The following is a 114688-nucleotide window of genomic DNA, read 5'->3' on the forward strand; positions in this document are numbered from 1 at the left end:
CCGAGCGACAAAGCCAAGTGCTGGGCCTCGGTGTCGCCCGCACGGGTCAAAGCGTACACATCCCGCCCTTGCCAACGCGCCACTTGTGCGACGATATGTCCCGCCGCGCCAAAACCGTAGATGCCGAGTTTGCGGCCGTCGCCAGCCATCACCAGGGAGCGCCAGCCGATCAGGCCGGCGCAGAGCAGCGGTGCAAGCTCCGCGTCCTCGCCGTCTTCACCGAGCGGAAAGCAGTAACGCGCGTCTGCCACCAGGTGGGTGGCTAAGCCGCCGTCCCGCGTATAACCGGTGAACAGTGGATCATCGCAGAGATTTTCCTTACCCTCCCGGCAATAAGGGCAGTGCCCGCAGGTCGACCCGAGCCAGGGAACGCCAACGCGCGTACCAAGCTGCGCGCCGCTTACGCCGTCACCAATCGCGTCGATGCGGCCGACCACTTCGTGCCCGGGAACGATCGGATAGGAAATGTTTGGCAATTCTCCGTTGACGACGTGCAGATCGGTGCGGCAAACGCCGCAGGCGCTGACTTTCACGCGGACCTCGCCGGGACGAGGGACTGGGTCCGGCCGTTGCACTTGTTGCAGCGTCGCGCCGCGCGCGGTCAAGATCATGGCGTGCATACCGAAACTCGCTTTAGCTCGATGACCACTCTTTGATCACATCATTTGACTCCGTTTTGATCCTGGTCAACGGCCGATTGGCTCTTCCGGATTAGCTTTGCTTCGCAATCAAGACCCAAAAGGGCCTGCTCAAGACCACCGTCAAGAGGCTGGCCGCCAAGTAGAACAGGCGATCGACATCAAGACGGTGGCGTAAGCGCTTCGCGGGGTAGTTGCTCAGGCAGCGGTGCCTCCGCGAAGTGCCATCCAACCCAGGGGATCAGCCATGTACGAGTTTCTTCAGGAAACCGTCGCGAGCAATATGACGAAGTCGGTCCGGAGCGTCGCTCCCGAGATGAGCGTGGGCGATCTTTACCGGCTGTTCGCAAGAGACGACTATGATGCCTATCCCGTCCTGCGCGACGATATCGTGGTTGGGTTCGTCACGAAACTCGACGCCCTTAAGGTGTTCGCGCTCACGACGGATCACATATTGCCACATTATGACGATCGCATGGGGACGACAGTCGACGAGATCATGTCGTGCGATGTGATTGCAGTCGAGCCGGACACAAATCTGCAGCGTGTTCTGCAGCTGATGGTCGCACATCGGCTCAAGAGCCTGCCCGTGGTTGACGGACATCACCACCTGCTCGGAATTATCGCTCGCGAGGACGTCATGCGGGCTCTGGCGCGCTGCACGAATCGACAGGCGCCTCCGCTGGTTCCCTGCGAGACTGTTCGATGTCTACTTTTGGCTTAGAGCGGGTTCTTTTGCCGCGAACAATAGCACTTGTCGGCGGCAGCTCGCGTCCGTCGTCGTTGGGCGCGGCTGTTCTCAGGAATCTTAAGGCGAGCGGCTTTGTCGGCCGGATCGCCGTGGTCAATCCAAACTACGCTGAGATCGGCGGCGAAGCTACGTTCCCGGACATCAAGTCGCTACCGTTCGTTCCGGATCTCCTCGTGATCGCGGCGCCGGCGGCTGCGATACCCGTGATCATCTCGGACGCCGCCGCGGTCGGCGTCGGCGGCGCGGTGATCCTGTCGGCGGGTCTCGGGCACGGCGCGGGCTCGCTTGCCGAAATGGTTGCGCGGACGGCGCGCAAGCACGGCATACGCCTGATCGGGCCCAACTGTATCGGGCTGATGGTCCCGCACGCGAAGCTCAATGCGAGCTTCGCGGCCCATCGTCCATTCGACGGACGGATGGCCCTGATCTCGCAGTCCGGCGCCATTGCTGCCGCGATGATCGAATGGGCTGCGCAACGGCGGCTTGGCTTTTCCGGCATTGTCTCGATCGGCGACCAGCTCGACGTCGACGTTGCCGACCTGCTCGACTATTTCGCATTGGACGACCATACCAACGCGATCCTGCTCTATGTGGAGGCCATCAAGGATGCGCGCAAGTTCATGTCCGCAGCGCGCTCCGCGGCGCGGCTCAAGCCGGTAATCGTCGTCAAGGCGGGGAGGATGGCCCAGGGCGCCAAGGCCGCTGCCACCCACACCGGCGCGCTGGCCGGTTCAGACGCCGTCTTTGATGCAGCATTCCGCCGTGCTGGTATACTGCGTGTGTACGACCTGCGCGAACTGTTCGATTGCGCCGAGTTGCTCGGCCGCGGTTTTGTTCCACGCGGCAACCGGCTGGCGGTTTTGACCAATGGCGGCGGGCTCGGTATCCTAGCGATCGACCGGCTTGCCGAACTCGGGGGCACTCCGGCGAACTTGACGACGGAGATCATTGCTCGGCTCGATCGGGTTCTGCCGCGAGGCTGGTCTCGCGCCAATCCCGTCGATATTTCCGGCGACGCCGATGCCACTCGCTACGTGTCCGCGCTCGACGCATTGCTCGAGGACACGAACAGTGACGCGGTGCTGGTCATGAACGTGGAAACGGCGGTCGCGCCGGCCGAAGGAATCGCCGAAGCGGTGGCACAATGTGTTCTTGATCGTCGGACCAGGAAGAGCGACGTTGGCACGCTGGTGCTTGCATCGTGGGATGGTGCCGACGACCGCACGGCGGCGACCTTTGAAGCTGCCCACATCCCGCATTTTCCGACCGAGGATGATGCGGTGCGCGCCTTCACGTATCTGGTGAGATTCCGCGAAGCCTCCGTCGCACTGGCCGCAACGCCGCCCGGTATCGCCTCGACCTTAAAGCCGGAAACGGCTGCGGCGCGGCGCATAATCGCGAAGGCGCTGTCCGAAGGGCGGGAATGGCTTGACCCGGCCGAGATCGCCGCCCTGTTTGAGGCTTACGATATTCCGATGGTGCCGACGATTGCCGCGCGCGATGCCGACGATGCCGCGGAGAAGGCCGCGCCGTTCCTGGCCCGGGGACTTGTGGTGGCCGTCAAGCTGCTTTCCCGCGACGTCCGTCACAAGTCGGATATCGGCGGCGTCATTCTCGGCTTGCTGACTCGCGAAAGCATCGCCGAGGCGGCCCGGACGGTGCTCGCGCGTGCCCGGAACGCGCGTCCCGATGCCACCCTTCAGGGGGTGACGATCCAACCGATCATCGAGCGGAGGGCGGCACGCGAACTGATCGTCGGCATTGCCGACGATCCTACCTTTGGCCCCGTGATCGTGTTTGGCCGCGGTGGCACCGCGGTCGAGGTGATCAGCGATAAGGCGCTGGCGCTGCCACCGCTCGACATGAACCTGGCGCGCGACCTGGTGGGGCGGACTCGGGTCTCGCGGCTGCTTGCGGCCTATCGCGACGTGCCCGCTGTCCCCGGCGACGCCGTGCCGCTCACCCTCGTCAAGCTGGCGCAGATGGCGGCCGATATTCCGGAAGTCGCAGAGCTCGACATCAATCCGCTACTGGCAGACGAGAGCGGCGTGATTGCGCTCGACGCGCGCGTGGCAGTCCGCAGACCAGTGCGGCTGTTTGCCGGCCAGACGCGGCTCGCGGTGCGGCCTTACCCGTCTCAATGGGAAGGAGAGCTTGCCCTCAGGGGCGGCTCGCGCGTCGTGATACGGCCGTTGCGGCCGGAAGATGAGCTAATGGTCGAGAGCTTCTTCAGGCGAGTGACCGCCGAGGACCTTAGGCTTCGCTTCTTCCAGGCAATGAAGAATTTTTCGCACACGTTCATTGCACGGCTGACTCAGCTCGACTATGCGCGTGCGATGGCCTTTGCGGCGCTGGATCCGAGTACTGGCGCGATGGTGGGAGCAGTCCAGCTTCATTCGGACTCGCTCTACGAGAATGCCGAATATGCTATCCTGCTGCAGTCAGACCTCAAGGGCAAAGGACTGGGATGGGCGTTGATGCAGCTCCTGATCCATTATGCGAGGTCGGAAGGACTCAAGCGGCTGTCCGGCGAAGTGCTGGCCGAGAACACGACCATGCTGAACATGTGCCATGAGCTCGGTTTCACGGCCGCCGCAGTGCCCACCGACCACAGGATCATCAATGTCGTCCTAGACCTCTCCCTTCCGGCGATGGATGCCTTGGGGACCGACATCCTGATCCGGCGTGGGCGCGATCAAAGCGGCGAGACCGCAACGATCCGATAGGGATGCATGCCATCCGCCTCGCGGACAGAGACATATTCGCCGAGGCGAAAGCGCTCGTTGCCGAAATGATATCCGGCTTCATCGGCGGCTGCCCCTGCCACGTCGTAGTGGAATCGCCAGCTGTCGCTCGGTCCGTGCACAAGGTGGCCGAGTTCATCGTCCTCGTCGGGCCGCTGACGAACGACACGGCAGGCCTCGCGATGGGTTTTCCAAGTCTCGACATCGATCCGCGACGCCGTGTCTAGCGGAGCGACGATGATATAGCCGATCGCGGAGGCGCCCTCGGGGTGATCGTGCTCGCGTGCACGTTCGAGCCGGACCTGTCTGAATGAGTGCGGTAACGCAGTATTCGGCAAAGGCTTGAAAGCGGGGCGGTTCATCGAAATCTTCCTGAGCGTGCCCGGTGCTGACGGGCCAAACATGCCGAATCATAGGCCTCCCGCCCGCAAAGCCGTTTGATTTGCGTCAAGAACGACCTGGAGGCCGTTGAAGCAAATTGCGTTGTGTCAAACACCGCCGCCGCCAGCCTCCTATGCTTGATAGGCAAACTTGGAGTTGGTTCCCTTGCTCAGCGTACCGGCATTGACAGCGAACGCAGACGATCCACGCCTGCTAACAGCATGCGGCGCCTGGAACGTTGCCAATGTCGAGCAGTTGGAGCGGCTGTGCGAGGGGGCGGCGCGCACTGACATCGGGGCGATTGATCTGCGTCACATCACCACGCTCGACACAGTCGGGGCTTGGCTGCTTGAAAAGCTGGCCCGCGGTGGCGCAACCAGAGCAGCCCTCACCGGTGCCGACGGTCCGCACGATGACTTGTTGGAAGAGGTGCGAGGACTGAACCGCGGCGGCCCTGCGGAACGCAAATCGTTCAACCCCTTGCTGCAGAGGCTCGATCAGCTCGGCCGCGGCGGCCGGCGGCTGGCGTCCGATTCGGGGGCATTCCTCCATATGCTCGGTACCGCCAGCGCAGCCCTGCTAGGCATTCTCAGGCATCCGCGGTCGTTTCGGCTGACATCAACCGTCTACCAGCTCGGCCGAGTGGGGTGGCAAGCGGTACCGATCATAGCCCTGATCACGTTCCTGATCGGGGCCATCATCGCCCAGCAAGGGATTTTCCATTTCCGTCGCTTCGGCGCGGAATCCTATGTCGTCGACATGGTCGGCATCCTCGTGCTGCGCGAGATCGGCGTGTTGATCGTCGCCATCATGGTGGCGGGACGATCGGGGAGTGCCTATACCGCCGAGATCGGCGCAATGAAGATGCGTGAGGAGATTGATGCCCTCAGCACCATGGGGCTCGATCCGGTTGCAGTCCTGATCCTGCCACGAATCCTGGCGCTCGTGGTGGCGTTGCCGATCCTTGCCTTTCTCGGCTCGCTCGCGGCGCTCTATGGCGGCGGGCTCATCGCCTGGCTCTATGGCGGCATGAGCCCTGCAATCTTCATCGCACGTCTCCATGAGGCGGTTTCCGTCACGCATTTTGAGGTCGGCATCATCAAGGCGCCGTTCATGGCGCTCGTGATCGGGCTTGTCGCGGCCGTGGAGGGGCTGAGCGTCAAGGGCAGCGCGGAGTCGCTCGGGGAGCGAACGACCGCCTCGGTGGTGAAATCGATCTTCCTGGTGATCGTGCTCGACGGACTGTTTGCAGTCTTCTTCGCCTCGATCGGGATGTAGCCATGACCGACGCCCCGGCGATACACATACGGGACCTCGTGGTCGGCTTTGGCAAGAAGATCATCCTCGATCACCTCGACCTCGATGTGAAGGACGGGGAAATTCTTGGCCTCGTAGGGGCATCCGGTGGCGGAAAATCTGTACTGATGCGAACGTTGGTGGGATTGCTGCCAAAGCGCAGCGGGCAGATCGATTTCGCAAGCGGCAGCCTTGAACGTCGTTGGGGCATCCTGTTCCAGCAGGGAGCGCTGTTCTCGGCGCTGACGGCTCGACAGAACATTCAGTTTCCTCTGCGCGAGCGCGCGCGGCTTTCGCCGCGGCTGCTTGACGAAATTGCGGACGCAAAACTCGAGATGGTCGGCCTCGCGCGCGAAGACGGGGACAAGTTTCCGTCCGAGCTCTCGGGCGGCATGACCAAGCGTGTTGCGCTTGCCAGGGCACTGGCGCTCGATCCAGCGCTGCTCTTTCTCGATGAGCCGACATCCGGCCTCGATCCGATCGCGGCCGGCGAGTTTGACGCCCTCATCCGGACGTTGCACCGGACGCTGCGCTTCACTGTCTTCATGGTGACGCATGATTTGAACAGCCTACAAGCCGTCTGCGATCGCGTTGCCGCGCTCGCAGACGGCAGGATCGCAGCGATCGGATCGCTGCCCTCCGTGCTCGAGTCCGATCATCCTTGGGTCAATGCCTACTTTCATGGTGCCCGCGCGCAAATGCTCGGCTTGGGCAGCTAGACGAGAGAGAAACACATGGAAATTCGCGCGCCCTACATTATTGTCGGTGCATTCGTATTATCGGCAATCGTCGCGGTGTTCGGCTTTGTCTATTGGCTGAACAATGTCGGTGGCATTGGCAAGCGGGAGACGTATCAGCTTGTTTTCACCGATCCCGTGTCTGGGCTCCTCGTTGGTGCAGGCGTCCTCTTCAACGGTATCCGCGTCGGCGAGGTGACTGCACTTGAGCTGATGCCGGAACGCCCGCGCGAGGTTCGCGCCACGATCGCGGTCGCTGAGCACACGCCGGTGCATAGCGACACGCGCGTTGGTCTCGATTTCCAGGGGTTGACTGGTGTTCCCGTGATTGCGCTGGAAGGTGGTGATGATCCCGCGTCGCCGCCGGCGCGCGGGCCGCTGGTGGCCGAAAAGGGCGCCGGCCGGAGCATGACGCAGGCCGCGCGCGATGCCCTGCGCCGGGTGGATGCCGTTCTGTCTGAAAATGCGGCGCCGCTGCATAGCACGATCGATAATCTAAGTACGTTTGCTGAAGGACTCGCGCGCAACACCTCCAAGCTTGACGGCATCGTGGCAGGGCTGGAGCGCATGACGGGCGGCGGTACGCCCGCGCCGCGCAAGGTAGTCTACGACCTTCACGCCGTGGACAGCTTCGGGTTGCAACACCATGCAGCTCTGCCTGCGCCGTTGATCATAGCTGAGCCGACCGCGATTACCCACCTGCAGACCCAGCGTTTTCTGTTCTCGCCGGAGGAAGAAAATCAAGGGTTTGAGGCCGTGCAATGGAGCGACAGCCTTCCGGCGCTGGTGCAGGCGCGACTACTGCAGAGCTTCGAGAATTACGACATCGCACATGCGCCGTTCCGCGCCGACAGCGGCGTAGAAAGTGCGTCACGTCTGCTGATCGATCTCCGTCGTTTTGAAATCGTGCTCGGAACCCAGCCGCGCGCGATCATCTCCTTCTCTGCGAAGATAGTGGACCAGAATGGTCAGGTAAAGGTTGCAAAGATTCTCGATGACTCCGAAGAGATGACCTCACTGACGCCGCCTGAGGCGGCAGCCGCATTTGATCGGGCCTTCGGCGCGCTCGCACGCGAGCTCGTGATGTGGGTTGCGGCGACGGATTGAATAGGGCGGTTGTAGTGGGCGCAACCTAGCCACCTGCAGCCAGCAGGCTGCGGCAGTGCCGCGCAATGCTGATCTCCTCGTTGGTGGGAATGACCAGCACATCCACCGGGCTGCCCTTCGCAGCGATACGCTGCTTGCTCAGCGCATTTGCGGCCATATCCATCTTGACGCCAAGCCAGGCGAGACGATCACAGATGCGTTGCCTTATTTCAGCGGCGTGTTCACCGATGCCGCCGGTGAACACGAGGCCGTCAAGTCCGTTGAGCGAGGTCGCCATCACAGCGACCTCCGCGGCAACCCGGAACGTGAAGAGATCGATCGCGTCGCGTGCGGCGGCTTCCGGGCTTGCCAGCAGGGCGCGCATATCGGCCGAGATGCCGGACACGCCAAGCAGGCCCGACTTTTCGTACAATAAATGCTGGACCTCGTCGGCGGACATCTTCGCTTCTTGCAACAAATAGAGCAGCACGCCCGGATCGATCGTGCCGCAGCGTGTTCCCATGACGAGACCGTCGAGTGGGGTCAGTCCCATGGTGGTGTCGACGCTCTTGCCCTCGTGCAAGGCACAGAGGCTGGCGCCATTGCCGAGATGTGCCACCACCGTGTGCTTCTGCGTCGGTGCGAGTGCGGCGAGGCGGCCCGCGACATATTCGAAAGAGAGCCCGTGAAAACCATAGCGCCGGATGCCGCGGTCTTCGAAATGGCGCGGAATGGCAAAGCGGCTCGCAAGCGGCGTCAGGTTGTGATGGAAGGCTGTATCGAAGCAGGCGATTTGCGCGAGGCCTGGCCGCAGCGACTGCACCGCACAAACCGGTGTCAGACAGCGCGGCTGGTGCAGCGGGGCGAGCGGGGTCAACGCGTCCATCGCGGCGAGAGCTTGGTCGTCGATCATGATGGGGCGAAAGAAGTCGCGTCCGCCATGCACGACACGATGGCCAACCGCGACAAGCCTGTTCCCGGCGAGATGCCCGTCAATCCAGGTCAAGATGCCGCTGAGCAGATCGACCCGCTGTCCTTCGCCGCCGGGAAGGCCTTTCTTGAACAGCTGTGTTCCGGACGCATCGGTCACCACGATGTGTGGCGCCGTTTGCTGCTCGTCGATCAGGCCCTTACACTTCAGTTCCGGCTCGACGGGTTCAATGTCGAACAAGCCGAACTTGATGCTGGAAGAGCCTGCATTCAGCACCAGGACATGATCGGACATCGGCGGTCTCTTTCGTGCTCGCTGCAGATGCGCCTTTCAAATCCTCGATCACCGCAGTGTCGTACCACCTGCGCCGTTGCACCACGCCCAGTCTCGGATCTCCGGCATATCTTCGCCGTGCTCGCGCACGTAACGCGAATGCTCGGTCAGCCTGTCGCGGAATCCCTGCTTGACGTGGGCCGCGCTGATGTCGAGCCCCGGCACCCGCTCGATCGCCTCGATCGCAAGATGGAAGCGGTCAAGCCCGTTCAACACCACCATGTCGAATGGTGTCGTGGTGGTGCCTTCCTCAGCGAAACCGCGCACATGCATGCCGGCATGATTGGCGCGGTTATAGGTCAGGCGGTGGATCAGATAGGGATAGCCGTGATAGGCGAAAATCACCGGTTTGTCTCGCGTGAACAGGCTGTCGAAGTCGCGGTCGGACAGCCCGTGTGGATGCTGCTCCTTCGGCTGCAACGTCATCAGGTCGACGACGTTCACCACGCGAATCTTTAGGTCCGGCAGCGCCTTGTGCAGCAGATCGACTGCGGCGAGTGTCTCCAGCGTTGGAACGTCGCCGGCGCAAGCCATTACCACATCCGGCTCGGCGTTGGGCGGCTCGGTGCCGGCCCATTTCCAGATGCCGATGCCCGCCTCGCAATGATTGATCGCCTCACGCATCGAAAGCCATTGCGGAGCGGGCTGCTTGCCCGCGACGATCACGTTGATGCGATCGTAGGTGCGCAGGCAATGATCGGAGACCCACAGCAGAGTATTGCCATCGGGTGGAAAGTAGACGCGGACGATATCGGCCTTCTTGTTGGTGACGAGATCAACGAAGCCGGGATCCTGATGGCTGAAACCGTTGTGATCCTGTCGCCAGACATGCGAGGTCAGGAGATAGTTCAGCGAGGCGATAGGACGCCGCCACGGCAGCGCGCGCGAAACCTTCAGCCACTTGGCGTGCTGGTTGAACATCGAATCCACGATGTGGATGAAAGCCTCATAGCAGGAGAAGAAGCCGTGACGGCCGGTGAGCAGGTAGCCTTCGAGCCAGCCCTGGCAGAGATGCTCGCTCAGCACCTCCATCACGCGGCCGTCGTGCGCGAGGTGGACGTCGTAGGGCTCGATCCCTTCCATCCAGACCCGGTCGGTGGCTTCGAACACCGCGTCCAGCCGGTTGGACGAGGTTTCGTCCGGGCCCATGATACGGAAGTTGCGGGCGTTCGCATTGAGACTCACGACTTCGCGCAGAAACTTGCCGAGCTCGCGAGTGGCCTCGGCGACCACGCCCCCGGGGCTCGGAACGTCGACGGCATAGCTGCGGAAATCCGGTAGCTTGAGCTCACGCTTGAGCATGCCGCCATTGGCGTGCGGATTGGCCCCCATCCGGCGGTTGCCAGCCGGAGCGAGCGCCTGCAAATCCGGTTCGAGCCGGCCGTCCCCATCGAACAGCTTGCCCGGCTCGTAGCTCCTCATCCAGTGCTCAAGCAGCTTCAAATGCTCGGGATTGCCTCGCGGATTGGTGATCGGCACCTGATGGGCGCGCCAAAATCCCTCAACCTTCAATCCATCAACTTCTTTCGGGCCCGTCCAGCCCTTTGGACTGCGCAGTACGATCATCGGCCACTTGGCGCGCCGAAAGCCCGCAGCCTGTTGGCGTGCATGTTGCTGGATGGAACGGATATTGGCGAGCGCTACGTCTAGCGTGTCGGCCATCAGCCGGTGCATGGCGTGCGGATCGTCACCTTCGACGAACAGCGGCTCGTAGCCGTAGCCGATGAAGAGGCTGCGGACTTCCTCGTCATCCATCCGCCCCAGCACGGTAGGATTTGTAATCTTGTAGCCGTTGAGGTGCAGGATCGGCAGCACTGCGCCGTCATGCATCGGATTCAAGAACTTGTTGGAGTGCCAGGACGCCGCGAGTGGGCCGGTTTCCGCCTCGCCGTCGCCGACGACGCAAACGGCGATCAAATCAGGGTTGTCGAACACTGCGCCATACGCGTGCACCAGCGCATATCCCAGCTCGCCGCCTTCGTGAATTGAACCCGGCGTTTCCGGCGCCGCGTGGCTCGGAATGCCTCCGGGGAAGGAGAACTGACGGAACAACTTTTGCAAGCCATCCAGGTCGCGCGTCACCTCCGGATAGATTTCCGTGTATGTGCCCTCCAGATAGGTATTGGCGACCATGCCGGGACCGCCATGCCCGGGACCGCAGACATAGATGACGTTGAGATCGGACGCTTGGATCGCACGATTGAGATGAGCGTAGATAAAGTTGAGCCCCGGTGTGGTGCCCCAATGACCAAGCAATCGCGGCTTGATGTGCTCGGGTTTAAGCGGCTCGCTCAGAAGTGGGTTTGCCAGCAGGTAGATCTGGCCAATGGAAAGGAAATTGGCGGCTCGCCAGTAACGGTCGAGCAACTCGAGATCTTTGACCTGCGCTCGCTCATTTGGACCCGTGACTGATTGCATGCCGCTCTCCCGAGGAAGGGGTCAGGAATGACCTCAAAATCTGCTAATCGGTTCCGAGTTAAAAGGCCAATGTGACGGGAATAGCTTGAGCCAGCTCAAAGATGCTGGCCAATGCTCGCCCGAGCCTCATTGTTCCCGGCAACGGTGGGCTATCACGCCTTCGCGAAGCCGCTCAGACGGCCGACGGCCGAAAGTGGAAAAGACAGGCCCCACGCTGCCCCTCCGGAAAGTTCCCGTCGTCTTCTGCTGCGGATTGACCCTGCTCAATGCGTCTGTTCGGGCAATCGCGGATGCTGCCAGTATTCTCATCCTCCTGACGAGCGTCACCATGGCCGATCAAGCGAAATTGCCCATTGTCGAACAAGCAGAGCCTCACCAAGACACTCCAACTGTCAGTCGCGCGGAGCAGCCCGCTGATCGCCACTGGTTCCTGGACAAATTGGAAGATGACGAAGTTCGCGAGGCCCTGAAAGGCAGCGCGGCACTCGCCCCTTGCCACACAGAAACAGGTTGGGGCGGTGCTTGAGCGAAACAGTGGATAGGAGGGGGCATATGACCGGTCCCCGGTCCGCTCGCTCCGGTTCGATGCCGAGCCCCGAGCATCACGTCGACAGAGCTGATGCGCTTCCAGGTCAACAACCCGAGAGCGCTGAAGTTGATTCTCGCGCGCCCGAGGCCTTGCGCAGGATACTGATGTCGCCAAGCTATCAGGAGGCGGATCAGGATGCCGATTTCATGCAGAGCGAGGCGACGCGCGGCGTCCGCCTTCAGCTCGATTTCCTCAAGACAGAAGCCCTGCTCCGGGAGCGACAGATAGCCCATACCATCGTCGTCTTTGGCAGCACGCGCGTTTGTGAGGCGCAAGCGGCCCAACGGACGGTCGAAGCGATAGCTGGACGGCTGTTGTCGAATCCCGAAGATGAAGGGCTGCGGCGTCGTCTACACGCGAAGCCGTGCGTAACGATGATCACGACACCGGGGCTTGGTGCGAGTTGGGCCAGCCGCAACAGTCATCTTATCCGGCAGCCGCGATACCGGCTCAGGCGCCGGCGTATGATTTCGGACATGTCGTCGCCTTGGGCTTCAATCACGGCCCGCAACGCGCCCCCGACGTCCTGATCGGCGCACTGAATAGAAGAGGAATGCTGCCGCAGTCATTCCAGCAGCCGACAGTCTGATTATTCATGGTCAGCCCTATATGGCGGTGTTGGGGCCAGGGATGAGGGAAGTGACCCCCAACAATCCGTTCAGCGCGAACATTATTCTGATGCCCCAATTTATAGGCGGCTAAGTCGGCGGCGAGAGGCTAGGCGCGATTCTTCCACCTTACCACCTGCGGTACGCGCTTGATCCACATACCGCACGATGTTCTTCATGGGCCAGCGGCAGTCACGGTGTCGATCCACCGTTCGGGCAGATCGACAGCGCTGACAGGTTCGCTTTTAAGCCCGTCGCTCGGTGTCGAAGCGTCCGATTGGCTGGTCGATCACAGCCCGGCACCCACGATCCGGCGAGCGCGGGGTCGTGAGCGAGCCGACCCACGTCGTTCACGCGTCCTGGTACCCAACCAAGGTTCTGGTGCCGGCAAGCGACGCGCCAGCAGACCAAGCGCATTACCGAGTTCGCCGTCGCGAATGCGCACGACCGCTCAGTCGATCCTGGAGTGCCTGCCGATCGGCGACGAGGTTGTCGAGGTGAAGCGGCTCGTCATCAGGCCGCTGCCCTTCCGCCAATCGTCTCGCCAGCGTCCGTGTGCCGTCCACCACAAAGACGCCGCAATCACAATTGTTCTCCTGCCGGTTCATGCGCGCGGTCTCGAGGCGAGCGCCCAGCCTGACTGCGAGTTCTCTTGCCCGGTCAGCGTGAGAACGCTTCGGCAAGGAGTCGTAGTGATAGGCAACGATCCCTTCCGGCTCGCGGCGATCAACGAGCAGCAGCGTCCAATGCGTACCGTCGCTGCTACTGACACCGCCATTGTTCACTGGCACGAACAGGAAGTTGGCGGTATCGTTACCATGCTCGTCATTGACGATCGCCAGCAAGGTTTCCTGCACGACGTTCGCGTCATCGGTCAAGCGCAGCAGATGAGCTTCCGCGGGCCGCAGAAACCGGGTGTGGGCGGCCAGATCCGGATTGTCCCTCTGCAATTCCCGCTCCAGGAGTGTGTAATCCGCCGTGATATGCTCGTCACCCAGCCACTGCGTGCGGCGGAGCGCCAGCGGACGCTGCACTGGGACGCCCGATCCGGAGGCCTGTTCATCCGGCTGATCCAGAGGGCCGGACGAGCTTTCGCGACGACTTTTGCCAATCCCTGACTTGAAACATGACCACAGCCCACAGCCTTTGGCACCCTTCGTCGGCATCGCAGACGTCGCAGCCTTGGTCGATGACGATGTTTTTCGCATATCTCCCGCGAAGCCTTCGATGCCCACTGCTGCGGGCTCGTGGGATTCGAAGCTAGATCCAGGGATGAGCGTAATATCAAGTCCTGCCGGATTATTTGGGGTCGGGTGCCTTGTTCCTTGCCCCAGCTTCGTCGTGTAAGGCCGACCATGGATGTAAAAATGTGTTCGCGACTGGAGCGGTGACGTCGGCAGGAGGCCTTTTCTGCTCAGTACACCGATCAGGACATCGGAGGCTGATCGGCAACCATGGTCCCATGCCAAGCCGACGATATGCGTGAAGTCTTGCGCACGCGGGAAGTCCTCCGTTGGCACGCTGGCCTGTATCTCAACCGCGGGGCATGACAACAGGGCGGGCAGATCCAGGTGGCTCGAAGCGGTGCTGAACCCAGGAGATGCCGGTCGCTCAAGATGGCCGAAGGTCGGGGATGGTTCGGCGCTTGCAGACTGCGATGGCGACATCGGCTGTGTCCTCCCAAAAGGTCCCATCCCGCGCTTGGTTGAATCGAAGGCGCCCGGCAATAACCTCGAACGTCAGGCGCTGGAGCCCCGGATCGGAGACCACGCTGTGCCGAGCACTATCAGCCTCACACCTCGATCAAGGGACGGCACGGGCATCGTGGCCGGAAGGACCCTCGAATTCGTTTCAACAAGAGAGACAAGGACCTTGGATCCGTCTCGCACGCCCTCCCCACGCTCATGATCCGCGAGCTGAACGGAGTTAGACAGGAACGCGACACGATCGATTAGATAATTTCCGTGCAACGCGACCGAGTCCTGATCGCGAGTCCGCGCGGGTGTACTCTGAAACGCCAAACGCACACTTGAGCGCTACAAAATGCGAACGAACTGAACCCTTAGCGCGTCAGGTAGTCTCACAACCGCGCAGAATACAAAATACAGAAAGGAACTCGGTTGGCGCATGGGTTACAGTGCGTCCTTCAACGATCGGACATCATGTGATTGCTTGGCTTACCTACGAATCCTGCTCGTCCGGTGCGAGACGCAACAATTTTGCGGCACAGTCAACTACCAACCCGCGTAATTGATCTTGATGACAGAAACATGTCACCTTCCGCCGCTGAATATCGGCCGACCAAACGCACGAACAAGGAATCGGCATGCAAGACCAATCACAGCAATCTGTTCCCGCGAGTGGCTCCGGTCCGCGCGCTGATTCCTTACTCACTGAAATGCTGCGTGCTCAGGTCTGCTCCAGCAGCGAAGTCTCGTTCCTCATGGAAGCGCATGACGGCCTCTCCGCCGCAATCGCCAAGCGCGTGAGTTCAAGGGTCTCTGGGCGTCGGGCCTGTCAATTGCCTGCTCGTTGGGCTGCCGCGACGCCAATGAAGCGTCCTGGAGCCAACTCGCCGACGTAGAACGAGCTTCCTGTGCTTGTTGTCGGGGATGGCGGCTTCGGGCACTTCAACAATGCTCGTCTATTGGCACGCACACTCCGTCAGCGTGGCGCTGCCGGGATTGCGCTGGAAGACAGCTATTTCCCGAAGACGAACTCGCTTATTGGCGAGCGGCATCCCCTCGCCGATATCGACGAATTCTCCAGCCGCCCGCTTGCGTGCCGTGAAGGATACGGTCGCGGACGATTTGGTGCTTGTTGCCCGCATCGAAGCGTTGATTGTCGGGCATGAAATGGAAGAAGCCGTTTTGCGCACTCACGCTTGCGTGGATGCGGGAGCCAATGCGATCCTCATTCACTCGCGAAAGAGCGCCGCAGACGAGATCCTTGCGTTCACGCACGCCTGCCAGAACAGGTTGCCGGTCGTGATCGTTCCAACGAAATACTATCGAACATCGGTCTCTGCTTATTGTAAAGCACGCATCGCGACGGTGATCTGGGCCAACCATTCCATGCGAGCGGCAATGCGGCAGGTCTGCGGCCGCAGCTGAGGGGAACACTGTCAGCATTGAGTCCGATATCGCGACACTCGACGAGGTCTTGAGGAACGACGAATTCGCAAGTGCAGAAGCGCGCTATCTTCGCCCTGCTGACTTAAGGCAATAGCTTCTCTAACATACTCATTCTCGAAGGACCACCGCCATGCAACTGGCTGCCTTGCCATCATGCTCAAGCGCGCTTATCAGCAAGTCGCAGGTTTTCACTCCTGAAATTGGGCATACCATCGACTGCCGCGACAGCTCATACGCGGCCGATCTGCCCATTGCCGCAATATCTCGGCCGATCTCCCCACCTCAACGACCATCCAGTCACCGACGAAGGGTCACGAGCGCATTTCTCTCTCGGAGAAACCCCAACGCGGACGATGATCCGCGCTTCCGAAGATGTGGATCCGCTTTTCACGAAGCCCGTAGACCCCACACAGCAGCAGAACAACCGACATTGTGGGACCTTTGGAGAGCGCGTGGGGTTGGCTCAGCGGACAGTCTTGTTCACATCGTCGGGCGCCGCTGCGGCGAGGACTGCCGCCAAGACCCCTCGGTCTGAGGGAGTTGCCCATCCCCTCACAGGAGCTCTGCCGGGACCAGATTAACTACCGAAATCGCGGTGACGATCCGTGTCGTTTACGCTTGGGAGTGAGGACGCGATATCAAACAACGACGAAGGGGAATGAAATGACCACCGATGCTCCGAAGAAAGCCGTCATTCTGGCCGCGGGCTTCGGCTCCCGTTTGCGGCCGCTGACCGATCTGCGGCCCAAGCCGCTTGTCGAGGTCAATGAAACGCCGATACTCCATAACGCGCTGCGAAACTTGGAAGCGGTGGCGTGGAAGAAGTCACAATTGTATGGGCTACCGCAAGGACGCTATTCAATATGCCTGCGGCAGCCGCTTTGGCGAGCTCGAAATCAACTCTGTCGAATCGTCCGGGTTCGACCGCAAGCAGCGCCTATTCTCTTTGGCTGGCGCGCGACGCGCTTTTTTCCGGAGACTGCTTCATTGTCGAAGGGTGACGTCTTCTTTGAAGAGGATGCGTTGCGCTACTTAATGATGAGCCAAGCAACCGACGTGGCTGCAGTTGCTCCCTTCAATGAATCGATGGAAGGTTCGGCGGTCTTGTTGTCGGATAGCGGCGTCATCACGAGTTTCCGCATGAAACAGACCGCAGCTAACCTTGTCGCGGATGGCCCAAGACGTTTCAAGACGATGAACCTGCTACGATTGTCAGCGACGACGCTGAGAGCAACGATCGTTCCAGCGCTAGATGATCTCATCGGATCTGGAGCTACGCAGGCCTACACAGAGGCGCTCCTTGCCAGCCTGGTGGAAAGACGAGGCTTACGGATTGCAGCGTCGCGCTGCGACGGTCTCAGGTGGTACGAAATCGACAGCACCGAAGATCTGCCTATCGCGGAGCGCATCTTCACAAGAGCGCCCGCCTTCGATCGCGCCGGGCTACAGAATAGGCGGAGGGTCCAACGCCAAGATACCTTCGGTATCCAGAAAACGCCATAATGTGTTTCGGCGTGGAAGAGTGTCCGCGCCATGGTGAGGTCACTGTACCGGACCTCGTTTTCCCGGGCTTTAGGCAGGCTCCGCAGCGCTCTGGACTGCCAACCGCAGGGCACGCACTCCGGCACACCTACAAATCGCTGACGACCGCGTTGGGGGTGCCGGACATCCTCTCCAGCATCCTGCTGGGCCACGCCGTGCCCGGCATCAGCGGGCGCTATATCGGCGAGCTAGCCATGCTGCGCTCGACTGAGTTACGCGAGGCGCAAGAGAAGATCAGCGCTCACGTGTTCAAGCTTCTCGGGTTGAAGCTTCCACGGGGTAAGATGAGGGCCGCCGGCTAAGTCGGGGGCCTAAGCCGTCGTCCGTGAAGAATGCAGATCAGTCTGAGAGTCTGACTCATATGTGGAACGGCCCGGGCTGCAAGGTCTTTCTCTGATTGAACAAGGAATGGCGGTGCGGTCATATGTTCGGCCTGTGAACGCGGCACCTGGCCGCTGGCCACGATGATGTCCGCGGAAGCAATCGCCCAATCAATTTTGCGCGCTCGAAGCGCAGTGAGTCAGGCGGTCTGATTGCTACCGGGAATGTCGTCATTCAGTGTTCATCCAGATTGCACCCTGCCTCCTCGGCGGCTTTCCTTTTCCGCCGATGAGCTCTTAAGATTAAGATTTCAGCATTGCGGCCGGTGCCTGATAGATGCGCCTTTGACTAGCAACGCCCAGATGGTGCGCGCAATCTTGTTGGCTAACGCCACTGATACGACCTTGACCGGCCGGCGTTGCAGCATGGTCCGAACCCAGAGCCTCGTTTGGCAAGCTTGATGATAGAAGTTGCACCGACGATTAAGAGCGTCCGTAGTTGCCGATTTCCCCGCTTCGATATCGCGCCGAGCCTTTCTTTCCCACCGCTCGATTGTGCCCTCGGCGTCAGACCCATCCAAGCCGCAAAATCTCGTGCAGTGGCAAAGCCACGAGCATCCAAGACCGATGTCCGAACGGTAGCGGCGATGAGAGGACCAACACCGGGAATGCTCATCAGACGCCTCGCATCGGGATCCTTTCTGACGGCAACCAAAATCTCTCTATCGAGCTTCTCTATGCGGTTTGTAAGTAGCTCAATCTGTTCAGCGAAATGGATCAGGGCAAAGCGGGCGGTGGCGGGGATCCTGTCGTCTTCCCCCTCCCGGAGCAATCCCAGAAGTTTCGCGATGCTTGCCATGCCCGTCCCCGCAATAATACCCAACTCGGCCATGTGAGCGCGCAGAGCATTGGCAGTCTGGCTCCGCTGTCTGATCAGCAGCTCTCGCGCCCGCAGAATCATACCGGCGGCTTGTTGTTCGGCAGTCTTCATCGGTACGAACCGCATCGTCGGACGGGTGACAGCCTCACAAATGGCTTCTGCATCAGCCATGTCGGTCTTATTTCGTTTGACATAAGGCTTCACATAGGCCGGTGGCATCATGCGGACCGAATGCCCCAGGGCCGCGATTTCGCGCGCCCAATGATGTGCACTCGCACAAGCCTCCATGCCGACCAGGCAAGAGGAGAGCGCTCGAAAGAATGGCAGCACCTGCGATCGTCGCAACATGCGGCGAACCAATACTCTCCCGTCGTTGCCGATCCCGTGCACTTGGAAGATCGACTTAGCCAAATCCAAACCTACTGTGATAATCTTCTCCATTGGAACGGTCCTTCCCTTGTGGCGCCTCTCGAAGCGACCACGTTAGGCACTTTTGATGCCGGTTCGAAGGGCCGTTCCACACCATCAAAATTCATGACTTGATGTTGGCCGATCTGCGGCGACGAACGTGGGCTCGCGCGCGGTTCTATTTGGCGCCGCGTCCAGTCGAAGGCCTGGCAGACTTCCGGACGGACAAATAAAAGCCTTCGCGTTGATTGCTCGATCGCTGCTGCGGAAACGTCTTGCTTCGTAGCCACGAGCTTCCAGTTTCCCGGTGTCGCATCAGCCGGGAGCCCATCGGACTTCCGGACATACATATAAAGCGTCTTGTCGAGCGTGTTCTGGTAAATTTGTAGCTCGTTGCAGATCGAAATCAACATCGCCGAGGGCGACCATCCTGCACCGTTCTTGCGCGCACTATGAAGTGACTGGTGCGGACGTTCGGATTTGAACCGAAGTTTCCAGAGTGGAAGTCTGGCGCTCTACCTTTGAACTCATCCTGATCCAGCGAGTTGTCGTAAATGCGACATCGGTTTTGATGGGTAGAGGTTGCGGGCTGGCCCAAATCTACCTGTCTTGCCGCCAATACGGCAGTGCGATCGAAAAAAAAGCGCAGGCAATGCGCATTGCGGCCGCTGGCACACGTCGTGCACACACCGTGAAGCGGCGCCAGCTAAGTCGGATCATTCGCTTTAGTTGCGAGTGGCGCGCGCCTCTTGAGGCGATATGCGATATAAACTTCTTTGTTTTGTAGCCGCAACAGCCTCGCTCGTTGCAAGCGGCGCCGCTCATTCGGCCGATCTCGGAGTCACAGTGAAGGCGCCGCCGGCTCTATGGAGGTGGACCGGCGGATACATAGGAGGGTCCTTCGGCGGGGGCTACGGCCGGACATCGTTCACTGACCCCTATGGCCCCTTGATTTTCGGTGACGTAGTCGACACCCCTCTGTTCGTGGCCGGAAGTCAGATTGGCTACAATTGGCAGAGGGAGCGCTGGGTTTTTGGCCTCGAATTGGATAGCAGTGGCGCAATCTCCGAGGGTACAAACACCTGTCTTGCCGTCTCCGGCATCATCGTGAGCGCAAACTGCAAAGCAGGTCCAGACGTCTTTGCGACCGGGACCGGTCGGCTGGGTTATGCCTTTGGCCCGCAACGGCCGCACACTAGCCTATCTCAGGCTAGGCGTGGCATGGCAGCACAATCGCGGCGATATCGTCAGTAACAACGAACCTGGCGAGGCGCCACAGAATGCCACACATTTCGATGACAGTCGTTTCGGTGGCACAATCGGCGCAGGCATCGAGCAAGCGCTCACGCCAGAATGGTCCGTCAAATTCGAGTACGACTATCTGAGGTTCGGCGGACCAAGTGTGGCGACCCCTCCAACACACAATATCCGCCCTCTTTGGTGGTCTCAGCCAATATCACTAGCCTGTCCAGCAGCTATCACGTCGGTAAGGTTGGTCTGAACCGGGGACGCCGGAATGGTCCGATCCACCGCTCTACGGGACAAAGCCGGCCGTTAGCGTTCGCGGTTTTGTTTCGCTTACAGGCACTCCGTCGATCCTGACGTCTCCGACGTCAGGATCGACGGACGATTGATGGTCAATAGCGTGGTCTTGTCAGGTCCCGAGCCACCCTACGAGCGCGATCAATGAAGCTTGCCGCACTTCGAGCGATACGTTGGAAACGGCAACACGCCGCACTCGATCCTAGAAATCTGACGCAGCGTCGATCTCGACGTACGGCACGGCAACACATGGATTTGCAGTCGGCGAAGTCGTCATAGCCAAGGCTTCTCTGTAAGACTACCGACCTGACAGAAAGGAATCATTCCGGAAGTCAGGCATAATCCACTTCGGTGCACAGTTCCCCGGGGCACACCCACAGCTATCCTCGGAAAAGGAACCCGTCACGGCTCCAACGCAACCTGCAAGCCCGCGTTGCCTCCAATATGCACATAACGGGGCCCGATAGGCCGACCCCTGCCGCTGGCGACGGTGACAATGTTTTCCAGAGGGGTGGCGCGCGCATCTATCTCAGGGCGGGACAAGAGCAAATCGGCGTGAAGCAGCCCTTCCGATTCAAGACCGGTAGTATCGACGCCAAGAGCCGCCAAGGTGGCCAAACAACTTTCAAACTCTTCAGCATCGCGAAAGCGACGTTGGATAAATGTCGCGCCGGTAAGACGTTCCGTTACAAGGCCACGCTTCGCGAGCGTTGCAGCCAGAGAATCAAATGGGAACATTCGTAGCACGAATGAGATAATCCATGGACGCTTCTCTGTCGCGTCGAGAATTTTGCTGAACGTCTTCTCGGTAACGTAGCCGATGCACCCCGTCGACATGATAACGTCAGTGGGGCGGATGATAAGCGCGCTGTCCGTCGATAGCGTCTCCTTTTCAAGATCAGCGACAATACCCTGCTCAAGGAGACCGACACCTGTTGCATAGCTGATCGCCGGTGCCGATACATCGAGACCGATAAATCGCGCCAGTCCGACATCGGGCCAAGACGCATAGAAACTGCGATCAAGACGCACCAGTGTCTCAGAGCTGATTGCCCTCATCTCGCGCCGAGCGTAGCGATGACGCAAGCCCCCGAACGTCAATGGAAACCGATGCACCGCAGCGTTGATGCCGTATGAACAGCCAATGTCAAGCACGGTCGGCTTAACGCCAGTTGCCGTTACGTTCGCCGCGAGAATCTGGCGCACAACCGGCTCAGCCACGTCCGGGATCATGTAATCCAGGTCTCCCAGCACGGTGAAATATGCCCTGGGATCATCCGAAGCATAAATATCATCGAAGACAGCCTTAGACCGATTGATACGCGGAAAATCTATTCGCAACCCGATGCCTCCTATTTCGTTTTGCAAGCCAGTCGACGGCTGTGCCTTCAAGCGACTCGGTGCCTTGTCGCAGAGATTGGCCGACGCATAAACCCCACCGTTTTTTCAATCGCGCTTCGTGAAGCAGGGGGGCTGAGAGTATGTATGAGAGGATGGAGCGACGCTCTAAAGGCCGCGAGGTTCTTCAGCATCCAAGTTGTGACGTTGATGGCTTCTTGAGTGTCGATCGGCAGCGATCGCAATGACCACACGTTGATGGCACGATGATGGCCGGAGTGAGCACAGAGCGATGCGCTGCCTCGTTCGATCCTGTCGATTGCCATCGTCTCGATCGTTGGGTATAGGCAAGCGCCGAATAAGGCGAGAATGGCGCACCTTTCGTATAGCGTGTTCCAAGCGTTGTGCTCATTGTCAGCCCGATAGGCGGCAGCCATCACATCGTAATCGATCGCTTCACTACCGTTTCCTTGAACGGCGATTTAAAATGCGAGGACTTTTGCTTCCTCATTCGCGCCCAGAGGCTCGATGGACTGCTCCGCATTGGTGATCGGCCCCCTTCAGTCGGGCTCCTCGGTCACGGCGATCCTTGCCACGTGCGCGTAAACGCCAACTCGGCGTCGTTCTCGATCATATGATCGAGCAACGTCTTCATGTCACTTTGATCGGAAGCCGACTGAAACGGCCCAGGCTGACGCTCGATCGCAGCACCGCGATCGCGAACGCTTTTTTTCACCAGATGCAGATCGCGTCCTGTGAACGCCGCCACGCCGGCCTCCTTAACCGTACATCGATTCACAATCCATTCTAGCCGATCAGCCATACCGCACCGTAACGGCAACGATGTTCCGGCTGAGAGCCGCGCAGCCCTGACAACCTGACTCCTGTCTGGCGGGCACCGCCCCGCTGCCCTTGGCGCTGATCCTTGATCCGGCGCAGGCCTGACGCCAGCAACCCGCAAAGGGGTCGGCTTACGCGGAAGCGTGCCGCCGCTTTGTCTTCGCCTGCGCGGTGATTGCGGCCCACGCCCGGACACGTCGGGCGCCTGTCGCGCGGGGATGAGCCCCGCCTCAGAACAGATGGCGATAGCTTCACCACCTGGCAGACAGTTTTCGCGGTCGTCGGCGCCATCGCCGTCAGCATATCGCCTTCGTCCGCTTAACCAGTATAGCCGCACCTAGAGCAGCCAAAGAGCGCTTGGCGAGGGGCTGACATCGGCACGTCCATTGGGATGCACCCGGAGCGGGCATTTAGAATGCCCGCCCTTATCATCGAACCTGGGCTCCGATCGACCAGCGCCGAGGCGCGGCCCGTCATCGTCGGGTGAGCGGGTTAGGGCGCTATCGCCGATCGAACCTCTGAGACGTGCCGTCTTCGGCTCAGAGGCCGATTAAGTTGATGATTGCCAGCTAGTGTCCTGAACCAGAAGTTCGCGACATCGGGTCGTGTTTTGCCGGGGCATTGTACCGGCAGAAGCGTTCGATGGAAGCAAGGATGTCATCGGCGGACTTAGATCGGAACGGTTTTGGATCGGCGTTGTGTCGGTCGATGAACGAAGTGATGTCAGCCCTGAGAGCGGCGATGCTGCGATAGATGCCGCGCCTGATCTTCTTATCGGTGAGGAGCGCGAAGAAGCGCTCGACCTGGTTGAGCCATGACGAACTGGTCGGGGTCAGGTGCACGTGCCAACGCGGCCGTTTAGCCAGCCATTTTCGGATCAAGGGGGTCTTGTGCGTGGCGTAATTGTCCATGACGAGATGGACGTCCAGTTCACGCGGCACGGCAGCTTCGATCTCGTCGAGGAACTTGCGGAACTCGGTGGTGCGGTGGCGTCCATGCACTTGCCAATGACCCGTCCGCTAGCAATGTCGAGGGCGGCGAACAGCGATGTGGTGCCGTGCCTCGTGTAGTCATGGCTTCTTCGGGCCGGCTGGCCGGGACGCATCGGCAGCATCGGCTGACTGCAGTCCAGCGCCTGGATTTGGGACTTCTCATCCACACATAGAACGATGGCGTGCTCCGGTGGCGAGACGTAGAGGCCCACAACGTCGCGCACTTTGGGCACGAAGTTTGGATCGGTCGAGAGCTTGAACGTCTCCATTCGGTGCGGCTGGAGCCCGAAGGCCCGCCAGATGCGTTGCACCGTCGACACTGATAGGCCGCTGGCCTTCGTCATGTCGCGAGAACTCCAATGGGTGGCGTTCTCAGGGCAACTCTCCAACGTCCTCACGATCACGGCTTCGATGCGGGCATCGTCAACCGTACGTGGCGCCCCGGAGCGCGGCTCGTCATGCAGCCCGTCCACGCGCCGCTCCACAAAACGCCGCCGCCACTTGCCTACCGTCGATCGGTCCAGGCCCAGCTTGGCCGCGACTTCCTTGTTCTGACCGCCCTCCGCGCAGGTCAGCACGATCCGGGCTCTCAGAGCCAGCGCCTGCGCTGTCTTCCGCCGCATCGTCAGCGACTTCAGTTCGGCACGCTCTTCATCGCTCAATGTCAGGGCGCAAGTTGCTGGACCGCCATCAGATCCTCCGTCGCTGCTGCAGCCTCCGTCCTTGGCACGGCGACGCGAATCTACTGCGAATCTACGATTGCGAACTTGTGACTCAGGACACTAGCAGCTTCTCATCCTTTATTCGTTCGGCCATGCACTTTTCGACCGCAATTCGCGTGGCAATGAACAAGACGAATTTATTCTCGATGTTCATGCTCGAGGAGCCGTCATAGGGTTCGAATCCGGCAGCCCGCGCCATCCTATGCAAAACCGTCTGGATCCGCGAAGCGCATCGCCAACTCCACAAATTCATCCTTGTCAAACGACAACTGATCGGCGCTCGCGGCATCACAAGTGTGCACTGCGCCGCGGCATGGAAAGCGGCCTCATTGACAAGCTGATGATCCCTTCCATGTAGCCGTTGCTGCAGACCCTTCATATCTTGTTGGCTCGTCAAGCGGGCTAGCGCCTGCAGACGGTATGTCGCTGCGAGAATGTGGTTTACGGAGTATTTGCCGTGCAGACCCGCCACAATCGCTTCAACAGGGCTCATTTGTCCGCGCCGTTCGATAAAAGCTCGATTGGCCTCGATGAGCAACTCACCGGTTACGGTCTCGATCTCGTTCTGAAACATCCTCGTTCCCTTCGTCTACCGGCAGGATATCACCTTTCAAGGTGAGGAAACGGGTTCAACTCCCGTAGGGAGCGCCATCAATTCGGGGGTGACCGAGCCTGGTCAGGGTACCCGCCTTTGAAGCGGTGGTCGGCTGACGCCGCGCGCGTTCAAATCGCGCCCCCCGGGCCATCATAGACGCCGATTGAGAAGATACCTGAACCGTCGATGCTCTGTCCATCCAACCCGAATCTCTCCATGACAGTTGCGGCCACAGCTCGCAGTTCTTCTGCTGGCGACCGACGGCCGGCGGGAAGTTCGATTGTCACGCCCGGGTAACGCTTGAAGAACATCTCCTGATCTTGGCACCAGTCAGCATACCGCCTGCGGACAGCTTCCCTCAGATTCTCCGCGTGCCGTTCGATCGCATCCATTTCGCAGGGCCTCTCGGGTAGGGTCTCGGTCTCATAAGCCGGGATAGGGCGGTTCGAAGCCGCTGCCTGCGACCACTCTTCCTGACTTCGTTCAATGGTAGGACGCTCGGTCGTGGACCGGGAGACGCGGTGTTTGATTCACCCAGTCTGAAGGCCTCCGAGTATTCCTGGAGCAGCCGCAATCCGTCGTTGGGCGACTTCGACCGGCAGAACCACGACTCGTGACGCTCTTCGACGCCTTCGAACTCGTTCAACGACGAGTAGGGGTTTTTGGTCTGGGCGCTCCACGCGACCACGGTGTGGAGCCACATCAGGTTGTTCCTTTACGCTTGTGGTCCCATGCGTCGGCTTCTGGTGCCGGAGGGATTGTCGCGTTGTTCAAGATATCCCGCTCGGCCTGCGTCACAGGGGTTGGTTTCACCGGAAGCTGCGCCTCGGCCGCGCACAACGATGCCTACGCCTGCTGCCGGAGCGGCGCCGGCGCCTTCGTCAGGATCTCCAGGGTGGCGCGTTTTTCCGGCAGATAGGTCTTCGCAAAGCCTAGGTTGTGCTTCGATATCGTCGACGTGTTGCTGATCAGATCCGCGCACTTGATGCCCTGGGTCTCAGGTCCGGCGAGCTCGAGTCGAAGCCGGTCGGCGCGCTTCCGCCGCTCACGGTTCATGCCCGGTGTTGGTGGGGTATCGGTCAGGTCGAGCACCATCAAGGCGACGGCGGAGCCGAACTTCGCGCAGACCTCAGGTAGAATGGCGTCGGTGTCCTCGACGGTGTCATGCAGCCAAGCTGCCGCGATCGCGGTCTCCGAAAGGCCGGCGCGTTCCACGATGCCGGCGACTTCCTCGAGGTGAACGAAATGCGGTTCGCCGGTATAGTTCTGTTTCTGCTGCGCGTGCTTCTCCCGCGCGGATGCGCGGGCCTTTTAGATCAAGTTCATTTTCCCTGCGATGCCCGTGCAGCCAGATATTCGCGGGCCCAAGACCTGGACGCTTCGTCGCCAGGCAACTCTCCCATGTCAATCATACGGTTTCGCCAGCCGTGCCAATGAGCGGCCGCGGTTCGCGATGGTGCCGACCGGCGGGAACTTCATCTGAGGCCGCCGCACGATTGCGCAACCGCATGGAGCGCTTTCGTGCGTTCTCCGCGGCGCGGGTGGCGTGGCCTGAAACCGGCCGCAAGCATCCGCACGCGGAAGGTGCGGGGCGTTGGCGGAAGGATGGCCCTGAGTAGGAGCGCCTCACCATCATGGCGTCGTTCCCGGAACGATCCAGACGCAATCCGACGGCCCAATTTGATCAGGCTCGAATCGGAACACATCGCGTGGCACGTAAACCGTGCCACGCCAATAGTATTGAACCATGCACGGCCATCGCTCCCGCGGTGTGAGCTCGAGGATCAGCGTCGGTACGGCGACGGCGCGCGCAACGCGTCGGCGATTGCCTTTGGGTCGATATCGCGCAGCGACGTGATGTCCTTCATGGCGCGCCTCGCTCATGGCACGTCACCGACGTCCACACAATCACTACGGCGAATGCCGGCGGAATGATCAACCAGACCAGCGTGTAGAAAAGCCAATTCGGCAGCGGTTTAGTGGTGGGGCGATGCAAGAAATATCCCGGCGTGACGTTGATGCCGCGTTTAGTCGTGGTCCTGGTCCCCCTTCATCTCGAAAATGGTCGTGAAGGCGTACCCGACAGCGCCGCCCAATGCCGGAATGCCAACCGTCAGGACCACGATGACGATGAGCACAGCGCCGACGGTCGCCAAGATGCCAGCTGGCTGCAACCACGTCTTGGCGAGGCAGAATGCGGCGATGACTAGAAGGGCGACGCCGGCCCAGAGGAGCGGATTGTTCATGTGCCCGGCTCCTGCATGAGTTCTTCGCAGATCCACGCCATCGCGGCTATCACGCTGCGGAAGTTCATCTCACAAGGCTGAGGCCGGTTCGGATTCCAGCGCTCGTCGCAGACAACGACATTCCCGGGCGCGCCGCGGATGCTGAATGCCCGTTCGCGATCGCCGTCGTTGGCGCTGGTAGACCCTTCGGGATGCGCGGCTTGCCATGCCGACGCGTAGCCGGGGCACTGCTTCGCGTCGATGTCCCAATGGCCGGGGTTGCGGTAACCGATCGAGAATCCGAGCGGGAAGAACGGCTGGGCTTGGTCGAAGAAGTGCTTCTCCGCCGTCTGCTGCCGCGCCCGCGTCTCGGCGCCGTTCATTTTCTCCTCAAGCGTGAGCGTCATGTCGAACCTTTCTGTTGGCGATGGCCTTGAAGAGCGCGATCGCGATCCGACCGCGTTCCGTGATTTCGAAGCGAAGGCGTTTGCGGCCGCACTGCGCCACGGCGCCGGCGATCAGGAGCGGCCGGATCAGTGACGAGCCGAGCTCGGCCGATGTCCGCGAATTGCCGTTGGGGTAAAGGCCGGAGTCGCGGCCGATCTCGAGCGCCGTCACCTCGCGGTCGGCGGCCAGGAGCCCGGCCAGTACCGCGGCCTCCCGCGGGTTCAGCGTCTGTCCGGCCGCCTCACCGCCCCAACTCCTCCGGCGACCGGCCGACCCCGGACCCGGATCCAGTCCCGGCGCAGCGCCGCGACCGGCTGGACGAACGGGTGGCGCTCAAGCCGGGGCGATCCTCGCAGAGCGAAAACGCATCAAGCGCGACAGCATCGCAAACCGCCGCTTGCAGCATCAACTGCAGGCTGCTCAAACTCTACCCCCTGATGAGCCAGAGCCTCCCTTCTCGAAACGCGTGATCAGTTTCAAATCATCTGACGACGGACAATACGACATGCCGGTCACGAGCAATCCGGAAGACTCAGAAGATTGTCGGGAAGAAAATGATTACTCTCGGTCTTTAGGTACTCGCGACCATCGTGTTTTTTGACGATCACCTTGACTGTCTTGCCCTGCTCAGTAGCATCGTAAGCGCTTTTGTCGTGTTTGACGTTTGCAATGGCTGTTTCTTCCGAATCTCGCCATGCTGAACCACCGACTGCTTGAATACGCCGATGGCGGTCTTGATGGTTAGGCAGCTTGGTAATGCAGGTGATACGGCGCGTCATGGCTCACTCCTATTTCGTGAGCCAAGGCTTTGACCGTTAGCAGAACGGACTCATTATCCGGTTGCTTGGAAACGTTCAGAGCCCCGCCTCACGGGTTGAAAATTTGAATAAGTGGTCAGTGCGGGCGGGTTGCATTCACCCGGGCTTCCTCAGCTCGTATCTGCATCGTTGATTATGCCAGCGCGGATACACCAACTGGCCAGCCTTGCCGCACGACGTGCGTCATTATTGTCCAGACCAGCAGGACGGCGCTTAGACCGCAATGCCAATACAGATGCGAGCTGCGGTTGAATAGGAACGGAAGGGTGGTTGTCTGAACATGCGACTTCTTCTCTTGTCCCTTGACGCGAGCGGCGTACCCCTAATTCCATCGCGCGAGTTCTTTCTTTAGGCGTGCAAGCTTGGCGAACCGGTTCCGGATCGCGGCCTCACACTGCGCTTTAGCTCTCTCACGATTTCTCTCGTAGCTCGCCCGGCTTCCCCAGTTCGGCGTCGGCGCTTTGCGTGCAGGCTCGCGAACTCTTACGCGACAAGGTCTCGTCTGAGAATGCTGACCCGTTTGTTCAGTGCTCGGCGCAACGCATTGCGCTCACATGTCGTCATCCTGCCAGCAGACCGCTCGGACACACAATCCATCATGACCCGTTGAATCTGGACTAGTGTCATACTTTCGATCTGGGCAATGCGTTTCTTAACTTCGGCGCGCAAGTTGGCAGTCTTTCAGACATCGTCAGATCCTGATGCTCCACGGAGTCCAGCCCGAAAGGCTACCGACGTTTGACGGTACAGCATCAACATTGGATCGGGCTCCTACCTACTCTGGGGGGCGACCGGATCAAGTCAGAGGGACAGGCAAGAGCTCTATCGCGCCGAGCAGGATGAAACCGACGCGACGGCTTACGCCATTCAAGGCTGCCGACCTCCAAGAGATAAATCGAAAGCACGACCTTCTGTTAGCCCGGCATTCAGGGCGCCGCATCCCACGCGGCCCACGACGGAACGATCATGACAAGTCGCTCTAATGAGCGTTGGTGCGTAACGGAGAATCCAAGGGGCGCTGCCAATTCAGAGACTGGCATTAACTCGACATTGCGTTTACAGCGGTAGCCTTGGTTTTCTCAAAAGTCTCACTCCCAAGGCGGCAAGAGTAACCGACAAGCAGCGCTCGTTTTCCAGCCGAACCTGTATGCCCATTAGGCGGAGTGCCGGACTTCTTCCATACTTCACTTGATCTGCTTTCCGGTTTCGTCGGCCACTTTGAGCGACAGGTCGGCGATCCGACGGCTACCTTCCAGAGCAATTTCCACAGACTTCCGCACAATATCACTTTGTGCGGCTACAAATTCCTGAGGGGTCCGGCAGGTCCACAGCTCGCTGATGTAGTCCATGTTCTTCCCGACTTGATGCCGAACCATCTGGCTGTACTCTTGAGAAATTCCATTCATCACTTTGGCAGCAGCATTACTGGTGTGAAGGATCTTTTGCACGTTGCGCGCCGACCGTTCCGTTGCGTCTTTTGCCTGTTGCACCCCTTCTCCTGAGACCCCGAGCGTGCGACCAAGTTGCTCGGTAGAGCGTCCCACGGCTAAGGTCGTCGCTTCCAGGCCGATCCGCCATGCGTTCTGCACCGTCTCAACGTTCTGCTTAAGAAAGTTGGAAGTTGATCGGGCCGTTTCTTCTCCGGCTTGAGCGGCACCTTGCCCGACATGCGCAGTCTGATCAGCTGCAGCTTGTCCGGTACGGCTGGTCTGCTCGGCAGCCCGCTCGCCGGCACGGCGAGCTGCATCATCTGTCCCTGGTGTAGACTTGTCGTCCTGGCGTAAGTTTGCCATGCTTGTTCTCCATTTTCTGCGAGTTCCTGACTTGCGTAGCACCGTCAATTGCACTTTTCAGGTCCTTCTGGCCTTATGTTCAGGACAGGTTTCTTCCAAAACGGCTCTACTTACTTAGCTGAGAACTGAGAACAGCGAACCTACTAATTCTAGCACACAGTGATTATGGCTTTGGAAGTGGGCGGATAGACGCGGCCCTGACCCCGGTCGCGGCCACCAGCACGAGATCGTCGCCGGGATGCAACCCGTCGATTTGGACCACCAGAAGGTCGAGCGCGGACAGATCCGCAGCCATGAAGTCCCAGCATCAGTTCATCGCCCAGCGACCGAGCCGTTCCTCATGCGCGGCCGTTTCCCAGCTCGGGATCGTGACCTCGCGGCCCTTCGCCCCTGACCCGCGGGGGCGCGCGCGAGAAGTTGCCGAAGATCGAGGCTCTTTTCGCGGGTGCCGAAAGGGCCGGAGAGCGGGCTCGCGGCGGAAGCGGCGCTGAAACGTGTGAAGGAGCGTTTTGACGCAACTTGGTCGGCAAGATCCCTCAAATTGAGATGCGGTTCTTAATGCCGGATCAATGGTCGCGCCATCTGTTTCTCCTTGTGCCGGCGTTATGGCATGAAGCCCTATCGCTATTATCGACAGCGGCGCAACACGGTCATGGTTCGCGCACGCAACCGGATCCTCGATCAAGTTCTGTGGCCGGAGTTCTCCGAGCTTGACCAGGCCCTGCAGGCCTATCTTCATCAAGTGACGTTGCGCGTGATCCGCGATGAGGTCTTTGCCGACGCGAGTGAGGCGCAGTAGATTCCGGAGGCGCTACCACCGAACTGATGGATGCGGTTAGGGCGGAAGGCTTGCTTTGCTTTTATCCAAGCCCGCGATTCGTCGATCGTCGCCATCAGCCGAGCTGAGGCCGTTCAAGCTTTGAAGTTCCACTGCATGAGCTGGTCGATGACGACATTGCCGATGCAATAGGCGTCTCAAGATTAATACTGAATTGTAAGGCACCAAAAGTTAGTTGCGTTTCGATTTTGACTCGCGCGTTCAGCGCATCCTGTCAAGATGTTGGCTGGAGATAGTCCTCGCCGCGAAAGCCGGCCGTACGCCTCACCGATGAGAAGCAGTATTTTGTCTCTGAATCTTCGGTCTATCGGCTGTTGACGGCGAAGCGCGCAGGCACATGCACCATGCTGTCTTGGCCCTCTTTATTCCCAGGATGCTCCCCTTGTTTTGGGGCTTGAGAAGGCCCTCATCAAGGGCGGGGCCGCCGAAGGCACCGCCAAGGACTATGTACGTACTCTTCTCAGCTTTGGCCACTGGCTCTTCGCAAATAACAAAAAGGCCATTTTTGCTCGGCTTGACGACGAAGAGCCACTGACTGAAGATGCGCGCGAGTTCATCGGAAAGGGTAATCCCTGGAAACTTCTTACGGCAATAGTTCATCTCCGAACCTCGCAGTCGACGGGCGGAGTCGTTCCGATCGCAGGCCGCGCTGAGCTAAATCCTCATCCCCAGGACGCGGCACTCATCAAAGAGTACAAAAACGAAGTAGCGGCAGATACCGGCACGAGGGATGCAACTGCTCTTCGCAGTTTCAGTGACTACCTGCATGAAAACAACAAGAAGGGCATTGCTGGTCGGCTTTCAGGCAAGGCGTTGGATGGAGATGTCAAGAGCTATAAGAAGGACGCCGGTGGTAACCGGGGGATCGGTGCCGCACTGGCTCATCTCCGGAAATCGTCGGCCGGCGCTAAGGCGATGGAACTCGAGCGCCATATTGATCCCGAAGACGCGGCCCTGAAGGAGTCGAGGCAGGTCGGCGACGCCGCTGCGCAGCACAGTGCGACCCAGAAAGCTGGCGGTTGGCCAGAGGAGTTGCTTCCAGCGGAAGGCCATGATCAGGATTTGCTTTTGGGGCTGATGGACGAACCCGGCCCGTCGTCCTCGGCGCCGCAACCGGCTCAGTCAACTGGGATTGCGATACGGCACGACAAGCGGCGTCTTCATTCCGAGGATGCTCCCATTATTTTGGGGCTTGAGAAGGCCCTCATCAAGGGCGGGTTCACCAAACCCGTCGCCAAGCAGTACGTAAGTTCTCCTCTTAGCTTTAGCCGTTGGCTTTTCGCAAAAGAAAAACTGAGCATTCTTGCTCGGTTCGACAATAAGTCGCTGGCCGATGGCGGTGAGGTGCTCGAGTTCACCGGACAGGGTAATCCAAAGAGACTCCTTCAGGCAATCGACCATCTCCGGACCTTCCGGTCGACGCAGGGCTGTCCGGGGAATGATTCACTATGTCGCGGTGCATGCTCGGCAAGACCGAGGCAAATCGGCCTTTTCTGGTTGTCGAGACACAGAAGGCCGAGCATGCGATTCCGCGATAGCATTTTTGGAAGGCTGCTTGAACCGATCAATCGACGGCAGTTTCAGACGGCTGTGGATCGTCTGGACGGGGATGCCTACGACAAATCGTTCAGGAGTTGGGATCACCTGGTGGCGCTGATCTATGCGCAGCTGAGCAGTCACGACAGCCTGCGCGCCGTGGTGGCCGGCTTCAACGCCAATCCTCAGCACCACTATCATCTGGGCACCGGCAGGTTGTCCCGCTCGACGCTATCGGATGCCAATGCCCGCCGCCCGTCCGGCGTTTTTGCGCAAACCTTTGCCAGACTATCAGCGATGGCAAGCCGGCAGTTGCGGAGCGAAGGCCAGGAGATGGTGCGCCTGATCGACGCCAGTCCGATCCCGCTGGGCAAGCTCTGCACCTGGGCGGCGTGGAACGGCCGCATCCGTGGCATGAAGCTGCATATGGTCTACGATCCCAAGGGCGATGTCCCGGACTGCGTCGAGGTGACGGATGCGAACGTCAATGACATCGAGATCGGTCGCCATGTCCCTATCCAGGTGGGCACAACCTACGTGTTCGATAAGGGATATTGCCGCTTCGACTGGTGGCAGAAGATCAATGACAGCAAGGCTTTTTTCGTCACCCGGGCGAAGACAAGCATGCGTCTCCGCAAGATCAAGCGACGCACTAATCGCAAGCGCAAGGGCGATGGCTTCAAGGTCATCGCCGATGACGAGGTGAAGCTCACCAGCAAAGGCGACTCGCGACTGCCGATACCACTGCGGCGCATCAAGGTCAGGCGGGAGAACGGCGGCGTGATCACGCTTCTCACCAACGATATGACGCGAACGGCCGTCGAGATCGCCGCCCTCTACAAGAGCCGGTGGCAGATCGAACTGCTATTCCGCTGGATCAAGCAGCATCTCGATATCCGCAAGTTTCTCGGCACCAACGACAATGCGATCCGCCTGCAAGTGCTTGCAGGATGATTGCCTACCTGCTGCTACGCATCGCTGCGCGGGCCAACTGCATCAAAATGCTTCCCCTCAGGCTGGCCGAACTTGTCGGCCAGTTCCTGTTCACCCGCCGATCCCTTGCCACTATCGACAAGCCTCCGCCCAGCAACCCCAGCCCCAGCAAACCCACAGCCTCCGCCAACCAGATGGAGTTCTGCTATGGCTGAGCTTTCCCGGACAGCCCTGCGGTCGACGGGCGGAGTGCCGATCTCACGACGCGCTAAGCTGAATCCTCACCCCCAGAACGTGGCCCCATCAATCCCGAAGACGCGGTACTGATGGATCCGAGGCGCGTCGACGCCGCCGCTGCGCAGCACAGCGCGTCGCAGGAAACTGGCAGTCGGCCAGAGGAGCTTCCCGCGGAAGGCCGCGATCAGGATTTGCTTTTGGGACTGATGGACGAACCCGGCCCGTCGTCATCTCTCGAGCCAGCCGCGCGCCACGACCAGGCACCGGATCCCGGAGAGCCCGACCGCCAGCACTCCTCGGACAAGTTGAGGGGTGCACTTGCGAGGAGCAACTTCCTGCCAAGCGAGGAGGTCCTCATCAACGATGAGCATGACACAGCTGAGTTGAGGCCAGCGAAGAGGCCGAGGACTCTAGACAATCTGCACGGCCTTCCAGCGAGCGGCAGCTGAGCGAGATCGCCAATTCAGGCGGTCGCCTGCTGACGTCGGTGGCCCCCACCCATCAACAGGGTGCATCGCCAGTGATCGGGCAGCGCCTATACGGCTGAGATCGGCGCGATGAAGATGCGTGAGGAGATTGATGCCCTCAGCACCATGGCGCTCGATCCGGTTGCGGTCCTGATCCTGCCGCGGATCCTGGCGCTCGTGGTGGCGCTGCCGATCCTTGCCTTTCTCGGATCGCTCGCGGCGCTGTATGGTGGCGGTCTCATCGCTTGGCTCTATGGCGGGATGAGTCCCGCGATTTTCATTGCGCGCCTCCACGAGGCGGTTTCCGTCACGCATTTCGAGGTCGGCATCATCAAGGCGCCGTTCATGGCGCTCGTGATCGGCGCGGCTGTGGAGGGGCTGAGCGTCAAGGGCAGCGCGGAGTCGCTGGGACAGCAGACGACGGCGTCGGTCGTGAAATCGATCTTTCTTGTAATCGTGCTCGACGGGCTGTTCGCGGTCTTTTTTGCTTCGATCGGGATGTAGTCATGGCTGGCTCCACGGCGATCCATATCCGAAATCTGGTGGTTGGCTTCGGCAACAAAACGATCCTCAACCATCTCAATCTTGACGTGAAGGACGGGGAGATACTTGGCCTTGTTGGCGCATCGGGAGGCGGCAAATCGGTGCTGATGCGGGCCTTGTCGGCCTGTTGCCGAAACGCGGCGGGCAGATCGACTTTGAGCGAGAAAAGTGAGCGCCGCTGGGGTATCCTGTTTCAACAGGAAGCCCTCTTCTTGGCCTTGACGGCGCGACAGAATGTCCAGTTTCCGCTACGCGAAAATGCACACCTGTCGCCACGGCTCCTTGATGAGATCGCGGATGCCAAGCTCGAGATGGTGGGCCTCACACGGGCGGACGGGGACTTTTCCTTCCGAACTTTCGGGTGGAATGACGAAGCGGGTGGCTCTCGCACGGGCGCTTGCGTTGGATCCCGCTCTCTTGTTTCTGGACGAGCCAACCTCCGGCCTCGATCCAATAGCAGCGGGCGAATTCGACGCCTTGATTCGGACGCTACACCGGACGCTTCGCTTCACCGTGTTCATGGTGACGCACGACTTGAACAGCTTGCAAGCGATCTGCGACCGGGTTGCCGCGCTCGCTGACGGGCGGATTGTAACTGTCGGCCCGCTGTCTTCCGTGCTCGGATCCGACCATCCTTGGGTCAAGGCTTACTTTCACGGAGCTCGAGCGCAGACGGTCGGCTTCGGCTCCTAGGCAGTAGAGATAGATATGGAAATTCGCGCGCCCTACATCGTTATCGGTGCATTCGTATTGTCGGCAATCGTCGCCGTATTCGGCTTCGTCTACTGGCTGAACAACGTTGGCGGCATTGGCAAGCGGGAGTCCTATCAGCTCGTCTTTACGGATCCGGTGCCCGGGCCCTGGTTGGCGCAGGCGTTCTCTTCAACGGTATCCGCGTTGGCGAGGTCACAGACCTTGAGCTGGTTCCAGAACGCCCGCGCGAGGTTCCCGCCAAGATCGCGGTCGCCGAGCGCACGCCGGTGCATAGCGACACGCGTGTCGGTCTTGATTTCCAGGGAATAACCGGCGTTCCGGTGATCGCGCTGGAAGGTGGTGATGATCCCGAGGCGCCGCCGGCGCGCGAACCACTGGTGGCCGAAAAGGGCGCGGGGCGGAGCATGACGCAGGCTGCCCGCGATGCGCTACGCCGGGTGGATACCGTTCTGTCCGAGAATGCCGTACCGCTGCACAGCACCATCGACAATCTCAGCACATTCGCCGAAGGACTAGCGCGCAACACGCCGAAACTCGACAGTATCGTGGCGGGACTTTGAGCGGATGACCGGCGGAGCGCCTGCGCCGCGCAAAGTGGTGTACGACCTTCGCGCGGCGGACAGCTTTGGAGCGCAACGCCATACGAACCTGCCCGTACCGCTGATCGTAGCGGAGCCGACCGCGATCACCCGACTGCAAACTCAGCGCTTTCTGTTCACGCCGGATGAGGAAACTCAAGGGTTCGAGGGGGCGCAGTGGAGCGATAGTCTGCCGGCGTTGGTGCAGGCGCGGGTGCTGCAGAGCTTCGAGAACTATGACATCGCACATGCGCCCCTGCGCGCCGACACTGCTGTAGCTGTAGAGGGGCATCGCGCCTTCTGATCGACTTGCGTCGCTTCGAGATCGCGCTTGGGCCTCAGCCGAAGGCGATTATCGTACTATCAGCCAAGATCGTGGATCCGGACGGTCACCTCAAGGCGGCGCAACTCTTCGAGGAAGCCCGAACGATCGACACCCTTGCGCCCGCTAACGCCGCGACGCCAGCCGGATGGTCGGTCCGGATAAGTATCAGCAAGGTTCCGAACCTGGCCCCTTCCTCGGCCAGCGAAGAAGCGCAATCGGACGGCCAGCGCACCTCTCGGGTACTTGATCCGGATCGGTTTTGGCGCCGCGCCGCGATTGACATGTGTCAGGCGCGAACAGACGGCCGGTGCAAAGCTACGAGCGTAACCACCAAGCCCAACGGAGGCTAGCCATGTTTGCGATGGACGTAATGCGCACCTCGTTCGCGACGATTAAGCCAGAAGCACACTTGCTTGATGCCGCGCGGCTGTTGCTAGAGACCGGTCAGCGAGGTTTACCGGTGCTCGACGGGACCGGATCTTTGGCCGGCGTAATCTCGGAAGGCGACTTCCTTCATCGGCGATAACTCGGTGTGCACTGCCCCGAAGGGTTTTGGCTCGAATGGCTGCTCAGCAGAGAGGAAGGAAAGCTCGTTCGCGAGCGGACACGAGCCCTCCGCGTTGATGCCGTTATGAGCCGTAAACCCGTCTGGGTGGAGGAGTGTGCAACGGTTGATGAGATTGTTGCTGAAATGGACAGTCGTCAGATTTCGCAGGTGCTGGTGCTTCGTGACGCGCGGGTTGACGGTATCGTGGGCCGCTTGCAGCTACTTGTGGCGCTCGAGCGAAGCCTGGCCGGAGTTCCGGCCGAATAAGCCTTGTTGGCCCAGGCGAGCTGCAATCGGATCATCGTGTTGGGAAAAAGAAGCCCGGCGGATCGGGCGGGCTGTATCGAGACAACCGCAAGGAGGATGGGGCGCTCGCCTTAGTGACAGGTATTCAGCCCGACCCGGTCCGTCGAAGTTTGAGCTAGCGCAAAAGGATTCAACAAAAGTCGGGGCGGTGGTTGGACAGGATTCCGAATGTGCTCGATGCATGGGCCGCACAACGGCTGGACGAACGCGATCGCGATCAGCAGATCCCCGGCTGTCGAGTGTCGGCTTCGGCTGGCCGGCACGTCGCGGATCGAAGCGGTAAGAACACTCCGTCGAAGGGACGCTCTGAGGTCATAATCAGCCTGGACGCTAGGCAGCGCGCCTATGGGTCGCGCTGGATCGAGCCAGATAGGCGTCGAAGGCGGAAGCCAACCTACGGACCAGGAATTCGGCTCCGTCGCTCACGGAGATCCGATCGTCCTTCATGGTCACGGCACCATCCGCGATGAGACTGAGAAAGCGCGCCCGGTCGACGACGGCAGTCCCCGGTCCCGATTATGCGACCTAGCGATTCTGGACAAGTCCACGGTCATGTCGCACATGAGCCGCTCGATGATGTCGGCGCGGAAGCGGTCGTCTTCCGTGAAGGCGTAGCCCTTGATGGTTGCAAGCCGATCGTCGGCGACGCGTTCGAGATAGTCGCGGGTCGCGACCGCGTTTTGCACGAACCCTTTGCGGCATGATGGAGCTTGCTCCGATTCCGATCAGCGTGTCCGCAACATCGTCGGTATAGCCCTGGAAGTTTCTTCGTAGCCGCCCCTCCCGTCGTGCGATGGCGAGACTATCGTCGGGGAGGGCGAAGTGATCAAAGCCGATCCGCACGTAGCCGGCATCGACGAGTGCATCCGCGATCGCTTCGGACTGAAGGTGACGCTCGATGCTGTCGGGCAGGGCTTCCTCGCCGATCTTGCGCTGGTGCTTCCTGAACGAGGGAATATGCGCGTAGCCGAACACCGAGAACCGGTCGGGGCTCAGCTCGATGCACTTGGCGACGGTGTCCAGGCACGAGTCCATCGTCTGAAGCGGCCAGCCGTACAGCAAGTCGAAGTTCAGATTCCCGATTCCTGCGCGTCGCAGCAATTCGACGCACCTGGTAGTCTGATCGAAGCTCTGGAGGCGATTGATCGCGCACTGGACCGCCGGATCGAAGCTTTGAACGCCGAGGCTCACGCGGTTGACGCCGCTGAAACCCAGAGCTTCCGACATGGGCTCGGTCAAAGTCCGCGGGGCGATCTCCACGGCGATCTCGGCGTCGGGCAGCACGAAGTAGGAATAGCGCAGCGCGCCGACGAGGTCGGCGAAAGTGTCCGGCGTCATGATCGCCGGTGTGCCGCCACCGAAGTGGATGTGTGAGATCGGTTGCCGATGACCGATGGTATCCGCGACCAGGTGCGCTTCGGTACGCAGACCCGACGCGTACACGGCGATAGGATCGTCGCGTTTGCTGATCGAGGTGTGGCAACCACAGTACCAGCACGTGGATCGACAGAATGGCACATGTAGGTAGATCGAGGCGGGTCGCCGGGGCGTTATCGACTTCAACCATCGACGGTAGTCAACCTCGCGGATCGTCGGATTGAAGTGCGGAGCCGTGGGATAGCTGGTGTCAGCGGGGGAGCCGGTCCGGTCCGTATCGTCTTGCGAGATCTGAGTGCATTGTCTGCCTTTCCTCTGGGCGGACATTGCAGGAAGTCGCGTTCGCAAACGTTGCGTCAGGTCAACTTCGAGCAAGCTAGAAACGTTTGAAGACGACAAGGATCGTGTCCACGCTTGCGTCCTCCCCGCGGTTTCACCGGTTATCGGCTTTCCAATGGCCCTGCTTCTTCAAGACATTAGCGACCTCCCTGGGCATGTAGGTTTCGTCGTGCTTCGCCAGAACTGGGTCGGCGCGGAACATGCTCGATGCGTCGAGCGCGCCCTCCGCGACAACGCCCTGTCCCTCCCTGAACAGGTCCGGCAAGATGCCTCTGTAGCTGACCGGGACGCTGGCTCCTCCGTCGGCGATGCTGATCGTGGCCGTCAGACCGCCCTGCGCGCCGGCGAGCCCGGCTGGACCACATCCGCCGAGCCGGAAGCGCTTGCCCGCTCCGATGTGGCGCTCGGCTGCCATCGTGGGTGTAGTGAAGAACACGATGGAATCACGGAGCCCGCTGAGAACCAGTCCCGCCGCGAAGCCGAGGACTGCGAGGGAACTACCGATCATCACAGGCGCCGTTGTTTACGTGTCATGTCTTTCCGCGCTCGTGGTTACGCTGTGCGCTCGTTGGTTACGCCAACACCTATTTCGATGGCCTGGATCACGCCGACACTTTGCGCCAGCTCAAACCGAAGACGCGCCGTCCGGATCGTCTACGTCCGACGCACCAGCTTTGCGGCCTTCCGGACTGCGTTGGCCAAGATGGTGCCGGGGCGTTCAACGACCAGCCAGAAGCCCAGATTGGTCGGCGGAACGCCGGCCGCGCAGCCGCCCGACTTCGGATCCCGAATGAAGTCGGTCATGTGGGCGCGATGCGCGCCTTCGAACGACGCGGACGCCGCAATTGGTGTTCGTGAACTGCTCGCGGCCCCCATTTTGGTGGGGTGTCGCGCGGCCGGCTTTCGTGGTTGCTTTGGTCGCGATGGCCGCTCGCGCTCCTACGCCGTAGCCAGACGATTCAGCGTCGCATGATTGTGCAGCTCGACACGACGCGAGGTCGGCAGCGAAATCGCGCCGCTCTGCTCGAGTTGGGTGAAGGTCCGCGACACGGTCTCGATCGTCAGACCAAGGTAGTCGGCGATGTCTTGCCGTGACATCGACAGTTCGACGACGTTATTCTTCGCGACGCGGCGTTGCATGTCGAGCAGGAAGCCGACGACCCGCTCTTGAGCAGTGCTGATCAGGAGACCCAGATGCTCCTGGAAACGGCGCAACTCGCGCGCGGTTGCATTCCAGAGCTGGCGCGCTAGCTCCTTTTCTTGGGTGGCACGGGCCATCAGCGCGCTGCGCTTCACTGCCACGAGGCGGGTCTCACAGACCGCCTCGGCGGAAGATATGTGGGTTTCATCGGCCTCGAGACCAAAAATGTCTCCGGACAGGTAGAAGGCGCCGATCTGGCGGCGTCCGTCTTCCAGGATCCTGTAGGTCCGCACCGCGCCGGAGATCACCTGATAGAGATACTCCGCGTCCTCGTCCTCGCCGTAGATCTCGGTGCTGCGGGCAAACCGCATCGAGGTACCCAGCGCGCTGAACGGGCCGGTCGCGGGAGCTGCTGCTGAAATGGCTCTGACCGGATGTGTCAATCGGCCTCCAAATTTGACCCCTCATCGGCTTCCAATTTTGACCCCTTCGCGCGGCGGGGTTTGATGGTAGCGCTCGTCTCGTCGGAGCTGGCCGGGATTGCGGAGACGAGACGAGTGCGGGTGGCGTGATCGTCGTCGCGGCTCTTGAATCGCCAGCTGTCATTGCCGGTCTCGACGATGTCGCAGTGATGGGTCAACCGGTCGAGCAGCGCAGTGGTCATCTTGGCGTCGCCGAACACGCTGGGCCATTCGCCAAAGGCGAGATTGGTGGTGACGATGACGGAGGCGCGCTCGTAGAGCCGGCTGACGAGATGGAACAGAAGCTGGCCGCCGGACTGGGCAAAGGGCAAATATCCGAGTTCGTCCAGGACGATGAAGTCCATCCGGGTCAGATGCTCGGCAAGCCGGCCCTGACGTCCGTTGCGGGTCTCGCTCTCGAGACGGTTGACGAGGTCGACCACGTTGTAGAAGCGGCCACGGGCACCGGATCGGATGCAGCTCCTGGCGATGGCGATGGCCAGATGGGTCTTGCCGGTACCCGTTCCGCCGACCAGCACGACGTTGCGCTGCTGGGCGATGAAGCCGCCGCCGGCGAGATCATTGACCAGCGTCTGGTTGATTGGCGTGCCGTCGAACTGGAAGTCGGCGATGTCCTTGGCAAGCGGCAGCTTGGCAATGGTGAGTTGGTACTTGATCGATCGGGCCTGCTTCTCATTGATCTCGGCGGTGAGCAGGTCGCCAACGATGCGCCGAGGTTCGTGCTGGCGCTTGACCGCAGTCGCCATGATCTCGTCGAAGGCGGCCTTCATGCCCATGAGATCGAAGATTTGGGTTCGTTCCATCAGATGGTCCTCCGGAGGTTATCGTAACGGGCACAGTCGGCGATCGGCGCATGGCGGAGCGTCAGTGCGGCCGGCGTCATGATGTTGGCCGGTGGAGCGGGTTCACGTTGCCGGGCCAGGATGTTGAGAACGACATCGGCGGAATGGACGCCGTGACCGAGCGCTTCGGCACAGGCGGCTTCCACCGCCGGCAAACCGTCAGCACCGCGTTGAGGATGTCGACCATCTGCCGATTGCCATCGTCGATGCCGGCAAGCCGCCGCCGGATCCGCTCGATCGCGGCCGGCAGCACCCAGTCCTTGAAGGGAGCGCCATTGCGCAAGGCGCCGGGTTTGCGAGCCAGCACCGGCACATAGTGCCAGGGATCGTAGGTCGTCTCGCCGCGTCCGAAGGATCGTGGATGCTCCGCAACGACCCTTCCATCCTGACGGATCACGATGCGGTCGGCATAGGCCTGGACCTCGACCGGGCGCCCGACTGCGCTGGCTACAACCGAGTATCTGTTGTTGTCGAAGCGCACCAGACAGGTCTTCGAGACGGACGCTGGCACCGCATGGAAGCCGTCGAACCGACCGGCATAGGGAACGAGCTTGGGACGCTCGGCTTCGAACACGTCCCAGATCGTCTGCTCGGCCAGCTCCAGGTGACGATGCGCCTTGGCGTAGGCGATGCACTTGTCCAGCAGCCAGGCGTTTAACTCGTCCAGGTTCTTGAACCGCAGCCGCGGCGTGAAGAAGCGCTCCCGGACCAGCCCGACCTGGTTCTCGACCTGGCCCTTCTCCCAGCCCGAGGCTGGCGTACAAGCCACCGGGTCGACCAGATAGTGGCTGCACATCTGCAGGAAGCGGCGATTGTAGCGACGGTCCTTGCCGACAAAGATCGTCTCCACCGCGGTCTTCATGTTGTCGTAGATGCCGCGGCTGCAGGTGCCCTTGAACAGGGCGAACGCCCGGTCGTGGGCGTCGAACACCATCTCCTGCGTCTCCCGCGGATAGGCCCGCACGAACAGCATGCGGCTGTGACAGAGCCGGACATGGGCGGCCTTCACCATCACTGTGGTGCCGCTCAGCAAGACCACCTCGTGGCTCCAGTCGAACTGGTAGGCTTCGCCTGGTGCAAAACTCAGCGGGACATAAGCCGCCGCGGTCGATTGCCCGCGTTCTTTGCTCCACCGCCTGGCGTAACGCCGCACCGTATCGTAACCGCCGTCATAGCCGCGGCCGCGCAGCTCCTCGAAGATCCGGATCAGCGTCAGCTGTTCACGAGCCGGTTTGGCCGCGTTCGCCGCCAGTAGCCCGTCAAGCTCTACTGCCCATCGTCCCAGCTTTGGCCGCGGCTGCACTTGCCGCTCGTACTCGAAGGAGGTCTCTCCCGACCTCAGCACCTTCCGGACCGTGTTCCGCGACACCTTCAGGTCACGGGCGATCTCCTTGATCGTCTTGCCCTTGATGAAGTGCTCGCGCCGAATCCGCGCAATCGTCTCCACGATCAGCATCCCCGACCACCTGCTTCATTCCAAAGCAGGCAGCGCAACAGACCAATCTGTAGGGGGTCAATTTTGGACGCCGATCCCCCGGCTTAGGGCAGGGCTATCGCATATGGCTGAGAACCTGCATGAGGAAGGCCTCGTCCCAGCCTGCGCGTCTGATCTTGAGGTTGATGGACTTGCGATCGGGGTGGGCTCGCAGGATGTTGAGGGCAAGGCGTCGGAGAATGGCGAGATTCTCCGGTGCGTGGTCCTTGCGGGAGCGGTTGCGATCCTCGGCAAAATGGACGTCGAGCACCCAATGCAGCCGGTTCTCAACGGCCCAGTGACTGCGGGTGACGTCAAGCAGCCGCTTGGCAGAGATATATCTGGACAGCAGATAGTAACGTACGACCGGCGGATCGGCGCGCTGGTCACGCAGGCGCCGGCGCGAGGTGACGCGGCCCACGGCCGCCACGCCGGGGAAGCGTTCAGCCAGGGTCGTGTTGCGCATGACGGTCGCACGTCGCGCCTCGCTGCGATCATGGGCCGGGCGGTCGGTCTGCTGGACGGTGCTGCGCTGCCCCGATCGCGCAAACTGCTGCGTCACCGCCTTGAACAAGAGGCCACGGTTCGCCTTGATCGTCAGAACATAATGTCCGCCCCGATCAAGCACCGCTGCAGCAAATCCGCGGTGGCAATGCAGGGCATCGGCGGTCACAGTGCAGTCTTCAAGGGAGAGAAGATCCAGCACCTCCAAGGCGCCCGCCGTCTCGTTGCGCCCCGGCGCTTTTTGTTGCGCCAGAGCCATGCGTGCTTCGACTGCGAAGACGTTGACCAGATGCAGTGGCGTTGCCCGTCCGCCGCGTTCATAGGCACGCCGCAGAGCTTTGCCATCGACCGCAATCACGCCGGTAAGCTTGAGCCCATTGGCCTTGGCAAACGCCGCCATGAAGCGGCGGAAGGCGAACTCAAAGGCCTGCGGCTTGAGCAGACGGAACACCCGACTGAACGTATCGTGGCTGGGGATGCCGTGCTCCAGCTTCAGGAAGAGGCGCAACAAGCCTTCCTTGGACTGTCCAAACTCCTCCATCTCCCCGCAGCTGCCGGCTCCGCACAGAACCGCCGCCAGCGCGATGAACAGAACTTCCAGCAGTTCGTGGCTCGCATTGCCTGCGCGCGGGTCCGGCAAGCGCCCAAACGCCCTTCTGAACTTCCGCATCCGACTCCCTCCAGAATCCGGGAGTCGTCTTCAGAATCCTTCTTGCCTTCCAACGCAATAGCTAGCCAAAACCCATATGCGATTCCCCTGCGGCTTAGGGGGGCAATTAAAGGGCCGAATGACAATCGGGACAGGCGTGACGTGGACGATCTCCAGGCTCAGCTCTGGGAACGAGCACGAAGCATCATCATGGTTGCCGCAGAGATCGTACTGTCTGTTGGGCTGATAACACTGCTGCTTGCCCGGGCGGCTCATGGCTCGAAGTTGCTTGCCCATCTTCTGCCTCACCGCGTGAGCTTGGCACGTCTTTATCTCCGTGGACAAACAACCTTGAACGATCGCTTTCTTGGGACGTCTAGAGCCCAGCGGCGATCGCTATCCGCATCAGTTCCGACATGCTGCGCACATTGGTCTTGGCCATCAGGTTAGCCCGGTAAACCTCGACTGTTCGCGGGCTGATGCCAAGGTCGTGGGCGATCACCTTGTTGATCTTGCCCGCCACGAGCCCCCGCAGGACGTCGCGCTCGCGCGGCGAGAGGTCCACCAGGCGAGCTTCGGCGTCGCGCTTGACCGTTCCGTCGGCCGGAGCTGCCGACTGTGCTCGCAGGGCTTCGCCGATCGCACGCAACAGAGCTTCGTCCACAAACGGCTTCTCGATGAAGTCAACTGCGCCGGCCTTCATCGCCTCGACGGCGAGTGCGACGTCACCATGGCCGGTCATCAGAATGACGGGGCATGCCGCTGCGTCAGCCTTGAGTTTGCGGACGAGCTCGAGGCCGCTCATGCCGGGCATGCGTATGTCGGATACGATGCAGTCGACCGTGCTATTGGCGAAATGATCGAGAAATTCGGTTGCCGTCTCATAGGTTGTGACGGCAAAGCCGTTGACATCGAGCAGGAAGGCCAGTGAGTCCCGCATCGCCGGATCGTCGTCGATGACAAGAATTGTACGCCGCGTCGTCATGCTTCTTCTCCGTCCTCCGCGAACGGGAGGATGAACTGAAAAACCGTGCCGCCTCCAGAGTTTGGCATCACATCCATGCGCCCACCATGGGATTCGATGATGGTCCGGCAGATCGAGAGGCCGACGCCCATGCCATGCTCCTTTGTCGTGATAAAGGGCTGAAACAGGCGGTCGGCGATGTCAGGGCTGATGCCTGGACCGGTATCGGCGATGGTGAACGTCGCAACACCGTTAGTCTTGGTGACGCCGACGGTCAATTCGCGGCGCTGGCTGGAGGCCATCGCCTCGATCGCATTACGAACCAGGTTGAGCACGACCTGTTGAATCTGGATCTTGTCGACGATGATCGAGGGCATGTCCCGGTCGCTGCGGATCGCCACCCGGACGCCCTGCTCCTTGGCGCCGAGCAGCGCGAGCGCGACGGCCTCTTCGAGCAGGGTGGCGGGGCTCTCCAGGGAGTGTTGCGTTTCGCCCTTGGCAACAAATTCACGCAGGCGCTTGATGATGTCGCCGGCCCGCAACGCTTGTTGCGCGGCCCGCTCGAGTGCGTCGCGAATTCGCGTAGTGTCCGGTGCCTCCGACGCCAGCAGCGCTCTTGCGCCGCGCATGTAGTTTGTGATGGCTGATAGTGGCTGATTGATTTCATGAGCGATCGAGGACGCCATTTCGCCCATTGCGGTCAACCGAGACACGTGTACCAGCTCGGACTGCAGCTCCTGAAGCCGTCGCTCCTGAGCGCGACGCTCGGTGAGATCCCGGATAAAGCCCGTAAAGAAGCGCTCGCCGCGGACCTTGGCCTCGCCGACGGCAAGCTCCATCGGAAAGGTTGAACCGTCACTCCGCTCTCCGACCACGATCCGGCCGATCCCGATGATACGCCGTTCGCCGGTCGTAAGGTAACGGTCGAGGTACCAATCGTGCTCGCCGCGATACGGCTGGGGCATCAGGCTCGAAACGTTCTTTCCGACGACCTCGTCGGTTTTTCGGGCAAACAGGCGCTCGGCGGCCGCGCTGAAGGAGCGAATGATGCCATGATCATCGATCACGATCATGGCGTCAGGGACCGTGTCCAGGATGGATTGCAGATGGGCTTGGCGATTTCGCGCCTGATCGCTTTCCCTAAGTAGCCGGTCGCCCATGAAGCCAAGGATGGGGCCGAGGACCGCAAAACATGCAAGATCGATCAGATTCGCAGGTTCGGTGACCAGACTTTTGCCGAGGAATTTAGCGCTGACGGCGAGGCAGAGTAGGGTAGTGAGAATCGCCGGACCACGGCCGCCGGCGAAGGCGGCGAACAGCACCGCCGGAACGTATATGATCGTGAAGGTCCGGTCTTCGAAATAGTTATCGAGTCCCGCGCGCACCGCGAAAACGAGCGCGGTCGCTGCCGCGGCAGTGCCATAGCGGTACCAGATGCGGTCGGACATATTCCCCCAGGCAATGCCCTCAGACCGTGAGATATTACACCGTTCGGACGCCTGAAGCCACTGGCTGCTCTATCCAGGGCAGGGCTCGCGACCTGGCAGGTTTCTGAGTTGCCTCGTCGGCACCGCCCGTCTGCCGAGCAAATAAGTTCAGCTCGATGGTGCCCAACGAACGCGCGGTCTCGATCGCGTACGTCGCGTCTTCTGCGCTTCGCGCAGCTCTGGATGGCGTCGGCAATGGAACGGGAATCGCTAAGATCTGTCATGTTCAACATCCTTCGTTGAGGGAAGTTGCTATTTCCCCATGTCGGCGCGGGCGTGTTGATATGTGTCAACCGGACCGCTACTGGCCTCCTCCGGAGCACGATCTGCTCAAGCCGGCCTGGGACCGATGACTTTCCCTGTCCTCAGGTTGAAGAAATGGATGCCGTCGCACGCGGCGCAGGAGATTGAGTGCAGATCGTCAGCCGCTGGCTCGGACGTGTCGTCGGGAAGCAGGCCTTGAACCCGATCGCCGGTAGTTGGACACGAAAAGATAATGGGGCGCCAAGCCCTTCTGTCTGCCATTTGCACGATCCTGACGGACGGACAATCTGAAGCGGCGGCACTCGCTCCGCATTGATGAAGGTCAAATTTCGGACAGGCGGGTTAGGATAGGTGAGAGCGCTCTAGAACGGCCGCCGGGACGAAGCGTTTGGAGCGTCTTTGACCTGGCCAGCTGCTCTTGCGGGGGGGCGCCTTGCCTGGAAGGTCATCCGGGCAAAAGTCACGATAATGATCGCGAGTACTCCGATTGAAGCAAGCAGGTTCTGCAGCATGATCTTCTTCTCCTGACAACGTGACATGTATGTCCGATCAAGTCGCTACGCCTTGATCCCCGTCAAACGAGGCCGTTGAGGGAGATCAACACAGACAAGCCGATTTGATGCGAACGTGTCTGGCGAGAAAGGGAAACTGGCAATGCGCGCACATCAGATCATGGCAAGACATGTCATCACCGTCGGAACCGAGACGTCCATTATGGACGCCGCCAAACTGATGATGGATCACCATGTCAGCGGCCTCCCGGTGGTCGATGCGGCCGGACGATTGGTTGGCATCCTGTCGGAAGGTGACTTTCTGCGGCGGAGCGAGATCGGGACGCAACGCCGGCGCGCCCGCTGGCTTCAGTTCCTTCTCGGCTCCGGCCATGCGGCCACGGACTTTGCCCATGAACGCGGGCGTAAGGTCGGAGAGATCATGTCCTATGATCCGGTCACCGTCACGGAAGAAACGCCTCTGCCGGATTTAGTCGAGCTCATGGAGAAGAAGGGAGTCAAGCGGCTGCCGGTGATGCGCGACGGGCGTCTCGTCGGCATCGTCACACGCGCCGATCTGCTACGGGCAGTTGCGTCTATCGCTCACCAGATTCCGGACCCCACGGCGGATGACAAGCATATCCACGACCGCATCGTGCGGGCGCTCGTCGCCGCAAACTGGTGTCCGCTTGGTCTGCAGGTTTCGGTGCGCAATGGCGTGGTGCACCTCCGAGGGATCATCATGGACGAGCAGGCGAGGCAAGCGGCTATCGTTGCCGTGGAAAATACCTCCGGCGTCAGGGAATTGCACGATCATCTGTGCTATGTCGACACCTATTCCGGCTTCTACATCCAATCCGCGGAAGACGAACGAGCGGCTGCCGCCAAAATTGCGCAGGAGACGGCAGGGTGATCGCTCGCCTCGCAATCCTGCTGATCCCGTTGATCGTGACCGCTGTGGTCAGCGCAGATGTCCTGGGATTCGCGGCAACGCTGCTTACGATCTGCGCGATCGTTGGCTTCGCGATCGCCGCCTCCGGATGGACCGTCAGCAGCAAGACGACGTCAATACCGGCAGTCCGGCCGTCATCCTCAGACTGGAAATCTCACCACGAATAGTACCTCGTCCGATCGCAGTTGCGGATCATGCGAGCCGCACGTCGCGAAAAGCGTGCCGCTCGTGGTCCTCGTGGTCGCTCAAAGCTCTGCTCGGTTTCTATATCCTCCGCAATACGACGGCTGCACCTCAGAGCATTCAATTGCGACAGATCAATACGGGCCTCTTGCATCAATGGCAACGTGGACATCAAGGAATCAACCCACGTGAGGGTGCTATGCCATCATTTGACGTTCGTTTCATCAAGACCGTTTGCGACGACACCGGCCATGAACATCGCGCCTGTCAGGCCGCATTCAAGGTCGATGCCGCTTCGCTGTCCGTGGCCGCACAGCTCGCGCAAGCCGACTTCTGCAGACAGAAGGGCATTCGCGATTGGACGATCTTTGCCGATTCGATGGAGCTTCGAATGCCGTCGTCTTTGCCGTCCGCATGGGGTAGCTAGTGGCCTTGAGTGGCGATCACATTTGATCGCCGCGACATTGCGCATTTGACGAAGATCAAATCGGCAATCGCGACCGTCCGCTAGAGGTTACGGAAAGCAAAAAGGGGTGTGGGCGATGACCGATCGATCAGCTGGCAATAACTCGCCGCAATTCGAGAACCTTCTCGCCCGCCTCCGAGCATTTCTTGCTCGCCGGCACGAATTCGATCTGATGACTCCTCGGGAGGTCGATGAGATCGCCCACGAGCTCAATCTTTCCACATCGGACCTTCGAACGCTGGCTCGCGGCCGGGGTTCGCCTGAATTGCTGAGTAAGCGTCTCAAACATGCAGGTTTGTCGGCAGAGGCGCTCGCTACGTCTCACAGTGATGTGCTGCGTGATCTGCGGCGGGTGTGTGGCCTGTGCCAAGAGAAGAAGCGCTGCACTACCGACCTCGCGCGGGATAAGCGAGCCAGTCCGGCCAGGTACTGTCCGAACGAATTGACACTCACCGCGCTGAGCCGCGGTGCCAGGGGCGCGCGACCTGGCGCAGGAATTGATGCCGATCAAGCGGCTGTCAGCGAGATCGTGGTTTCCATGACGTCATCGCATCCAGGGAAAGCTTCCACATGACAAGTCCATCCTCCGTTTCAAAGTCGATGACGATGGGCGAAGCCGGCCTGGCGTCCGCGCTCGCGGTATTTGCCTTCGTTTGCTTTCTCGGCGCAGCGATGGGGCACGATCCGGCATTCAGTTTTCACGCGGCGCTTGCTTGCGCGGCCAGCCTGATCTCCGTGGTCGTGATCGGCAATCGCTATCTGGACCGCCCGGCTGCATTGCCTCCGGCGGAGATCGGTGGGCGCCCCAATTACAATCTCGGCCCGATCAAGTTCGCTTCGGCGATGGCAATGTTCTGGGGTATTGCGGGCTTCACCGTGGGTCTGATCATCGCCATGCAGCTGGCCTGGCCCGCGCTCAACTTCGATCTGCCCTGGACGACATTCGGCCGTCTGCGGCCGCTGCATACGTCTGCGGTAATTTTTGCATTCGGCGGCAATGTCCTGATCGCGACCTCGTTCTATGTCGTGCAGAAGACCTGCCGCACGCGCCTTGCGGGCGACCTCGCGCCCTGGTTCGTCGTGGTCGGCTACAACTTCTTCATTCTGATCGCCGGCACCGGCTATCTGTTGGGCGTCACCCAGTCGAAGGAATACGCCGAACCGGAGTGGTATGCCGACTTCTGGCTGACGATTGTCTGGGTGACGTATCTGCTCGTGTTCCTGATGACGCTGGTGAAGCGCAAGGAGCCGCACATCTTCGTCGCCAACTGGTTCTATCTGGCGTTCATCGTCACGATCGCGGTGCTCCATCTCGGCAATAACGCCGCGCTTCCGGTCTCCTTCCTCGGCTCGAAGTCCTACGTTGCCTGGGGCGGTGTGCAGGATGCCATGTTCCAGTGGTGGTATGGCCACAACGCTGTCGGCTTCTTCCTGACTGCCGGCTTCCTAGCGATCATGTACTACTTCATTCCGAAGCGGGCGGAGCGTCCGGTCTATTCTTACCGGCTTTCGATCATCCATTTCTGGGCGCTGATCTTCCTCTACATCTGGGCTGGCCCGCATCACTTGCACTACACGGCGCTGCCGGACTGGGCGCAAACCCTTGGTATGACATTCTCGATCATGCTCTGGATGCCTTCCTGGGGAGGCATGATCAACGGCCTGATGACGCTGTCGGGAGCCTGGGACAAGCTGCGCACCGATCCCGTGCTGCGCATGATGGTGGTGTCGGTCGCCTTCTACGGCATGTCGACCTTCGAAGGCCCGATGATGTCGATCAAGGTGGTCAATTCGCTGAGCCACTACACTGACTGGACCATCGGTCACGTGCATTCGGGAGCGCTGGGATGGGTCGGCTTCGTCTCCTTCGGCGCGCTTTACTGCCTCGTCCCATGGCTCTGGAATCGCCAGCTCTATAGCCTGAAGCTCGTCAACTGGCACTTCTGGATATCGACTATCGGCATTGTGCTCTACATTTCCGCAATGTGGGTGTCGGGGATCCTGCAAGGCTTGATGTGGCGTGCCTACACTTCGCTCGGCTTCTTCGAATACTCCTTCATCGAGTCGGTCGAGGCCATGCATCCCTTCTACATCATCCGCGCGGCTGGCGGCGCGCTGTTTCTGGTCGGCGCCCTGATCATGGCCTTCAATCTCTGGATGACGGTCAATGCTGGCCGAGCCAGCGAAACCGAGGGCGCCGGTGCTCTCCAGCCTGCCGAATAGGTTGAGATATGTCTCTCTGGAATCGACACAAGATCGTTGAGAAGAACTCGATCATCCTGATCGCCGGCATTCTCGTGGTCATTGCCATCGGCGGACTGGTCGAGATCACGCCGCTGTTCTACCTGAAGAGCACGATCGAGGCGGTCGACGGCGTGCGGCCTTATACGCCGCTCGAGCTCGCCGGCCGCAACATCTATGTCCGCGAGGGCTGTTACCTCTGCCACTCGCAGATGATCCGGCCGCTGCGCGACGAGGTTGAGCGCTACGGCCACTATTCGCTGGCCGCCGAGAGCATGTACGACCACCCGTTCCAGTGGGGTTCCAAGCGCACCGGACCGGACCTAGCGCGCGTCGGCGGCAAGTACTCCGACGACTGGCACGTCACGCACCTGATCAATCCACGCTCAATCGTCCCGCAATCGGTGATGCCCGGATACCCGGCGCTCGCCAGGACGGAGCTCGATCCGTCCGACGCCATGGCTCATCTGCGGACCAACCGCGCGGTCGGCGTGCCCTATACCGACGAGCAGATCGCCAACGCGGCCGCCGATCTGAAAGCACAGGTCGACCCCGACAGCCCCGGCTCCGACGCGCTCCAGAAGCGCTATCCGAAGGCGGTGGTCCGTAACTTCGACAGCAAGGCCGGTAATCCGACCGAGCTCGACGCGCTGATCGCCTACCTGCAGATGCTCGGCACGCTCGTCGACTTCAAGCTCTACAACGAAAAAGCCAATCTGCGCTGAGGGCACGAGCATGAAAGCGATCATTCAAGTCGAGAATTTCGCGTCGAGCCTGGTCGGCTCACTCTGGACGCCCATCTTCGTCGGAATATTCGTTGCCATCGTGGTCTACGCGCTGTGGCCCCGCAACAAATCTCTCTTCGATGCTGCAGCCCGAATGCCGCTGCGGGAGGACTGACCGATCATGAGCGACCACAACGAAATCGACCGCGTTTCCGGCCGCAGCACGACTGGTCACGAGTGGGACGGCATCAAGGAGCTGAATACGCCGCTGCCGCGGTGGTGGGTCCTGACATTCTACGCAACGATTATCTGGGCGATCGGTTACTGGGTCGTCTACCCGGCCTGGCCGCTGGTCTCCGGCTACACCACCGGTCTGTTCCAGTATTCCGCCCGCGCCGGTGTCGCGACCGACCTTGCGGATATCGAGAAGCTGCGCGGCGAGAAGATGGCGGTGCTCGGCAACGCGTTGCTTTCCGACATCGAGAAAGATCCGGCCCTGCTGGCGCTAGCTCGTGCTCGTGGCAAGACCGTATTCGCCGACAATTGCGCGCCGTGCCACGGCAGCGGCGGCGCGGGTGCAAAGGGCTATCCGAACCTGAACGACGACGACTGGCTGTGGGGCGGTTCGCTTGACCAGATCATGCAGACAATCCAGTTCGGTGCACGTTCCGGACACGCAAAGACTCACGAAGGGCAGATGCTGGCATTCGGCCGCGACGGCGTCCTCAAGAAGGACGAGATCGTGACCGTCGCCAACTATGTGCGCTCGCTTTCCGGCCTTTCCACCGCGCCGAGGTTCGACGCCGTCGCAGGGAAGAAGCTGTTCACCGAAAACTGCGCCAGCTGCCATGGCGACAACGCCAAGGGCAACCCTGAGCTCGGCGCGCCGAACCTGACCGACCAGATCTGGCTTTATGGCTCCGACGAGGAGACGCTGGTCGAGACCATCACCAATGGCCGCGCCGGCGTCATGCCGGCCTGGGTCGGCCGCCTCGACCCGGTCACAGTCAAGGCGTTGGCGGTCTATGTGCACTCGCTCGGCGGCGGCAAGTAGCCGCCACCGCGAGGGGACCGGGATCATTGACCGAGGTCAAACCCGGACATGTTGCGGGGATGTAGGTTTCAACCGAGCCTCACTTGAGCAACCCATGAACAAGCCCGTGTCGCCTGATGAACTCATAACCGACGAAGACGGGCCGCTCTACGCGCCCCGCAAGAAGGTATATCCGCAGAGCGTCTCAGGCCGATTCCGCTCGATCAAATGGCGGTTGATGGCCGTCTGTCTCGGCGTCTACTATCTGCTGCCGTTCGTGCGCTGGCATCGGGGCCTCGGCGCGCCCGACCAGGCGGTCCTGATCGATTTTCCAAACCGACGCTTCTATTTCTTCTTCATCGAGCTGTGGCCGCAAGAAATCTACTATTTCACTGGCCTTTTGGTGCTGGCGGCGCTCGCCTTGTTCCTGATGAACGCGCTGGGTGGGCGGATCTGGTGCGGCTATCTCTGCCCGCAGACGGTCTGGACGGATCTGTTCTATGCGGTCGAGCGGCTAGTCGAAGGTGATCGCCGCGCGCAAATGAAGGCCGACGCTGGCCCAATGACCGTAAAGCGAGCCGGTCGCCGTGCGTTGAAGCACGCGATCTGGCTCATGATCGCGTGGTGGACTGGTGGCGCCTGGGTGCTCTACTTCGCCGATGCGCCGACGCTGGTGCGCGACCTTGCGACTTTTCAGGCCCCAGTGATCGCCTATGTCTGGATCGCGATGCTGACCGCGTCGACCTATCTGCTGGCCGGCTATATGCGCGAGCAGGTCTGCGTCTATATGTGCCCGTGGCCGCGGATACAGGCCGCGCTGACCGACGAGTGGGCCCTCATCGTCACATACAAATACGATCGCGGCGAACCGCGTTGCTCGGTCAAGAAGGCGTTCGACATTCGGTCGCTCGGCGAGAAGGCCGGCGATTGCATCGATTGCAACCAGTGCGTTGCCGTGTGCCCGACTGGGATCGACATTCGCGATGGCGCGCAGCTTGGCTGCATCCAGTGCGGCCTGTGCATTGATGCCTGTGATGCTGTCATGACCAAGATCAGTCGCAAGACGGGTCTGATCGGATACGACAACGATATCAACGTTCAGCGCCGCGTTGCCGGCAAGCAGGAGATTTTCAAGCCTGTTCGCGCCCGTACCGTTGTCTACGCCAGCCTGATCACCGTCGTCTGTGCTGTGATGCTTTACGCGTTGATGTCGCGAACCCTGCTCGACGTCAACGTGCTGCACGACCGCAATCCGATTGCGGTGCGTCTTAGTGACGGCGCGATCCGCAATGGATACACACTGCGTTTCCTCAACAAGCGCGGCTTTGATCGCGTGATCGCGATCGATGTCGAAGGGCCAGCCAACGCGAAGCTGCACGTCATCGGTGCGGACTCCGTGACGCCAGACCGGCCGATGATCGTCCTTGGCCGCGACACCACCACCGAGCTTCGCGTGCTGGTGACGGCGGCGTTCGATGAAAAGGCGGAAAAGTCGGTGCCGGTCACGTTCCGCGTCACTGATATCGGTCTCGGAGAGGTCGCCTCCGCGACCGACCACTTCGTCCTTCCCTAACCACGGACATCCCGCCATGCCAGCCTCTCGTCCAGCCGCGCGACCCGTCACCGGACGTTTCGTCTTGGTCACGACGATCGCATTCTTCGCCGTCGTCATCAGCGTGAATATGGTCATGATGCGCCTTGCCATTTCGACTCTTCCGGGCACAGAGGTCGACAGCGCCTACAGTGCCAGTCTCGCTTATCAACGCGAGATCGATTCGGCCAGGCAGCAGAACGAGCGCGACTGGCGGGTCCAGGCCCATATCGATCGGCGGCCTGACGGCAGCGCTGCAATTGCACTCGAGGCGCGCGACCACGCCGGCGCGCCGCTCACGGGGATGAGTTTCCTCGCCTGGCTCGAACGGCCGATCGATCGTCGCGCCGACCGGGCAATCGAGATTGGCGAGGCCGGGGGTGGGAGCTATAGCGGCCGCGCCGAAGGCGTCGCGGCAGGGCAGTGGGACCTCGTAATCGAGGCCGACGCCGATGGCCGGCGCATGTTCCTGTCGAAGAACCGAATCCTGCTGAACTGAAGGTGCATCCTATGCAGGCGGATATCGATTTCTCTCACTATCTGAAGAGCGCGGGCACCGGGCTCATCCATCTCGATCTCGCAGTCGAGGGCATCAATTGCGCGGGCTGCATGGCCAAGATCGAGCGCAATCTGTCAGCCATACCGGACGTCACCTCGGCCCGCGTGAACTTGACGGACAGTCGCCTTGCGCTGGAATGGAAGGCGGGTGCTCTTGAACCGGCGCTGTTCGTAAGTCGGCTCGCGGAGCTCGGCTACAAGGCCTATCCCTTCGAGCGCGATGATGCCGAAACCCTGGAGGCTCGACGTGCGCAAGGCCTGTTGCGCCGGCTGGGCGTCGCGGCCTTTGCCGCCATGAACGTCATGATGCTGTCGGTCCCGGTATGGTCCGGCAACGTCTCCGACATGCTGCCGGAGCAGCGTGATTTCTTCCACTGGCTGTCGGCGCTGATCGTGCTGCCGGCCGCAGCCTATTCGGCGCAGCCTTTCTTCTCGTCGGCGTTGTCAGCCCTGCGAGCGCGCGGCGTCAACATGGACGTTCCGATCAGTATCGGCATCATCCTGGCGCTTGCAACCTCGGTTATCGAGACCGTAAACCACGCCGAACATGCCTATTTCGATGCCGCGATCATGCTGATCGCTTTCCTGCTCGCTGGCCGCTACCTCGACCAGAACATGCGGCGGCGTACCCGTGCCTTTGCCGGCAACCTGTACGCCCTCAAGGCGGAGACCGCGACGAAGTTCATCAGTCCGACCGAGATCAGAACGGTCCCAGTAGCTGCGATCCGGCCCGGCGACATCGTGCTGCTGCGGCCCGGCGAGCGCTGTTCGGTCGATGGCGAAGTGATCGAGGGCCGCTCGGAGGTCGACCAGAGCCTGATCACGGGCGAAACCTTGCCGGCGATGGTGACGCCTGGCAGCGCTATATTCGCGGGCACACTGATCCGTTCCGGAACATTGCGCGTCCGTGTGTCGGCCGCCTCGGGTGGTACGCTGCTGGATGAGATATCTCAGCTGCTCGATCGCGCGCTCCAGGCGCGCTCGCGCTATCTTCGACTTGCGGAGCGTGCATCAAGGCTCTATGCCCCGGTGGTGCACGCGACCGCGTTGACCACGATGCTGGGCTGGCTGGCATATGGCGCGAGCTTTCATGATTCGATCGTGACAGCGATTGCAGTCCTGATCATCACCTGTCCCTGCGCATTGGGGCTTGCCATTCCTGCCGTGCAGACGATTGCATCCGGTGCGCTGTTTGGCTCTGGCGTGCTGCTCAACGCTGGCGACGCGATCGAGCGTATCGCCGAGATCGACCGGGTGATCTTCGACAAGACGGGCACGTTGACGCTACCCGAGCTTGATGTCGTCAATCTCGCGGAAATCCCGGACGATGTCGTGAAGCTGGCAGGCCGTTTGGCACTCTCGAGCCGTCATCCGGTCGCTGCCGCGGTCGCGCGCAAGGCGGGTGCGGCCGCACCCCTGCCGGACATCCAGGAAGAACCAGGCCAGGGCGTCCACGGTTTTCACGAAGGTCGTCCGATCCGGCTGGGCCGGCCGTCATTCTGCGGCGCGAACGACCTCGCCAACGAGCTTCTGTGCCGCGATCCCGAGGCGTCCGTCGTCGCATTCAGGTCTGGCGAGTGCAGATATGCCTTCGCGGTTCGGCAGCGGTTGCGGCCGGACGCGGCTGAGGTGGTGGCAGCGCTGGCGCGCCTGGGCATCGTCGTCGAGATCGTGTCTGGGGATCGCGAACCTGCGGTCCGGCTGGCAGCCGAGGTGCTCGGCGTGCACGAATGGCGCGCCGAGGTGTCTCCGGTCGACAAGATCGACCGGATCGACGAACTGGTGCGCCAGGGCTGCAAGGTACTGATGGTCGGCGACGGCCTGAACGATGCGCCAGCGCTGGCTGCCGCGCACGCCTCGATGTCGCCCGTTACGGCGACCCACATGAGCCAGGCTGTCGCCGATGCGGTCTTTCTCGGCGAACGTCTCGCGCCAGTGCTGACAGCTGTCAAGGTGTCCCGCAAGGCGCTGCGGTTGATGCGCCAAAATCTCTGGCTCGCCGTGATCTACAACGTGCTGGCCGTGCCGATCGCGATCGTCGGTCTGGTCACGCCACTGATTGCCGCGGCGGCGATGTCGGGCTCCTCGGTGATCGTGATGCTGAACGCGCTGAGGGCACGAACGACGGAGACAGTCTGATGGAAATTCTGGTCTTTCTGGTGCCGCTGGCTCTCGCACTTGGCTTTGCCGGCCTGCTCGGCTTCCTCTGGTCACTCAAAAGCGGCCAGTACGACGATCTCGACGGTGCAGCCTGGCGCGCCATCGCCGACGATGAGCCCGCGAACGGTCAAGGCCGATCCAAATAATGAAAAATATACAAATGAAACCCCCGCGGCGATGGTCATTGCCGTTGAGGCTAGGTAGCGCCAGCACCAATGTCCAGTCCGGCCGCCGCGATTGCGGCACCCGAGACCGCAGGAGCAGGACCGAGACCAGCCGGTTGATAGCACTAAACCGCGCCATCGTCAGCAGCAGCACATCGGTGGCACGTCGGGCCGCAAATAGCGCCAATGTGTCGGCAACGCCGTGACGGGTTGCATCGTGATGGCGTCGAGCCATCCGTGGGCGAGCCTGACGCAGGGGAAGCCTAGCGGATGTTGCTGGTCATCGATCACGGCGAACTCGACCGCGCAGCCGAACGGCGCTGACGCGATGGGTGAACCGGCGAAACCATGAGGTGAATGCTCGGCGCATGCGATGCGGATCGTTCGGTTAGCGATGGCCTGATCGTCCCACATTGTGAAATCGGCACATTGATGTCGCTCAAACTTGCGGCCGCCATCGCATACCATTGGCTGGTAGCCGGGACCGTGGGTTCCACTTGCTGAACTGAACAGCAGCCTGTCCATCAGGTTGACTGACACTCTCTCCGCCATATCAACCTCATGCAACGAGTTTAGAATCTCCCGTCCAATCAATCGCGAAATAGCGGGTTTCGCGATGTAGCGGACCACTGACTCGAACCCCCGATGGCGCGCAGTGCGGTTGTCGCGGGATGGCCCGGTACGCTCTTCGCGAGACACCCATTCTGACGATGCCATCACCTAGCTCGGATGGTTACCCCCAGGTCGAGCTAAAGCGCCCCATGAGGGTAGCGCTCCTTGAGCGTGTGTGCGCCTCCGTCGACGCTGCGGTGGCCGATGCTCTGAAGAGGTCGAAAGCTCCATTCGTCGATTTGCGGCTCTGGCGGCTCGGCTCTTACAGAGTCAGGCTGCCCTTGATCCAAGAGGTTAGATTAGTGGAAAGATGGTCTCGCCATTTGGAAAGGTCAGCTAAGTTATTGAACTTGCTAGAGGTGAATTCGGCCGTTTTTCCAAACGGGCGTTGAAATCGTTGGACAATCAATCTCATTTTGATTCCGCAATTCTGAGTCTAGTCCGTCCCGCCTCGGCGAGTTCGGAAGTGCCGAGTTTGTTGCGAAAACACCAACGTTCGGGCCGAGCTTGGGGCCCGTTTGGAAAGGCGCTGTGGATCTGCTTCTGCCGCCCGGTGGGTGAGGTCACTCCGAACCCAGCAAGGCACTTGCCAGGCTTCCGAAGTCTCAATGTCGACGAGCTCCGTTCACTTTGCGATACGCCGCAACAAAATCGCAATGAATTGGGTGAAACGACCGTGAACAAAACGGGACGGAAGAGGCTGCCACAACAAGAAAAATCAACAACTTAGAAAAATGTTCACTGCGTTCGGGACGCAGGGGTCGCAGGTTCGAATCCTGCCACTCCGACCATTCTTCCAAGCACTTATAGTTTCTGTGTTTTTCGCGTGCAACGAAATGCGCGATGATTTGGGGCGCGGCAGCCATGTCCGCCGATTTCCGAACCCAAGTCCTGGAGGTCGGCCAGTCGCAAGACAGAGCCGCTACGATCTTGCGCCGCTCGGAACCAGACGCGGCGCAATTGGGTAGCGCAAGGGAAACGGCCCCTGGCGCGACGTTGCGCGGGACATCGCCAAGCACCACACGTCCTCCCTTGGACCTTGAGCTGATTTTCGGCCGGCATCAAAGCACGAATACCTCGCGGCGAGTAGTGCTCAACTTCAAGCGTTTGTCCCCGCCCGGCGAGCAAGTCCATTTCTAGCGTCGGCCGCACGGCCACCGGAACTGCCGTGCGCAACCGAAGCGCTTCTAGCCGCAGAACCCGCGCGCCCGCCGGACCGTATCGGACGGATACTGGCCGAACGCGGACCGGTACGACGCTGCAAAGCGGCCCATGTGGGTAAAGCCCCACTTCAGTGCGACCTCGCTGATCGGAAGCAGGTTCTCCGGTCGCGACAGCTCATCATGGATCGCTTCAAGCCGAACTGGCCTCATCGGCGGCGTCATCGCGGCCGGTGCAGCCAACGCCGCCGCGCAGCAGGAAGCCGCTGCGGCCCAGCAGCACGCGCCTTCTTGCGCGCAACGCTATCGCTCGTACGATCCGGCGTCGAACACGTTCGCGGCAAAGGACGGCCGGCGGTATCTCTGCCAGTAAGTGTTTCGGATATAGCCGCGGCTGTATCCGCTGTGGGGCTGCGGTGTGACAACCGCAGCCCTTTTGATTGCCAGGGTGATTGCCAAGGCTCGCGCGCACTTTACGTTGGTCGATCGGCCCTTGCCATGGGCGTCAATCCCCGTCGGACAAGTCACGAAACCAACCAGACACTGACGGTCACGCCGAGTTCGCCTGCGGGGTCGCCCTAGATGTAAAGATCGTAATGAATCGAACCGCTCGCCCACGGAGGCCAACACACCTGCATTGGCAACCGGTCCGAGCATACGATCATGACAAACTACAATTACTACAAGATCGATATTCCCGGCGGGTACGGCAGCAACGGCTTTGTCTATATCAGCATCGATGGTGTCGATGCCTCGGGGCTTGCGGTCGGTAACGTCGGCGATATGGACGGCGATTGGCACGGCATTACCGCCGCCCATAACGGTTCGGTCACCCTCTACGATCCCCCGGCATCGAGCAACCAGACTGATGTTGTCGGTGTCACGTCGTCCGGCGAGCTTTATGGCGATTTCACCGACTGGTCGAACATACAACACGGCTTTATCGAGAGTGGCGGCGTCACGACGACTATCGACCTTCCCTTTGCCGCCACCACCGTTATCTCGGGCATCACCGCAGCTGGCGAGCTATTCGGCAGCTATGTCGGCACGTTCACCGGCGTTCACGGATTCCTCGACGACAACGGCTCGTTCGAGACGATCGACGATCCCCTGGCAACGTCAACGTCGGTATTCGGCGTCAATGCATCAGGCGTCATCGTCGGAACGATCACGGATGCCAGCGGGACGCATGCCTTCTTCAACAACAACGGCACCTTCACCGCGCTCTATCCGCCCGGATCCTATTCGAGCAGCGCAGTCGGCGTCACCGCCTCCGGCGAGGTGGTGGGCACCTATGAGACCAGCTCCAACGCCCAATACGGGTTCGTCTACAATAACGGTGCTTACACAACGATAGCCGGCCCCGGCTCGACCTATACTTCCATTTCTTATGTCGGCGACAACGGCGAGATCGCCGGCTATTACGCCGAAGCCAGCGGCCATCTGGATGGTTTCCTGGATCAGGGCGGGGTCTTCACGACCGTCGATGTCCCGGGCGCCACCGACACCGAAATCCTCGGGGTCAACGCCGCCGGCGAGATCTATGGCGACTACAATGATTCCACCGGTCAGCACGGCTTCGTCGGCATTCCAGGACCGCAAGTCGTTGCCTCCAATGTGACCGCGACCCACGGCGAGACGTTTGCGATGTCGAGCCTGTTGAGCGCCAGCGATCCGACCGGCGCGGGGATCACGGAATATGTGGTGTACGACACCGGCAGCGGCGGCGCGCAGATTCTCGTGAACGGAATTGCGCAGCCGAGCCAGACCGATCTCTATCTGACGCCGGCGCAACTCGCGCAGACCACGTACCGATCCGGCTCCGGCCCCGATGTGATCTGGGTCGAGGCTTCTAATGGCTCGGAGTGGAGCCCTTGGACGATCTTTCAGGTCTCGGCTCCGGTCGATACCGGGCCGGTGGTGACGGTCTCGAACCTGGCCTGGACGTCCGGCGAGACCTTCGCCGCAACATCGCTGTTCTCCTACAGCGACCCGTTCGGCAGCCCGGCCACCGAGTATGAGGTATGGAACGCGGCGACCAATGACGGGGAGTTCGAGCTCAATGGCACACCACTGCCTGCGAACCAGGACAACATCGTCACGCCGGCGCAGCTTTCGCAACTGAGCTATGTCGCGGACTCATCCAGCGACATCGTGTGGGTGCGCGCCAATGACGGCACCGTCTGGGGGCCGTGGACGCAGGCCGGCGGCAACGCCAACGACGTCTTCTACGCAGGATCGGCCAGCGACCTCGTCGAGGCCGGCAACGGCAACGACACCTTCTATGGCGGCTCCGGCAATTCGACGATGTATGGCGGCACGGGCAACGACGTCTATGTCGGCGGCAGCGGCGAGAGCCTCGAGGTCGGCCGCGGGACCGCAACATCGCTGGACTATTTCTATCTTTCCAGCGCCGCGGGTTCGGAGGCCTTCGGCGGGCCTGCCGGCGAAGACGTCTTCGTCGCGGGCCCGAACGGCTCGGTGATGATCGGCGAAGGCGCCACCAACTTCATGTACGGCGCCGCGGGCGGCAACAACTACTTCTACGGCGGTTCCGGCGATAGCGAGTTCTTCGGCGGCAGCGGCGTCGACGTCATGATCGGCGACTCCGGCCGGGACTATTTCGATGGCGGCACCGGCGTGAATTACTACTTCGGCGGCGCCGGCGGTGGTCCGGGCAGCGGCATCGGCGTCGACACGTTCAACATCAGCCAGGGCGGCATCGACGTCGTGCAGGACTGGACCGAAGGCAAGGACACCGTGCAGTTGAACGGCTCGGGCTTTCACTCCTTCTCCGACGTCCTGTCGCATTCGTACCAGAACGGCGCCTATTTCGTGGTTCAGGTCGATGCCGACACGGCGGTGTGGCTGAACGGAGCGACCGCCGCGACCGTGACGGCAAGCGATTTCAGGATCGGGAGCTAAAGCGTTTTCGAGCGATGTGGGTATCGTCAATCCGCCGAGAACCCGAACGGGACGCTCGAGGTCCTGAAATCGTCGGGAAGAATCTCGCGTCCGATCGGCGGCGCCGATCGCGCCGCGCATCTTGGGCGATGGCAGACACGGCAGGCGACGCCGATCGGCGTGGGCTCATCCGCGTTCGGCCCCTGTCCGTCGCGGGTGTAGATCAGCTGGCCCGCATATTCGGCCGCGCAGCCGATCGCGATGGCGCGCTCGACGCGGATCGCGCCGAACGCCCCGCCGCCGGCGGTCACCGTGCGGGCGATCGAGAAGAACCGCTGTCCGTCGGGCAATTCCAGCCATTGCGTGACAATCTGGCGTGGCGTCTTGAAGATGCCGTGGACCGACCACAGCGGACACGCGCCGCCGTGCTTCGCGAACGGGAAGCCCGCGCCATCGAGCAGCTTGGAAATGTTGCCGGCCGGATCGACGCGGATCAGGAAGAACGGAACCTTCTCGAGCCCCGGCCGCTGCAAGGTCGTGGCGCGGTGCGCGGTCTGCTCGAAGCTGGTGCCGAATTGACGCGCCAGCGCCTCCAGATCGTAGCGGCGCGTTTCGACCGCCTTCGCAAACACCGAGTAGGGCATGATGAGGGCGGCGGCAGCGTAGGCTCCAAGCGCGCGGCGGGCCAGCAGCTCGGCGCTCTTGGAGGTAAACTTGCCGGCTTCCACCGCGGCGCTGATCTCGTCTTCCAGTTCGAGATAGGCCAATTGCTTGGCCAGCTGAAAATTGAGGCCGGCGGTATCGAGCGAGTCCTCGATCAGCAATTGCCGGCGATGAAGGTCCAGCCGCCTGACCGAGCCGAGCATGACATTGGGCGGCAGATAGCGGACCTGGAGGTTATGGCGCTGGCGAAGCCGTTCGATAAATCCGGCAGGTCCGGCCGGTTCATGGACGAGGCGCTCGGCTGCGTCGTCGAGGCTGGCGAAATTGTTGCGGCGTGCAGCGAGAAAGCGCCTGACCTCCGCGACCGGATCGTTGGCGTCAAAATTCTCCTGACCCGGAAATGACGCGGCGCCTGCCAGGTCTGGCGCGCTGCGTTCCGCGAGCGCCAGCTGCTCTTCGCGATAAGCGGTATAGAGACGCAGGAACGCTTCCGTCATTCCGGGATAACTGACCGCGAGGTCGCTCACTTCGAGCGTGGGGATGTCGATGTCGGCAAACATCGGTTCCTTCAGGACGGACTGCATGCGCGCGGTGTGGTCGGCGCCGCCGTCGCCGGCGAGATCGGCCAGATCGATCTTGTAGGTGCGGGCCAGGCGAAGCAGCATGTCCGCCGTCACCGGCCGCTGATTGCGCTCCAAAAGCGCGACATAGGGGGCGGAGATTTCGAGATCGGCCGCCATGTCGGCCTGGGTCAGCCCCAGGTCGCGCCGGAGCCGACGCAGTCGTGGTCCCATGAAGACGGAACGGGCGCTCGACGTTGCCATCGCCTAATCCATTGTAAGATTCTTACAACAATACATTAGTTTCTTGTAAGTTATGACAAGTTTTCCGCGCCAGGTCTAGCTCCCGGTGAGGCGAGGCTTACAAAGAGACCAGTTATTTCGTCACCGAAGGGATCACGGACATGAACTTCCAACCGCGCGGGATCAGCGATCGGGCCATCCAGGGTCCGGCTTCGTATCAGAGCGAGATTGAGGCGGCCGAAGCGCTGCTCAAGGACAAGGACACCTGGAACGGCGTGACCGCCGAAGCCGTGGCGCGCATGCGCTTGCAGAACCGCTTCAAGACTGGTCTGGACGTCGCCCGCTACACGGCTGCGCTGATGCGCGCCGACATGGCCGCCTATGACGCCGACAGCACCAAGTACACCCAATCGCTCGGCTGCTGGCACGGCTTCATCGCCCAACAGAAGCTGATCTCGGTCAAGAAGCACTTCGGCAATACCGATCGCCGCTATCTGTACCTCTCCGGCTGGATGATCGCGGCGCTGCGCTCCGAGTTCGGCCCGCTGCCCGATCAGTCGATGCACGAGAAGACCTCGGTGCCGGCCCTGATCGAGGAGCTCTACACCTTCCTGCGCCAGGCGGATTCCCGCGAGCTGAACGACATCTTCCGCGCGCTCGATGCGGCCCGCAAGGAAGGCGACAAGGCGAAGGAAAAGGCGCTGATCGAGAAGATCGACAACTTCCAGACCCACGTCGTGCCTGTGATCGCCGACATCGACGCCGGCTTCGGCAATGCCGAGGCGACCTATCTGCTCGCCAAGAAGATGATCGAGGCGGGTGCCTGCGCCCTGCAGATCGAGAACCAGGTCTCCGACGAGAAGCAGTGCGGCCACCAGGACGGCAAGGTGACCGTGCCGCACGAGGTGTTCATCGCGAAGATCCGCGCTTGCCGCCATGCGTTCCTCGAGCTCGGCGTCGAGGATGGCGTCATCGTGACCCGCACCGACTCGCTCGGTGCCGGCCTGACGCAGCAGATCGCCGTGAGCCACAAGCCCGGCGACCTCGGCGACCAGTACAACAGCTTCCTTGATTGCGAGGAAGTGACAGCGGCCAATGCGCGCAATGGCGACGTCATCATCAACCAGAACGGCAAGATGATGCGTCCGAAGCGGCTGCCCAGCAACCTCTACCAGTTCCGTCCCGGCACAGGTGCGGATCGCTGCGTGCTCGACAGCATCACCTCGCTGCAGAACGGCGCCGATCTGCTCTGGATCGAGACCGAGAAGCCGCATATCGAGCAGATCGCCAGCATGGTCGATCGCATTCGCAAGGTCATTCCGAACGCGAAGCTGGCCTACAACAACTCGCCGTCCTTCAACTGGACCCTCAACTTCCGTTGGCAGGTCTACGACACCATGAAGGAAGCCGGCAAGGATGTCAGCAAGTACAATCGCGCCGAACTGATGAAGGCGGAATACGACGGCACGCCGCTGGGGATCGAAGCGGACGAGCGTATCCGGACCTTCCAGGCCGATTCAGCCAAGCGCGCCGGCATCTTCCACCATCTGATCACGTTGCCGACCTATCACACGGCTGCGCTGTCGACCGACAATCTCGCGCGGGAGTATTTCGGTGAGCAGGGCATGCTTGGGTACGTGAAGAACGTGCAGCGTGCGGAAATCCGTCAGGGCATCGCCTGCGCGAAGCATCAGAACATGGCGGGCTCCGACATCGGCGACGATCACAAGGAGTACTTCGCCGGTGAGGCTGCCCTCAAGGCGGGCGGCGCCCACAACACGATGAACCAGTTCGGCTAATCGATCGAACGGATCATTCAAAATATCGGCTGGACGGGCTGGCTTGCGAGCAGCCTCCCTATCCGCCGGCGGCGGGGCGATTTTCGACCACGGTCACGCGGTCGAGATCGCCCCGTAACGTTTTACAAAGGCGTTTCCCGCCAGGCTTCCGCCCTTGGCGGAGCTCCCGCATTCCACGCGAGCGTGGTATCTGCATTGCCGCGATCTCGAGGGCATGCCACGCGATGAACGTCGGGCACTACGCATCCGCCGTCACCAACTCTGCCGTGATGGAACTGCTCAGGCCGTTCGATCCGCGCATCGTCGGAACGCTGCCGCTCGGCCTTGCCGTGCCGGGCAGCGACATCGATATCGTCTGCCATGCGCCCGATCCGAACGCTTTCGCGGAAATCGTCTGGACCCATTATCAATTGGCCGATGATTTCGTCCTCTACCGATGGACCTCGGTACCGCGGCCGGCGATTGCCCGCTTTGTGTGGGATGGCTGGCCGTTCGAAGTATTCGGTGATCAGCGTCCGGTGGAGCAGCAGCAGGGCTGGATCCATTTCGAGGTCGAGCGGCGGCTGCTTGCGCTCGATGATGGACGGCTGCGGCGCGCCGTCGGCAGGCTGAGGGCAGGTGGCCTCAAGACCGAGCCTGCCTTTGCCGCCGTGCTCGGGATATCCGGCGATCCCTATCGCGGATTGCTCGAACTCGCCTCCGAAACGGACGCCGAGTTGCGCGCCCGGCTCGCGGCGTGCGGTCTCGGCTGATCGCGGTTCATTCGCCCGGAACGAGGTGACCGACCGGCTGCCGCGCGAGGCGGCGGTGCCTGCGCCGCGACAGATAAAGCAGAAGGCCCGTCACGGTGAATAGCGGCATCATGGCGGCGGCCAGCATGAAGGCGAGCCTGCCGGGCCACCCCAGGATGGCGCCACGGTGGATGTCGAGCACGCCGGCGAGGACGCGCTCGCCGAACGTCTTGTCGGCGTAACGATCCGACGAGATCACGCGTCCGGTGACGGCATCGATGCGGAATTCGTCACGCACGCTCTCGAGCGACGAATCCCGCAGCCATGACCGTACGCGCACCGCCGTGCCCGTACCGGCCGGCATTGTCAGGAGGGCCTTTGCGTATTGACCACCTTCCTGCTCCAGGACTGCCGTCCAAACCCGGTCGAAGGCAAGCGGCTTGGCCTCGCCGTTCGGATCGGAGGCCCGCTTGTCATTCCCTGGGTTTGCCCTGGTATCCGCCTTGCCGTCGGCTGCGGCGGCGCGCGACGGCTTGGGCTGCATCGCAGCCGTCGTCGTTGCGGGTCGCGCCAGCAGCCAGTTGGCGCCGGCCTTGTACCATTCGAACGAGTACCACAGGCCGGTCAGCGTCATCACCAGATAGACCGGCAGCACCCAGGTGCCGATCACGGCGTGCAGCGAGCGATGCAGGCCGCGCCCACGCAGTGCGAGGTTTGGCTTCAGCCACATCTTCACGCTGCGCGCGCGATGCGGCCAGCGCAGCACGAGGCCTGATATCAGCATCACGATCAGGCAGATCGCGGCTGACCCGGTGATCTTGCGGCCGATGCCATTGCCGTCGCCGGGCAGCAGCAGCCAGCGATGCAGCTTGCGGACGGTGGCGAAGAAGTCCTCGCCGCGCGGCGACCCGAGCAAATGTCCGTCATAGGGGTCGACATAGACCGAGGACGGCCGTGAGCCGCCTTCGCTGCGCGCGAAGCGGACGCGTACGGCCGCTGACGGGTCGCTCGACATCGTCACGGCGGAAGCCCGGCCGAAGTCGCCGGCCGTCTGCAGCCGTGCGACCAGCTCATCCGGCGTCAGCCGCCGCGTCGTGCTGGCGTCCACGCGCATGATGTGGCTGTTCAGGCTGGCCTGGATCTCGTCCTCAAAAGCCATCGTCGCCCCGGTGATGCCGACCACGGCCCAAATCAGCGCCAGCACAAGGCCGACCACGGAATGGACCTGCAACAGCGCGGCCTTGATCGGGCGTCGGGCATCACTCATCAGAACTTCACCGTCGCCGAGAGCGAGAAGCGCCGTGCATCGCCCATCGCTACGGCCAGATTGCTGACGGCGGAGGGATAGTAGACGGTGTCGAACAGGTTCTTGACGTTGAACTGGTAGATCACCGGGAACGTGTCGACCTTGGTCTCGTAGGTCGCAAAGATGTCCGCCACCGTGTAGGCCGGCAGCACGAAACTGTTGGCGGCATCGCCGGGCCGGTCGCCGACATAACGCGCGCCGCCGCCGAGACGAAGCCGGCCGGGCAGCGCCGTGCCGAAATCATAGACGAGGTAGAGCGAGGCGGTGTTGAGCGCAACGTTCTGCAGCGCCTTACCGGCGAGTGTCGGATCTTCGGTCACGCGCGCATCGGTGTAGCCGTAGCTGCCGATCATGCTCCAGTTGTCGGTGAGCCGGCCGGTGACGTCGAGCTCGACGCCGCGCGAGCGGACCTTGCCGGCCGTGCGGTACTCGAAGATGCCAATCGCGGGATTGAGCTGCGAGACTAGCACGTTCTTCTTGTCGATGTCGTAGAGCGCGAGCGTGCCGGAGATCCGCTTGTTGTAGTCGAACTTGACGCCGGTCTCCCACTGGGTGCCCTCTTCGGGGGCGATGTTGGAGCCGATCACGCCGCCGCCGGTGAGCGGCGCGATGGTCGAGGTCGGCTTCAGCGATTGGGTATAGCTCGCGTAGAGCGAGACTTCGTCGGTGAGCTTGAGGATCGCGCCGCCGAGCGGCAGTGCCTTGTCCTGCGAGACATTGGTGTTGGTGATGAAGGGGCGGCCCTTGCCTGCGAGCTGCTCGTAATCCATGTAACGCACGCCGCCGACCAGCGCGAAGCGTTCGGTCACGTGCAACGTGTCCTGGAAGAACAGCGACCACTGCCCGAGCTTGTCGGTTTGCGCGCTGTCGGCGGCGGACACCGTCGTGCCCGGCGTGATCAGGCCGTAGACCGGATTGTAGAAGTTGAAGCTCGGCGTCGCCTGCCGGATCAGATTGTCGCGGTAGATCGTGCGATACTGGCCATCGCCGCCGAACAATATCTCGTTGCGGAAATTGCCGAGCCAGACATTGCCCTGCAAATAGGAGGTGCCGTAGCTCGAATTGCTGAGCGAGCCCTGCGTGCCGTCATTACTGCGGGTCTTGACGCCGGTCGTGGCATTGACACCGGTGATGCGGAGCTGGTTGGCGCTGAATGTCTCGGTGTTGTAGCTGTAGGCGGCGGACAGCTTCCAGTCCTGGTTCAGGCGGTGCTCGACCGAGGCCTGCATCAGGTCGGAGGTTCCCCACATGTTGTTGAAGGGCTCGTCGAGCCGGCGCGTCGCGGGGATTGCCAGCGGGGCATTGTTGACGAACGCCGTGCCGCGGTCGAACGGCGTGATGAACTCACGGTGCTCGTAATTGAGCTGCACCGTGGTGTTCTCGCCGTACCAGGCCAGCGACGGCGCGACCAGCATCTCGCGGTGGCGCCCGAAATTGCGCCAATAGTCCTCGCTCACGCCATAGCCGATGAAGCGATAGGCGAGGCCGCCATTGCCGATCGGGCCGGTGATGTCGGTGGTGCCGTCAGCGCCGGTCTTCGAGTTGGCATAGGTCGAGCCGAGCAGGGTCACCGAGCCGTGCTGATAGAGCTCGGGGCGCTTGCTGATCGTGTTGACGATGCCGCCGGGATCCATGATGCCGTAAAGCAGCGACGCCGGGCCCTTCAGCACCTCAACGCTCTCGACCGACGCATTGAGGCTGCGGCCCTGCACCAGCGGCATACCGTTGCGCATGATCGAGCCGTCGCGGTTGTCGCCGAAGCCGCGGCGCATCACCGCGTCCTGGGTGCCGGCCAGCGTGTTGGCCTGGGTGACGCCGCTGACATTGGCGAGCGCGTCATCGAGGTTGCGCGGCAGCTGATCCTTCAGCACCTGCTCCGGCACGACGTTGACGGTTTGCGAGGTGTCGAGCGGCGAGGCGCCGCTGCGGAGCGTGGTCGCGCTCGGCATCGCGCGATAGTGCAGCTTGGCTTCGTTGAGCACTGCGGCCGCAGCCGCGGCGCGCTCCGACGGCGTCGGTGGCGCCGGCCGGGCATTCCGCATGCGCTGCCGTGCCGCGGCGGCCGCCTGTGTCCGCTGCGCCGATCTCGCCGAACTGGCTGCAGGCTTACGCTTCAGCGTCGGCTGGTCGACCGTGACAGGCGGCAACGGGACGCTCGATTGTGCGTTTGCCGGCGTCACCGCGGCGGAGATATCGGTGAGCAGGAATGCTGCACCGATCAACAGATGGGTGCGGCCCTTGTCGGCGGCATTTCGACGGTCGCCGACAACGCGGCCATCAGCATTCACAGGCACTCTGGTACTTCCGATTCACGCAAGCATGTTCACGCCGCGCCTCTAGCAGCCGCCGCGCGCGAAAAGAACCGGAGCAGACTTGAATCTCTCTAACTGGATTGGATTTGAATCGTTCTAAGAAATGGCAAGGCTCGCGTGTCTGCGCGAGCCTTGCACCTCATGGATCGATTGTTGCGTCATTGCGTCAAGCGCTACGCGATTATGACAGGAGGCTCCGACCCGCCGTCGCTTCAGCCTCAACCGTTTCGCCAGCCGCGCCTCGCGCGAAGTCTCACGACATCGCGAGGCTGACGGGCGCCGAGCCGACCACTCCCGTGCTCACGCCGTCGCGCGCCATCGATTCGATTGCGCTCCAGTTCTCGCGAAAGATCCGCGCGGCCTCGTTGGCGCTTTCCGCCTGGATTGTCAGGCTGCACGCGCGTCTCGCGCCGTTGCTCGCAAGCTGGAAGTAGAGGACATATCCAGACGATTCCGCGCTCCATGCGCCCGACGGTGCCTGCTGCATGTCAGTTTTCCCCGATAGTGTTTTTGTTGCGCCACCTGCAAGCAGGATTTGACAGAGATGCGGCACAGTCGTGATTCAAGACGCGCAATCTGCGCGACCGCGAATTTTGTTTGCGTGTGTTGCCGAGATTCAACAGACGATGGAACCGATGACACGCGGTGGCTGCAACCCCGCCGCGATCGCGGCGCGCGCTCAACTGTCCCGGCGTGACCTACGCATCGCCATCCGGATGCACCATCAAAGTTTCCTGGATCGAGGTCGCGAGCATCGATCCATCGCGGTCGTGGACGCGGGCGATCGACAATCCACGGCCACCATCGGCGCAGGGGCTCTCGGTTTCGACATGCATCCAGGCGTCGGGTGAAAATGCCCGATGAAACCAGATGCAATGGTTGAGGCTCGACAGATAGAGCGGCGCGCGTGACTGCAAATCGCGGAGATGGCCGCCGACGCTGGAGAAGTTGAGCCACCAGTCCGAGAGATAGGCGAACACCGCGGCCTGGGCGCGGGAACCTGCCGTGAGTCGCTGCCTGCATTTGATCCAGAAGCGCAGGCGTGGTCCTGCGGTCGCGGCCGAGAGCTGCCGTTCGATCTCGGGGATCCGGAAATCCATGCTGGGCTTGACGTGCGGGGAGTAGGGACCGAGCGGCCGCAGCTGCGCCATCAGCGCGTCGGGGATCATGGTCAGATCGGGCAGGTTTTCCGGATCCTCCGATGGCGCGAACGGCGCCGCGTGCCGCGGACCCGGCTGCGGCGCGCAGAACGTGGCCTGCGCGCTCAGCACGGTGCGTCCGTCGCCCTGGGTGCCGACGATATGGCGCGAGGAGAATCGCTTGCCGTCCTGCAGCACTTCGGCATCAAAGGTGATGCGCCTGCCAGGATCGGCGCCGCGGAGGAACAACAGCTGCAGCATCGCGGCCGGACGGTCTTCGGGCGCGCTGAGGGTCGCGGCCATCATCGCCTGGCCGAGGATCTGGCCGCCATAGGAACGGCCGTTGAGATTGCCGTCGCCGAACCGGCTGCGATAGCGCAGCGGCGCGACAGTCTCGAGCGAGACCAGCGCCTCGGCCGCCTTGTCGTCCCACGGATCGCACGCGGCTTCGTGATCCTCCGCGACGCGGATGCCTTGTCCGTCCATCTTGCCCGTCCATCACATGGCCGGGAATTTCTGCGGTCCCGGATAGAGCGGATAGCCGGCCGCCACGCCGTATTCGCTGATGCCAAATCCGATCTCGTTGCCGCTTTCGAGCCGGACGACATGGTCCGACAGCGTGCGCGCGACGGCGCGGGTTGCGGCATCGTCGAGATTCCAGACGTCGTGCGCGGCATGGTTCTCGCCGCGGTCGTCGCCATGGCTCCAGCCCTGCAGGCCGCCATACATGCCGGCCTTGAGATAAAATCGCGTCGGCAGTCCGTGCATCCTGACGCGGCGCGGCTCGCCGCGATCGAAGGCGAAGTTGAAATCGGATACCGCGATGGTCTGGCCGAGCGGATCGTCAGCCCACTCGATCCTGTGCTCGACCGAGGTGACCTCGCGATGCGACACCGATCCGTCGGCCTCGCGGCGGAACTCGGTGCCCGAGAGGTAATGCGGCTTGCCTGGTGTGCGCTCCTTGATGAAGATCGACAGCGCGGACTGCTCGAACTGGAACATCGACCAGGTCCAGAAGAAGTTGCGGTGGGTCGCCACCGGCGGCCTGGTCTCGTCGGTGCGCATCTCGGAGCGCAGCCCCCAGGAGCGGTCGCGCTGTCCCCACCACAGCTCGGGTTCGATGTTGATGCGCTTGCCATCGACCACGATCCAGCCGCGCCAGCGGCCGAACTGCGAGACGCGTGCGAGATCCTCCTCGACGACGCCGTTGCGCTCCCGAAAATTCTGCTTCTCCTGCGCCGCCGGAAAGCTCGCCTTGAATTCGAGCGTGAAGCTGATCCCGGACGGATTGTCGGCGAGTGAGACCCGGTGCAGGCCCATGCCCTCGACGATCTCGATTTTCAGCCCGCCGACCTCCGTCTCCAGCGGGCGCGTCCCGAGCCGGCGCGAGGCGCGGAAATTGTGCTGGCGGCGGCCGACGGTGATGCCGGCAAAGCCGTCCATCACGTTGCGGTTCGGGTAGTAGCCGAGCCCGATATCGATCAGCAGCTCGGAGCCGTCGATCGGATGCGCGGTGTACCAGTAGCGCTCGGTGAACCTGGCATCACCGCCGCCTGCCTTGGCAAACGGCTCGGGCGTCTGGTGGCCGATGAGATCGTCCTGGGCTGTCAGCATTGTTCTTGTCCTTGGTGTTTGAGCCGGTTCGGTCAGTCGGATGCGCGGCGCGGGGTCAGTCCTTGGCCGCGCCCGCGCCCACGATGTCGCCGAACAGCACCCAGGTCTTGCCGTCGAAGCGGGCAAAGCGGCGTTCGGTGATTGCCGCGTAATCCTGCGGCGTGGTCTGGATGGTGATGCCCGGCAGCAGCATCGGCAGCTCGATGCCGCTCAGATTGGTGGCCTGCTTCAACACATTCTCCCGCGTGAGATTGTCGCCGCAGCGCTGCAGGATGATCGCGCCGAGTTGCGCCGTGGTGTAGCCGGTCACCGCGATCACGTCGTTCGGGTCCATGCCCGGCATGTATTTCGCGGCGAAGGCGAGATAGTCGACCATGCCCTTGTCGCTGGCCCAGGCCGGATCGTTCGGCGTCTTGTAGGAGGTCGTGGTCAGGATGCCGGTCGAGGCCTCGATCCCTGCCGGCACCAGCACGCCGGCGATCGAATTCGCGGTCGAGCCGAGAAAGATCAGCGGCTTCCAGCCGAGCTCGTGGATCTTGCGGATCGCCATCGAGGCGAACTTGTTCTGCGCGGCGATCAAGATGGTATCGGCGCCGGAGGCCTTCAGATTGACGATCTGGGAGTCGATCGTCGGCTCGGTCGACTGATACATCGCTTCCTTGACGATCATGGTGTCAGCTTTGGCGCCGAGCCCTTCCTTGAGGCCAAGCACAAAGTCCTTGCCGATGTCGTCGGCCTGCAAGAGCACGCCGATTTTTGCGTCCGGCTTCTCGCGCAGCACATAGCGCGCGATGATCCGGGATTCGTTGACGTAGGTCGGCGAGTAGGGTGTCGTCCACGGAAACTGCTTCGGATCGTTCCAGCGGGTGCCGCCGCTCTGCACCAGCAGATGCGGGACGCCGTTGCTGTTGAGGTATTTCTGGATCGCGGCGTTGGTCGGCGTGCCGAACGGCGCCATGATCGCGAGCACCTTGTCGTTCTCGACCAGCGCGCGCGTCACCTCGACGGTCTTGGGCGGGCTATAGGCGTCGTCGCGCGTCACGAAGTTGATATGGCGGCCGTTGATGCCGCCCTTCTCGTTCAGCATTGCGAAATAGGCGAGCATGGTTTTCGGGAAGCTCGCATAGATCGACGCCGGGCCGCTGTAGGGCGCATTGGCGCCGAGCATGATCTCGGTGTCGCTGACCCCCGGACCATAGGCCTTCTGGGCTTCAGCCGTTCCGAGCGCACCGGTGAGCGCGAACGCCCACACCGCAAGCGTGACCACTGGCTTTCGCATCTTCCCCTCCCATGACGCCCTCTTTTGCGGGGCTGGTTGATCCGGCGATGGAAGCCTTCAAAGGCTTTACCCCTCGCGCTGGCTGTGTAATAATAGACCGTCTGTCCGGATTATCAACTTAAATCTCCGGGCGGCATATCGGCTTCACGTGCGACGGAAACATCCGCGCGTGCGCGGCCGCATGACGGTGTGGAGGAAACATGAAGCTGACGCAGGCGCTGATCTCGGCGGTGCAGTTGCGCAAGGATGCGCCGGGCACCATCCATGCCGGACGGTCGCGGAGCTGGAAGGAGATCGGCCGGCGCGTCGCCTGTGCCGCGGGCGGACTGCGGCGGCTCGGCATCGAGGCCGGCGACCGCGTCGCGATCCTCGCGCACAACAGCGATCTCTATATCGAGGCGCTCTATGCCATCGCCTGGGCCGGCGCGGTCGCGGTGCCACTCAACACGCGCTGGGCGGTCGCCGAGAATGCCTATGCGATCGACGATTCCACGCCGAAACTGCTGCTGGTCGACAAGGCCTTCGCCGAAATCGCGTCTGGGCTGCGAGGTGCAAAATCACTCACCGCGATGGTCTATCTCGACGAGGGGCAGGTGCCCGACGGCATGCAAAGCTATGACGAGCTCGTCGCGCACGCGCCGATCGAGGATGCCTCCGGCGCCTACAACGATCTCGCAGGGATCTTCTACACCGGCGGCACCACGGGTTTTCCCAAGGGCGTGATGCTGTCGCACGCCAACATCATCTATGAATCGCTGGTCTGGATCTATGCCCTCCGCTTCCGCGAAGACACCAGATATCTGCACTCGGCCGGCATGTTCCATCTCGCCGGGACCTCGCCGATGATCGCGCTGACCTTGGTCGGCGGCACCCATGTGACGATCCCCAAGTTCGAGCCCGAGCTGGCGATGAAGACCATCGCCGAGCACAAGGTGGACTACTGCCTGTTCGTGCCGACCATGCTCAACATGATGCTCAATCATCCGTCGTTCGGCAGCTATGATCTGAGCAGCGTTAGGGATTGCGAGTATGGCGCCTCGCCGATGCCCGATGCGCTGCTGGTCAAGCTGATGCGCGTGCTGCCGAGCTGGCGCTTTCACCAGGGCTACGGCATGACCGAGAGCGCGGCGCTGGCGACGATCCTGCCATGGGAATATCATGCCCTGGAAGGCCCGCTGGCGGCAAAGCGCAAATCCGCCGGCCGGGCGGCACCGGGTGTTGAAATCCGCATCGTCGATGCCGCGGGCAACGAGGTGCCGCGCGGCACGGTCGGCGAGATCGCGATCCGCGGCGCCGGCGTGATGCTCGGCTACTGGCGCAAGCCCGAGGAAAGCGCGCGCGTGCTGCGCAACGGCTGGCTGCACACCGGCGACGGCGCCTGGATGGACGAGGACGGTTTTGTCTATATCGTCGACCGCCTGAAGGACATGATCGTCTCCGGCGGCGAGAACGTCTATTCCGGTGAGGTGGAGAACGCCATCTTCCAGCATGAGCATGTCAGGGAATGCGCCGTGATCGCGGTGCCCGATCCGCAATGGGGCGAGGCGGTGCACGCCATCGTGGTGCCGAAGGACGGCGCGCGGCTCGATCCGGAGACCGTGATCGCGCATTGCCGCACCCTGATCGCGGGCTACAAATGCCCGCGCTCGGTCGACATCCGTCTCGAGCCATTGCCATTGACCGGCTCCGGCAAGATCATGAAGTCGGCGCTGCGCGAGGAGAAGTGGCAGGGTTATACGAGGTCGGTGAATTGATGCAGGAGGCTGCAAAACGTTCCGACGATGTGCCGGGTGCCGGACCGGAGCATGTTCGCCCGGTCGTGGTGAATGACGACGCGGTGCGGTCGGCGCTTGCGCAGCATCTGTCGCGGATATCCGGACAGCAGACGGAGATCACGAGCTTCGGGCGCAAATCGTCGGGCTTCTCCTGGATCACCTACGCTTTCGTGGCCCGTTCCTCTGCTGAAGGAGACCGCAAGCTGATCCTGCGCGTCGGTCCGCCGAACGGGTTGTTCGCACCTTACTCGGTGCTGCCGCAGGTCACTGCGCTGCAGTCGCTGGCCGGCACCGGCGTTCCGGTTCCGGCGCTGGTCTCATTCGAGCAGGATGGCGCCGAGATCGGCTTTCCATTCTTCATCTGCACGCATGTCGAGGGAGACGTTCCCGCGCCCTGGGCGGCAAGCGAACTCGATCCGGACCACAAGCGCACGATCGCCCGGCAGTTCGTCGAAATCCTCGCCTCGCTGCACCGGATCGACGCAAGCACAACGCCATTCGCATCGCTGCAGCAAGGCGAGGAACGCGCGGAATTGCGTGCGATCGCCGGCTGGCGTGCCTCGCTCGCGCGTCCGACGGCGCGCTATTATCCGCTGCTCGATTGGGGCGGACGCTGGCTGCAAGAAAACTGTCCGCAGCCGCCGCGCCGCACCATCGTGCATGGCGACTACCGGATCGGGAATTTCATCGAGGATAATGGACGGATCACCGCCATTCTCGATTGGGAGCTGACCCATCTCGGCGATCCCCATGAGGATCTGGCCTGGGCGATGATGCCGACCTTCAACGCCAGGAGCCGGAAGCTCTATGGTGTGCTCGAGCGCGCCGAGGTGATCGATCTCTATCAGCGCGCCTCCGGCATTCCGGTTTCGGAGAAGAGCCTGGCATTCTACGAGGCCTATGCGCTGTATCAGGCGGCAACGATCCAGATGTGTGCGGTGCGCGCCTTCGAGGTCGATCGCTTCAACGACATGCGGCTTGCGGTGATGGCAAGCCAGATGCCCTCGATCGTGCGCGCCTTCGAGCGGGCGCTGGAGGCCGCGGCATGAGCGCATCTTTCGAGCGGCTGATCGACGGCATCATCGACGCCCTGCAAAGCCATGTGGTGCCGAACAGCAACGACGATTTTGTCCGCGGGCAGGTGTTCTCCGCGATCTATGCCCTGAACGGCATCAAGCTCGCGGCCGACTGGAAGGCCGGGCCGCTGCTCGGGCAGGTGCGGCTACAGGACGATACTTTCGCGGCGGTCGCGCGATTGGCCGATGGCATGACGCATCCGGAGATTCCGGCGACGCCCCGCATCCAGGGCGAGATGTCCGACCCTGCCGCGATCGAGGCGTTGCGCGACGATGGCGACCGGCGGCTCGGGCAGCTTCTGCTCTGGGCCAGCGGTGAGGACGCGCGTGCGGCGGACCGCGACATCGCGACAGGAATCGAACGCTTGCTGCGGCGGGCGATCTGCGACCAGCTCAAGATCGAGCTCGCGACGACGCCGAAGTCGATGCTGCAGCAGATCGCCGGCGGCGAACGCGAAGGTGGCGCGGCGCAGGGCTGACGCGGTCAGGCCGCCGACGACCGGGAATTGCATCTTGGCGCACTGCCCCGGATACGTAGCGTTCGGAAAGAAGCTTGCCGGCCCGTGGCGACCGTGTTATTCATTGACCGAACGGTCGTTCGGATTATTATTGGCGGCCGGTGAAGGTATCCGCGGCAAGCGGCCGGCGAGGGAGACGGAGCGATGAACATGATGACCGGCGTCCCGCCGTGGGAACGGCTGATCCGGCCCGACCGGGTCCATGGATCGCTCTACACCGATCCCGAGATCTTCGAGGCCGAGCTCAAGAGCATCTGGTACCGGACCTGGGTCTATGTCGGCCACGAGAGCGAGGTTCCTGATGCCAACGACTACGTCGTCAAGTCGATCGGCCCGCAATCCGTGATCATGACGCGCGACGAGCAGGGCAAGGTCAATCTGCTGCTGAATCGCTGCTCGCATCGCGGCAACCAGGTTTGTTCCTTTGAGCGCGGCAATGCGCGCTCGTTTACCTGTCCGTTCCATTCCTGGACCTTCGCCAATGACGGCCGCCTGGTCGGCTATGCCTTCCCGGATGGTTACGAGGGGCAGGACAAGTCGCAGCTCGCGCTCGGGCGGGTGACGCGTGTCGAATCCTATCGCGGCTTTGTGTTCGGCTCGTTCGCGGCCGATGGGCCGACTTTGAAGGAACATCTCGGCGGCGCCGCCGAGACCATCGATCGCCTGGTGCGCACCTCGCCCGAGGGCGAGGTCGAAATCACGGCGGGCTTCCTCAAGCATCGCGTCAAGGCGAACTGGAAGTTCATCCTGGAGAACGAGTGCGACGGCTATCACCCGGCCTTCGTGCACACCTCGATCTTCGGCGTCGCCGACAGCATGATCGGCAAGCTCTATGGCGGCGCCTCGACCGCGCTGACGCGCGACTATGGCAATGGCCACACCGAGATCGACCTGCGACCCGAGTTCCGCAAGCGTGACGCGCCGATGAGCTGGTTCGGCACCAGCGAGGAGCGGTTGCCCGACTACACCGCGCGCATGAAGGCCGCCTACGGCGACACCGCGGCGCGCGAGATCATGATCGACGGCACGCCGCATGTGATGATCTTCCCGAACCTGTTCATCGCGGAGATCCAGATGTTCGTGATCCAGCCGCTCGGCGTCGACGACAGCGTGCAGCATGTCACCGCGCTGCAATTCAAGGGCGCGCCCGATCTGAACCGAAGGCTGCGCCAGCAGACCATGGGCTCGGTCGGCCCGGCCGGGTTCCTGCTCGCGGATGACTCTGAGATGTACGAGCGCTGTCACCGCGGCGTGCTGGCGCGCAACCCCGAATGGATCTTCCTCGGCCGCGGCGAGAAGCGCCAGCGGCAGGACGAGCTCGGCTTCACGGTCGGCCACGTCACCGACGAGGTGCCGTCGCGCGGCATCTGGACCCACTATCGCAAGCTGATGGAGCCTGCCTGATGCTGTCGCGCGAGAGCAGCGCCACGTTGATGAGCGCCATCACCGCCTTCCTCTATCGCGAGGCGCGGCTGCAGGACGAGCATCAATACGAGGCCTGGGAAAAGCTCTGGACCGACGACGGCGTCTATTGGGTGCCGGCCAACGGCGCCGACATCGATCCCGAGCGGCAGATGTCGATCATCTACGACAACCGCTCGCGGATCGCGCTGCGGGTCCGCCAGCTGATGACCGGCAAGCATTTCACCCAGACGCCGCAGTCGAACCTGCGCCGGCTTACTTCCAACATCGAATTGATGGACGAACAGCCGGACGACGGTGACATCGCCGTCGCCAGCAACAGTCTCATTTTCGAATCGAGCCTGCGCGACGACACACTATGGGCGGCGCGCAATGAATATAGGCTGCGCCATGTCGATGGCGAATTGCGGATGGCCGCCAAGAAGGTCATCCTCGTCAACAACGACAAGGCGATCTACACGCTCTCGTTCCTGGTCTAAAGCGCGATGACTTCATCGCGCTTTAGATCATTGCTTCTGCGCATGATCTGTCCGGAAAACCGCTTCACACTTTTCCGGATCACGCTTTAGGGGAAGGTCTCGCCATGATCGACAACGGCCCCGTTCTGCTCGACATCACCGACGGCATCGCGCGATTGCGGCTCAACCGTCCTGATGCGGCCAACGGCATGAGCGCCGAGCTGTTGAGCGCGCTGTGCGACGCCATCATGGTCTGCCACGGCCATCCGGATCTTCGCGTGGTGCTGCTGAGCGGCGAGGGGACGAATTTCTGCGCCGGCGGCGATGTCCGCGCCTTTGCCTCCAAGGGCGAGAAGCTGCCGGACTATATCCGGCAGGCCACGGCATACCTGCAGAACGCAGTGACCGGATTGCTGCGGCTGGAGGCGCCCGTCATCGCCTCGGTGCAGGGCTTTGCCGCGGGTGGTGGCGGCTTTGGCCTGGTCTGCGCTTCCGACATCGTGGTCGCGGCGGAATCGGCGAAATTCCTGGCGGGCGCCACGCGGGTGGCGATGGCGCCGGATGCTGGCGTCTCCGTGACGCTGTCGCGGCTGGTCGGCTTGCGGCGGGCGATGTCGATCCTGTTGACCAATCCTGTCATCTCGGCGGCGGAAGCGCTGCAGATGGGCATCGTCACCAAGGTCGTGCCCGATGCCGAGCTTGCCGACGCATCGCTTGCGCTGGCACGCGAGCTCGCGGCCGGCGCGCCGAAGGCGCTGGCGGCGACCAAGCGGCTGGTCTGGGCCGGCACCGGCACCAGCGTCGAGCAGTGCCTGTCGGAAGAGGCGCGCACGGTTGCCGAGCTTTCCGGGATGGCCGATGCCCGCGAAGGGCTCGCCGCCGTGATCGAACGGCGCAAGCCTGTCTTCACGGGGCGCTGAGGTGGCCGGCACCCTGTCATTCGGACGTCTCGATGGCCGCCGCGCCTTCGTCTCCGGCGGCGCGCGTGGCATTGGCGCTGCGATTGTCCGCAGCTTTGCCGGGGCCGGCGCCAAGGTCGTGATCGCCGATCTCGACGTCGCTGCGGCCTCGGAGCTCGCGCGTGAGACCGGCGCTGACGTTGCAGGACTTGACGTCAGCGATGCCACGGCGGTGCAGGCCGTGATGGCTCAGGACGGTCCGTTCGACATTGTCGTCAACAACGCTGGCGTCGATCAGCACGCCTTCTTCACGGATACCACGGCAGAGGATTGGGCGCGGCTGATTGCGGTCAATCTCACCTCGGTGCTGGCATGCACCCACGCCGCGTTGCCGGCGATGCAGGCGGCCCGGTTCGGCCGTATCATCAACGTCACCTCGGAGGCGGCGCGGCTCGGCTCGAAGGGCGGCGCGGTCTATTCGGCGGCCAAGGGCGGCGTGATTTCTTTCACCCGGAGCATCGCGCGGGAGAATGCGCGCTTTCGCATCACGGCGAACGCGATCGCGCCGGGGCCGATCCGCACGCCGATGCTGGAGCAGGCCGTCGCAAAAGGCGGCGACAGGATTTTGCAGGCGATGACAGGCGCGACGCTGCTCGGCCGGCTCGGCGAGCCGGAGGAGGTCGCCGCCGCCGCGCTGTTCCTGGCTTCCGACCAGGCCGCCTATATCACCGGCGAGACGCTCGGCGTTTCCGGCGGCATGGGCATCGGCGGCTGAGATGAGCAGCGCGGGCGACGATATCGCAGTCACGCCGGTTGATCGCGCGATCGAGCGCCTGCGTGCGATCTATCGCAACTGGACCCGCGAGACGTCAGTGGCGCAGATGCGCAGCGATTGGGACGCGGCCTTCGCCGGCTGCTCGGTGCCGGTGACTTGCCGGCAGGTCTCCGCCGACGGTGTCGATGGCGAATGGATCGTGCCGCCGGATGCGCCGCGCGACAAGGCGGTGCTCTATTTTCACGGCGGCGGCTTCCGGATCGGCTCGGTCGCCTCGCATCGCGATCTCGCCGCGCGGATCGCCGATGCATCCGGCTGCCGTGTGCTTACCATCAACTATCGTCTTGCGCCCGAGCATCACTTTCCCGCCGCGCTAGATGATGCGCTGATGGCCTATCAATATCTGCGCGATCAGGGGTTGCGTCCGGCGGAGATTGCCTTCGCCGGGGACTCCGCCGGCGGCAATCTCGTGCTCTCCGTGATGCTGGCGGCACGCGACCGAGGTTTGCCGCTCCCCGTCGCCGGCGCGCTGATGTCGCCCTGGACCGATCTCACTGCTGCCGGCACGAGCTATCAGAGCAGGGCCGAGGCCGACCCGATCCACCAGCGCGCGATGATCCTGGCGCTGGCCAAGAACTATCTCGGCAAGCACGGTGATCCCCGTGATCCGCTGGCCTCGCCGCTTTACGCCGATCTCGCCGGCCTGCCGCCGCTGCTCGTGCAAGTCGGCGACCGCGAGACCGTGCGTGATGATGCAACGGAACTGGCCGCAAAAGCGAAGGCCGCCGGCGTCGACGTCGAGCTGCAGGTCTGGGACGGCTTGATCCACGTCTTCCAGATGTTCCCGGAGATTCCGCAGGCGGGAGAGGCGATCGCATCCCTCGCGAATTTTCTGCGCAAGCATCTTCACATCGGCCATCAGAGGGCGCCACAATGAACGTCATGACCTCGGACCCGCGCCAGCTCACCGAAGCCGAGTTCCATTTCGCCGAGCAGCCCAATCTGCCCGAGGAGCTGCGCATGCTGCGCGAGCAGGTGCGTCGGTTTGTCGAGAAGGAAGTGGTGCCGCATGCCGAGGCGTGGGAGCGCGACGGCAAGATCCCGCGCGAGATCTATCGCCGGATGGGCGCGCTCGGCTTTCTCGGCATGCGCCACGCCGCCGAATATGGCGGCACCGACATGGGGCCGCTTGCCTCGATGGTGTTCGCCGAGGAGCTGGGCCGCTCGAGCTTTGGCGGCTTCACCTCCTCGATCCTGGTGCACACCGACATGTCGGCGGTGCACATCAGTTTGCGCGGCACGCCGGAGCAGAAGCAGAAATATTTGCCGGCGATCATCCGCGGCGAGACCGTCTGCTCGATCGCGGTGACCGAACCGGATGCGGGCTCCGACGTCGCAGGCCTGAAGACGCGGGCGCGGCGCGATGGCGATAGTTGGGTGATCAACGGCGCCAAGATGTTCATCACCAACGCGGTCTATGGCGACATCCTGATCGTCGCCGCGCGGACCGACCCGCATGCCAAGGGCAGCCGCGGCATCTCACTGTTCATCGTCGAGCGCAACACGCCGGGCATTACGGCGACCAAGCTCGACAAGCACGGCTGGCTCTGCTCGGACACCGCCGAGATCGCGTTCCAGGACGTGCGCGTGCCGGCGGAGAACCTGCTCGGCGATGAGAACAAGGGCTTCTATGGCATCATGGAGACCTTCCAGAACGAGCGCATCTGCATTGGCGGCATCTGCGCCGGCGAGTCTGCCAAGGCGATCGAGCTGACGGCGAACTATGTGAAGACGCGGCAGGCATTCGGCGGTCCGCTCTGGAATCAGCAGGGGGTGCGATTGAAGCTCGCCCAGCTCGCCGCCAAGGCAGCGGCGGCGCGGGCGCTGGCCTATCAGGCCGCCGAGCTCGCCGCGGCCGGACAGGAGTGTCTGCGCGAAGTGTCGATGGTCAAGGCGCTGTCGCCGGAGGTGCTGCACGAGGTCGTGCATGGCTGCCTGCAACTGCACGGCGGCTCAGGCTTCATGCGCGGCACCCCGATCGAGCGGATGGTGCGCGACGCCCGCGTGCTGACCATCGGCGGCGGCGCCACCGAGGTGATGCTGGAAGAGGTCGCGAAGCGGATGTGAAGGGCGCGCGCAAGCGTACCTCAAATGCGCGCACGGCCGTGTGACGCGCTCTCCTTGCGAAGCGTGGATAGCACGAGTCTCAAGGCACATCGCTGGCAGCCGCTACCTGCGGTCCGGCATTTTGTTGTACTACGGCTTTTTCGAGCCGCTCGATATTTTCCAGCAGTCGCCGGCTGGTCAGGATGAGGAAATAATAGCCGAATTGCGGATTTTGAAAGTAAAGTTCCAGCAGCCTGTCATAGGTGATGGTGAGAACTTGTCCGTCGTCTATGCATTCGACCGTCCCGGTCCGTCGGTTATTGGGCGTAAGGAAGCCAAGTTCTCCCATGAGACGTCCCGGCGGCAGCTCGACGTTGATCTCCTTGACCAGAAACCTCCCCGTGACGGTGAGGAACATTTCGGTCGCCGCATCCCCCTTCTTGAATAATCTGTCGCCTCGCCGGTATTTGCGTTCGGTCATGAACGGTTTGAGCCATTCCATCGACATGTCACCCTGCGCCGCGTCACGTGCCTTCTTGACGAGCCTGAGCATTTGACGGAGGCGAACGGCATTGATCGGCACCATCAGCAGATACAGGAGAAAAGTGCCGACGTTTCCGGAGAGCGCGCCGAAGGTCGCGAAGAATGAACAGCCTGCCATATTCGCGATGCGCAGCGGCACCATCGTCTGCATCAGCAAGGTAGCGACAAAGAAGATGGCGCCGACCAGTGCAAACATATTGGCAAGCGTTATGTTGGCCAGCACAATTTCGAGCAGCCGATTGAATAGCGCATCATAGGTGATGTTGTTGGGATCGAGACCCAGTTGAACCAAGATCTTTGCGACCCTGAGATTGTCCGCGGCCGTATCGAGCAGGCGGTTCAGGATTGTCGAAAGATCTGCGCTGTTGAGCTCCATTGGATCATCTCTTTGCGAAGCTGATGTTAGATTTCTCAAGTCGCCAGAAACGTGTAGGCGGCGATCAGGGCCACCATGGCTGCGAAAATCAGCAGGGCCGGTACGGATATCCGGGCGGCTGGCCTTTCGGAAGCGCCGGCGGCCAGCCGAGCCGCCGGAGGCCTACGCGGTCTCTGGGACTGCACGGTGTCGTTATCCCCGGATTTGGCGGGGGCATCCAGTTCTGGCGCCGCGCCACAGCCCCCCATCTCGCCATAATAACTGGCGTAGACTTCTTGAAGTGCCACTACTTTCGACTCGGCCTCGCTCATCCGCTCGAGCCTGGCTCGATAGCTGAGCAAGAACCCCTGCGCATTTGGCGGCAAGTCATCGAAACTGCCGAGCTTGGCCATCATAAGCCAGGTGGCAAAATCCACCTCGGCTTTGGAGCGGGCTTTTCGAGCGATCCGGGTGCCCGAGCGTGAGGCCATGACTATCTGACCGATTTGCAATGCAAAATCAAAATCGCGGGCATTGAGGGCGTTCGTTGGTCCGTCTGGGTGTGCGGGTTATCCAAGCGGACGTCAAGCACCTCGCGTCGACTTGCTTCCTGCCTGAGCTCAGGTCAACGCTCCCGACGCCTAATACTTTCCTATAATATTCCCGTAACACCCGTCTCGAAAGCACATATGTGACGCACCGTCAGCCAGCGGGCCCTCTCTTGATGGCTGCAATATGCTGCTGTTGGGTGGAAAGAGGAGGTCGCAGCGCTTTTGCGCGTCGCAGAATCGGGATACGCGCTTAGCTGGCAGGCTTGCCCTGACCGACCGCCTTCGCCATCACGCCCGGCTTGAGGCGCCAATTCGGGCCAAAGTCCTGCAGCGGATGGAAGAACAGCGGCTCGGTGGCCTCGAGCTGCCGCAGCCGCGCGGCGTAGTCATCGAGATAGCGGTGCCGCGTCGCCTCGTCGACGAAGTTCACCGAATACGACACAAAGGGCGGCAGCACCTTGCAGCCGGCATAGGCCAGGGTGCCGTTCTGGATCGGCCATAGCACCACATCGAGTGCGCCGACCAGTCCGTCGGGCGCGCACATGCCGGGATAGGCGGCGGTCGAGGTCACGACCATGGCGCGGCGGCCGGCCAGGCCGCCGGTGTCGTAGCGGCGGCCCGCGCCATAGATCGCGCCGTTGACGAACACGCGGTCGATCCAGCCCTTCATGATGGCGGGGACGGAGAACCACCAGAGCGGAAACTGCAGGATCAGGAGGTCGCACCACAGCAGCTTCTCGATCTCGGCCGTGATGTCGCCGCTGAGTGACTCCTGTTGCAGGTTGTATTTCTGCTCGCGGTCATATTGCAGCCGGTCGGGAAACCGCCGTTCACCAAAATCGTCGGCGGTTGCCACCGGGTTGAACCGCATGGCGTAAAGATCGGAGATCCTGACCGTGTGCCCGAGCGCGGTCAGTTCGGAGACTGACCGCGCCAGCAGCGCGGCGTTGAAGGACTGCGCTTCCTGATGGGCAAAGACGATCAGGACCTTCATCGCGGCCTAGTCCACCGGCTTGAAGCTGAGCGTCGCCGCGTCGGCCTGCATGATCTGCAGCTTCTGGTTGGAGAAGCGGATGCCGGGGCCAAAGCTGATCGGCGCCATCACGCCGGTCTCGACATTCTTGGTCTTCTCCAGCTCGGAGATGGTGCAGGCCCAGGTCAGCTGCTTGCCGCAGCGCTCGATCGCGGCGATCAGGACTTTCGCGGCGGCATAGCCGGTCATGGTGTAACGGTTGATGCCCTTGAACTCGGCTTCCGACACCAGCGGCTTGGCCTTCTCCAGGAACGCCTTGCCGGCGGTGCCCGCGAACGGCTCGACATAGTCGACCGCGTAGATGCCGTCGCCCGCCGGGCCCATCAGCTTCAGCACCGGTTCGATGCGGCCGGGCCAGAAGATGCCGGTCACCGGCTTGATGCTGAGCTTCTCCAGCTCCTTCATCATCGCGATGTTCTCGGCGATGATGCCGCCGGCCAGAAACACCTCGGCACCGGAATCCTTCAGCTGCAGCATGTCGGACGAGAAGTCCTGCTGACCCTTCTTGTAATTGCCGCTGTAGACTACGTTCAGCTTCTTGGCCTTGACCACGGAATCGAAGCCGTCGCGCACGGTGATGCCGTAATCGTCGTCCTGGGTGATCAGGCCCCATTTCTTGCCGGCATTCTTGTCGGCGAGGAAGTTGACGAGGTGGACGATGCCTTCCTCGTAGGACTGGCCGACCACGAACACGTTCTTGCGCGGCGGCTCCCATAAGAATTTCACCGGCGCGACGTCGATCACGGTCGGGATGCCGGATTTCTCCAGCACCGGCATCACCGCGATCGACTGGCCCGAGCCTGAGATGCCGATCATCGCGAACACCTTGTCGACATCGATCACCTTCTTGACGCCCTGGATGGTGCGCGCGGTGACGTAGCCGTCGTCCTCCAGCACATATTTGATCTTGCGGCCGTTGATGCCGCCGGCGGCGTTGGCCTCGGCGATCGCGATCTTGTGGCCGATCGAGGCGGCGACACCGAGCAGCGCCGGCGGGCCGGTCAAGGGCTCGACGTCGCCGATCAGGATCTCGGTGTCGGTGATGCCGGGGTCCGCGGCGCGGGCCGGGCCGATGGCAAGACACGCCGTGGAAAGCAGCAGCGCAGCCGCCGCCAGATGTTTGATCATTGTCTCCTCCTCAGGTGTTGCGTCTTTTTTTGATTAGTAGCGCAGCGGCCAGTGCACCCAGGTCCGCCTGATGTCGTGCCAGGCGCCGACCAGCCCGCGGGGCTGGAAGCGCAGGAACAGGATGATGACGAGGCCGTAGAGCATGCTCTTCAGCTCCTGCGCGCCGGTCGTGAAGCTCGCGTCCAACTGTGCGCTGAACAGGCTAAAGACGAGCCTTGTCGCCTCCGGCAGCAGCACGATCAGGATGGTGCCGAGCACCGCGCCGAGCGCGGAGCCGAGCCCGCCGACGATCAGGATCGCCAGCGCCTCGATCGAGAGCAGGAACGGAAAGCCCTCGACGCTGACGAAGGAGAGATAAATGCCGTAGAGCGCGCCGGCGATGCCGGTGATGAAGGCCGAGGTGACGAAGGCGAACAGCTTGTAGGCATGCAGATTGATGCCCATGACGCGGGCCGCGGTGTCGTTGTCGCGGATCGCGACGAAGGCGCGGCCGACCCGGCTGCGGCGGATGTTGAGGGTCGCGAGCAGAGTCAGAACGGCGATGCCGAGGCAGAGATAGGTAAAGGCCGCATCGCTGTCGAAGCTGATGCCGAAGATTTCCGGCCGCTGCACCTGGATGCCGCGGGCGCCGTTGGTGAGCCAGCGCATCTCCAGGATCACGGTGTTGATGATGAAGGAGAAGGCGAGCGTGGTGATCGCGAGATAGAGCCCCTTGAGCCGCAGCGACGGCGCGCCGACGATCAGGCTGGCCAGCGCCGGCACCACGCCAGCCCCGAGGAAGCCGACCAGCGGCGGCATGTGGTACCTCGAGACCAGCACCGCATAGGCATAGGCGCCGGTGACCAGGAACCCGACATGGCCGAGCGAGATCAGGCCGGTATAGCCGGTCAGGATGTTGAGGCCGAGCGCGCCGGTCACTGTGATCAGGATGATCATCAGGAACGACAGCGCGTAGGAGTTCAGCAGATGAGGGGCCGCGATCAACGCTAGCAGCAGCACCGCCGACCACAGCCAGACCGGCGGGGAATCGATCAGCGCGACCAGTTCGCCATAGCTCTGCTTGTAGTCGCCGGTGCGCATCACACCCTCTCGATGTCCCGTTCGCCGAAGATGCCGAACGGGCGGACCATCAGTACAACGATGATCATGGCAAAGCCCGCGACCTCCTTCATGCCGGAGCCGACATAACCGCCGGCGAGGTTTTCGGTGATCCCGATCAGCAGGCCGCCGAGGCCGGAGCCGAGCACGGCGTCGAGGCCGCCGAGGATGGTGGCCGGAAACGCCTTCAGCCCGAGCTGGAACATCGCCGGCGAGAGGTCATAGGACAGCGCGAAGAACACGCCGCCGATCCCGGCGATCACTGAGGACGCGGCCCAGGCCAGCGCATGCACGCGGGTCGCGCTGATGCCCATCAACAGCGCGGTGCGGTCGTCGGCCGCGACCGCACGCATCGCGACGCCGACCTTGCTGTAGCGGAAGAACGCCCAGATCGCGGCCAGCAGCAAAAGTAGCGTCGCGATGACGGCAAGCTGGCCGGTGCGCACGCCGATGCCGCCGAGATGCACGATGCCGCGGCCCATGCCGATATCGAGCCCGTGCGGATAGGCGTCCCAGATGAAGTTGATTGCCGAGCGCAGGATCACCGCGAGCCCGATCGTCACCATCACGGTCGCGAATACCGGCTCGCCCAGCATCGGCCGCATCACGAAGCGCTCGATGATGAGGCCGAGCAGGATCGCGGCGAAGATTGCTCCCAATGCGACGACGAACACATTGCCGCTGACCGTGGTCGAGATGGTCCAGGCGATATAGGCTGTGATCATGGTCATCTCGCCCTGCGCGAAATTGACCAGCCCGGTCGACTTGTAGATCACCGCAAAGCCCATCGCGATCAGGCCGTAGATCGCACCGATCGCGAGCCCCGAGATCAGGAGCTGGATGAGATACTGCATTCAGCCCTCCGCCCGGTAGATGATGGCGAGCTCCCGCGCGAACTTCTTTTCGATCATGGCGCGGCGCACCTTCTGCGTGGCGGTCAATTCGCCGTCGTCGTGGTCGAGTTCTTTCTCGAGGATGGCGAAGCGCCTGATGTTCTCGACCCGGGCGAAGCGCTTGTTGGTCTCGCCAACGATACGCTCGACCAGTTCGTTGACCTCCGGAAGCTGCGACAGCGACTTGTAGTTGGTGTAGGCCAGCGCCCGGTCGCGGGCCCAGCGGCCGACATTGTCGTAGTCGACCTGGACGATGGCGCCGAGATACTTCTTGGCTTCGCCGACCACGATCGCTTCCTTGATGAATTCGGAATCCTTCAGCGCGTTCTCGATCTCGGACGGCGTGATGTTCTTGCCGCCGGCGGTGATGATGATCGCCTTCTTGCGGTCGACCACGGCGATCTCGCCATTGTCGAGGACGTCAATGATGTCACCGGTGCGTAGCCAGCCGCCCGTCTCCAGCGAAGCCGTCGAGGCCTTCTCGTCGAGGAAGTAGCCCTTGAAGACGCCGGGGTTGCGCAACAGGATCTCGCCGTCGCTGTCGAGTTTCCATTCGGTCTGCGGCAGCGGCACGCCGCAGCCGCCGATCCGGTGATGGCTTGCGGTCTGGATGAAGGCGACGCCGCCGCTTTCGGTCAGGCCATAGCCCTGTGACACCGGCCGGCCGATGATGTCGAAGAAGCGCAGCGTCTCCGGCGAGATCGAGGCGCCGGCGCAGAGCCGATGACGACTGGTCGCGAAGCCGAGATGGCGCTGTAGATTGCGGAACATCAGGAGATAGAGCAGGCCGTAGGCGGCGCGATCGAGCCAGTTGTCCTTCCCGGCCTGCCGGCGATCCGACAGCGTGCGACCCCAGGCGAGGCAGGCCTTGGTAAAGCCCTGCCGCAGCCGGCCGCTCTCGCCGAGCCGGAACAGGAAGCCCTGCTGCAGTTTCTCGTAGATGCGGGGCACGCCGACGAAGAAGGTCGGCGCGATTTCGCGGATGTTGATCGCGACCGTGTCGATCGATTCGGCGAACGAGACGGTGCCGCCGAGCACCAGATGCGTCACCGTGCCGTAGCAGCGCTCGGCGACGTGGCACAGCGGCAGGTAGCTCACCGCCTCGAACGGCTTGTCGGCGATGCCGACGGCTTTGGCATAGGCATAGGCGGCGTAGACCAGATTGCGGTGGGTCAGCATCGCGCCCTTGGGCGGGCCGGTCGTGCCCGAGGTGTAGACGAGGATGCAGACATCGTCGGGCGCGCTTTGGCTGATCAAACGATCGAGCGTGGCGTCTGCCTCCGGGTTTACCTCGGCGTAGGCTTTGCCGCGCTCGCAGAGTGCAGCGAACGACATCAGTTCCGATTGCCGGTAATGCCGCAGGCCCTTCATGTCGATGCAGACAATGGCCTCGAGATCCGGCAGGCCGCCATTGTTGGCCATCGCGCCGAGCACCTTGTCGGTCTGTTCCTGATCGCCGGTGACGACGATCCGGGCGCCCGAATGCTTGACGATGTATTGCAGTTCGACCCAGGGATTGGTCGGATAGATGCCGACCGCGACGGCGCCGATCATCTGGATGCCGAGATCGGCGTAAAACCATTCCGGTGTGTTTTCTCCGGCGATGGCAACGCGGTCGCCGGGCTTGATGCCGAGCGAGAGCAGGCCGAGTGCGACCGCGCGCGCGGTCTCGTAATAGTGCCGCCAGGAATAGGGATTCCAGATGCCGTAGTCCTTCTCGCGCAGCGCCAGCGCCTCGCCATGCATGGCGGCGCGCTGCCGCAGCAATTGCGGGATGGTGATGGAAGCATTCTCAAGCACGGCCTGGAACGTATCGGCGTTCGTTGCCGGCGGGTTGCGCGGCGTGCTCGCCTGCAGCGGCGGGTGAGCGGTGCGGAGGCTGTCCATCGTCGACATCACGCGCCCACCTTCATCGCCTCAGTACGCTGGCCGCCAAGATAGGCCTCCGCGACGGCGGGATCGCGCCTGACCTCGTCGGGCGTGCCTTCGGCGATCTTGCGGCCGAAATTCAGCACATGGACACGGTCGGAGATGTCCATCACGATGCGCATCTCATGCTCGATCATCACGACGGTGATGCCGAGCTCGTCGCGGATGTCGAGCACGAAGCGCGCGATGTCCTCGGTCTCCTCCTGGTTCATGCCGGAGACCATCTCGTCGAGCAGCAGCAGTTTCGGCTCGCAGGCGAGCGCGCGGGCAAGCTCGACGCGCTTCTGCTGGCCGTAGGACAGCGTGCCGACCACCGCGTCCCTGATATGCTCGATCTCGAGGAATTCGATGATGTGCTCGACCCGCTGCCGCGCCGCGATCTCCTCCTTGCGGGTGCGGCCGAAGAACACCACGGCATCGAGCACGGTCGAGCGCAGATGGGTGTGGCGGCCGGTCAGGATGTTCTCGACCACAGTGCCGTGCTTGAACAGCGCCAGATTCTGGAAGGTGCGGCCGATGCCGACGGCCGCGAATTTCCAGGGAGAAATGGTCGCAAGGTCAATGCCGTCGAAGGTGATACGGCCGTCGCTCGGCCGCAGCACGCCCGAGATCATGTTGAACAGCGTGGTCTTGCCGGCGCCGTTCGGGCCGATCACGCTGCAAATCTCGCCCGAGCTGACTTGAAGGCTGACATCGGTGACCGCCTGCAGGCCACCGAAGCGTTTTGACAGGTTCTCGATCGCAAGCAGCACGGTCACGACAGCCACCGCTTGCGGCGCTTGTAGTGCTTGACGTCGCGCAGGCTCTTGCGGCCGGCGGAGGAGACGCCGAGGTAGAACTCCTGGACGTCCTCGTTGGCGCTGAGCTTTTTTGCCGTACCGTCGAGCACGACGCGGCCGGTCTCCAGGATGTAGCCGTAGTCGGCAATATCGAGCGCCCGCTGCGCGTTCTGCTCGACCAGCAACACCGTCATCTTCAGCTCGTCGCGCAGCCGAACGATCACCTCATAGATGCGGTCGATGATCAAGGGCGCGAGGCCGAGCGACGGCTCGTCGAGCGCCAGCAGCACGGGATCGGTCATCAAGGCGCGGCCGATTGCGAGCATCTGCTGCTCGCCGCCGGACATGTAGCCCGCGATCTGGTCGCGCCGCTCATGCAGCCGCGGGAACAGCGCAAACACCTTGTCGCGCCGCTCGCGTGCCTCGGCGCCGGTCCTGGTATAGCCGCCCATCTGCAGGTTCTCGTCGATGGTCAGCGCCGCGAACACGCGGCGGCCCTCCGGCACCTGCACGATGCCGCGGCGGACCAGCTCGTCCGGCGCAAGATGATGCACCTCGTCGCCCCGGAAGCGGATGCTGCCGTTCTCGATCACGCCTTCCTCGGTGTAGAGGATGCCGGACATCGCCTTCAGCAGCGTCGACTTGCCGGCGCCGTTGGAGCCGAGCAGGGCGACGATGTTGCCCTCGGGCACCGCGATCGAGACGTCGCGGATCGCCTCGATCGCGTTGTCGTAGACGATGCGGATGTTGCGGAATTCGAGCAGGCCGTCCCGCGCCGGCGCAGTGAGCGGCGCTGCTTGCGGCGTCGGATGCGGGATGGTCGTCGGCATCTTGCTCAGACCCGGGCGGCCGCGAGATGCGGCCGTGCGGCGAGGATCGCATCGGTGACGATCTTGGCGGTCTCGGCGCAAGCCTGGGTGCCGCCATTGCCATATTGCTTCACCGCGTCGCCGACGCACCACAGGCCTTCGATGCCGGTCTCGCGCGGCAGGTCGTAACCGGCGCAGCTGCGTTGCGCCGGCCAGTCGTCGCGCATCACGCGGATCGACAGGATTTTCGCCTGGTCGAAATTCGCGAACTGCTCGCGAAGATCCTCGAGCGCCAGCGCGACCTCGGCATCGGAATCGAAATCGCCGAGCGCCGGCACCGGCACGGCATAGGCGACATAGAGGTGCCAGCCGGGTGGCGCCAGTTCCGGACAGGTCGCGGAAAGGTTCGCCATGTTGCAGAGCCGGCGCGTCTTGCCGAAGGTGACGATGCCGGGATGGTTGATCAGCGGCTCGCGGCTCGCGACATTGATGACGATGTTGGCAGCCGGGCGAAGGTCGTTCTTCACCTTGGCGATATAATCCGCTGGGAACGCCTCCTTGCCGGCCAGTGAGACGGTGGCCTTCGGGCCGGCGTTGCTGATGACGAGATCGGTGTCGATCCGTACCTTCTCGCCGTTCCTGAGCACAGTGACGCCATCGACCTTGCCATTGGATGTGTGGATCGACGTCGCGGGCGTGCCGAGCCAGATGTCGCCATTGCGCCTGATGGCGGTGCCGAGGCTGTTCCAGACGCCGATCGTGCCTTGCGGGCAGAAGCCGAACTTCTTGAAGGCGCCCTTGCTGGTGAAATAGGTCAGGAAGGCGCGGGCCGGCAGCTCGGCCGCGTTGCAGGCGAAGATCGCCGCGCAGAGGTTGCGGAACAGCGCGTGCACCGTGGCGTTGCTGGTGTAGCCCTTCAGCCAGTCCTCGGTCGATTGCCGTCCGTCGGGCAGATTGCCGGAGCGGGCATCGGCGAATTTCTCCAGGATGCGCGAAGCCTGTTTGGTCAGTTGACCGAGCAGTAGCGACCAGCCGCCGCGGCCGACGTCGATCACCTTGCCGTCGATGAAGAACGAACTCGCGGGCTCCGGCGCGCGGATGTCGAGCGGCGCGCCGACGGTGTGGAAGGTTTCCTCGAACACGCCGCCGAACTCGATCGCGATCGCGCCGATATTGACCTTGAAGCCGTCGATCTCCTCGGTCGAGGCCCGTCCGCCGAGCCGGTCTTTGTCGTCGACGACGAGCGTATGCAGCCCGCCATGGGCGAGCCGCGCCGCGGCGCACAGCCCGCCGGCACCGGCACCGATCACGACAGCATCGACCTTCTGAGAATCCACGCGCAACCTCCCTCGATGCCGCCGGGTTGGTCCCGGCGTGCGCAATCTGCTTGCTTGATGACGGGCACGATAATATAATCCGACCGGTCGTTCAAATTATTTTTTGACGCAGGTCGCCGATGCCGCGAGCGATGGAAGAGTTCTGGTGGATGGCGCCCGCAAGGGGGAGGAGCGCGCGGGGCGGCGGTAGTATAGAGAGACGGCGGCCGCCCGATTCCGGCGGTGCCGATGGTGCACGAGAGAGACTGTAATGGCGCGGACGCGCTCGGAAAATTACGACGAGATCCAGCAGCGCATCCTCACCACCGCCTGCGGCCTGTTCGCGCGGCAGGGCTATATGCGTGCCTCGATCGCGGACCTTGCCGATGCCTGCAAGCTGTCGCGCGGCGCGCTGTACCATTATTTCGACTCGAAGGAAGCGATCCTGTTCGCGATCCTCGATGCGCATATCCGCGAGATGATCGCCGATGTCGAGGCCGCGATGGCCGACAAGACCGCGACGCTGGAGCAGTTCCGCGCCGCGATCCAGGCCATCGTGGCGCTCAACGCGCGCTCGAGCGACGAGCAGCGCGTGATCCTCAACGACCTCTCGTTCCTCGGCGAGACCGAGCAAGATGCGATCAAGGCGCTGGAGCGCCAGCTGGTCGATACGGTCTCGGATCTTCTGGTCAAGCTCGACAAGGAAGGCAAGATCGTCAAGCGGACCAAGAAGATCTACAGCATGATGCTGTTCGGCATCCTGAACTTCAGCCACACCTGGTACGACCCGAAGGGCGGGATCGATCCTGGGGAATTCGCCGACATGGTGGTGGATCTGTTCCTGTACGGTTTCACCATGCCGGTGCCGGCGAAAGACGCGCGGCCGCTGCGGCAGCGCGCCTGAGTTTGTCGCGGCTGGCGACGATCTTCATCACCTCATCTGCACATCATTGTGAAGGCGCGACCCTATCCCAAGCGTAACGCGCGCACGCCGCGCTGCGTAGTCAGCCACGAACGCCGCAACAGCGGCCGATGATGGCATCGCACCGAGGGAAGAAACATCCGCATGAATTTGTCGTTCAACATCGCCGAGCAAGGCGAGGGGTCTTATCGTCCGCTCGCGATCCTGCGCTGGGTCATGGTTGTGATCTTCGTGTCGTTCGGCATGCAGAAGTTCACGCTGCAATCCGCCCAGGGCATCGTGCAGTTCATCAGCAACAGCCCGTTCATTTCGTGGCTATCGGTGTTTGGCCTCCGGGGCGAGGCCTATGTGCTTGGCGTGGCCGAATTCGGCATCGCCGTGCTGCTTGCCGCCGGTGCGTTCAACCCGCTCCTGTCCGCGATCGGTTCGCTGATGGGCGTCATCACCTTCGCCATCACGTGGTCGTTCTTCTTCACGACGCCCGGGGTGGTCAAATGGAGCCTGTCGACCGACCCGATGGCCTGGAACCTGGCCGGCGAGTTCCTGTTCAAGGACATTGTGCTGCTCTGCGTCTGCCTCGTGCTGCTGTTGGCGTCGTTGCCGCGGTCGATCGTCCGATCGCGCGCCGCATAGTCTCGCACCGCGCGATCAATGGTTAAGCCATGCTTAATCAGGCAGCGCGCGCATCCGGCATCTGGAACCGGACAATTCGCCGCAGGCCGCCATGTCTTGTCACTCGAATCCAATAGGCCTATGCAACCGTTGATTGACGAACTTAAGAAACGGTTCCCGGTTGGGAGCGGAATGTGACGAAGTCAGACATATCGACGGTCGGCCCGGCACGTGCTGGTTCCATCTTCCTGTCCAAGCACGCTCCCGACATTTTCAAACGTCCCTCGTTTTTTTTCGATTGCAGTTCCCGCACCGTGGCTGGAGTGGGAGGGCGGTCGCGAGCGCGGTTCCCGGCACTGATCGCCGGGACTGCAATCGGGCCGCCCCTTCCCCGCCCGCGACGGGGCAGGGCACAACACGCGCAATCGTGAATTCGGACGCACAGGTTCCATCGCTTAAGATCGCGATGTCGCCATCTCTCGATGGCTGAACAGGTCCGCCCGCGGGTCGAACCGCAACATCGTCCCGATTTTGTTCTTCATGAGACGTCTTCGTTCCTTATGAGACCATCGCTCTCCGTCCGGATCGCGGCCGTCCTGTTTGCCGTCGCTGCTGGCTTGCTTGCGGTGGCACGCGCGGATTCGGACATGGATGCGCAGATCAGGGATATCGTCACGACCGAGCTTGCGCCGACCGCGACCGCGACCGATCCGGGCGGCCTCGCCGCGGCGGTCTATGCCGGCGGCCAGATCACCTTCTTCAACTACGGTTTCGCTGACGCGGCGGCGAGGCGGCCGGTCACCCCCGACACGCTGTTCAACCTCGCCTCGCTGCGCAAGCTGTTCGAGGCGACGCTGGTCGCGCTCGGCACCAAGCGCGGCGAATTGCGGCTGGACGATCCGGTTGCGAAGTATCTGCCCGAGCTCAACGGCGACTACATCAGCCGCGTCACGATCGGCGAACTCGTCGCTCACACGTCTGGCCTGCTGCTGCCGACCGACCACCCGCCATGGCCGAATGAAACCTTCAGCCGCGATCAGTTCATCGCGATGCTCAATGCATGGACGCCACCGGCAGGGGAGCAGCCCGGCGAGCAGCGGATCTACAGCCATGCCGGCTATGTGCTGCTGCAGCTGGTTCTGGAGCAGCGCTATCGCATGCCGATCGCGACGTTGATCGAGAGCCGCATCCTCAAGCCGCTCGGCATGACATCGACCTTCGTTCCGGATCGCAGCCAAGACAGCCGCGCGTCGATGGCGCTCGCGATCATGCAGCGCATGGTGCAGGGTTACGCCCATAACGGCACGCCGATCGGTCCGCCGGGCAACCAGCAGAGCTATTACGACTTTCCGGGCACCGGCCAGATGTTCTCCTCCGCGCGCGATCTCGGCATCCTGCTGCGCGCCTGTCTCGACAACGCGGTGATCGATCCCGAACTGCGCGCGGCATTGCAGATGACCGAGCGCGAGAGCTTTCGCGTCGATGCGAAGTTCGGGCAGGCGATGGCGTGGGAGCATGTGCGGCTCGATGACGTCACCGTCATCGACAAGCCGGGCGGGCTCAACAATGCCTCGGCCTATGTCGGCCTGGTGCCCGCGCGCCGGCTCGGCATCTTGCTGCTCGCCAATCGCGGCGACTATCCGCACGAGATCGCGCGCTACAAAATCCTTCCGGCACTCGCGCGATTGTAATCGCGTTGCGTAGCAATCCGGTGACACGGCTCGCGCAGCCGCGGCAGAGGATGCATGCGAAATTGTGATGGCGCGGCATCCTGATCGGCTGTATAAGCCAGTAGCTTCTTCTCCATTTTGAAGAGGCTGATATGACCGAACTGCATCCTGATCTGCACAATTGGCTTTCGCAGCAGCCGCACGGCCTGCGAACCTTCAGGACCTTCCAGCAAAAACTTGAAACCTTGAGCAAGGACGACCCGGAGCAACGCGGCGTTTGCCGGCTGCTGAGCGGTCTCGTCGGCAATTACGTCGAAACCTTCGACGAGGAACCGCTGCCGGTGGCGGTCGCCGACCGCGCCTATGGCCGGCTGCTCGACCTCGTCGCAAGCCTTGATCTCAAGGGAAATTCCGACCGGCGGCTGGCCGACATCAACCGCATCGCGGCGTGCGATCTGCTGAACTGATCGGGCCTTGTCTTGAGCATGATCTCCGCGCAAACGCTCCGCGTTTGTCGCGAGGGAAAACCGCTTCACACTTTTCCGGATCATGTTCTAGCGCCGCGCCGCGCCGCGGCGAGCTCGCGATAGAGCGCAGCATAGCGGCCAGCACGATTGTGCCAGGAGACGTCGGTGGCCATGCCGGCCTGCTGCAGCCGGCGCCAGGTCACCTTGTCGTTGAACAAGAGGTTTGCCTTGCGCAAGCCGCGCGCGAGCGCGTCCGAGGTGACGGGCGCGAACTTGACGCCGGTCGCCGCTTCGCCGGTGACCGTGGCTTCGTCGAAGTCGAGCACTGTGTCGGCGAGGCCGCCGACATTGGCGACAACAGGCACGGCGCCGTAGCGCAGCGCGCACAGCTGGGTAAGGCCGCATGGCTCGAAGCGCGACGGCACCGCGAGCGCATCGGCGCCGGCCTGGATCAGATGCGCCAGCGTCTCGTCATAGCCGATCACGACTCCGATCCGCCCGGGATTGTCCTGCGCCAGCGCCGCGTAGCGATCCTGCAGATCGCGATCGCCGCTGCCGAGCAGCGCGAGCTGGATGCCTTCACCGAGCAGTGTCGGGATGTTCTCGAGCAGCAGGTCGAGGCCCTTCTGCCAGGACAACCGGCTGATGACGCCGAGCAGCATCGCATCCGGCGCCGGATCAAGGCCGAACCGCTGCTGCAGCGCCGCCTTGTTGGCCGCGCGCGCTGCCGGCTGCCCGGCGCTGTAACGCGCAACGATGGCCGGATCGGTGGCCGGATTCCACACCGTGATGTCGATGCCGTTGAGGATGCCGCTCAGCACGTCGGCGCGTTCGCGCAACAGGCCGCCGAGCCCCATGCCGCCTTCGTCGCTCTGGATCTCCTGCGCGTAGGTCGGCGACACCGTGGTGATGCGGTCGGCGAATTGCAGGCCAGCCTTCAGCAGGCTGATGGTGCCGTAATATTCGACGCCGTGCAGCGCATAGGCCTCGCCCGGCAGGCCGAACGTCGTCAGCATGTCCGGCGAGAACTGTCCCTGATAGGCGAGGTTGTGCACGGTCATCACCGTGCCCGGCCGCGGTCGTCCGCCATAGTGCAGATAGGCCGGCGCGAGGCCCGCCTGCCAGTCATGGGCATGCACGATGTCGGGCACGAAGGTCTCGATTGCTCCCTGGCCGATCTCGGCCGCCATGCGCGACAGCGCCGCAAAGCGGATACCGTTGTCGGGCCAGTCGCGTCCGTCGGGACCGACATAGGGATTGCCCGGGCGGGCATAGAGATGCGGCGCGTCGAGCGCGAGGAGATCGAGGCCGTCATGCATACCACCGAGCACGCGGACCGGCCCGCCATAAAATTCCGGCCAGTGCAGCAGCGTCTCTGCCGAGGCCAGCGCTTTCAGCATATCGGGATAGCCAGGCACCAGCGTCCGCGTTGTGACGCCGTGCTCGTTGAGCGCCGCCGGCAGCGCGCCGACCACGTCGGCGAGGCCGCCGGTCTTAACGATCGGGTAGACTTCCGAGGCGACCGCGAGGACGCGGATGGGTGTCATGTCCCGAGCCTGTCGATCATCGACTGGGTGATCAAGGTGACGCCCTGTTCGGTGGTGCGGAAGCGCTTGCCGTCGAACTCGGGATCCTCGCCGACCACGAGCCCCTCCGGAATCCGCACCCCGCGATCGATCACGACGTTCTTCAGCTGTGCGCCACGGCCGACATTCACATAGGGCATGATCACCGCGTTCTCGATATTGGCGTAGGAATTGACGTGGACGCCGGTGAACAGCAGCGAGCGGCGCAGCGCCGCGCCGGAGATGATGCAGGCGCCCGAGACCAGCGAGGTCACTGCCTGGCCGCGCCGTCCGTCCTCGTCATGGACGAATTTCGCTGGCGGCGTGATCTCGGCATAGGTCCAGATCGGCCATGCGCGATCGTAGAGGTCAAGCTCCGGCACCACGTCGGTGAGATCGATGTTGGCGGCCCAATAGGCGTCGACGGTGCCGGCGTCCCGCCAATAGGCGCGAGGATCGTCGCCGGAGCGGACGCAGGAATCGTTGTACTGATGCGCGATCGCGCGGCCGTGTTTCACGATGTAGGGGATGATGTCCTTGCCGAAATCGTGCGACGAGTTCGGGTCGGCGGCATCGCGGCGCAATTCGTCGAACAGGAATTCCGAATTGAACACATAGATGCCCATGCTGGCGAGCGACTTGTCTGGTTTGCCCGGCATCGGCGGCGGATCGGCCGGCTTCTCCAGGAAGGACTGGATCAGGCCGTTCTCGTCGATGTGCATGATACCGAAGCCGCTGGATTCCGCCCGCGGCATTTCCAGGCAGCCGACGGTGACGTCGGCGCCGCTCTCGACATGCTGCTTCAGCATGATCTCATAGTCCATCTTGTAGACGTGGTCGCCGGCCAGCACCAGGATGTACTTGGTGCCGTGCGCCTCGATGATGTCGATGTTCTGATAGACCGCATCCGCTGTGCCGACATACCACATCGTCTCCGAGACGCGCTGGCTTGCGGGCAGGATATCGAAGCTCTCGTTTCGTTCCGGGCGGAAGAAGTTCCAGCCGCCTTGCAGATGCCGGATCAGGCTGTGCGCCTTGTACTGGGTCGCCACCGCGATGCGGCGGATGCCGGAATTCACCGCATTGGAAAGCGCGAAATCGATGATGCGGGACTTGCCGCCGAAATAGACCGCCGGCTTGGCACGGCGGTCAGTGAGCTCCAGCAATCTGCTGCCGCGTCCGCCGGCCAGCACGAAGGCGAGGGCGTGACGCGACAATGGTTCATTTCCGACGGATCTCATGGTCATCCTCCCAGAACTTCAGGCCGCCAAGGCTTCAGACTGTCAAGGCTTCAGGCGCGGCCCCGCTGCCTTCTCTTGTCCGGAAGGCCTGCCAACGGGGCCGATGGGGAACGTAGCAAGGCGCCCCGGTTGAGCAAAGCGGGATGGCCGGTTTTCGTTCCGTGGATTTCAGCTCCCGGGCAGCGGGGTTGCGACTTGGTTAAGCCTATTGACGACGCGTGAATTCGGCCTAGAGCAGGCCTGCCGATTTTCCTGCCCAGGCCAGCATTCCATGACCCTTGCTTCCGTCACGCCCCAGACCATCCGCACAACATTGCTGCTGCGCCAGGAGATCGCGCTGCTCGACGTCAGGCATGAGGCGCAGTTCGCCACCGGCCATCCGCTGTTCGCCGCCAACATGGCGGCCGGCCGGATCGCGCTCGAAGCCGAGCTGCGATTGCCGCGCAAGGATGTGCCGATCATTCTCTACGATGACGGCGAGGGGCTGGTCGCCACCGCGGCCGACCGGTTGCGGGCGCTCGGCTACAGCAACGTCGCTGCGCTCGCGGGTGGCCTCGAGGCCTGGAAGGCGGCCGGCTACGAGATGTTCGAGGACGTCAATTCCTACGCCAAGGCGTTCGGCGAGCTGGTCGAGTCGCGCAGGCATACGCCCTCGCTGAGTGCCGACGAGGTCGCCGCGCTGATATCTGACAAGGCCAACATCGCGATCCTCGACGTCCGCCGCTTCGACGAATATGCCACCATGAACATCCCGGGCTCGGTCAGCGTGCCCGGTGCCGAGCTGGTGCTGCGCGCCGGTGGCGCGGCGCCCGATCCCGACACCACCATCATCGTCAACTGCGCCGGCCGCACCCGCTCGATCATCGGGACGCAGTCGTTGATCAATGCCGGGCTGCCCAACAAGGTGCGGGCGCTGCGCAACGGAACGATCGGCTGGACGCTCTCCAGGTACGATCTCGAGCACGGCGCCGGCACGCGCGGCGATATCGGGCCGTTCGAGGGTGCCGCCGACAACGCGCGTGACGTTGCCTACCGCGCCGGTGTCCGCCACATCGGCATGAGTGAACTTGCCGCGTTGGAGCAGGACGCACAGCGCACGCTTTATCGCTTCGACGTGCGCGACGCCGAGGAATACGCGGCGGGTCACCTGGCCGGCTTCCGCCATTATGCCGGCGGCCAGCTGGTGCAGGAGATCGATATGGCGGCTCCCGTGCGCGGCGCGCGCATCGTGCTGAGCGACGACAGGAGCATCCGCGCAGACATGACGGCGTCTTGGCTCGCGCAGATGGGCTGGGAGGTTTACGCGCACGAAGGCGGCTATGACGGCCCGCTGGAAAAGGGACCGCCGCGCGTCGTGCCAAGGCCCGATCCTGCGCACCGCTACCGTCGTCCCTATGAAGGCACCGACGTCGCGGAGCAGGCGATGCAGGCCTATCTCGATTGGGAATACGGCCTGGTCGAGCAGCTGCGCCGCGACGGCACGCACGGGTTTTATGTGATCTAGCGCATGGTGTGAGAGAGTTTCCGTCATGCCCGGGCTTGGCCCGGGCATCTAGGTCTTGGCTTCCGCACAAGAAAGACGTGGATGGCCGGGCGCAGGCGAGCGGAAGCGACGCCGTTCTTCGAACGGCTATGCCCGGCCATGACGAGTCTTGTGGCCACTACGGCAGCGCGACCGGCGTCAGCGTGAACGGGCCGGGGTCCTTCCCCTTGTTGTCGCCGATGATGTAGGACAGCTTGCCTTCGGCGATCCAGCCAGTGCCGCCGATCGCGGTCACCGAAACTGGCTCGGCGAGGCCGTCCTTGATGGTGTCGATCTCGGCCTGGTCGCCCTTGACAGTGACCTTGTCGAGCTTGCCGTTGCCTTCGATCAGCAGCAGGCCGCCGCCATGGGCACGCAGCGCGTCGGCATGGTCGAGCGGCCGCGACGGCTTCAGCTCGGTCACCGCGCCGGCCTTGCCGTCCTTCATCTCGATCTTGAACAGCTTTGCCGGAATGAAGGTCGTGACATAGAGGTTGCCGTCGGCGCCGATCGCGATGCCGTCGAGCCCGACGCCGTCCTTGGCCGGCGCGAGCTGCGGGTCGGTGGCGAAGGTCGCGAGCGCCGTGCCGCTCGGCTTCAGGCTGTAGACGATCGGCGTGAAGGAATCGCTGACATAGGCGGTGCCGTCGGCGCCGACCACGATGTCGTTGCAAAGCGATTTCGGATCGCTTAGGGCAAAGCTGCCCTTCGGCGCACCGCTCTTGAGATCGAAGGTTTTTAGCCAGGCGCCCTTGGTCTCGCTGGGACCTGCGACACCGAAGCCAGAGATGTCGTTGGAGCAGACATAGAGCGTTCCACTTTTCTCGTCGGCGAGCACGCCGAGCGTCGAGCGGCTGTCGCCGGCACCGGGCTTGACCAGCTGCTCGGCCTTGCCGCCCGCGATCTTCGTCACACCGCCCTGATTGAAGCTGCCGACGTAAAGCGTGCCGTCGGAGGTCGAGGTCACGCTCTCCGGGAAACTCTTGTCGGGCACGCCGACCGGAGCCGTTTCGGCGCGGGCTGCGCCGGCCGCGCCGAGGGCGAGGATGATGGCCGTCGCGCTGAGCAGCGATGCGCGGCGGATATTGAGCGAGTCTCCCTTCGCGCGCGGGCATGCCGCTTCGCCATTGTTCTTTATCATCATCGCGTTTCCTCAATGAGCCTGGTTGGACCAGGCAGGAGTTCTTTAGGCGATCGTCTCCGGTCGATGCTTATTGGTTGCAGGGTTCCCGACCGGATTTGTTCACCCGCCTGCCTTGTCGCTTTCGATATATACGATAGTATATAGCGCAAGGGAAGCTGCGGAGAGGGAAGCCGCGATGGCGGGAGGGCGCGTCATGGAACGAGAGTTCGCAGCGCAGCACCGGTGCTTGTGTTGCGACGGCGTCATCGACGGTCTCGCCGACGATGCGGTGATCGGATTCGATGCACGGATCGGCCTGTTCACCGATGAGTGTGCGTTCGTCTGCGACGAATGCACCGCGAGCCTGATCGCGGCCGCAGCAGGGCGCAGGCAGGAGGAGGTTCGGCGGAAGTCGTAAGGCGAGATAATTCCATCCCGTCATTGCGAGCCACCGGGTCGCGCGAACGCGCGCCCGATGACGGGCTCCACGAAGCAATCCATCTATCCGCGAGCGTGTGGATAGATGGATTGCTTCGTCGTTTCACACCTCGCAATGACCGAGGAACCGCGTACTCAGTCCGCAGCGAACGCGTCGTAGACCAGTTTCCGGAACGCCGGTGTGATGCGCTGGCGTTCGTTCTGGGTCTGCTCGAGCATGATGTAGATCATGTCGAGTTTCGGATCGACGCCGAAATAGGTGCCGCTGCCGCTGTCCCATTTCAATTCGCCGATCGAGCCCGGCGGCGGCGGCTTGGCAATGCCGGGATCGGTGCGCACTGCGATGCCGTAGCCATAGCCGAAGCCGTCGCCGGGGAAATACCAGTAATCGCGGCCGACGCCGGAGCCCGGCCCGATATGGTCCGTCGTCATGGTCTTGAAGGCTGTGGGGCTCAGATAGCGCCTGCCGTCGAGCTCACCGCCGTTGAGCAGCATTTGAGCGAAACGTGCATAGTCGAGAATGGTCGAGACCAGGCCGCCGCCGCCGGACTCCCACTCCGGGTGCGCGCGCCGATCGCGCTCGCCGTCGATCAGGATCGTATCCGTCGGCAGCGGCTCGGCGAGCCGCGTCCGTTCGGTCTCCGCATCGAGCACGTATCTGGTGTCGTTCATCTTCATTGGATCGAAGATGCGCTCCTTCTCGAATTGATAGAGCGTCTTGCCCGAGACGATCTCGATGACGCGGCCGAGCACGTCGGTGGAATGGCCATAGCGCCACAGCGTGCCAGGCTGCCGCGACAGCGGCAGCTTGGCCAGCCGCGCGGCGAACTCCTTGTTGTCGAATTGCCCGTCGAACAGATGTCCTTCGTGGTAGATTTTCTGGATCCAGTCGGCGCCGATATATTCGTAGGTGATGCCCGAAGTGTGCCGCATCAGATCCTCGATGGTGACCGGGCGGATCGGCGGCACTAGCTCCACCTTGGCCGGATCGTTTCCGCCATCGGGTTCGATCGCGACCTTCACGTCGGCGAACGCCGGGATGTATTTCGACAATGGGTCCTGCGGCGACAATTTGCCTTCGTCGACCAGCATCATCGCGGCGGTGTTGGTGATCGGCTTGGTCATCGAATGCAGCGCAAACATCGTATCCGGCCGCATCGGCGATTTGGTCGTGACGTCGCGATAGTCGAAGGCTTTCAGATAGACCTGCTTGCCGTGCTGCTGGATCAGGATGACGGCGCCGGGAATTTTTCCGGTCGCAACTTCGTTGTTGAAGAATGCGGTGATGCGTTCGAGCTTCTCCGGCGACGGGGCAGGGGCATCGGCGGCGCGCGCCGCGCCTGATGTGACAAGCGCAAGACAGCCCATTGCAAGACACAAATTCGCGGTCACTGCCTTCCGAAGCGTCCGCACGTCAATGTGGACTGCCCGATCATACCCGCATGACATTGAAAAAGCCTGCCCCTGCCTGATGCCTTGAACGCCGGCGTTTTGGCACGAGCGCTCCCGCGCATCATAATCATTTTCGGGCGAGTTTATTCCCTGACGATGATCGAAATTTACACAATTTGCGTGGCGCCGACTGGCGTGCGCACCGCATTCGACAGCACCTGCAGCGCCTGGCTCAGTTCGGCGCGGTTGCGCGCGGCGCCGAGCGACACGCGCAGGCCGCGCGGCGCCGCATTGCCCACCGCAAAGGCATCTTCGCCGACCACGGCGAGGCCGTTGCGCATCAGATGCGACAGCAGGTCGGTGCCGTCGAAATGCTTTGAGAGCGGTATCCAGAGATGATGGCTCGCCGGCCGCGCCGCATAGGCGACGCCCTTAAGGAAGCGGCCGGCAAGCTGCTGGCGCGCCGCTGCCTCGTTGCGGATGGCGCGGATGACCTCGGTGGCGACGCCGGAGCGCAGCCATTGCGTGACCAGCGCGACCATCAGCGATGGCGGCATCTGCATGGTGGCCTGCATGCTGGCGCGCATGCGCTGTTCGGCGGCGGCGTCGGGCGCGACGAGATAGGCGACGCGCAATGCGGGCGCGATGCATTTCGCGATGCTGGCGGCAAGGTAGGTGCGCTCCGGAATTAGCGTAGCGATCGGCGCCACTTGCGGTTCGAGCGGGCCGTAGACGTCGTCCTCGATCAGGACGCAGCCGCGCTTGCTGATGATGTCGGCGATCGCCTTGCGCCTGATAGCGCTCATCGTCGCCGTGGTCGGGTTCTGCTGCGTCGGCACCAGATAGACCGCCTTCGGTCTGTGCTTGCGGCAGGCGTCGTCGAGTGCGTCGGGCCTCGCGCCTTCGTTGTCCATCGCGACGCCGACCAGGCGGACATCGAGCCGCGCCGCCGCGGCCTTGATGCCGGGAAACGTCAACGCCTCGGTCAGCACGATGTCCCCGGGCGACGTCAGCGCCAGCAAGGCGTTGAAGATGATCGCCTGCGATCCCGGATAGATCACGATGCGGTCGACCGATGCGCTCGGTACGCGCGGCTGCAACCACGCGGCGCCGGCGTCGCGCTCCTCAGTCGTGCCGCCGGGACGCGCATAGCCGAGATAGGCGGAAAACCCGGCCTCGGAGCGGATGGTCGCAAGTCCCTGTGCGATGCGCAGGTCGAGATTGGCCTCGACCGGTTGCGGCGGCAGGTTCATCGACAGGTCGATGTTGACGGGCGCGGGCAGGTCGGACGCCGCACGCGCGGTCGTCTCCGAGACGAAGGTGCCCTGGCCGACGCGGGCGTCGAGCAGTCCGCGTCGCCGTGCCTCGCCATAGGCGCGCGTCACCGTGGTGAGATCGATGTCGAGCGCGGTCGCCAGCGCGCGGTGGGTCGGCAGCCGCTGGCCGCGCACCAGCCGGCCGCTGGCGATATCGGCGGCGAGCGCATCGACGATGCGCAGGAACATCGGGCCGTGCCATTCCGAAACTGTAGGGATCCAATCCATGCAATCTGGCGCTTTGTCTTTGATTGTATGCCTTCGAATACATATTGTATGGATCATCAGATCAGGTCAAGGACAACGACAATGACCGAGACGGTTTCCCTGCCAAAGGCGATGTGGCGCGGCTTCACCATGAAGTGCCCGAACTGCGGGCGCGGCCATCTGTTCGGCCGCTTCCTCAAGGTGGCGGATCATTGCGAGGTGTGTGGCGAGGATTTCACCCCGCAGCGCGCGGATGATTTCCCGGCCTATCTCGTGATCGTCGTGGTCGGCCACGTCGTGGTGCCGGCGCTGCTGTGGCTGGAGATGAACTACGCGCCGCCGGCCTGGCTGCAGCTCGCAATCTGGCTGCCGTTCACGCTGTTCAGCGCACTCGGGCTGCTGCAGCCGACCAAGGGTGCGATCGTCGGTTTGCAATGGCAGCTCGGAATGGAAGGGTTTGCGACGTCGCGGCGGCGAGTGGATACCAGCCGACAATTGCTCGACTTGCACCGACAGGTTTGAGTCTGCAACGCGACAGGGGATTCCGATGGGTTCACAGCATGGACAGCTGATCTCGCGCCGCCACTTCTGTCTTTGCTGCACAAGCGCAGCTCTGGCCGCCACCAGTGGTTGGCTCACACCGCGCCAAGCCTACGCGGAGGCGCGTGGGCTCGTTACCCTCATTAAGGACAGTGCGGCAGCTTCGCCAATAACCACACACAAGTTGCGCGGAAACGTGACTGTACTCGAGGGCTCCGGCGGCAACATTGCCGTGTTGTCAGACCCAGACGGGAAGTTGCTTGTCGACGCAGGAATTAGTGTCTCTCGGCCGCAGCTCAGCAAAGCACTGTCCGGTCTAGGCCCCGATCCCGTGACACACTTGATCAACACTCATTGGCACTTCGATCACGCCAGCGGAAACGATTGGCTGCACTCGGTCGGCGCCAAGATCATTGCCCACGAGAACACCCGCAAACATCTTTCCGAGGTTCAGCGAGTGGAAGACTGGGACTACAATTTCCTGCCGTCACCGGCTGGCGCGATACCCAGTGAGGTCATTAGCGCAAACCACGCATTCAAATTCAACGGGGCATCCATCGAGTTGAAGCCTTACAAGCCCGCCCACACGGATGGCGATCTGTCGGTCACGTTCGGGGAAGCCGATATACTTCACGTAGGCGACACGTACTGGAACGGAATTTACCCCTTCATCGACTATTCGACGGGCGGGAGCATCGATGGAATGATTGCCGCATCGGACGCAAACCTGGGCATGGCAACGGAAAACACCGTGATCATTCCTGGACACGGAAAGCCGATCAGCAATAGATCGGAGCTCAGGGCTTTTCGCGACATGCTTGTCGACGTCAGAAACAATGTCGCGGCGTTGAAGAAGGAAGGCCGTAGTCTGGAAGAGACGGTCGCTGCCAAACCGACGGCCGCTTACGACGAAAAGTGGGGCCGGTTCGTGATCGATCCGCCCTTCTTCACAAGGCTCGTCTACGACGGTGTGTGATGATGCGGCCGGAACATCCGGCCCTTTTCCGTTACCAGCACCACGGCGAGCGCGGCCAGCGTGCAGAGGAAGAAGCCGGTCGCGAACGGCAGCAAGGTGCCGTCGTAATCCTGGCCGATCGTGGTGCCGATGCCGATCCCGAGCAGGGTGGTGATGGTGCCGTAGAGCGACGACGCAGTGCCGGCAATCTTGCCCTGCGGCTCCATCGCGAGCGCGGTGAAGTTCGCCATCATCAGCCCGAACGCGAACATCATCAGGCCGGCCAGCACCATGAACAGCGGCAGGGACAGCGTGTCGGTCTTTACCGCGAGCAGCAGCGCGCCGGCGACGACGGCAAAGCCGGTCAGCGCGGCGTGCGAGATCACCCGCATGCCGATGCGGCCGACGATGCGCGAATTGAGAAAGCCGGCGATCGCGACGCCGACCGCGCAAGCCGCGAAGGCAACCGGGAAGTAATGGCCGAGCTTGAAGACCTCGGTGAAGATCTGCTGCGAGGAGAACACGAAGGCGAACAGCGAGCCCTGCACGCCGCCGGCGGCGAGCGCGTAGCCGAGCGTGGTGCGGTTCGTGATGGTCTGGCGGAACGCGGAGAGCACGTCGGGGATCGCCAGCGACTTGCGCAGCTCCAGCGGCAGTGTCTCCGGCATCCGCAGCGCGCTCCAGGCCAGTGCGATCACGCCATAGATCATCAAGAGCACGAAGATGCCGCGCCAGTGCGTCAGCAGCATCACCGCCTGGCCGAATGACGGCGCGATCACGGGCACCGCGATGAACACCATCATCGCCAGCGACATCACGCTCGCCATGCGCCGTCCGGCGTAGCAGTCGCGCACGATCGAGGTTGCGATCACGCGGGTTGCCGCGGTGCCGAGCCCTTGCAGCGCGCGCGCCAGCAGCAGCGTCTCGAACGAGGGCGCCATGATCGCGAGCAGGCCGGCGATGGTGTAGACGGTCATGCCGCCGAGCAGCACCGGGCGGCGGCCGAAACGGTCCGACAGCGGGCCCATCACGAACTGGCCGACGCCGAAGCCGACCAGGAAGATCGACAGCACCATCTGCGGACGGTTGGCGTCGGCGATCTGGAACGCGGAGCGGATGTTCGGCAGCGCCGGCAGCATCATGTCCATCGCCAGCGGGTTCAACGCCATGATGGATGCAATGACGACGACGAATTCGGGAAAGCCCATCGGGCGGTGGCCTGAAGAAACCCAGGCATCGGCATTGATGTCAGACACTTAGCAACCTCTTGGGAATCTTGGCATCGTAGCAATCTTGCTGCGGTGCACAATCGGCGTTTCGGGATGGCTGCCCGCCGATCGCGGGTGAGGTAGCCAGGTCCGGGAACCGGCAATGTTGTCGAATATCGTTGCGAATGCAACTATTTTGCTCGTCCCCGGCAAGAAGCTCTGCTATCCCGGGTCCAACATCCGTGCGGGGCAGGTGCATCGCGGCCGGTCACGCCCGCGTGGACAAGAACGGTATTGGGGAGGCCACATGTCCATCGAACTATCCGCGCGCTCGCGCGGCGCTGAACTGTCGGAGGAGGAGCGCAAGGTCCTCACCGCAACGCTCGTCGGCACCACGATCGAGTGGTACGATTTCTTCGTCTACGCCCAGGCGGCGGGCCTGGTGTTCGGCGCGCTGTTCTTCGCGCCGATGAACGCGAACAATCCGCTGCTGGCGCAGATCGTGTCGTTTGCGACGCTCGGCCTGTCATTCCTGTTCCGCCCGTTAGGGGCCATCGTCTGCGGCCATCTCGGCGATCGCTTCGGGCGCAAGAACATGCTCGTCGTCACGCTGCTGTTGATGGGAGCTGCGACCGCACTGGTCGGCCTGCTGCCGACCTATGCGCAGATCGGCGCCTGGGCGCCGGCACTCCTTATTCTTCTCCGCATCCTGCAGGGCTTCTCGGCCGGCGGCGAGTGGGGCGGCGCGGCGCTGATGGCGGTGGAATCGGCCCCGCGCGACCGGCGCAGCTTCTTCGGCTCGTTTCCGCAGATCGGCACGCCGCTCGGCATGGCGCGTTGTGGGTGCTGACCGCGACGCTCGGCAAGCAGGCGATGATCGAATGGGGCTGGCGGATTCCGTTCCTGCTGTCGATCCTGTTGATCGTGGTCGGCATTGTGATCCGCCGTACCGTCGAGGAATCCCCGGTGTTCAAGGCGATGCAGCGCCGGCACAAGGAATCCTCGGCGCCGCTCAAGGAGCTGATGCGCAATCACAGCAGGGAAATCCTGCGCACCGCGTTGATCTTCATGGCCAACAATGCGGCCGGCTACATCCTGATCGCGTTCATCATCAGCTACGGCACCAACACGCTGAAGATGCCGTCGGAGCAGTTGCTGCTGATCGGTACGCTGGCCGCGGTGAGCTGGTTCATCTTCACGCTGCTCGGCGGCATCCTCGGCGACAAAATCGGCCGCGTGCGCTGCTTCCAGATCGGCTACACCCTGATGGTGCTGTGGGCCGTGCCGATGTGGTTTTTGATCGACAGCAAGAACCTGCTGCTGTTCTTCATCAGCGCCGTCGGCCTCACCATCGCGCTGGGTCTATCCTATGGCCCGCAGGCGGCGCTTTATGCCGAGCTGTTTCCGGCCAAGGTGCGCTACTCCGGCGTCTCGATCGGCTACGCGCTTGGCGCCATCTTCGGCGGCGCCTTCGCGCCGATGATCGCGCAATGGATCATCGGCACCTACGGCGAGTCCTGGCGCGTCGGCGTCTATATCGGGGGGCTGGCGCTGATCTCGCTGATCACGGTGTCGACGATCAAGGATCCGCAAGGCGTCGATTTGAACGTGAGTGACGCGGGCGGGTAGGCAATCACAGCTCTGTAGGGTGGGTTAGCCGAAGGCGTAACCCACCGACTGCTCGACGAGAAGATGGTGGACTACGCTTCGCTAATCCACCCTACGGAGCTACGCAGTCACGCCCAGCATCGCCTTCAGCTTCTTGACCGCGCTGTCGGGTGTCGTCAGCACCTCGCGGCCGGTGGATTCAGCGACGCGTTCGGCTGCGGGTGCCATGCTGTACTGGGCGAGCGCGATCAGATCGCAGTCGCGCAAATCCCTGGACGCCTCGACCACGATGCGGTCGTGCTCGGCGCGGTCGCCGCGGTCGAGCGCCGCCAGCGCGCCTTCGGCGAGTTTTGGCACCAGCGTCACCGACGCGGGAAATTCCGGCGGCATCGACGCCAGCGTCGGCGGGAAGGTCGAGAGCAGGCCAATGCGTTTTCCCCTCGCCACCGCCTGCTCGATCATGGCCTCGTTCGGCTTCAGCACCGGCATCGGCGTGTGCTCGCGCGCGACCGCCTCGATGCAGGGCCCGAACGCCGAGCAGGTGAACAGGATGCCGTTGGCGCCGGTGCTGACCGCGTAGCGGCCGATGGTGAGGAAGCGCTCGGTCATGCGCTCGTTAAGCTTGCCGTCGCGCGCGAGATCGGCCGACAGGCTGTCGTCGAGCAGGTTCATCAGCCGCGCCTCCGGCCAATGCTTTGCGAATGACGCCTCGATCGGAACGATCGAATGCTTCAGGGCGTGAATCAGGGTGATGCGCATCGGGTTGTTACCGCCTCTTCTCCTCTCCCTCGCCCCGCCCTTCGCGGGGAGAGGGCAGGGGTGAGGGGCTCTATCGTGGCAACAGGTGTGGGAAGGATAAGCGGAAGCTCCCCCGCACCCGTCATTCAAGCTGCGCTTGAATGACGACCTCTCCCCGCATCCGCCTTCGCCAGGGCTTCGGCGGACAGGGGCGGGGAGAGGTGACTTCGCCTACTTGAACGGGATCGCGTACATTAACCCGCCCTTGCTCCAGGTGGCGTTCAACCCACGCTCGAGCTTCAGCGGACTTGCCTTGCCGACATTGCGCTCGAAAATCTCGCCGTAATTGCCGCCGGCCTTGATCGACGCGACCAGCCATTTGTTGTCGAGGCCGAGCCGCGAACCAAGATCGCCGGAGACGCCGAGCAGGCGCTGGATCGCCGGGGTCTGCGACTTCGTCATCTCGTCGGCATTGGCCTGGGTGACGCCGAGCTCCTCGGCCTCGACCAGGCCGTAATGCAGCCAGGTGATGATGTCGCTCCAGACCTCGTCGCCGTTGCGGGTGAACGGGCCGAGCGGCTCCTTGCTGATGGTCTGCGGCAGCACGACGTAATCGTCGGCCTTCGGCGCAGCGGTTGCGACCGCGCCGGCGAGCGCGGAGGCGTCCTGGGTCATGGCATCGCAGCGGCCGCCGAAGAAGGCCTGGTACATGGTGTCGGGCCGGTCGAACACCAGCGGCTTCCAGTCGATGCTGTTGGCGCGGCCGTAGTCGCCGAGCGTCACCTCATGCGTGGTGCCCTGCGCAACGCAGACCGTGGCGCCCTTGAGGTCCTTCACCTCCTTCACGCCGAGGTCCTTCTTCACCACAAAGCCCTGGCCGTCGTAGAAATTGACCGGGCCCTGGCGCAGCCCGAGCGTGGTGCCGCGCAGGTAGGTCTGCGTCGAGTTGCGGTAGAGCACGTCGATCTCGCCGGATTGCAGCGCGGTGAAGCGGTTCTGTGCGGTCAGCGCCACAAAGCGCACCTTGGCGGGATCGCTGAGCACGCCGGCGGCAAGCGCGCGGCAATAGTCGACGTCGAGGCCCTTGAAGTTGCCCTGCGAGTCCGGCGCCGAGAAACCGGCAAAGCCGGTCGAGACGCCGCACACCAGCGTGCCGCGCTGCTTGACGGTGTCGAGCGTCGCCGCGCTTGCGCCCGTGATGCCTGCGGCGAGAACGGTTGCAGTGATCAATCCTCTGTACATCTTACTCCTCCCTCCTGTTTGAGCATGATCCATGCGCAAACGCTTCGCGTTTGTCGCGGGAAAACCGGTGCCCACTTTTCCGGATCATGCTCCGTGACCGACATCTTTCAACGCGCTGTCTACCGCAGCCCCTAACCTTTCGACGATCATGTCGATGTCGCCGGGCGTTGCGATATAGGGCGGGGCGAGCAGCACGTGGTCGCCGCGCTGGCCGTCGGCGGTGCCGCCCGAGGGATAGCAGCCGAGGCCACCGGCGAAGGCCGCAGACTTGATCCGCTGATGCAGCTTCAGCTTGGGATCGAACGGCTGCCGTGTGCCGCGGTCCGCGACCAGCTCGATCGCCCAGAACAGGCCGCGGCCCCTGATGTCGCCGATATGGCGATGATTGCCGAAACGTTCGACGAGGCGTTGCTCGAGCTGCCTGCCGCGCGCCTTGACCTGGTCGAGCAGCTTTTCCTCAGCAATCGTCTTCTGCACCTCGAGCGCGGCGGCGCAGGCGAGCGGATGCGCCAGATAAGTGTGGCCATGCTGGAACGCGCCGGAGCCGTCGCGCACGGTGTCGACGATGGTGCCGCTCGCAAGCATCGCGCCGATCGGCTGATAGCCGCCACCGAGACCCTTGGCGACCGCCTGGATGTCGGGCGAGATGCCTTCCTGCTCCCACGCATGCAGCGTGCCGGTGCGGCCCATGCCGCACATCACCTCGTCGAGGATCAACAGCGCGCCGTGGCGGTTGCAGATCTCGCGCACCGCCTTGAAGTAGCCCTCGGGGGCCGGCACGCAGCCGGCGGTGGCGCCGACCACGGGCTCGGCGATGAAGGCTGCGACGGTGTCGGGGCCGAGCCGCTGGAATTCGGCCTCGAGTTCGGCGGCGAGCCGGCCGACGAACGCGGCCTCCGACTCATCGTCGCGCTGCTCGTGATAGGCGAAAGCGGGCGTGACATGGCTGAACGACGGCGACAGCAGCGGCGCGTAGGGCTCGCGGCGCCAGGCATTGCCGCCGGCCGACAGCGCGCCGAGCGTGTTGCCGTGATAGCTCTGGCGGCGTGCGATGAAGCGGGCGCGCTTCGGCTCGCCGCGCTCGATAAAATATTGCCGCGCCAGCTTGATCGAGGCCTCGATCGCCTCCGATCCGCCGCTGACGAAATAGACGTAAGAGAGACCGCCGGGCTCATGGCCGACCAGCCGCTCGGCGAGCTCTTCCGCCGGCGCGGAGGAGAAGAAGCCGGTATGGGCATAGGCGAGGGTCGAGGCCTGCTTGGCGATCGCGGCGAGAATGCGCGGATGCTGATGGCCGAGACAGGAGACCGCGGCGCCGCCGGACGAGTCGAGAATACGGCGGCCATCCTCCGCGATCAGAAACACGCCGTCGCCGCCGATTGCTTTCGGCGGGGTCTCGCGCAGGCTGCGATGCATCACGCGGCTCTTGGGGGCGGCCATGACACTCATCCTTTCTCGGCAAAATATTGCGACATTTCGGCAAGCCGGCCCTCGGTCTCCTCCAGCTTGCGTTTTGCCCCTGCGCCGCCCAGCGTGAAGCTGACGGCGGCGAGCGACTGCGCCACCGCGATCGCGCCGGTAAGGCTCGGGAAGAAGCCGGGCGAGGCGGCGGCCTCGAACAGCAAAAGATGATCGGCGCCTTCTGCCATCGGTGCGCTGATGGTATCGGCGATCGCGATCAGCGTGGCGCGCGCCTGATGCGCTGCGCGCGCGGTCTCGACGCTTATCAGCGTGTAGGGCGCAAAGCCGATCACGACCACGGCGTCATCGGCGCGGAAGGCGCCATGGTCGAGATCGAACGGGCCGGAACCGCCGACCAGCTGCACGGCGTCGGGGCGGAACAGGCGAAGCTGATAGGTCAGGAGTTCCGCGACGCTGCGGCAGCTGCGAAAGCCCGTGATCCAGATCCGGTTGGCCGCATGCAGCGCGCGCGCGGCGTCCGCAATCGCACTCGCGGAAATGCGCGCAAGTCCCGCCGCTTCCGCCTCCAACTTGTCGTGCACCAGCCGGACATCGGCATTCGGCCCGGCGCGGCGGCTTTTGGCGCGGCCGGAGAACGGCGAACCCTGCGCCGGCCGTCGCGCCTCGGTGAGCGCGGCGCGCAATTCGTCCCAGCCGGAATAGCCGAGCGCCTTGGCAAGACGGGTGAAGGAGGCGGGGTCCGCGCCCGCGACGGATGCGAGATCGCGCATCGAGCGGGTGGTGGCGTCGTAGTCGTTGGCTGCGACAAACCGCCCGACCTCCTGCAACCGCATTGGCAGCGATGGCAGCGCGCTGCACAATTCGTTCAGGGGCGATGGTTTCGGCTGAGCCTGGGCCATGAAACATATGTTGCATGAATCCAGATTTGGTGCAACATATGAAGTGCGCAGCCCCGAATACGCTCTTGCGCATGGCAGAAGATCGCTTCTCAGAGGATCCTGTGCTGTGACGACATCGACGCCGAAACGCCCTCCCACACGTCCCTGGCAGCTTTCGCTCGGCGATCCCCGCGTCGCCGGCCTGTTCTGGCAGATCCTGGTGGTCGCCATCGCGGTCGCCATCGTCGCCTTCCTGTGGTCGAACGCGCTGCATAATCTCTCGGTGCGCCGCATCTCGACCGGCTTCGCCTTCCTCGGCCGTGAGGCCGGCATGCCGATCGCCGACAGCTGGATCGACTACACGCCGAAGAACAATTATCTGCGCGCCTTCATCGTCGGCGTCGTCAACACGCTGCGCGTCGCGGTGATCGGCATCGTGCTTGCGACCGTGATCGGTACGCTGGTCGGCATCGCGCGGCTGTCGTCGAACTGGCTGCTGGCGCGGCTCGCCGCTGTCTATGTCGAGGTGCTGCGCGACCTGCCGCTCTTGCTGCAGCTGCTGTTCTGGTACGTGCTGATGCAGGGCCTGCCGGCGGCGCGCCAGGCGTGGAAGCCGGT

The 114688-nt window shown here is 62.6% G+C and carries 98 protein-coding genes, 3 tRNA genes and 13 pseudogenes (2 of these 114 running past the window's edge); 59 read left to right on the forward strand and 55 right to left on the reverse strand.

From position 1 onward, the window contains the following. On the reverse strand, window positions 1-620 hold the 5' portion of the coding sequence (locus G6P99_RS11890; RefSeq protein WP_165128237.1) for a zinc-dependent alcohol dehydrogenase family protein. Its footprint begins 364 nt before the window's first position; only the first 620 of its 984 coding nucleotides appear in the window; it begins with the start codon at window positions 618-620; its stop codon lies beyond the left edge, outside the window. A 265-nt stretch (window positions 621-885) separates the two neighbouring features. Here G6P99_RS11890 and G6P99_RS11895 point away from each other — a divergent pair, with 265 nt between their 5' ends. Both G6P99_RS11895 and G6P99_RS11900 read left to right on the forward strand, forming a co-directional pair. Further along, on the forward strand, window positions 886-1362 hold the full coding sequence (locus G6P99_RS11895) for an HPP family protein (RefSeq protein WP_165128239.1): 477 nt from the start codon (window positions 886-888) through the stop codon (window positions 1360-1362). Beyond that, the gene (locus G6P99_RS11900) at window positions 1344-4115 is read left to right on the forward strand and encodes a bifunctional acetate--CoA ligase family protein/GNAT family N-acetyltransferase (protein WP_165128241.1); all 2772 of its coding nucleotides are present in this window, start codon (window positions 1344-1346) and stop codon (window positions 4113-4115) included. Before G6P99_RS11895 ends, G6P99_RS11900 begins: the two co-directional genes overlap by 19 nt. Here G6P99_RS11900 and G6P99_RS11905 read toward each other — a convergent pair. Further along, entirely contained in the window at window positions 4085-4495 is a 411-nt protein-coding gene (locus tag G6P99_RS11905) for a hypothetical protein (RefSeq protein ID WP_165128243.1), read from the reverse strand. The genes G6P99_RS11900 and G6P99_RS11905 overlap by 31 nt on opposite strands. A 184-nt stretch (window positions 4496-4679) precedes the next feature. On the opposite strand from G6P99_RS11905, the gene G6P99_RS11910 reads away from it, so the two are divergent. Genes G6P99_RS11910 through G6P99_RS11920 form a run of 3 tightly spaced genes read left to right on the forward strand, consistent with a single transcriptional unit; the run spans window position 4680 to window position 7654 of the window. Further along, window positions 4680-5792, forward strand: a complete 1113-nt coding sequence (locus G6P99_RS11910) for an MlaE family ABC transporter permease (protein ID WP_414645572.1) — start codon at window positions 4680-4682, stop codon at window positions 5790-5792. Between the two features lie 2 nt (window positions 5793-5794). Further along, window positions 5795-6529 carry an ABC transporter ATP-binding protein gene (locus tag G6P99_RS11915; protein WP_165128245.1) on the forward strand — a complete coding sequence of 245 codons (735 nt, stop codon included), beginning with the start codon at window positions 5795-5797 and terminating at the stop codon, window positions 6527-6529. A 15-nt stretch (window positions 6530-6544) separates the two neighbouring features. After that, window positions 6545-7654 (forward strand): ABC-type transport auxiliary lipoprotein family protein, encoded by a 1110-nt coding sequence (locus G6P99_RS11920; RefSeq protein WP_165128247.1) that lies wholly within the window; start codon window positions 6545-6547, stop codon window positions 7652-7654. Window positions 7655-7679: 25 nt separating this feature from the next. Here G6P99_RS11920 and G6P99_RS11925 read toward each other — a convergent pair whose 3' ends face one another. After that, entirely contained in the window at window positions 7680-8858 is a 1179-nt protein-coding gene (locus G6P99_RS11925) for an acetate/propionate family kinase (RefSeq protein ID WP_165128249.1), read from the reverse strand. A 48-nt stretch (window positions 8859-8906) separates the two neighbouring features. Then, complete coding sequence (locus tag G6P99_RS11930) at window positions 8907-11315, reverse strand: phosphoketolase family protein (protein ID WP_035977914.1); 2409 nt, start codon at window positions 11313-11315, stop codon at window positions 8907-8909. Between the two features lie 193 nt (window positions 11316-11508). Between G6P99_RS11930 and G6P99_RS11935 the strand changes: the two genes are divergently transcribed. Together G6P99_RS11935 and G6P99_RS11940 are read left to right on the forward strand one after the other, a co-directional pair. Beyond that, window positions 11509-11841, forward strand: coding sequence for a hypothetical protein (locus G6P99_RS11935; RefSeq protein WP_156928919.1), 333 nt, complete (start codon window positions 11509-11511; stop codon window positions 11839-11841). Window positions 11842-11867: 26 nt separating this feature from the next. After that, the gene (locus G6P99_RS11940) at window positions 11868-12434 is read left to right on the forward strand and encodes a hypothetical protein (RefSeq protein WP_175612289.1); all 567 of its coding nucleotides are present in this window, start codon (window positions 11868-11870) and stop codon (window positions 12432-12434) included. 494 nt (window positions 12435-12928) lie between these two features. Here the strand turns inward: G6P99_RS11940 and G6P99_RS11945 are convergent, their stop codons facing one another. Beyond that, window positions 12929-14179: a hypothetical protein gene (locus tag G6P99_RS11945; RefSeq protein ID WP_334261999.1), complete on the reverse strand. Its 1251-nt coding sequence runs from the start codon at window positions 14177-14179 to the stop codon at window positions 12929-12931. Between the two features lie 731 nt (window positions 14180-14910). On the opposite strand from G6P99_RS11945, the pseudogene G6P99_RS11950 reads away from it, so the two are divergent. From G6P99_RS11950 to G6P99_RS11960, 3 genes and pseudogenes are all read left to right on the forward strand, one after another. Then, window positions 14911-15740, forward strand: a pseudogene (locus tag G6P99_RS11950) (isocitrate lyase/phosphoenolpyruvate mutase family protein). A gap of 569 nt (window positions 15741-16309) precedes the next feature. Continuing rightward, window positions 16310-17149, forward strand: a pseudogene (locus tag G6P99_RS11955) (phosphocholine cytidylyltransferase family protein). A 155-nt stretch (window positions 17150-17304) separates the two neighbouring features. After that, window positions 17305-17490: a hypothetical protein gene (locus tag G6P99_RS11960; protein WP_029085195.1), complete on the forward strand. Its 186-nt coding sequence runs from the start codon at window positions 17305-17307 to the stop codon at window positions 17488-17490. Between the two features lie 321 nt (window positions 17491-17811). Here the strand turns inward: G6P99_RS11960 and G6P99_RS11965 are convergent. Next, window positions 17812-18829, reverse strand: a pseudogene (locus tag G6P99_RS11965) (IS110 family transposase). 1135 nt (window positions 18830-19964) lie between these two features. On the opposite strand from G6P99_RS11965, the gene G6P99_RS11970 reads away from it, so the two are divergent. Then, the gene (locus G6P99_RS11970; protein WP_246709519.1) at window positions 19965-20297 is read left to right on the forward strand and encodes an outer membrane protein; all 333 of its coding nucleotides are present in this window, start codon (window positions 19965-19967) and stop codon (window positions 20295-20297) included. 443 nt (window positions 20298-20740) lie between these two features. On the opposite strand, the gene G6P99_RS11975 is transcribed toward G6P99_RS11970, so the two are convergent. From G6P99_RS11975 to G6P99_RS11995, 4 genes and pseudogenes are all read right to left on the reverse strand, one after another. Next, complete coding sequence (locus tag G6P99_RS11975; protein ID WP_165129335.1) at window positions 20741-21673, reverse strand: class I SAM-dependent methyltransferase; 933 nt, start codon at window positions 21671-21673, stop codon at window positions 20741-20743. Window positions 21674-22253: 580 nt separating this feature from the next. Beyond that, entirely contained in the window at window positions 22254-22445 is a 192-nt protein-coding gene (locus G6P99_RS11985) for a hypothetical protein (protein ID WP_224496635.1), read from the reverse strand. A 640-nt stretch (window positions 22446-23085) separates the two neighbouring features. Then, a pseudogene (locus G6P99_RS11990) lies at window positions 23086-24131 on the reverse strand (IS630 family transposase). 151 nt (window positions 24132-24282) lie between these two features. Then, window positions 24283-24804, reverse strand: a complete 522-nt coding sequence (locus G6P99_RS11995) for a hypothetical protein (protein WP_165128253.1) — start codon at window positions 24802-24804, stop codon at window positions 24283-24285. 4 nt (window positions 24805-24808) lie between these two features. Between G6P99_RS11995 and G6P99_RS12000 the strand changes: the two genes are divergently transcribed. Continuing rightward, window positions 24809-24881: transfer RNA gene (locus tag G6P99_RS12000), tRNA-OTHER, on the forward strand. Between the two features lie 5 nt (window positions 24882-24886). Continuing rightward, a tRNA-Gln gene (locus G6P99_RS12005) sits at window positions 24887-24975 on the forward strand. Here G6P99_RS12005 and G6P99_RS12010 read toward each other — a convergent pair. Then, the gene (locus G6P99_RS12010) at window positions 24954-25217 is read right to left on the reverse strand and encodes a hypothetical protein (RefSeq protein ID WP_165128255.1); all 264 of its coding nucleotides are present in this window, start codon (window positions 25215-25217) and stop codon (window positions 24954-24956) included. The two genes, G6P99_RS12005 and G6P99_RS12010, sit on opposite strands and share 22 nt — an antisense overlap. A gap of 80 nt (window positions 25218-25297) precedes the next feature. Here G6P99_RS12010 and G6P99_RS12015 point away from each other — a divergent pair. Beyond that, window positions 25298-25369, forward strand: a tRNA-His gene (locus G6P99_RS12015). A 302-nt stretch (window positions 25370-25671) separates the two neighbouring features. Here G6P99_RS12015 and G6P99_RS12020 read toward each other — a convergent pair. The 3 genes and pseudogenes from G6P99_RS12020 to G6P99_RS12030 form a co-directional block, all read right to left on the reverse strand. Next, window positions 25672-26073, reverse strand: a pseudogene (locus tag G6P99_RS12020) (HD domain-containing protein); the annotation flags it as partial. Window positions 26074-26852: 779 nt separating this feature from the next. After that, window positions 26853-27071 (reverse strand): hypothetical protein, encoded by a 219-nt coding sequence (locus G6P99_RS12025; RefSeq protein WP_029084918.1) that lies wholly within the window; start codon window positions 27069-27071, stop codon window positions 26853-26855. Further along, on the reverse strand, window positions 27068-27433 hold the full coding sequence (locus G6P99_RS12030; protein WP_165128257.1) for a hypothetical protein: 366 nt from the start codon (window positions 27431-27433) through the stop codon (window positions 27068-27070). Before G6P99_RS12030 ends, G6P99_RS12025 begins: the two co-directional genes overlap by 4 nt. 22 nt (window positions 27434-27455) lie before the next feature. On the opposite strand from G6P99_RS12030, the gene G6P99_RS12035 reads away from it, so the two are divergent. Beyond that, a complete protein-coding gene (locus G6P99_RS12035) occupies window positions 27456-27590 on the forward strand; it encodes a hypothetical protein (RefSeq protein WP_334262000.1) in 135 nt (44 codons plus the stop codon). 419 nt (window positions 27591-28009) lie between these two features. On the opposite strand, the gene G6P99_RS12040 is transcribed toward G6P99_RS12035, so the two are convergent. The 3 genes and pseudogenes from G6P99_RS12040 to G6P99_RS12050 form a co-directional block, all read right to left on the reverse strand. After that, the gene (locus G6P99_RS12040; RefSeq protein ID WP_084518808.1) at window positions 28010-28276 is read right to left on the reverse strand and encodes a DUF3892 domain-containing protein; all 267 of its coding nucleotides are present in this window, start codon (window positions 28274-28276) and stop codon (window positions 28010-28012) included. 1223 nt (window positions 28277-29499) lie between these two features. Further along, window positions 29500-30108: a phasin family protein gene (locus tag G6P99_RS12045; RefSeq protein WP_165128261.1), complete on the reverse strand. Its 609-nt coding sequence runs from the start codon at window positions 30106-30108 to the stop codon at window positions 29500-29502. Between the two features lie 199 nt (window positions 30109-30307). Next, a pseudogene (locus G6P99_RS12050) lies at window positions 30308-30514 on the reverse strand (IS256 family transposase); the annotation flags it as partial. Window positions 30515-30718: 204 nt separating this feature from the next. Between G6P99_RS12050 and G6P99_RS12055 the strand changes: the two are divergent. The 8 genes and pseudogenes from G6P99_RS12055 (at window position 30719) to G6P99_RS12085 (ending at window position 37093) form a co-directional block, all read left to right on the forward strand. Beyond that, window positions 30719-30907: a hypothetical protein gene (locus G6P99_RS12055; protein WP_224497163.1), complete on the forward strand. Its 189-nt coding sequence runs from the start codon at window positions 30719-30721 to the stop codon at window positions 30905-30907. A 1560-nt stretch (window positions 30908-32467) separates the two neighbouring features. Then, window positions 32468-33630, forward strand: a pseudogene (locus tag G6P99_RS12060) (IS4 family transposase). A 546-nt stretch (window positions 33631-34176) separates the two neighbouring features. Further along, a pseudogene (locus tag G6P99_RS12065) lies at window positions 34177-34623 on the forward strand (MlaE family ABC transporter permease); the annotation flags it as partial. 2 nt (window positions 34624-34625) lie between these two features. Next, window positions 34626-35355: pseudogene (locus G6P99_RS12070) on the forward strand (ABC transporter ATP-binding protein). Then, complete coding sequence (locus tag G6P99_RS47600; protein WP_246709520.1) at window positions 35298-35936, forward strand: MlaD family protein; 639 nt, start codon at window positions 35298-35300, stop codon at window positions 35934-35936. The pseudogene G6P99_RS12070 and the gene G6P99_RS47600 overlap by 58 nt, the downstream one beginning before the upstream one ends. Before the next feature lie 4 nt (window positions 35937-35940). Continuing rightward, window positions 35941-36258 (forward strand): hypothetical protein, encoded by a 318-nt coding sequence (locus tag G6P99_RS47605; protein WP_246709521.1) that lies wholly within the window; start codon window positions 35941-35943, stop codon window positions 36256-36258. A 373-nt stretch (window positions 36259-36631) separates the two neighbouring features. After that, window positions 36632-36805, forward strand: coding sequence for a CBS domain-containing protein (locus tag G6P99_RS12080; RefSeq protein ID WP_224496638.1), 174 nt, complete (start codon window positions 36632-36634; stop codon window positions 36803-36805). Window positions 36806-36910: 105 nt separating this feature from the next. Then, window positions 36911-37093 carry a hypothetical protein gene (locus G6P99_RS12085; RefSeq protein WP_246709522.1) on the forward strand — a complete coding sequence of 61 codons (183 nt, stop codon included), beginning with the start codon at window positions 36911-36913 and terminating at the stop codon, window positions 37091-37093. Window positions 37094-37462: 369 nt separating this feature from the next. On the opposite strand, the pseudogene hemN reads toward G6P99_RS12085, so the two are convergent. From hemN to G6P99_RS12130, 9 genes and pseudogenes are all read right to left on the reverse strand, one after another. After that, window positions 37463-38810: pseudogene (gene hemN / locus G6P99_RS12090) on the reverse strand (oxygen-independent coproporphyrinogen III oxidase). 141 nt (window positions 38811-38951) lie between these two features. Further along, window positions 38952-39382: pseudogene (gene ccmE / locus G6P99_RS12095) on the reverse strand (cytochrome c maturation protein CcmE); the annotation flags it as partial. A gap of 120 nt (window positions 39383-39502) precedes the next feature. Further along, a pseudogene (locus G6P99_RS12100) lies at window positions 39503-39704 on the reverse strand (formylglycine-generating enzyme family protein); the annotation flags it as partial. Between the two features lie 83 nt (window positions 39705-39787). Continuing rightward, window positions 39788-40432, reverse strand: a complete 645-nt coding sequence (locus tag G6P99_RS12105; RefSeq protein ID WP_245284916.1) for a helix-turn-helix domain-containing protein — start codon at window positions 40430-40432, stop codon at window positions 39788-39790. Next, entirely contained in the window at window positions 40429-41274 is an 846-nt protein-coding gene (gene istB / locus G6P99_RS12110; RefSeq protein ID WP_165128263.1) for an IS21-like element helper ATPase IstB, read from the reverse strand. Before istB ends, G6P99_RS12105 begins: the two co-directional genes overlap by 4 nt. Further along, window positions 41274-42769, reverse strand: a pseudogene (istA, locus tag G6P99_RS12115) (IS21 family transposase). Before istA ends, istB begins: the two are co-directional and overlap by 1 nt. Before the next feature lie 94 nt (window positions 42770-42863). Then, window positions 42864-43961 (reverse strand): ISAs1 family transposase, encoded by a 1098-nt coding sequence (locus tag G6P99_RS12120; protein ID WP_165125884.1) that lies wholly within the window; start codon window positions 43959-43961, stop codon window positions 42864-42866. Between the two features lie 355 nt (window positions 43962-44316). Beyond that, window positions 44317-44925 (reverse strand): response regulator FixJ, encoded by a 609-nt coding sequence (fixJ, locus tag G6P99_RS12125; RefSeq protein ID WP_029081506.1) that lies wholly within the window; start codon window positions 44923-44925, stop codon window positions 44317-44319. Beyond that, window positions 44922-46352 carry a PAS domain S-box protein gene (locus G6P99_RS12130; RefSeq protein WP_029081505.1) on the reverse strand — a complete coding sequence of 477 codons (1431 nt, stop codon included), beginning with the start codon at window positions 46350-46352 and terminating at the stop codon, window positions 44922-44924. Before G6P99_RS12130 ends, fixJ begins: the two co-directional genes overlap by 4 nt. Before the next feature lie 957 nt (window positions 46353-47309). On the opposite strand from G6P99_RS12130, the gene G6P99_RS12135 reads away from it, so the two are divergent. The 12 genes from G6P99_RS12135 to ccoS all read left to right on the forward strand — a co-directional run bounded on the left by G6P99_RS12135 (window position 47310) and on the right by ccoS (window position 57201). Next, window positions 47310-48059: a CBS domain-containing protein gene (locus G6P99_RS12135; RefSeq protein ID WP_029081504.1), complete on the forward strand. Its 750-nt coding sequence runs from the start codon at window positions 47310-47312 to the stop codon at window positions 48057-48059. Further along, a complete protein-coding gene (locus G6P99_RS12140; RefSeq protein WP_035976934.1) occupies window positions 48056-48265 on the forward strand; it encodes a hypothetical protein in 210 nt (69 codons plus the stop codon). Before G6P99_RS12135 ends, G6P99_RS12140 begins: the two co-directional genes overlap by 4 nt. Before the next feature lie 215 nt (window positions 48266-48480). Next, window positions 48481-48708 (forward strand): hypothetical protein, encoded by a 228-nt coding sequence (locus G6P99_RS12145; RefSeq protein ID WP_165128265.1) that lies wholly within the window; start codon window positions 48481-48483, stop codon window positions 48706-48708. A gap of 115 nt (window positions 48709-48823) precedes the next feature. Beyond that, complete coding sequence (locus G6P99_RS12150; protein ID WP_156928632.1) at window positions 48824-49321, forward strand: hypothetical protein; 498 nt, start codon at window positions 48824-48826, stop codon at window positions 49319-49321. 26 nt (window positions 49322-49347) lie between these two features. Next, window positions 49348-50970 (forward strand): cytochrome-c oxidase, cbb3-type subunit I, encoded by a 1623-nt coding sequence (ccoN, locus tag G6P99_RS12155; RefSeq protein ID WP_029081501.1) that lies wholly within the window; start codon window positions 49348-49350, stop codon window positions 50968-50970. 8 nt (window positions 50971-50978) lie between these two features. Beyond that, window positions 50979-51713 carry a cytochrome-c oxidase, cbb3-type subunit II gene (gene ccoO, locus G6P99_RS12160; protein ID WP_029081500.1) on the forward strand — a complete coding sequence of 245 codons (735 nt, stop codon included), beginning with the start codon at window positions 50979-50981 and terminating at the stop codon, window positions 51711-51713. A 10-nt stretch (window positions 51714-51723) separates the two neighbouring features. Further along, entirely contained in the window at window positions 51724-51888 is a 165-nt protein-coding gene (locus G6P99_RS12165; protein WP_029081499.1) for a cbb3-type cytochrome c oxidase subunit 3, read from the forward strand. Window positions 51889-51894: 6 nt separating this feature from the next. Then, window positions 51895-52767, forward strand: coding sequence for a cytochrome-c oxidase, cbb3-type subunit III (gene ccoP, locus G6P99_RS12170; RefSeq protein WP_165128267.1), 873 nt, complete (start codon window positions 51895-51897; stop codon window positions 52765-52767). A 94-nt stretch (window positions 52768-52861) separates the two neighbouring features. Then, window positions 52862-54319, forward strand: coding sequence for a cytochrome c oxidase accessory protein CcoG (ccoG, locus tag G6P99_RS12175; protein WP_029081497.1), 1458 nt, complete (start codon window positions 52862-52864; stop codon window positions 54317-54319). Window positions 54320-54335: 16 nt separating this feature from the next. Next, window positions 54336-54836, forward strand: a complete 501-nt coding sequence (locus G6P99_RS12180; RefSeq protein WP_165128269.1) for a FixH family protein — start codon at window positions 54336-54338, stop codon at window positions 54834-54836. Window positions 54837-54847: 11 nt separating this feature from the next. Beyond that, window positions 54848-57034: a heavy metal translocating P-type ATPase gene (locus G6P99_RS12185; protein ID WP_029081495.1), complete on the forward strand. Its 2187-nt coding sequence runs from the start codon at window positions 54848-54850 to the stop codon at window positions 57032-57034. Then, a complete protein-coding gene (ccoS, locus tag G6P99_RS12190; RefSeq protein ID WP_165128271.1) occupies window positions 57034-57201 on the forward strand; it encodes a cbb3-type cytochrome oxidase assembly protein CcoS in 168 nt (55 codons plus the stop codon). The genes G6P99_RS12185 and ccoS overlap by 1 nt, the downstream gene beginning before the upstream one ends. 159 nt (window positions 57202-57360) lie before the next feature. On the opposite strand, the gene G6P99_RS12195 is transcribed toward ccoS, so the two are convergent. Both G6P99_RS12195 and G6P99_RS12200 read right to left on the reverse strand, forming a co-directional pair. Then, window positions 57361-57936 carry a hypothetical protein gene (locus G6P99_RS12195; RefSeq protein WP_334262004.1) on the reverse strand — a complete coding sequence of 192 codons (576 nt, stop codon included), beginning with the start codon at window positions 57934-57936 and terminating at the stop codon, window positions 57361-57363. Window positions 57937-59018: 1082 nt separating this feature from the next. Continuing rightward, window positions 59019-59204: a helix-turn-helix domain-containing protein gene (locus G6P99_RS12200; protein ID WP_165128273.1), complete on the reverse strand. Its 186-nt coding sequence runs from the start codon at window positions 59202-59204 to the stop codon at window positions 59019-59021. A gap of 10 nt (window positions 59205-59214) precedes the next feature. Between G6P99_RS12200 and G6P99_RS12205 the strand changes: the two genes are divergently transcribed. Next, window positions 59215-59364 (forward strand): BA14K family protein, encoded by a 150-nt coding sequence (locus G6P99_RS12205; protein ID WP_246709863.1) that lies wholly within the window; start codon window positions 59215-59217, stop codon window positions 59362-59364. 290 nt (window positions 59365-59654) lie between these two features. Then, window positions 59655-61916, forward strand: a complete 2262-nt coding sequence (locus G6P99_RS12210; protein WP_029081492.1) for a calcium-binding protein — start codon at window positions 59655-59657, stop codon at window positions 61914-61916. A 26-nt stretch (window positions 61917-61942) separates the two neighbouring features. On the opposite strand, the gene G6P99_RS12215 is transcribed toward G6P99_RS12210, so the two are convergent. Continuing rightward, entirely contained in the window at window positions 61943-63382 is a 1440-nt protein-coding gene (locus tag G6P99_RS12215; protein WP_029081491.1) for a helix-turn-helix domain-containing protein, read from the reverse strand. A gap of 140 nt (window positions 63383-63522) precedes the next feature. Between G6P99_RS12215 and G6P99_RS12220 the strand changes: the two genes are divergently transcribed. Both G6P99_RS12220 and G6P99_RS12225 read left to right on the forward strand, forming a co-directional pair. Next, window positions 63523-65160, forward strand: coding sequence for an isocitrate lyase (locus tag G6P99_RS12220; RefSeq protein WP_165128275.1), 1638 nt, complete (start codon window positions 63523-63525; stop codon window positions 65158-65160). Between the two features lie 224 nt (window positions 65161-65384). Further along, window positions 65385-65912 (forward strand): DUF4269 domain-containing protein, encoded by a 528-nt coding sequence (locus G6P99_RS12225; RefSeq protein WP_029081489.1) that lies wholly within the window; start codon window positions 65385-65387, stop codon window positions 65910-65912. Window positions 65913-65919: 7 nt separating this feature from the next. Here G6P99_RS12225 and G6P99_RS12230 read toward each other — a convergent pair whose 3' ends face one another. The 6 genes from G6P99_RS12230 to G6P99_RS12255 form a co-directional block, all read right to left on the reverse strand. Then, window positions 65920-67158: a PepSY-associated TM helix domain-containing protein gene (locus tag G6P99_RS12230; protein ID WP_029081488.1), complete on the reverse strand. Its 1239-nt coding sequence runs from the start codon at window positions 67156-67158 to the stop codon at window positions 65920-65922. Then, window positions 67158-69485 carry a TonB-dependent siderophore receptor gene (locus G6P99_RS12235; protein ID WP_029081487.1) on the reverse strand — a complete coding sequence of 776 codons (2328 nt, stop codon included), beginning with the start codon at window positions 69483-69485 and terminating at the stop codon, window positions 67158-67160. The genes G6P99_RS12230 and G6P99_RS12235 overlap by 1 nt, the downstream gene beginning before the upstream one ends. A 277-nt stretch (window positions 69486-69762) precedes the next feature. Beyond that, window positions 69763-69996: a hypothetical protein gene (locus G6P99_RS12240; protein WP_029081486.1), complete on the reverse strand. Its 234-nt coding sequence runs from the start codon at window positions 69994-69996 to the stop codon at window positions 69763-69765. A 211-nt stretch (window positions 69997-70207) separates the two neighbouring features. Next, entirely contained in the window at window positions 70208-71134 is a 927-nt protein-coding gene (locus G6P99_RS12245; RefSeq protein WP_051346313.1) for an acyl-CoA thioesterase, read from the reverse strand. A 12-nt stretch (window positions 71135-71146) separates the two neighbouring features. Then, a complete protein-coding gene (locus G6P99_RS12250) occupies window positions 71147-72262 on the reverse strand; it encodes a hypothetical protein (RefSeq protein WP_051346311.1) in 1116 nt (371 codons plus the stop codon). Window positions 72263-72317: 55 nt separating this feature from the next. Continuing rightward, window positions 72318-73541 carry an ABC transporter substrate-binding protein gene (locus tag G6P99_RS12255; RefSeq protein WP_029081485.1) on the reverse strand — a complete coding sequence of 408 codons (1224 nt, stop codon included), beginning with the start codon at window positions 73539-73541 and terminating at the stop codon, window positions 72318-72320. A gap of 200 nt (window positions 73542-73741) precedes the next feature. Between G6P99_RS12255 and G6P99_RS12260 the strand changes: the two genes are divergently transcribed. The 9 genes from G6P99_RS12260 to G6P99_RS12300 all read left to right on the forward strand — a co-directional run bounded on the left by G6P99_RS12260 (window position 73742) and on the right by G6P99_RS12300 (window position 82591). Continuing rightward, the gene (locus G6P99_RS12260) at window positions 73742-75295 is read left to right on the forward strand and encodes an acyl-CoA synthetase (RefSeq protein WP_165128277.1); all 1554 of its coding nucleotides are present in this window, start codon (window positions 73742-73744) and stop codon (window positions 75293-75295) included. Further along, on the forward strand, window positions 75265-76365 hold the full coding sequence (locus G6P99_RS12265; protein ID WP_165128279.1) for a phosphotransferase family protein: 1101 nt from the start codon (window positions 75265-75267) through the stop codon (window positions 76363-76365). The genes G6P99_RS12260 and G6P99_RS12265 overlap by 31 nt, the downstream gene beginning before the upstream one ends. Further along, complete coding sequence (locus G6P99_RS12270) at window positions 76362-76871, forward strand: hypothetical protein (protein WP_029081482.1); 510 nt, start codon at window positions 76362-76364, stop codon at window positions 76869-76871. The genes G6P99_RS12265 and G6P99_RS12270 overlap by 4 nt, the downstream gene beginning before the upstream one ends. A 183-nt stretch (window positions 76872-77054) precedes the next feature. Then, a complete protein-coding gene (locus G6P99_RS12275; protein ID WP_029081481.1) occupies window positions 77055-78314 on the forward strand; it encodes an aromatic ring-hydroxylating oxygenase subunit alpha in 1260 nt (419 codons plus the stop codon). Then, on the forward strand, window positions 78314-78811 hold the full coding sequence (locus G6P99_RS12280; RefSeq protein ID WP_035976930.1) for an aromatic-ring-hydroxylating dioxygenase subunit beta: 498 nt from the start codon (window positions 78314-78316) through the stop codon (window positions 78809-78811). Before G6P99_RS12275 ends, G6P99_RS12280 begins: the two co-directional genes overlap by 1 nt. A 104-nt stretch (window positions 78812-78915) precedes the next feature. Beyond that, window positions 78916-79710: an enoyl-CoA hydratase/isomerase family protein gene (locus G6P99_RS12285; protein ID WP_029081479.1), complete on the forward strand. Its 795-nt coding sequence runs from the start codon at window positions 78916-78918 to the stop codon at window positions 79708-79710. Window position 79711: 1 nt separating this feature from the next. Next, on the forward strand, window positions 79712-80464 hold the full coding sequence (locus G6P99_RS12290; protein ID WP_051346309.1) for an SDR family NAD(P)-dependent oxidoreductase: 753 nt from the start codon (window positions 79712-79714) through the stop codon (window positions 80462-80464). A 1-nt stretch (window position 80465) separates the two neighbouring features. After that, window positions 80466-81401 (forward strand): alpha/beta hydrolase, encoded by a 936-nt coding sequence (locus G6P99_RS12295; RefSeq protein ID WP_029081477.1) that lies wholly within the window; start codon window positions 80466-80468, stop codon window positions 81399-81401. Next, window positions 81398-82591, forward strand: a complete 1194-nt coding sequence (locus G6P99_RS12300; RefSeq protein WP_084518480.1) for an acyl-CoA dehydrogenase family protein — start codon at window positions 81398-81400, stop codon at window positions 82589-82591. Before G6P99_RS12295 ends, G6P99_RS12300 begins: the two co-directional genes overlap by 4 nt. Before the next feature lie 79 nt (window positions 82592-82670). On the opposite strand, the gene G6P99_RS12305 is transcribed toward G6P99_RS12300, so the two are convergent. The 10 genes from G6P99_RS12305 to G6P99_RS12350 form a co-directional block, all read right to left on the reverse strand. Beyond that, on the reverse strand, window positions 82671-83489 hold the full coding sequence (locus G6P99_RS12305; protein ID WP_165128281.1) for a Crp/Fnr family transcriptional regulator: 819 nt from the start codon (window positions 83487-83489) through the stop codon (window positions 82671-82673). Window positions 83490-83524: 35 nt separating this feature from the next. Next, the gene (locus tag G6P99_RS12310; protein ID WP_029081475.1) at window positions 83525-83959 is read right to left on the reverse strand and encodes a hypothetical protein; all 435 of its coding nucleotides are present in this window, start codon (window positions 83957-83959) and stop codon (window positions 83525-83527) included. 310 nt (window positions 83960-84269) lie between these two features. Continuing rightward, complete coding sequence (locus tag G6P99_RS12315) at window positions 84270-85013, reverse strand: NAD(P)H-dependent oxidoreductase (RefSeq protein ID WP_029081474.1); 744 nt, start codon at window positions 85011-85013, stop codon at window positions 84270-84272. A gap of 6 nt (window positions 85014-85019) precedes the next feature. Beyond that, on the reverse strand, window positions 85020-86180 hold the full coding sequence (locus G6P99_RS12320; RefSeq protein WP_029081473.1) for an ABC transporter substrate-binding protein: 1161 nt from the start codon (window positions 86178-86180) through the stop codon (window positions 85020-85022). A 33-nt stretch (window positions 86181-86213) separates the two neighbouring features. Continuing rightward, window positions 86214-87260 carry a branched-chain amino acid ABC transporter permease gene (locus G6P99_RS12325; protein WP_029081472.1) on the reverse strand — a complete coding sequence of 349 codons (1047 nt, stop codon included), beginning with the start codon at window positions 87258-87260 and terminating at the stop codon, window positions 86214-86216. Next, on the reverse strand, window positions 87260-88132 hold the full coding sequence (locus tag G6P99_RS12330; protein ID WP_029081471.1) for a branched-chain amino acid ABC transporter permease: 873 nt from the start codon (window positions 88130-88132) through the stop codon (window positions 87260-87262). Before G6P99_RS12330 ends, G6P99_RS12325 begins: the two co-directional genes overlap by 1 nt. Continuing rightward, the gene (locus G6P99_RS12335; protein WP_165128283.1) at window positions 88133-90067 is read right to left on the reverse strand and encodes an AMP-dependent synthetase/ligase; all 1935 of its coding nucleotides are present in this window, start codon (window positions 90065-90067) and stop codon (window positions 88133-88135) included. It abuts the gene before it with no gap. After that, window positions 90067-90858, reverse strand: coding sequence for an ABC transporter ATP-binding protein (locus G6P99_RS12340; protein WP_029081469.1), 792 nt, complete (start codon window positions 90856-90858; stop codon window positions 90067-90069). Before G6P99_RS12340 ends, G6P99_RS12335 begins: the two co-directional genes overlap by 1 nt. Continuing rightward, window positions 90855-91709, reverse strand: coding sequence for an ABC transporter ATP-binding protein (locus tag G6P99_RS12345; protein WP_029081468.1), 855 nt, complete (start codon window positions 91707-91709; stop codon window positions 90855-90857). The genes G6P99_RS12340 and G6P99_RS12345 overlap by 4 nt, the downstream gene beginning before the upstream one ends. A gap of 5 nt (window positions 91710-91714) precedes the next feature. After that, on the reverse strand, window positions 91715-93025 hold the full coding sequence (locus G6P99_RS12350) for a phytoene desaturase family protein (protein WP_245284698.1): 1311 nt from the start codon (window positions 93023-93025) through the stop codon (window positions 91715-91717). 250 nt (window positions 93026-93275) lie between these two features. On the opposite strand from G6P99_RS12350, the gene G6P99_RS12355 reads away from it, so the two are divergent. From G6P99_RS12355 to G6P99_RS12370, 4 genes are all read left to right on the forward strand, one after another. After that, window positions 93276-93908, forward strand: coding sequence for a TetR/AcrR family transcriptional regulator (locus tag G6P99_RS12355; protein WP_029081466.1), 633 nt, complete (start codon window positions 93276-93278; stop codon window positions 93906-93908). A gap of 162 nt (window positions 93909-94070) precedes the next feature. Then, window positions 94071-94559 carry a DUF417 family protein gene (locus G6P99_RS12360; RefSeq protein WP_029081465.1) on the forward strand — a complete coding sequence of 163 codons (489 nt, stop codon included), beginning with the start codon at window positions 94071-94073 and terminating at the stop codon, window positions 94557-94559. Between the two features lie 626 nt (window positions 94560-95185). Beyond that, complete coding sequence (locus G6P99_RS12365; RefSeq protein ID WP_246709523.1) at window positions 95186-96229, forward strand: serine hydrolase; 1044 nt, start codon at window positions 95186-95188, stop codon at window positions 96227-96229. A gap of 131 nt (window positions 96230-96360) precedes the next feature. Beyond that, a complete protein-coding gene (locus G6P99_RS12370) occupies window positions 96361-96675 on the forward strand; it encodes a hypothetical protein (RefSeq protein ID WP_029081464.1) in 315 nt (104 codons plus the stop codon). Between the two features lie 80 nt (window positions 96676-96755). Here G6P99_RS12370 and glgA read toward each other — a convergent pair whose 3' ends face one another. Both glgA and glgC read right to left on the reverse strand, forming a co-directional pair. Continuing rightward, a complete protein-coding gene (glgA, locus tag G6P99_RS12375) occupies window positions 96756-98222 on the reverse strand; it encodes a glycogen synthase GlgA (protein WP_165128287.1) in 1467 nt (488 codons plus the stop codon). Next, window positions 98219-99481, reverse strand: coding sequence for a glucose-1-phosphate adenylyltransferase (gene glgC, locus G6P99_RS12380; protein WP_029081462.1), 1263 nt, complete (start codon window positions 99479-99481; stop codon window positions 98219-98221). The genes glgA and glgC overlap by 4 nt, the downstream gene beginning before the upstream one ends. Window positions 99482-99752: 271 nt before the next feature. Here glgC and G6P99_RS12385 point away from each other — a divergent pair, with 271 nt between their 5' ends. Next, on the forward strand, window positions 99753-100985 hold the full coding sequence (locus G6P99_RS12385) for a rhodanese-like domain-containing protein (RefSeq protein WP_029081461.1): 1233 nt from the start codon (window positions 99753-99755) through the stop codon (window positions 100983-100985). A 157-nt stretch (window positions 100986-101142) separates the two neighbouring features. Here G6P99_RS12385 and G6P99_RS12390 read toward each other — a convergent pair whose 3' ends face one another. Beyond that, window positions 101143-102147: a hypothetical protein gene (locus G6P99_RS12390; RefSeq protein WP_245284697.1), complete on the reverse strand. Its 1005-nt coding sequence runs from the start codon at window positions 102145-102147 to the stop codon at window positions 101143-101145. Window positions 102148-102340: 193 nt separating this feature from the next. Here G6P99_RS12390 and G6P99_RS12395 point away from each other — a divergent pair, with 193 nt between their 5' ends. Further along, on the forward strand, window positions 102341-102544 hold the full coding sequence (locus G6P99_RS12395; protein WP_156928630.1) for a hypothetical protein: 204 nt from the start codon (window positions 102341-102343) through the stop codon (window positions 102542-102544). Window positions 102545-102699: 155 nt separating this feature from the next. Here G6P99_RS12395 and G6P99_RS12400 read toward each other — a convergent pair whose 3' ends face one another. Together G6P99_RS12400 and G6P99_RS12405 are read right to left on the reverse strand one after the other, a co-directional pair. Continuing rightward, window positions 102700-103932, reverse strand: coding sequence for a serine hydrolase domain-containing protein (locus G6P99_RS12400; RefSeq protein WP_165129341.1), 1233 nt, complete (start codon window positions 103930-103932; stop codon window positions 102700-102702). A gap of 191 nt (window positions 103933-104123) precedes the next feature. Then, window positions 104124-105500 carry a PLP-dependent aminotransferase family protein gene (locus tag G6P99_RS12405; RefSeq protein WP_029081458.1) on the reverse strand — a complete coding sequence of 459 codons (1377 nt, stop codon included), beginning with the start codon at window positions 105498-105500 and terminating at the stop codon, window positions 104124-104126. An 81-nt stretch (window positions 105501-105581) separates the two neighbouring features. Here G6P99_RS12405 and G6P99_RS12410 point away from each other — a divergent pair, with 81 nt between their 5' ends. Together G6P99_RS12410 and G6P99_RS12415 are read left to right on the forward strand one after the other, a co-directional pair. Then, complete coding sequence (locus G6P99_RS12410) at window positions 105582-106001, forward strand: DUF983 domain-containing protein (RefSeq protein WP_051346307.1); 420 nt, start codon at window positions 105582-105584, stop codon at window positions 105999-106001. A gap of 25 nt (window positions 106002-106026) precedes the next feature. After that, entirely contained in the window at window positions 106027-106995 is a 969-nt protein-coding gene (locus G6P99_RS12415) for an MBL fold metallo-hydrolase (protein WP_029081456.1), read from the forward strand. Here the strand turns inward: G6P99_RS12415 and G6P99_RS12420 are convergent. Continuing rightward, window positions 106980-108182, reverse strand: a complete 1203-nt coding sequence (locus tag G6P99_RS12420) for a multidrug effflux MFS transporter (protein WP_371261178.1) — start codon at window positions 108180-108182, stop codon at window positions 106980-106982. The two genes, G6P99_RS12415 and G6P99_RS12420, sit on opposite strands and share 16 nt — an antisense overlap. Before the next feature lie 307 nt (window positions 108183-108489). Here G6P99_RS12420 and G6P99_RS12425 point away from each other — a divergent pair, with 307 nt between their 5' ends. Together G6P99_RS12425 and G6P99_RS12430 are read left to right on the forward strand one after the other, a co-directional pair. Further along, window positions 108490-109032: an MFS transporter gene (locus tag G6P99_RS12425; RefSeq protein WP_256434656.1), complete on the forward strand. Its 543-nt coding sequence runs from the start codon at window positions 108490-108492 to the stop codon at window positions 109030-109032. Continuing rightward, window positions 109026-109811 (forward strand): MFS transporter, encoded by a 786-nt coding sequence (locus tag G6P99_RS12430; protein ID WP_256434657.1) that lies wholly within the window; start codon window positions 109026-109028, stop codon window positions 109809-109811. Before G6P99_RS12425 ends, G6P99_RS12430 begins: the two co-directional genes overlap by 7 nt. A 99-nt stretch (window positions 109812-109910) precedes the next feature. Here the strand turns inward: G6P99_RS12430 and G6P99_RS12435 are convergent, their stop codons facing one another. From G6P99_RS12435 to G6P99_RS12450, 4 genes are all read right to left on the reverse strand, one after another. Further along, complete coding sequence (locus tag G6P99_RS12435; protein ID WP_029081453.1) at window positions 109911-110549, reverse strand: aspartate/glutamate racemase family protein; 639 nt, start codon at window positions 110547-110549, stop codon at window positions 109911-109913. A gap of 210 nt (window positions 110550-110759) precedes the next feature. Next, a complete protein-coding gene (locus tag G6P99_RS12440) occupies window positions 110760-111770 on the reverse strand; it encodes an amino acid ABC transporter substrate-binding protein (protein WP_035976927.1) in 1011 nt (336 codons plus the stop codon). An 84-nt stretch (window positions 111771-111854) separates the two neighbouring features. Further along, the gene (locus tag G6P99_RS12445) at window positions 111855-113210 is read right to left on the reverse strand and encodes an aspartate aminotransferase family protein (protein ID WP_029081451.1); all 1356 of its coding nucleotides are present in this window, start codon (window positions 113208-113210) and stop codon (window positions 111855-111857) included. A 5-nt stretch (window positions 113211-113215) separates the two neighbouring features. After that, complete coding sequence (locus tag G6P99_RS12450; protein ID WP_029081450.1) at window positions 113216-114091, reverse strand: MurR/RpiR family transcriptional regulator; 876 nt, start codon at window positions 114089-114091, stop codon at window positions 113216-113218. 106 nt (window positions 114092-114197) lie between these two features. On the opposite strand from G6P99_RS12450, the gene G6P99_RS12455 reads away from it, so the two are divergent. Then, window positions 114198-114688: the beginning of an amino acid ABC transporter permease gene (locus G6P99_RS12455; protein WP_029081449.1), read on the forward strand. It continues 697 nt past the right edge of the window; the window shows 491 of its 1188 coding nt (coding positions 1-491); the start codon lies at window positions 114198-114200; its stop codon lies off the right edge, out of view.

The sequence above is a fragment of the Bradyrhizobium sp. 6(2017) genome (genome assembly GCF_011058295.2).
Lineage (GTDB): Bacteria > Pseudomonadota > Alphaproteobacteria > Rhizobiales > Xanthobacteraceae > Bradyrhizobium > Bradyrhizobium septentrionale.

Excerpts from the sequence above, each read along its gene's own strand:
- G6P99_RS12010 (WP_165128255.1), bottom strand. The coding sequence starts at position 25,217 with ATGGATGCGATCGAACGGCACGCGGAGAATCTGAGGGAAGCTGTCCGC.
- G6P99_RS12310 (WP_029081475.1), bottom strand. The coding sequence starts at position 83,959 with ATGGCCTCACGCTCGGGCACCCGGATCGCTCGAAAAGCCCGCTCCAAA.
- G6P99_RS12450 (WP_029081450.1), bottom strand. The coding sequence starts at position 114,091 with ATGGCCCAGGCTCAGCCGAAACCATCGCCCCTGAACGAATTGTGCAGC.
- G6P99_RS12180 (WP_165128269.1), top strand. The coding sequence starts at position 54,336 with ATGCCAGCCTCTCGTCCAGCCGCGCGACCCGTCACCGGACGTTTCGTC.
- G6P99_RS11925 (WP_165128249.1), bottom strand. The coding sequence starts at position 8,858 with ATGTCCGATCATGTCCTGGTGCTGAATGCAGGCTCTTCCAGCATCAAG.
- G6P99_RS12445 (WP_029081451.1), bottom strand. The coding sequence starts at position 113,210 with ATGGCCGCCCCCAAGAGCCGCGTGATGCATCGCAGCCTGCGCGAGACC.
- G6P99_RS12200 (WP_165128273.1), bottom strand. The coding sequence starts at position 59,204 with ATGAGGCCAGTTCGGCTTGAAGCGATCCATGATGAGCTGTCGCGACCG.
- G6P99_RS12440 (WP_035976927.1), bottom strand. The coding sequence starts at position 111,770 with ATGTACAGAGGATTGATCACTGCAACCGTTCTCGCCGCAGGCATCACG.
- G6P99_RS12165 (WP_029081499.1), top strand. The coding sequence starts at position 51,724 with ATGAAAGCGATCATTCAAGTCGAGAATTTCGCGTCGAGCCTGGTCGGC.
- G6P99_RS12245 (WP_051346313.1), bottom strand. The coding sequence starts at position 71,134 with ATGGACGGACAAGGCATCCGCGTCGCGGAGGATCACGAAGCCGCGTGC.
- G6P99_RS11940 (WP_175612289.1), top strand. The coding sequence starts at position 11,868 with ATGACCGGTCCCCGGTCCGCTCGCTCCGGTTCGATGCCGAGCCCCGAG.
- G6P99_RS12305 (WP_165128281.1), bottom strand. The coding sequence starts at position 83,489 with ATGGAGCTCAACAGCGCAGATCTTTCGACAATCCTGAACCGCCTGCTC.
- G6P99_RS12300 (WP_084518480.1), top strand. The coding sequence starts at position 81,398 with ATGAACGTCATGACCTCGGACCCGCGCCAGCTCACCGAAGCCGAGTTC.
- G6P99_RS12220 (WP_165128275.1), top strand. The coding sequence starts at position 63,523 with ATGAACTTCCAACCGCGCGGGATCAGCGATCGGGCCATCCAGGGTCCG.
- fixJ (WP_029081506.1), bottom strand. The coding sequence starts at position 44,925 with ATGACGACGCGGCGTACAATTCTTGTCATCGACGACGATCCGGCGATG.
- G6P99_RS12030 (WP_165128257.1), bottom strand. The coding sequence starts at position 27,433 with ATGAACGGCGCCGAGACGCGGGCGCGGCAGCAGACGGCGGAGAAGCAC.
- G6P99_RS11945 (WP_334261999.1), bottom strand. The coding sequence starts at position 14,179 with ATGTCGCCATCGCAGTCTGCAAGCGCCGAACCATCCCCGACCTTCGGC.
- ccoG (WP_029081497.1), top strand. The coding sequence starts at position 52,862 with ATGAACAAGCCCGTGTCGCCTGATGAACTCATAACCGACGAAGACGGG.
- G6P99_RS12080 (WP_224496638.1), top strand. The coding sequence starts at position 36,632 with ATGTTTGCGATGGACGTAATGCGCACCTCGTTCGCGACGATTAAGCCA.
- G6P99_RS12410 (WP_051346307.1), top strand. The coding sequence starts at position 105,582 with ATGACCGAGACGGTTTCCCTGCCAAAGGCGATGTGGCGCGGCTTCACC.
- G6P99_RS12315 (WP_029081474.1), bottom strand. The coding sequence starts at position 85,013 with ATGAAGGTCCTGATCGTCTTTGCCCATCAGGAAGCGCAGTCCTTCAAC.
- G6P99_RS12270 (WP_029081482.1), top strand. The coding sequence starts at position 76,362 with ATGAGCGCATCTTTCGAGCGGCTGATCGACGGCATCATCGACGCCCTG.
- G6P99_RS12420 (WP_371261178.1), bottom strand. The coding sequence starts at position 108,182 with ATGGGCTTTCCCGAATTCGTCGTCGTCATTGCATCCATCATGGCGTTG.
- G6P99_RS12225 (WP_029081489.1), top strand. The coding sequence starts at position 65,385 with ATGAACGTCGGGCACTACGCATCCGCCGTCACCAACTCTGCCGTGATG.
- G6P99_RS12415 (WP_029081456.1), top strand. The coding sequence starts at position 106,027 with ATGGGTTCACAGCATGGACAGCTGATCTCGCGCCGCCACTTCTGTCTT.
- G6P99_RS12230 (WP_029081488.1), bottom strand. The coding sequence starts at position 67,158 with ATGAGTGATGCCCGACGCCCGATCAAGGCCGCGCTGTTGCAGGTCCAT.
- G6P99_RS12085 (WP_246709522.1), top strand. The coding sequence starts at position 36,911 with ATGAGCCGTAAACCCGTCTGGGTGGAGGAGTGTGCAACGGTTGATGAG.
- G6P99_RS12400 (WP_165129341.1), bottom strand. The coding sequence starts at position 103,932 with ATGGGCTGTCTTGCGCTTGTCACATCAGGCGCGGCGCGCGCCGCCGAT.
- G6P99_RS12255 (WP_029081485.1), bottom strand. The coding sequence starts at position 73,541 with ATGCGAAAGCCAGTGGTCACGCTTGCGGTGTGGGCGTTCGCGCTCACC.
- G6P99_RS12185 (WP_029081495.1), top strand. The coding sequence starts at position 54,848 with ATGCAGGCGGATATCGATTTCTCTCACTATCTGAAGAGCGCGGGCACC.
- G6P99_RS12120 (WP_165125884.1), bottom strand. The coding sequence starts at position 43,961 with ATGCGGAAGTTCAGAAGGGCGTTTGGGCGCTTGCCGGACCCGCGCGCA.
- G6P99_RS12355 (WP_029081466.1), top strand. The coding sequence starts at position 93,276 with ATGGCGCGGACGCGCTCGGAAAATTACGACGAGATCCAGCAGCGCATC.
- G6P99_RS12395 (WP_156928630.1), top strand. The coding sequence starts at position 102,341 with ATGGAACGAGAGTTCGCAGCGCAGCACCGGTGCTTGTGTTGCGACGGC.
- ccoS (WP_165128271.1), top strand. The coding sequence starts at position 57,034 with ATGGAAATTCTGGTCTTTCTGGTGCCGCTGGCTCTCGCACTTGGCTTT.
- G6P99_RS12210 (WP_029081492.1), top strand. The coding sequence starts at position 59,655 with ATGACAAACTACAATTACTACAAGATCGATATTCCCGGCGGGTACGGC.
- G6P99_RS12285 (WP_029081479.1), top strand. The coding sequence starts at position 78,916 with ATGATCGACAACGGCCCCGTTCTGCTCGACATCACCGACGGCATCGCG.
- G6P99_RS12145 (WP_165128265.1), top strand. The coding sequence starts at position 48,481 with ATGCCATCATTTGACGTTCGTTTCATCAAGACCGTTTGCGACGACACC.
- G6P99_RS12055 (WP_224497163.1), top strand. The coding sequence starts at position 30,719 with ATGAAGCCCTATCGCTATTATCGACAGCGGCGCAACACGGTCATGGTT.
- glgC (WP_029081462.1), bottom strand. The coding sequence starts at position 99,481 with ATGAGATCCGTCGGAAATGAACCATTGTCGCGTCACGCCCTCGCCTTC.
- istB (WP_165128263.1), bottom strand. The coding sequence starts at position 41,274 with ATGGAACGAACCCAAATCTTCGATCTCATGGGCATGAAGGCCGCCTTC.
- G6P99_RS12275 (WP_029081481.1), top strand. The coding sequence starts at position 77,055 with ATGAACATGATGACCGGCGTCCCGCCGTGGGAACGGCTGATCCGGCCC.
- G6P99_RS12320 (WP_029081473.1), bottom strand. The coding sequence starts at position 86,180 with ATGATCAAACATCTGGCGGCGGCTGCGCTGCTGCTTTCCACGGCGTGT.
- G6P99_RS12280 (WP_035976930.1), top strand. The coding sequence starts at position 78,314 with ATGCTGTCGCGCGAGAGCAGCGCCACGTTGATGAGCGCCATCACCGCC.
- G6P99_RS12040 (WP_084518808.1), bottom strand. The coding sequence starts at position 28,276 with ATGACGCGCCGTATCACCTGCATTACCAAGCTGCCTAACCATCAAGAC.
- G6P99_RS12045 (WP_165128261.1), bottom strand. The coding sequence starts at position 30,108 with ATGGCAAACTTACGCCAGGACGACAAGTCTACACCAGGGACAGATGAT.
- G6P99_RS12325 (WP_029081472.1), bottom strand. The coding sequence starts at position 87,260 with ATGCGCACCGGCGACTACAAGCAGAGCTATGGCGAACTGGTCGCGCTG.
- G6P99_RS12385 (WP_029081461.1), top strand. The coding sequence starts at position 99,753 with ATGACCCTTGCTTCCGTCACGCCCCAGACCATCCGCACAACATTGCTG.
- glgA (WP_165128287.1), bottom strand. The coding sequence starts at position 98,222 with ATGACACCCATCCGCGTCCTCGCGGTCGCCTCGGAAGTCTACCCGATC.
- G6P99_RS12260 (WP_165128277.1), top strand. The coding sequence starts at position 73,742 with ATGAAGCTGACGCAGGCGCTGATCTCGGCGGTGCAGTTGCGCAAGGAT.
- G6P99_RS12365 (WP_246709523.1), top strand. The coding sequence starts at position 95,186 with ATGGATGCGCAGATCAGGGATATCGTCACGACCGAGCTTGCGCCGACC.
- G6P99_RS12035 (WP_334262000.1), top strand. The coding sequence starts at position 27,456 with ATGTCGAACCTTTCTGTTGGCGATGGCCTTGAAGAGCGCGATCGCGAT.
- G6P99_RS12215 (WP_029081491.1), bottom strand. The coding sequence starts at position 63,382 with ATGGCAACGTCGAGCGCCCGTTCCGTCTTCATGGGACCACGACTGCGT.
- G6P99_RS11900 (WP_165128241.1), top strand. The coding sequence starts at position 1,344 with ATGTCTACTTTTGGCTTAGAGCGGGTTCTTTTGCCGCGAACAATAGCA.
- G6P99_RS12335 (WP_165128283.1), bottom strand. The coding sequence starts at position 90,067 with ATGTCGACGATGGACAGCCTCCGCACCGCTCACCCGCCGCTGCAGGCG.
- G6P99_RS11930 (WP_035977914.1), bottom strand. The coding sequence starts at position 11,315 with ATGCAATCAGTCACGGGTCCAAATGAGCGAGCGCAGGTCAAAGATCTC.
- G6P99_RS12025 (WP_029084918.1), bottom strand. The coding sequence starts at position 27,071 with ATGAACAATCCGCTCCTCTGGGCCGGCGTCGCCCTTCTAGTCATCGCC.
- G6P99_RS47605 (WP_246709521.1), top strand. The coding sequence starts at position 35,941 with ATGACCGGCGGAGCGCCTGCGCCGCGCAAAGTGGTGTACGACCTTCGC.
- G6P99_RS12370 (WP_029081464.1), top strand. The coding sequence starts at position 96,361 with ATGACCGAACTGCATCCTGATCTGCACAATTGGCTTTCGCAGCAGCCG.
- G6P99_RS11895 (WP_165128239.1), top strand. The coding sequence starts at position 886 with ATGTACGAGTTTCTTCAGGAAACCGTCGCGAGCAATATGACGAAGTCG.
- G6P99_RS12345 (WP_029081468.1), bottom strand. The coding sequence starts at position 91,709 with ATGCCGACGACCATCCCGCATCCGACGCCGCAAGCAGCGCCGCTCACT.
- G6P99_RS12240 (WP_029081486.1), bottom strand. The coding sequence starts at position 69,996 with ATGCAGCAGGCACCGTCGGGCGCATGGAGCGCGGAATCGTCTGGATAT.
- G6P99_RS12250 (WP_051346311.1), bottom strand. The coding sequence starts at position 72,262 with ATGCTGACAGCCCAGGACGATCTCATCGGCCACCAGACGCCCGAGCCG.
- G6P99_RS11995 (WP_165128253.1), bottom strand. The coding sequence starts at position 24,804 with ATGTTTCAGAACGAGATCGAGACCGTAACCGGTGAGTTGCTCATCGAG.
- G6P99_RS12195 (WP_334262004.1), bottom strand. The coding sequence starts at position 57,936 with ATGGCATCGTCAGAATGGGTGTCTCGCGAAGAGCGTACCGGGCCATCC.
- G6P99_RS12390 (WP_245284697.1), bottom strand. The coding sequence starts at position 102,147 with ATGATGATAAAGAACAATGGCGAAGCGGCATGCCCGCGCGCGAAGGGA.
- ccoP (WP_165128267.1), top strand. The coding sequence starts at position 51,895 with ATGAGCGACCACAACGAAATCGACCGCGTTTCCGGCCGCAGCACGACT.
- G6P99_RS12425 (WP_256434656.1), top strand. The coding sequence starts at position 108,490 with ATGTCCATCGAACTATCCGCGCGCTCGCGCGGCGCTGAACTGTCGGAG.
- G6P99_RS12150 (WP_156928632.1), top strand. The coding sequence starts at position 48,824 with ATGACCGATCGATCAGCTGGCAATAACTCGCCGCAATTCGAGAACCTT.
- ccoN (WP_029081501.1), top strand. The coding sequence starts at position 49,348 with ATGACGATGGGCGAAGCCGGCCTGGCGTCCGCGCTCGCGGTATTTGCC.
- G6P99_RS11970 (WP_246709519.1), top strand. The coding sequence starts at position 19,965 with ATGCCTTTGGCCCGCAACGGCCGCACACTAGCCTATCTCAGGCTAGGC.
- G6P99_RS12295 (WP_029081477.1), top strand. The coding sequence starts at position 80,466 with ATGAGCAGCGCGGGCGACGATATCGCAGTCACGCCGGTTGATCGCGCG.
- ccoO (WP_029081500.1), top strand. The coding sequence starts at position 50,979 with ATGTCTCTCTGGAATCGACACAAGATCGTTGAGAAGAACTCGATCATC.
- G6P99_RS11920 (WP_165128247.1), top strand. The coding sequence starts at position 6,545 with ATGGAAATTCGCGCGCCCTACATTATTGTCGGTGCATTCGTATTATCG.
- G6P99_RS11915 (WP_165128245.1), top strand. The coding sequence starts at position 5,795 with ATGACCGACGCCCCGGCGATACACATACGGGACCTCGTGGTCGGCTTT.
- G6P99_RS12130 (WP_029081505.1), bottom strand. The coding sequence starts at position 46,352 with ATGTCCGACCGCATCTGGTACCGCTATGGCACTGCCGCGGCAGCGACC.
- G6P99_RS12135 (WP_029081504.1), top strand. The coding sequence starts at position 47,310 with ATGCGCGCACATCAGATCATGGCAAGACATGTCATCACCGTCGGAACC.
- G6P99_RS12330 (WP_029081471.1), bottom strand. The coding sequence starts at position 88,132 with ATGCAGTATCTCATCCAGCTCCTGATCTCGGGGCTCGCGATCGGTGCG.
- G6P99_RS12360 (WP_029081465.1), top strand. The coding sequence starts at position 94,071 with ATGAATTTGTCGTTCAACATCGCCGAGCAAGGCGAGGGGTCTTATCGT.
- G6P99_RS12435 (WP_029081453.1), bottom strand. The coding sequence starts at position 110,549 with ATGCGCATCACCCTGATTCACGCCCTGAAGCATTCGATCGTTCCGATC.
- G6P99_RS12405 (WP_029081458.1), bottom strand. The coding sequence starts at position 105,500 with ATGGATTGGATCCCTACAGTTTCGGAATGGCACGGCCCGATGTTCCTG.
- G6P99_RS11905 (WP_165128243.1), bottom strand. The coding sequence starts at position 4,495 with ATGAACCGCCCCGCTTTCAAGCCTTTGCCGAATACTGCGTTACCGCAC.